The sequence below is a fragment of the Massilia oculi genome, assembly GCF_003143515.1.
Taxonomy (GTDB): domain Bacteria; phylum Pseudomonadota; class Gammaproteobacteria; order Burkholderiales; family Burkholderiaceae_D; genus Telluria; species Telluria oculi.
This window is the reverse complement of sequence record NZ_CP029343.1, coordinates 5,585,997-5,701,339: the sequence shown is the minus strand read 5'-3', so window position 1 is coordinate 5,701,339 and position 115,343 is coordinate 5,585,997. Positions and strand designations below refer to the sequence as shown.

97 protein-coding genes and 2 pseudogenes (2 of these 99 cut by a window edge) are annotated in these 115,343 nt (G+C 68.0%); 37 read left to right on the top strand and 62 right to left on the bottom strand.

What is annotated here, in order from left to right; translation table 11 throughout:
- Positions 1 to 539: the 5' portion of a LysR family transcriptional regulator gene (locus tag DIR46_RS25495; protein ID WP_109347737.1), read on the bottom strand. Its footprint begins 376 nt before the window's first position; 539 of the gene's 915 nt are visible here — the first part of the coding sequence; its start codon is at positions 537 to 539; its stop codon lies off the left edge, out of view.
- A gap of 120 nt (positions 540 to 659) precedes the next feature.
- Between DIR46_RS25495 and DIR46_RS25490 the strand changes: the two genes are divergently transcribed.
- Both DIR46_RS25490 and DIR46_RS25485 read left to right on the top strand, forming a co-directional pair.
- Entirely contained in the window at positions 660 to 1,868 is a 1,209-nt protein-coding gene (locus DIR46_RS25490; protein WP_109347736.1) for an MFS transporter, read from the top strand.
- A gap of 66 nt (positions 1,869 to 1,934) precedes the next feature.
- Complete coding sequence (locus DIR46_RS25485) at positions 1,935 to 2,468, top strand: ankyrin repeat domain-containing protein (protein WP_109347735.1); 534 nt, start codon at positions 1,935 to 1,937, stop codon at positions 2,466 to 2,468.
- Positions 2,469 to 2,483: 15 nt separating this feature from the next.
- Here DIR46_RS25485 and DIR46_RS25480 read toward each other — a convergent pair whose 3' ends face one another.
- The gene (locus DIR46_RS25480; RefSeq protein ID WP_109347734.1) at positions 2,484 to 3,104 is read right to left on the bottom strand and encodes a PEP-CTERM sorting domain-containing protein; all 621 of its coding nucleotides are present in this window, start codon (positions 3,102 to 3,104) and stop codon (positions 2,484 to 2,486) included.
- A gap of 223 nt (positions 3,105 to 3,327) precedes the next feature.
- Between DIR46_RS25480 and DIR46_RS25475 the strand changes: the two genes are divergently transcribed.
- From DIR46_RS25475 to DIR46_RS25465, 3 genes are read left to right on the top strand one after another with little or no spacing between them, the layout of a single operon-like run.
- Complete coding sequence (locus DIR46_RS25475; protein WP_109347733.1) at positions 3,328 to 4,284, top strand: NnrS family protein; 957 nt, start codon at positions 3,328 to 3,330, stop codon at positions 4,282 to 4,284.
- Complete coding sequence (locus tag DIR46_RS27670) at positions 4,281 to 4,535, top strand: NnrS family protein (RefSeq protein WP_109347732.1); 255 nt, start codon at positions 4,281 to 4,283, stop codon at positions 4,533 to 4,535. The genes DIR46_RS25475 and DIR46_RS27670 overlap by 4 nt, the downstream gene beginning before the upstream one ends.
- A gap of 46 nt (positions 4,536 to 4,581) precedes the next feature.
- Complete coding sequence (locus DIR46_RS25465) at positions 4,582 to 4,920, top strand: group III truncated hemoglobin (RefSeq protein WP_229446423.1); 339 nt, start codon at positions 4,582 to 4,584, stop codon at positions 4,918 to 4,920.
- A 12-nt stretch (positions 4,921 to 4,932) separates the two neighbouring features.
- Here DIR46_RS25465 and DIR46_RS25460 read toward each other — a convergent pair whose 3' ends face one another.
- Positions 4,933 to 5,229, bottom strand: coding sequence for a putative quinol monooxygenase (locus DIR46_RS25460; protein WP_162819644.1), 297 nt, complete (start codon positions 5,227 to 5,229; stop codon positions 4,933 to 4,935).
- Positions 5,230 to 5,411: 182 nt separating this feature from the next.
- Here DIR46_RS25460 and DIR46_RS25455 point away from each other — a divergent pair, with 182 nt between their 5' ends.
- Positions 5,412 to 5,873, top strand: coding sequence for a hypothetical protein (locus DIR46_RS25455; protein WP_109347730.1), 462 nt, complete (start codon positions 5,412 to 5,414; stop codon positions 5,871 to 5,873).
- A 24-nt stretch (positions 5,874 to 5,897) separates the two neighbouring features.
- On the opposite strand, the gene DIR46_RS26165 is transcribed toward DIR46_RS25455, so the two are convergent.
- The gene (locus DIR46_RS26165; RefSeq protein ID WP_115766709.1) at positions 5,898 to 6,224 is read right to left on the bottom strand and encodes a GNAT family N-acetyltransferase; all 327 of its coding nucleotides are present in this window, start codon (positions 6,222 to 6,224) and stop codon (positions 5,898 to 5,900) included.
- Positions 6,225 to 6,615: 391 nt separating this feature from the next.
- Between DIR46_RS26165 and purU the strand changes: the two genes are divergently transcribed.
- The 7 genes from purU (at position 6,616) to DIR46_RS25415 (ending at position 14,857) form a co-directional block, all read left to right on the top strand.
- Positions 6,616 to 7,506 carry a formyltetrahydrofolate deformylase gene (purU, locus tag DIR46_RS25445; protein ID WP_109347728.1) on the top strand — a complete coding sequence of 297 codons (891 nt, stop codon included), beginning with the start codon at positions 6,616 to 6,618 and terminating at the stop codon, positions 7,504 to 7,506.
- A 98-nt stretch (positions 7,507 to 7,604) separates the two neighbouring features.
- On the top strand, positions 7,605 to 8,144 hold the full coding sequence (locus DIR46_RS25440; RefSeq protein ID WP_109348155.1) for a (2Fe-2S)-binding protein: 540 nt from the start codon (positions 7,605 to 7,607) through the stop codon (positions 8,142 to 8,144).
- Positions 8,141 to 9,175, top strand: coding sequence for an FAD binding domain-containing protein (locus tag DIR46_RS25435; RefSeq protein ID WP_109347727.1), 1,035 nt, complete (start codon positions 8,141 to 8,143; stop codon positions 9,173 to 9,175). Before DIR46_RS25440 ends, DIR46_RS25435 begins: the two co-directional genes overlap by 4 nt.
- A complete protein-coding gene (locus DIR46_RS25430) occupies positions 9,172 to 11,484 on the top strand; it encodes a xanthine dehydrogenase family protein molybdopterin-binding subunit (RefSeq protein ID WP_109347726.1) in 2,313 nt (770 codons plus the stop codon). The genes DIR46_RS25435 and DIR46_RS25430 overlap by 4 nt, the downstream gene beginning before the upstream one ends.
- Positions 11,485 to 11,742: 258 nt before the next feature.
- The gene (locus DIR46_RS25425) at positions 11,743 to 12,717 is read left to right on the top strand and encodes a tripartite tricarboxylate transporter substrate binding protein BugD (RefSeq protein WP_109347725.1); all 975 of its coding nucleotides are present in this window, start codon (positions 11,743 to 11,745) and stop codon (positions 12,715 to 12,717) included.
- Positions 12,718 to 12,883: 166 nt separating this feature from the next.
- Positions 12,884 to 13,348 (top strand): tripartite tricarboxylate transporter TctB family protein, encoded by a 465-nt coding sequence (locus tag DIR46_RS25420; RefSeq protein ID WP_109347724.1) that lies wholly within the window; start codon positions 12,884 to 12,886, stop codon positions 13,346 to 13,348.
- 6 nt (positions 13,349 to 13,354) lie between these two features.
- The gene (locus DIR46_RS25415; RefSeq protein WP_109347723.1) at positions 13,355 to 14,857 is read left to right on the top strand and encodes a tripartite tricarboxylate transporter permease; all 1,503 of its coding nucleotides are present in this window, start codon (positions 13,355 to 13,357) and stop codon (positions 14,855 to 14,857) included.
- 59 nt (positions 14,858 to 14,916) lie between these two features.
- On the opposite strand, the gene DIR46_RS27520 is transcribed toward DIR46_RS25415, so the two are convergent.
- The 10 genes and pseudogenes from DIR46_RS27520 to DIR46_RS25370 all read right to left on the bottom strand — a co-directional run bounded on the left by DIR46_RS27520 (position 14,917) and on the right by DIR46_RS25370 (position 24,845).
- Entirely contained in the window at positions 14,917 to 15,285 is a 369-nt protein-coding gene (locus DIR46_RS27520) for a hypothetical protein (protein ID WP_229446422.1), read from the bottom strand.
- Positions 15,270 to 16,040: an MFS transporter gene (locus DIR46_RS25410; protein WP_229446421.1), complete on the bottom strand. Its 771-nt coding sequence runs from the start codon at positions 16,038 to 16,040 to the stop codon at positions 15,270 to 15,272. Before DIR46_RS25410 ends, DIR46_RS27520 begins: the two co-directional genes overlap by 16 nt.
- Complete coding sequence (locus DIR46_RS25405; RefSeq protein ID WP_109347722.1) at positions 16,037 to 16,564, bottom strand: TetR/AcrR family transcriptional regulator; 528 nt, start codon at positions 16,562 to 16,564, stop codon at positions 16,037 to 16,039. The genes DIR46_RS25410 and DIR46_RS25405 overlap by 4 nt, the downstream gene beginning before the upstream one ends.
- Positions 16,565 to 16,612: 48 nt before the next feature.
- A complete protein-coding gene (locus tag DIR46_RS25400) occupies positions 16,613 to 18,070 on the bottom strand; it encodes an MFS transporter (RefSeq protein WP_109347721.1) in 1,458 nt (485 codons plus the stop codon).
- Positions 18,071 to 18,085: 15 nt separating this feature from the next.
- Positions 18,086 to 19,318: an HlyD family secretion protein gene (locus DIR46_RS28105; RefSeq protein ID WP_502560257.1), complete on the bottom strand. Its 1,233-nt coding sequence runs from the start codon at positions 19,316 to 19,318 to the stop codon at positions 18,086 to 18,088.
- A complete protein-coding gene (locus DIR46_RS25390) occupies positions 19,275 to 20,681 on the bottom strand; it encodes an efflux transporter outer membrane subunit (protein WP_370659982.1) in 1,407 nt (468 codons plus the stop codon). The genes DIR46_RS28105 and DIR46_RS25390 overlap by 44 nt, the downstream gene beginning before the upstream one ends.
- Positions 20,682 to 20,822: 141 nt before the next feature.
- Positions 20,823 to 21,764 (bottom strand): LysR family transcriptional regulator, encoded by a 942-nt coding sequence (locus tag DIR46_RS25385; RefSeq protein ID WP_109347719.1) that lies wholly within the window; start codon positions 21,762 to 21,764, stop codon positions 20,823 to 20,825.
- Between the two features lie 44 nt (positions 21,765 to 21,808).
- On the bottom strand, positions 21,809 to 22,768 hold the full coding sequence (locus DIR46_RS25380; protein WP_109347718.1) for a chemotaxis protein: 960 nt from the start codon (positions 22,766 to 22,768) through the stop codon (positions 21,809 to 21,811).
- 135 nt (positions 22,769 to 22,903) lie between these two features.
- Positions 22,904 to 23,053, bottom strand: a pseudogene (locus DIR46_RS27505) (GntP family permease); the annotation flags it as partial.
- 13 nt (positions 23,054 to 23,066) lie between these two features.
- Positions 23,067 to 24,845: an alkaline phosphatase D family protein gene (locus DIR46_RS25370; protein ID WP_109347717.1), complete on the bottom strand. Its 1,779-nt coding sequence runs from the start codon at positions 24,843 to 24,845 to the stop codon at positions 23,067 to 23,069.
- A 122-nt stretch (positions 24,846 to 24,967) separates the two neighbouring features.
- On the opposite strand from DIR46_RS25370, the gene DIR46_RS25365 reads away from it, so the two are divergent.
- Positions 24,968 to 26,137: an FAD-dependent oxidoreductase gene (locus DIR46_RS25365; protein ID WP_109347716.1), complete on the top strand. Its 1,170-nt coding sequence runs from the start codon at positions 24,968 to 24,970 to the stop codon at positions 26,135 to 26,137.
- On the opposite strand, the gene DIR46_RS25360 is transcribed toward DIR46_RS25365, so the two are convergent.
- From DIR46_RS25360 to DIR46_RS25345, 4 genes are all read right to left on the bottom strand, one after another.
- Entirely contained in the window at positions 26,134 to 28,494 is a 2,361-nt protein-coding gene (locus DIR46_RS25360) for a DNA polymerase II (protein ID WP_109347715.1), read from the bottom strand. The genes DIR46_RS25365 and DIR46_RS25360 overlap by 4 nt on opposite strands.
- Positions 28,494 to 29,312, bottom strand: a complete 819-nt coding sequence (locus tag DIR46_RS25355; protein WP_229446418.1) for a ferritin-like domain-containing protein — start codon at positions 29,310 to 29,312, stop codon at positions 28,494 to 28,496. The genes DIR46_RS25360 and DIR46_RS25355 overlap by 1 nt, the downstream gene beginning before the upstream one ends.
- Before the next feature lie 244 nt (positions 29,313 to 29,556).
- A complete protein-coding gene (locus DIR46_RS25350; RefSeq protein ID WP_109347713.1) occupies positions 29,557 to 30,357 on the bottom strand; it encodes a LytR/AlgR family response regulator transcription factor in 801 nt (266 codons plus the stop codon).
- Entirely contained in the window at positions 30,354 to 31,445 is a 1,092-nt protein-coding gene (locus DIR46_RS25345) for a sensor histidine kinase (RefSeq protein WP_109347712.1), read from the bottom strand. Before DIR46_RS25345 ends, DIR46_RS25350 begins: the two co-directional genes overlap by 4 nt.
- A 511-nt stretch (positions 31,446 to 31,956) precedes the next feature.
- Here DIR46_RS25345 and DIR46_RS25340 point away from each other — a divergent pair.
- Entirely contained in the window at positions 31,957 to 33,414 is a 1,458-nt protein-coding gene (locus tag DIR46_RS25340; RefSeq protein WP_109347711.1) for a M28 family peptidase, read from the top strand.
- A gap of 16 nt (positions 33,415 to 33,430) precedes the next feature.
- A complete protein-coding gene (locus DIR46_RS25335) occupies positions 33,431 to 34,135 on the top strand; it encodes an MOSC domain-containing protein (protein WP_229446417.1) in 705 nt (234 codons plus the stop codon).
- Between the two features lie 182 nt (positions 34,136 to 34,317).
- Here the strand turns inward: DIR46_RS25335 and DIR46_RS25330 are convergent, their stop codons facing one another.
- Entirely contained in the window at positions 34,318 to 35,247 is a 930-nt protein-coding gene (locus DIR46_RS25330) for a DMT family transporter (protein ID WP_109347710.1), read from the bottom strand.
- Positions 35,248 to 35,344: 97 nt separating this feature from the next.
- Here DIR46_RS25330 and DIR46_RS25325 point away from each other — a divergent pair, with 97 nt between their 5' ends.
- From DIR46_RS25325 to DIR46_RS25315, 3 genes are all read left to right on the top strand, one after another.
- A complete protein-coding gene (locus DIR46_RS25325; protein WP_109347709.1) occupies positions 35,345 to 36,232 on the top strand; it encodes a LysR family transcriptional regulator in 888 nt (295 codons plus the stop codon).
- 112 nt (positions 36,233 to 36,344) lie between these two features.
- On the top strand, positions 36,345 to 36,734 hold the full coding sequence (locus tag DIR46_RS25320) for a hypothetical protein (RefSeq protein ID WP_109347708.1): 390 nt from the start codon (positions 36,345 to 36,347) through the stop codon (positions 36,732 to 36,734).
- A 94-nt stretch (positions 36,735 to 36,828) separates the two neighbouring features.
- Positions 36,829 to 37,875: a DUF4380 domain-containing protein gene (locus tag DIR46_RS25315; protein ID WP_370659952.1), complete on the top strand. Its 1,047-nt coding sequence runs from the start codon at positions 36,829 to 36,831 to the stop codon at positions 37,873 to 37,875.
- On the opposite strand, the gene DIR46_RS25310 is transcribed toward DIR46_RS25315, so the two are convergent.
- The 5 genes from DIR46_RS25310 to DIR46_RS25290 all read right to left on the bottom strand — a co-directional run bounded on the left by DIR46_RS25310 (position 37,864) and on the right by DIR46_RS25290 (position 43,592).
- Complete coding sequence (locus tag DIR46_RS25310) at positions 37,864 to 38,757, bottom strand: SMP-30/gluconolactonase/LRE family protein (RefSeq protein ID WP_162819662.1); 894 nt, start codon at positions 38,755 to 38,757, stop codon at positions 37,864 to 37,866. The genes DIR46_RS25315 and DIR46_RS25310 overlap by 12 nt on opposite strands.
- Positions 38,758 to 38,771: 14 nt before the next feature.
- Positions 38,772 to 40,166 (bottom strand): MFS transporter, encoded by a 1,395-nt coding sequence (locus DIR46_RS25305; RefSeq protein WP_109347707.1) that lies wholly within the window; start codon positions 40,164 to 40,166, stop codon positions 38,772 to 38,774.
- 71 nt (positions 40,167 to 40,237) lie between these two features.
- Positions 40,238 to 41,824, bottom strand: a complete 1,587-nt coding sequence (locus DIR46_RS25300) for an aldehyde dehydrogenase (NADP(+)) (RefSeq protein WP_109347706.1) — start codon at positions 41,822 to 41,824, stop codon at positions 40,238 to 40,240.
- A gap of 2 nt (positions 41,825 to 41,826) precedes the next feature.
- Complete coding sequence (gene kdgD, locus DIR46_RS25295) at positions 41,827 to 42,738, bottom strand: 5-dehydro-4-deoxyglucarate dehydratase (RefSeq protein WP_109347705.1); 912 nt, start codon at positions 42,736 to 42,738, stop codon at positions 41,827 to 41,829.
- A 125-nt stretch (positions 42,739 to 42,863) separates the two neighbouring features.
- The gene (locus DIR46_RS25290) at positions 42,864 to 43,592 is read right to left on the bottom strand and encodes a FadR/GntR family transcriptional regulator (protein ID WP_109347704.1); all 729 of its coding nucleotides are present in this window, start codon (positions 43,590 to 43,592) and stop codon (positions 42,864 to 42,866) included.
- Positions 43,593 to 43,778: 186 nt separating this feature from the next.
- On the opposite strand from DIR46_RS25290, the gene DIR46_RS25285 reads away from it, so the two are divergent.
- The 3 genes from DIR46_RS25285 to DIR46_RS25275 all read left to right on the top strand — a co-directional run bounded on the left by DIR46_RS25285 (position 43,779) and on the right by DIR46_RS25275 (position 48,420).
- Positions 43,779 to 44,474 (top strand): FadR/GntR family transcriptional regulator, encoded by a 696-nt coding sequence (locus tag DIR46_RS25285; RefSeq protein ID WP_109347703.1) that lies wholly within the window; start codon positions 43,779 to 43,781, stop codon positions 44,472 to 44,474.
- 86 nt (positions 44,475 to 44,560) lie between these two features.
- The gene (locus DIR46_RS25280; RefSeq protein WP_109347702.1) at positions 44,561 to 45,313 is read left to right on the top strand and encodes a rhamnogalacturonan acetylesterase; all 753 of its coding nucleotides are present in this window, start codon (positions 44,561 to 44,563) and stop codon (positions 45,311 to 45,313) included.
- Positions 45,310 to 48,420 carry a pectinesterase family protein gene (locus tag DIR46_RS25275; RefSeq protein WP_109347701.1) on the top strand — a complete coding sequence of 1,037 codons (3,111 nt, stop codon included), beginning with the start codon at positions 45,310 to 45,312 and terminating at the stop codon, positions 48,418 to 48,420. Before DIR46_RS25280 ends, DIR46_RS25275 begins: the two co-directional genes overlap by 4 nt.
- A 6-nt stretch (positions 48,421 to 48,426) precedes the next feature.
- Here the strand turns inward: DIR46_RS25275 and DIR46_RS25270 are convergent, their stop codons facing one another.
- Genes DIR46_RS25270 through garD form a run of 4 tightly spaced genes read right to left on the bottom strand, consistent with a single transcriptional unit; the run spans position 48,427 to position 54,125 of the window.
- A complete protein-coding gene (locus tag DIR46_RS25270) occupies positions 48,427 to 50,607 on the bottom strand; it encodes a family 43 glycosylhydrolase (RefSeq protein WP_229446676.1) in 2,181 nt (726 codons plus the stop codon).
- Positions 50,567 to 51,724 carry an aldose 1-epimerase gene (locus DIR46_RS27500; RefSeq protein WP_109347699.1) on the bottom strand — a complete coding sequence of 386 codons (1,158 nt, stop codon included), beginning with the start codon at positions 51,722 to 51,724 and terminating at the stop codon, positions 50,567 to 50,569. Before DIR46_RS27500 ends, DIR46_RS25270 begins: the two co-directional genes overlap by 41 nt.
- On the bottom strand, positions 51,724 to 52,557 hold the full coding sequence (locus DIR46_RS25260) for an NAD-dependent epimerase/dehydratase family protein (RefSeq protein WP_109347698.1): 834 nt from the start codon (positions 52,555 to 52,557) through the stop codon (positions 51,724 to 51,726). The genes DIR46_RS27500 and DIR46_RS25260 overlap by 1 nt, the downstream gene beginning before the upstream one ends.
- A 26-nt stretch (positions 52,558 to 52,583) precedes the next feature.
- Positions 52,584 to 54,125, bottom strand: a complete 1,542-nt coding sequence (garD, locus tag DIR46_RS25255) for a galactarate dehydratase (protein ID WP_109347697.1) — start codon at positions 54,123 to 54,125, stop codon at positions 52,584 to 52,586.
- A gap of 225 nt (positions 54,126 to 54,350) precedes the next feature.
- Here garD and DIR46_RS25250 point away from each other — a divergent pair, with 225 nt between their 5' ends.
- The 4 genes from DIR46_RS25250 (at position 54,351) to DIR46_RS25235 (ending at position 62,007) form a co-directional block, all read left to right on the top strand.
- Positions 54,351 to 55,748 (top strand): glycoside hydrolase family 88/105 protein, encoded by a 1,398-nt coding sequence (locus DIR46_RS25250; protein ID WP_109347696.1) that lies wholly within the window; start codon positions 54,351 to 54,353, stop codon positions 55,746 to 55,748.
- A gap of 13 nt (positions 55,749 to 55,761) precedes the next feature.
- A complete protein-coding gene (locus tag DIR46_RS25245; protein WP_109347695.1) occupies positions 55,762 to 56,985 on the top strand; it encodes a BT3233 family polysaccharide utilization protein in 1,224 nt (407 codons plus the stop codon).
- Positions 56,986 to 56,994: 9 nt separating this feature from the next.
- Positions 56,995 to 58,872 carry a glycoside hydrolase family 28 protein gene (locus DIR46_RS25240; protein WP_109347694.1) on the top strand — a complete coding sequence of 626 codons (1,878 nt, stop codon included), beginning with the start codon at positions 56,995 to 56,997 and terminating at the stop codon, positions 58,870 to 58,872.
- A 183-nt stretch (positions 58,873 to 59,055) separates the two neighbouring features.
- Positions 59,056 to 62,007 carry a TonB-dependent receptor gene (locus DIR46_RS25235; protein WP_109347693.1) on the top strand — a complete coding sequence of 984 codons (2,952 nt, stop codon included), beginning with the start codon at positions 59,056 to 59,058 and terminating at the stop codon, positions 62,005 to 62,007.
- An 84-nt stretch (positions 62,008 to 62,091) separates the two neighbouring features.
- Here DIR46_RS25235 and DIR46_RS25230 read toward each other — a convergent pair whose 3' ends face one another.
- A complete protein-coding gene (locus DIR46_RS25230; RefSeq protein ID WP_109347692.1) occupies positions 62,092 to 63,057 on the bottom strand; it encodes an IS1595 family transposase in 966 nt (321 codons plus the stop codon).
- 123 nt (positions 63,058 to 63,180) lie between these two features.
- Positions 63,181 to 64,053: an IS1595 family transposase gene (locus DIR46_RS25225; RefSeq protein ID WP_370659981.1), complete on the bottom strand. Its 873-nt coding sequence runs from the start codon at positions 64,051 to 64,053 to the stop codon at positions 63,181 to 63,183.
- Positions 64,054 to 64,376: 323 nt separating this feature from the next.
- On the opposite strand from DIR46_RS25225, the gene zwf reads away from it, so the two are divergent.
- On the top strand, positions 64,377 to 65,855 hold the full coding sequence (gene zwf / locus DIR46_RS25220; protein ID WP_109347690.1) for a glucose-6-phosphate dehydrogenase: 1,479 nt from the start codon (positions 64,377 to 64,379) through the stop codon (positions 65,853 to 65,855).
- Between the two features lie 19 nt (positions 65,856 to 65,874).
- Here the strand turns inward: zwf and DIR46_RS25215 are convergent, their stop codons facing one another.
- Complete coding sequence (locus DIR46_RS25215; RefSeq protein ID WP_229446415.1) at positions 65,875 to 66,285, bottom strand: MarR family winged helix-turn-helix transcriptional regulator; 411 nt, start codon at positions 66,283 to 66,285, stop codon at positions 65,875 to 65,877.
- Positions 66,286 to 66,387: 102 nt separating this feature from the next.
- On the opposite strand from DIR46_RS25215, the gene DIR46_RS25210 reads away from it, so the two are divergent.
- A complete protein-coding gene (locus tag DIR46_RS25210; protein ID WP_109347688.1) occupies positions 66,388 to 67,116 on the top strand; it encodes a siderophore-interacting protein in 729 nt (242 codons plus the stop codon).
- A gap of 75 nt (positions 67,117 to 67,191) precedes the next feature.
- On the opposite strand, the gene DIR46_RS26860 is transcribed toward DIR46_RS25210, so the two are convergent.
- The gene (locus DIR46_RS26860) at positions 67,192 to 67,437 is read right to left on the bottom strand and encodes an SDR family oxidoreductase (protein ID WP_370659980.1); all 246 of its coding nucleotides are present in this window, start codon (positions 67,435 to 67,437) and stop codon (positions 67,192 to 67,194) included.
- A gap of 62 nt (positions 67,438 to 67,499) precedes the next feature.
- Positions 67,500 to 68,444 carry a 2-hydroxyacid dehydrogenase gene (locus DIR46_RS25200; protein ID WP_109347686.1) on the bottom strand — a complete coding sequence of 315 codons (945 nt, stop codon included), beginning with the start codon at positions 68,442 to 68,444 and terminating at the stop codon, positions 67,500 to 67,502.
- Between the two features lie 118 nt (positions 68,445 to 68,562).
- Here DIR46_RS25200 and DIR46_RS25195 point away from each other — a divergent pair, with 118 nt between their 5' ends.
- The 5 genes from DIR46_RS25195 to DIR46_RS25175 all read left to right on the top strand — a co-directional run bounded on the left by DIR46_RS25195 (position 68,563) and on the right by DIR46_RS25175 (position 74,275).
- Positions 68,563 to 69,720, top strand: a complete 1,158-nt coding sequence (locus DIR46_RS25195) for an acetyltransferase domain-containing protein (RefSeq protein WP_109347685.1) — start codon at positions 68,563 to 68,565, stop codon at positions 69,718 to 69,720.
- Positions 69,721 to 69,836: 116 nt separating this feature from the next.
- Positions 69,837 to 71,051 (top strand): alpha/beta fold hydrolase, encoded by a 1,215-nt coding sequence (locus DIR46_RS25190; protein ID WP_229446414.1) that lies wholly within the window; start codon positions 69,837 to 69,839, stop codon positions 71,049 to 71,051.
- A 193-nt stretch (positions 71,052 to 71,244) separates the two neighbouring features.
- Positions 71,245 to 72,648 (top strand): APC family permease, encoded by a 1,404-nt coding sequence (locus tag DIR46_RS25185; RefSeq protein ID WP_229446413.1) that lies wholly within the window; start codon positions 71,245 to 71,247, stop codon positions 72,646 to 72,648.
- Between the two features lie 50 nt (positions 72,649 to 72,698).
- Positions 72,699 to 73,298 (top strand): class I SAM-dependent methyltransferase, encoded by a 600-nt coding sequence (locus DIR46_RS25180; protein ID WP_109347683.1) that lies wholly within the window; start codon positions 72,699 to 72,701, stop codon positions 73,296 to 73,298.
- Between the two features lie 89 nt (positions 73,299 to 73,387).
- Positions 73,388 to 74,275: a LysR family transcriptional regulator gene (locus DIR46_RS25175; protein WP_109347682.1), complete on the top strand. Its 888-nt coding sequence runs from the start codon at positions 73,388 to 73,390 to the stop codon at positions 74,273 to 74,275.
- A gap of 22 nt (positions 74,276 to 74,297) precedes the next feature.
- Here the strand turns inward: DIR46_RS25175 and DIR46_RS25170 are convergent, their stop codons facing one another.
- Positions 74,298 to 74,699 carry a RidA family protein gene (locus DIR46_RS25170; protein ID WP_109347681.1) on the bottom strand — a complete coding sequence of 134 codons (402 nt, stop codon included), beginning with the start codon at positions 74,697 to 74,699 and terminating at the stop codon, positions 74,298 to 74,300.
- A gap of 251 nt (positions 74,700 to 74,950) precedes the next feature.
- Between DIR46_RS25170 and DIR46_RS25165 the strand changes: the two genes are divergently transcribed.
- Together DIR46_RS25165 and DIR46_RS25160 are read left to right on the top strand one after the other, a co-directional pair.
- Positions 74,951 to 77,173 carry a TonB-dependent siderophore receptor gene (locus tag DIR46_RS25165; protein ID WP_109347680.1) on the top strand — a complete coding sequence of 741 codons (2,223 nt, stop codon included), beginning with the start codon at positions 74,951 to 74,953 and terminating at the stop codon, positions 77,171 to 77,173.
- A gap of 125 nt (positions 77,174 to 77,298) precedes the next feature.
- Positions 77,299 to 78,366 carry an SDR family oxidoreductase gene (locus DIR46_RS25160; RefSeq protein ID WP_109347679.1) on the top strand — a complete coding sequence of 356 codons (1,068 nt, stop codon included), beginning with the start codon at positions 77,299 to 77,301 and terminating at the stop codon, positions 78,364 to 78,366.
- 4 nt (positions 78,367 to 78,370) lie between these two features.
- On the opposite strand, the gene DIR46_RS25155 is transcribed toward DIR46_RS25160, so the two are convergent.
- The 4 genes and pseudogenes from DIR46_RS25155 to DIR46_RS25140 form a co-directional block, all read right to left on the bottom strand.
- Positions 78,371 to 79,018, bottom strand: coding sequence for a PqiC family protein (locus DIR46_RS25155; protein WP_109347678.1), 648 nt, complete (start codon positions 79,016 to 79,018; stop codon positions 78,371 to 78,373).
- Positions 79,018 to 80,627, bottom strand: a pseudogene (locus DIR46_RS28010) (PqiB family protein). The gene DIR46_RS25155 and the pseudogene DIR46_RS28010 overlap by 1 nt, the downstream one beginning before the upstream one ends.
- The gene (locus tag DIR46_RS25145; protein ID WP_109347677.1) at positions 80,620 to 81,906 is read right to left on the bottom strand and encodes a paraquat-inducible protein A; all 1,287 of its coding nucleotides are present in this window, start codon (positions 81,904 to 81,906) and stop codon (positions 80,620 to 80,622) included. The pseudogene DIR46_RS28010 and the gene DIR46_RS25145 overlap by 8 nt, the downstream one beginning before the upstream one ends.
- 100 nt (positions 81,907 to 82,006) lie before the next feature.
- Positions 82,007 to 82,456 (bottom strand): autotransporter outer membrane beta-barrel domain-containing protein, encoded by a 450-nt coding sequence (locus DIR46_RS25140; protein ID WP_109347676.1) that lies wholly within the window; start codon positions 82,454 to 82,456, stop codon positions 82,007 to 82,009.
- Positions 82,457 to 82,578: 122 nt separating this feature from the next.
- Between DIR46_RS25140 and DIR46_RS25135 the strand changes: the two genes are divergently transcribed.
- Positions 82,579 to 82,824, top strand: coding sequence for a hypothetical protein (locus DIR46_RS25135; RefSeq protein WP_109347675.1), 246 nt, complete (start codon positions 82,579 to 82,581; stop codon positions 82,822 to 82,824).
- A 268-nt stretch (positions 82,825 to 83,092) separates the two neighbouring features.
- Positions 83,093 to 84,160 carry an AI-2E family transporter gene (locus DIR46_RS25130; RefSeq protein ID WP_109347674.1) on the top strand — a complete coding sequence of 356 codons (1,068 nt, stop codon included), beginning with the start codon at positions 83,093 to 83,095 and terminating at the stop codon, positions 84,158 to 84,160.
- Positions 84,161 to 84,181: 21 nt separating this feature from the next.
- Here the strand turns inward: DIR46_RS25130 and DIR46_RS25125 are convergent, their stop codons facing one another.
- From DIR46_RS25125 to DIR46_RS25020, 24 genes are all read right to left on the bottom strand, one after another.
- The gene (locus tag DIR46_RS25125) at positions 84,182 to 85,411 is read right to left on the bottom strand and encodes an eCIS core domain-containing protein (RefSeq protein WP_229446411.1); all 1,230 of its coding nucleotides are present in this window, start codon (positions 85,409 to 85,411) and stop codon (positions 84,182 to 84,184) included.
- A 74-nt stretch (positions 85,412 to 85,485) separates the two neighbouring features.
- A complete protein-coding gene (locus DIR46_RS25120; protein ID WP_109347673.1) occupies positions 85,486 to 88,290 on the bottom strand; it encodes a hypothetical protein in 2,805 nt (934 codons plus the stop codon).
- A gap of 1 nt (position 88,291) precedes the next feature.
- Positions 88,292 to 89,653, bottom strand: coding sequence for an ATP-binding protein (locus DIR46_RS25115; protein ID WP_229446410.1), 1,362 nt, complete (start codon positions 89,651 to 89,653; stop codon positions 88,292 to 88,294).
- A 10-nt stretch (positions 89,654 to 89,663) separates the two neighbouring features.
- A complete protein-coding gene (locus tag DIR46_RS25110; protein ID WP_109347671.1) occupies positions 89,664 to 89,912 on the bottom strand; it encodes a hypothetical protein in 249 nt (82 codons plus the stop codon).
- A 27-nt stretch (positions 89,913 to 89,939) separates the two neighbouring features.
- Positions 89,940 to 97,931, bottom strand: a complete 7,992-nt coding sequence (locus DIR46_RS25105) for a contractile injection system tape measure protein (RefSeq protein ID WP_109347670.1) — start codon at positions 97,929 to 97,931, stop codon at positions 89,940 to 89,942.
- Positions 97,888 to 98,307 carry a hypothetical protein gene (locus DIR46_RS25100; protein ID WP_162819641.1) on the bottom strand — a complete coding sequence of 140 codons (420 nt, stop codon included), beginning with the start codon at positions 98,305 to 98,307 and terminating at the stop codon, positions 97,888 to 97,890. Before DIR46_RS25100 ends, DIR46_RS25105 begins: the two co-directional genes overlap by 44 nt.
- Complete coding sequence (locus DIR46_RS25095) at positions 98,259 to 99,080, bottom strand: hypothetical protein (protein ID WP_109347668.1); 822 nt, start codon at positions 99,078 to 99,080, stop codon at positions 98,259 to 98,261. Before DIR46_RS25095 ends, DIR46_RS25100 begins: the two co-directional genes overlap by 49 nt.
- The gene (locus DIR46_RS25090; RefSeq protein WP_162819640.1) at positions 99,064 to 102,813 is read right to left on the bottom strand and encodes a baseplate J/gp47 family protein; all 3,750 of its coding nucleotides are present in this window, start codon (positions 102,811 to 102,813) and stop codon (positions 99,064 to 99,066) included. Before DIR46_RS25090 ends, DIR46_RS25095 begins: the two co-directional genes overlap by 17 nt.
- On the bottom strand, positions 102,810 to 103,220 hold the full coding sequence (locus tag DIR46_RS25085) for a GPW/gp25 family protein (protein ID WP_229446409.1): 411 nt from the start codon (positions 103,218 to 103,220) through the stop codon (positions 102,810 to 102,812). Before DIR46_RS25085 ends, DIR46_RS25090 begins: the two co-directional genes overlap by 4 nt.
- A 1-nt stretch (position 103,221) precedes the next feature.
- Positions 103,222 to 103,521: a PAAR domain-containing protein gene (locus DIR46_RS25080; RefSeq protein WP_109347666.1), complete on the bottom strand. Its 300-nt coding sequence runs from the start codon at positions 103,519 to 103,521 to the stop codon at positions 103,222 to 103,224.
- Between the two features lie 7 nt (positions 103,522 to 103,528).
- Positions 103,529 to 105,325 carry a type VI secretion system tip protein VgrG gene (vgrG, locus tag DIR46_RS25075; protein WP_109347665.1) on the bottom strand — a complete coding sequence of 599 codons (1,797 nt, stop codon included), beginning with the start codon at positions 105,323 to 105,325 and terminating at the stop codon, positions 103,529 to 103,531.
- A gap of 2 nt (positions 105,326 to 105,327) precedes the next feature.
- Positions 105,328 to 105,966, bottom strand: coding sequence for a CIS tube protein (locus tag DIR46_RS25070; RefSeq protein WP_109347664.1), 639 nt, complete (start codon positions 105,964 to 105,966; stop codon positions 105,328 to 105,330).
- Between the two features lies 1 nt (position 105,967).
- Complete coding sequence (locus tag DIR46_RS25065; RefSeq protein WP_109347663.1) at positions 105,968 to 106,153, bottom strand: hypothetical protein; 186 nt, start codon at positions 106,151 to 106,153, stop codon at positions 105,968 to 105,970.
- Between the two features lie 4 nt (positions 106,154 to 106,157).
- Positions 106,158 to 106,661, bottom strand: a complete 504-nt coding sequence (locus DIR46_RS25060) for a phage tail protein (RefSeq protein WP_229446408.1) — start codon at positions 106,659 to 106,661, stop codon at positions 106,158 to 106,160.
- A gap of 137 nt (positions 106,662 to 106,798) precedes the next feature.
- A complete protein-coding gene (locus tag DIR46_RS25055; protein ID WP_109347662.1) occupies positions 106,799 to 107,257 on the bottom strand; it encodes a phage tail protein in 459 nt (152 codons plus the stop codon).
- Positions 107,258 to 107,312: 55 nt separating this feature from the next.
- Complete coding sequence (locus tag DIR46_RS27485; RefSeq protein WP_229446407.1) at positions 107,313 to 108,911, bottom strand: phage tail sheath family protein; 1,599 nt, start codon at positions 108,909 to 108,911, stop codon at positions 107,313 to 107,315.
- Between the two features lie 17 nt (positions 108,912 to 108,928).
- A complete protein-coding gene (locus DIR46_RS27480; protein WP_229446406.1) occupies positions 108,929 to 109,750 on the bottom strand; it encodes a hypothetical protein in 822 nt (273 codons plus the stop codon).
- On the bottom strand, positions 109,747 to 110,328 hold the full coding sequence (locus DIR46_RS25045) for a Pvc16 family protein (RefSeq protein ID WP_109347660.1): 582 nt from the start codon (positions 110,326 to 110,328) through the stop codon (positions 109,747 to 109,749). The genes DIR46_RS27480 and DIR46_RS25045 overlap by 4 nt, the downstream gene beginning before the upstream one ends.
- Positions 110,329 to 110,493: 165 nt before the next feature.
- Entirely contained in the window at positions 110,494 to 110,829 is a 336-nt protein-coding gene (locus tag DIR46_RS26855; RefSeq protein ID WP_162819639.1) for a hypothetical protein, read from the bottom strand.
- Positions 110,830 to 111,048: 219 nt separating this feature from the next.
- Entirely contained in the window at positions 111,049 to 111,351 is a 303-nt protein-coding gene (locus DIR46_RS25040) for a hypothetical protein (protein ID WP_109347659.1), read from the bottom strand.
- Positions 111,352 to 111,373: 22 nt separating this feature from the next.
- Positions 111,374 to 112,303 carry a type II secretion system F family protein gene (locus DIR46_RS25035; RefSeq protein ID WP_109347658.1) on the bottom strand — a complete coding sequence of 310 codons (930 nt, stop codon included), beginning with the start codon at positions 112,301 to 112,303 and terminating at the stop codon, positions 111,374 to 111,376.
- Positions 112,304 to 112,324: 21 nt separating this feature from the next.
- Entirely contained in the window at positions 112,325 to 113,299 is a 975-nt protein-coding gene (locus DIR46_RS25030; RefSeq protein ID WP_109347657.1) for a type II secretion system F family protein, read from the bottom strand.
- Between the two features lie 21 nt (positions 113,300 to 113,320).
- Entirely contained in the window at positions 113,321 to 114,709 is a 1,389-nt protein-coding gene (locus DIR46_RS25025; protein WP_109347656.1) for a TadA family conjugal transfer-associated ATPase, read from the bottom strand.
- Positions 114,710 to 114,737: 28 nt separating this feature from the next.
- On the bottom strand, positions 114,738 to 115,343 hold the 3' portion of the coding sequence (locus DIR46_RS25020; protein ID WP_109347655.1) for a CpaE/TadZ family protein. It continues 573 nt past the right edge of the window; 606 of the gene's 1,179 nt are visible here — the last part of the coding sequence; its start codon lies off the right edge, out of view — the gene reads right to left on this strand; its stop codon occupies positions 114,738 to 114,740.

Here is a 115,343-nt window from a genome sequence, read left to right as displayed (position 1 = left end):
GCCGGCACACCGCGCCGCGCCAGGTAGCCGGGCGTGGCCGCGATGGTAAAGCGCATCAGGCCGATGGGGCGCGCTACCAGACTGGAATCCTGCAGCTCGCCTACCCGCAGCGCGCAGTCGATGCCCTCGCCGGTCAGGTCGACCAGGCGGTCGCCCATGCCGATGCTCAGGTCGATGCCGGGCCAGGCCTGGCGGAAGTCGGCGAGTCGCGGCAGCACGATGGCGCGGCCCAGGGCGCCGGGCAGCTCGATCCGCAACCGGCCCTGCATGCGGCGGCCGTCGACGCCCAGGAAATCGGCTTCCGCCGCCTCGATCGCGGCCAGGATGGAGGCGCATTGTTCATAGTAGCGCTCACCGTCCTGCGTGAGGGACAGCCGGCGCGTGGTGCGCTGCAGGAGCTGGGCGCCCAGGTGACGCTCGAGGTTCTGCATGGTCGCCGTCAGCGAGGCGCGCGGCAGGTTGAGCGATTCGGCGGCCTTCGTGAAGCTGCCCGCCTCGACGATCCGCACGAAGGTCTGCATCGCCTTCACCTTGTCCATGATTGTTCACATTAAATGAATTGAATGTGGGCATTATGCCTTAATTATCTTTGCCTCGAGCCTGCCTAGAATGGAACCGTTCACCTAACCCCGTTCACCTGTCCCACCAAGGAGCACGCCATGACAACAAGCACCCCAGCAAGGATATCCGGCGGCATGACGATGCTGCTGGCCGCCGCGGCCGGCATCATCGTCGCCAACCTGTATTACGCCCAGCCGCTGGTCGGCCCGATCGGCGCCGCCCTCGGCCTGCCCGCGAGCGCCACCGGCCTGGTCGTCACCCTCACCCAGATCGGCTATTGCCTCGGCCTGCTGTTCATCGTCCCGCTGGGCGACCTGGTCGAGAACCGGCGCCTGATCGTGAGCGGCCTGGTCGCCACCGGCGGCGCGCTGGCGCTGGCCGCGGATGCGAGCGCGGCCTGGCAGTTCCTGCTGGCCGCCCTGGCCATTGGCCTGGGCGCCGTGGTGGCCCAGGTGCTGGTGCCGTTCGCGGCCCACATGGCGCCGGAAGCGACGCGCGGCCAGACCGTGGGCAAGGTGGTCAGCGGCCTGCTGCTGGGGATCATGGTGGCGCGGCCGGTGGCCAGCGTGCTGGCCGGCTTCGGCGGCTGGCAGGCCGTGTTCGGGATCGCCGCCGCGCTGGTGCTGTTGCTGGCCGTGGTGCTGCACTTCAAGCTGCCGCAGCGAAGGCCGGCCGCCGCCCAGCGCTATGGCGCGCTGATCGCTTCGTTGTGGCCGGTGCTGGCCAATACCGTCGTGCTGCGCCGTCGCGCGCTGTACCACGCCGGGCTGTTCGGCGCCTTCAGCCTGTTCTGGACTGTCGTGCCGCAAGCCCTGGCCGGCCCGGACTTCGGCCTGAGCCAGAACGGGATCGCGCTGTTCGCCCTGGTGGGCATGGCCGGCGCGGTGGCCTCGCCGATCGCAGGCCGCCTGGCCGATGCCGGCCATACGCTGGGCGCCACCGCGATCGCGCTGGCGGTCGGTGCGCTGAGCTTCATGTTGCCGTTGCTCGAGCCCGAGTCCAAGCCGCTGGCGCTCGGCCTGCTGGCCCTGGCCGCCATCGTGCTCGATGCCGCCGTCGCCGCCAACCTGGTGCTGGGCCAGCGTGCGCTGTTCGCCCTCGGCGCCGAGATCCGCAGCCGCCTGAACGGCCTGTACTTCGCCCTGTTCTTCGCCGGCGGCGCGCTCGGCTCGGCCCTTGGCGGCTGGGTCTACGCCCAGTATGGCTGGCATGCGGCGCTGGTGACCGGCATGCTGCTGCCGGCGCTGGCCCTGCCGGCCTGGCTGTGGGAAGCGGCCGAGCACACGGCCAGCCGTCAGCAGGCCTGAAGCGCGCCTGCGTGGCGGTGACGGATGTGATCTAATCGACCATCGAACCGACACGAGGAAACACGCATGCAAGCCAATGAAACCACCCCGCAGGCCGCTCCGGCGGCGCTCGACGAAGCCACCCTCGAATGGTTGCGCAATGTGTTCCAGTACGCCCGCACCGGCCAGGCGGAACCGCTCGGCGCGCTGCTGGCCAAGGGTTTGCCGCCCAATCTGCGCAACGAGCGCGGCGACAGTCTCCTGATGCTGGCCTGCTACCACGGCCACCACGAGGCCGCGCGCGTGCTGCTGGAGCACGGCGCCGATCCGCAACTGATGAACGACGCATCCCAGACGCCGCTGCATGGCGCCGCCTTCAAGGGCGACCTGGCGGTGACCAGTCTGCTGCTGGACCACGGCGCCATCGCCGACCATGCGGGACCGGCCGGCAAGACCGCGCTGATGTTCGCCGCCATGTTCAACCGGGTCGAGATCGCCCGCCTCTTGATCGAACGCGGCGCCGACCCGTCACGGCGCGATGCCGACGGTGTCAGCGCCCTTGACGTGGCGCAGCGCATGGGCGCGCCCGACACCGCGGCGCTGCTGGCGCCATTGGCCTGAATCGGGATCGCTGGATCAGCGCGCCCGGCGCCGGCGTGCGCAACCGATGGCCGCCAGGCCCAGTCCTGCCAGCAGCAGGCTCGACGGTTCCGGCACTTCGCCCGCGATCGGCGCGTTGGACAGATAACCGGTCGAGCCCGAACAGGGGTCGTACTGGTAGGCGCAGCCGAACGGCTCGTCGCTGTGTGCGTCCAGGACCGTGAACAGACTGCCAAGGCTCTCGATTTCGAAGTGCGAATTGCCGTCGTTGGCGTAGATGTATCCGTTCAGCAGGCCACCGGGCAGGAAAGTCACGTTCAGCCGGATCTGATCGAAATAGTGCTCTGGCAGCTTGAGGTGGCCATAGTCGATGGAATTCGCACGGCCATCTTCCGCCCACGGGTCCTCATACCAGTAGCGCAGCGACAGCAGGCTGTCCTGTTTGTCCAGGCACGGTTCGCCCAGGTCGCACAGGTTCACGAAGTCAAGCTCCAGGCTGCCCTGCGCGACCGCCTCGTCCGAAAAGACGAGTTCCATGTTCAGGCCCGGCGGCGAGTTTGCCGAGGTACTGGCCTCGTGCCATGAATAGATGACGGCGGCCTGAGCCGGCTGGGCCAGCAGTGCCGCCGCGAACAATAATGGGGTGATGCGTGCCATCGTCTTACTCCTTGTGGGTATTCACGCTGAATGAGCAAAAACCAGGCCCACCACATTCGCAGCAGCAACTCTTTGATTTCACAAAACAATTTCACGACGCTGTAACGTCGTCGCCGTGAAGTGTTAAATTTTCCGACAGTTACCCAATGGGACTGCTACTTAAGGACTCTTTCCCGAACTATTTTTTGATGTATATTGGATACATCTTCAACAGGAGATCCGCATGCGCGCCCAACCCGCCACCGATCCGCTTCCAGGCCGCCATCCAGCACCCGCCTCGGCGCAGGCGCCGCTTTGGCGGCTGGGCTTTCGCCCCTTCTACCTGCTGGCCGCCGCCTTCGCCGCAGCAGCGGCGCCGGCCTGGGTGCTGGCCTACCTGGGCCTGCTGCCCCACGGGCCGGTGAACCTGCTGTGGCATGTGCACGAGATGGTGTTCGGGTTCGCGGTCGCGGTCGTCGCCGGCTTTCTGTTGACGGCGGTGCAGAACTGGACCGGCCTGCCAACGCCGCGCGGCCGCAGCCTGCAGGCCCTGGTGCTGCTGTGGATCGGCGGACGCTGCGCGGCCCTCGGCGCACCGGCGCTGCTGTATGCCGTGGTCGACGTGGCCTTCCTGTTCGCGCTGGCGGGCGCGATCCTGCGCCTGCTGCTGCGCGCCGACAACCGCCGCAACCTGCCGATCGGCCTCGTGATCGTCCTGCTGGGGGTGTGCAACCTGGCGTTCCACCTGGCGCTGCAGGGCGTGGTGCCGGTTTCGCCGCTGGCGAGCGTGCACGGCGCGATCCTGCTGCTGGTGCTGCTGGTGGCGATCGTCGGCGGCCGCGTCGGCCCCATGTTCACGCGCAACGGCGCGCCGGGCAGCCGGGCGCGCAACCTGCCGCGGCTCGACCTGGCCAGCATCGTCTCGATCGCCGCGCTGGGCCTGTGCTGGCTGTCCGGGGCGCCCGGCTGGGCCTTGCTGGCGATTGGCGTCCTGGCGGCGCTGCTCAACGGCGCGCGCCTGGTCCTGTGGGATCCGCTGTCGACGCTGCGCGCGCCGCTCCTGTGGTCGTTCCACCTGTCGTATGCGATGCTGGTGGCCGGCCTGCTGGCCCTTGGCCTGGCCGGCGCCGGCGTGGTCTCGGGCAGCGCCGCCCTGCACCTGCTGGCGGCCGGCGCCATGACGGGCATGATCGGGCCATGATCACCCGCACGGCGCGTGGACATACGGGCCGCACCCTGCAGGCGGAGCGGCCCGAGGTGGCGATGTTCGCGCTGCTGCCGCTGGCCGTCGCCGCGCGCCTGGCCGCCAACCTGTTCGACGGCCCGGCACGTGGCCACACGCTGGCCCTGTCGGCCGCCCTGTGGTCGCTGGCCTTCGTCATCTACCTGCTGCGCTACGGGCCCTGGCTGGCCAGTCCGCGTCTCGACGGCAAGCCGGGGTATTGGCATTGAGCGCACGCGATATCGTCCCCTGCCCCTGGATCGCCCGGCCCTGGCCGTGCTGGTCGACGTCTTCTACCACCAGGTCAGGCGCGATCCGCTGCTCGGTCCCGTGTTCGCCGGCATGATCGCGGACGGCGAGTGGGATCACCACAAGCAGCGCATGGTGTCGTTCTGGAGCACCGCGATCCTGAAGGCGCGCGAGTTTCGCGGCAACGTCGTCGGCAAGCACCAGGCCATGCCCCAGCTCACGCCGGCGCATTTCGCGCGCTGGCTGGCCCTGTTCGAGGAGACGGCCGGCAGCCTGTTCGCGCCCGCCGACGCCGCCGCCCTGGTCGATGCGGCGCGCGGCATGGCGCGTGGTCTGCAGATCGGGCTGTTCGGCCGGGCCGCCTGAGGCCGTCCGCCCTCAGCCGGCGGGAGTGTACTTGCGCACCGCGACCGGACGGTCAACCAGCGCCGGCAGGTCGGCCACCAGCGCCGCCATGTGCGCGCTGGCGTCGTGCAGCGCCACGGCCTCGGCATCGCGCCAGTACTCCACCATGATGAACTCGCGCGGGTCGTCGTTCGAGCGCTGCAGCTCGTACAGGATGCAGCCGGCTTCCTTGCGGCTTTCAACCGACATCTGGTGCATGCGCGCCGCGAGCGCGGCTTCCTGGCCTGCCCTGGCGTACAGGGTGGCGATGATGGTCACTTGTGGCTTCATGGTCTTCCTTCGTATTGGAGGCGCCACGGTCCGACAGTGCCTGGCGCCGCCCGGCAGTATAGGACGTCCCGCGAACTCTTGCCGGCGGTCCCACGATTTCCACTCCATCATCGGCATCCCCTATAATCGTAGCCGCCCTGGGCCTCGCCTGGGGCGAGCTTCCACCACTACCTAGGATTCCGATGAAAGCCCTGCCTCTTGCCGTACTGCTCCTCGCCTCCGGTTCCGCGCTCGCCAATGACGCTGCCCTCCTGAAATGCCGCACCGTGAGCGACGTCGCGGCGCGCGTTGCCTGCTATGACGCGATCCCCGTCGGCGTGGCCGGTCCGGCCGCGGCAGCGCAGGCCGCGCCGGCGGCGGCAGCGGCAACCGCCGAGGAGAACTTCGGCATGGAAGCCGTGAAGCAGCGCGAGGCGCAGCCCAGGTCGGTGCAGAGCACCATCGTGGGCAGCTTCGAGGGCTGGGGTCCGAATTCGCGCATCCGCCTGGCCAATGGCCAGGTGTGGCGGGTCGTCGACGGCAGCGACGCGGTCCTGGCGCCGCGCACCGACGCCAAGGTCAGCATCGAACGCAATATGTTCGGCACCATCTTCATGCGCGTCGACGGCACCAACGCCTCGGCCAAGGTGCGCCGCGTCGAGTAAGAGCCTACCGGGATAGGCTCTGAATCAATCCAGCGGGCGCGCCATATAGACCGCGCCCGGCGGATAGGTGAACAGGCCGGCATCGCTCGTCGCCCGCGCCTCGAAGCCGAAGCCGTTCCAGAAGCGCGTGCTGTCCTGTACCGAGACCAGGGCGGCATGGGGCAAATCCAGGCCGCGGCCCAGGTCCAGCAAATGTTCCACCAGTGCGCGCGCCAGGCCCCGTCCGAGTGCGCGCGGGTCGACCGCCAGGTCGTGCAGGTACAGGGTGTCGGCATCCGGGCGATCCCGAACGGCGCCCCCAGGTCGGTCACTCTCCCCAGGCGCGACGGATAGGCGAACAGGTAGCCGCATACGCCGTCGGCGTCGCTCGCGGCCAGGCAGGTGGCGGCTGCCGCATCCAGCCGCGCCTTCACCACCGCCGCCGCTTCCTGCATCGCCGGCGGATAGCAGGCCGCCTGCACGCGCAGGATGGCATCGAGATCGGCGGGCAGCATCGGACGAATGGTCACTGGGGACGACATGGCGGCTCTGGAAAAAGCGCGCATGGTAGCACGTCCGATGCACACCCTTGACGGCGCCGGCCGCATCCCTCATTCTATATATTCTGACAACATCGCAACATCACCTTCCAGCGCCGCCGACCGGGCGGCGCCGGAAACCAGAGCTGCCGCCGGCCCACCTGGCCGGTGTCGCGTGACGGACGAGCACATTGCATCCAGCCCCTAACCGACAGGAATCACTCATGAGCAGCATCGTTCCGGCGCCCGCCGGCCGCATCGAATACATCCTCAACGCCAGCTGCCCGGCCGGCACCGGCATCGTCGCCGCCGTGGCGACCTTCCTCGCCGAGCGCGACTGCTATATCTGCGCGCTGGAACAGTTCGACGACGATTCGACCGCGCGCTTCTTCATGCGCGCCGTGTTTCGCCAGCAAGAACACTCGCCGCCGATCGAGCGCGTCCGCAGCGAATTCGCCGAGCTGGTAGCGGGCCGCCTCGACATGCAGTGGAAAATGTTCGACCCGCTCGATCCGGTGCGCACCGTGATCATGGTCTCGAAGACCGACCATTGCCTGGACGACCTGCTGTATCGCCGCCGTAATGGCGAGCTGAACATGCAGATCACGGCGGTGGTGTCGAACCACCTCGACCTGCGCCCGATGGTCGAGCGCGAAGGCATCCGCTTCGTGTTCCTGCCGGTCACCAGGGACAACAAGGCCCAGCAAGAGGCGCGCCTGTTCGAGATTTTCGAGGAGACCGGTTCCGAGCTGGTGATCCTGGCGCGCTACATGCAGATCCTGTCGGACGAGCTGGCGCGGCGCCTGGCTGGCAAGTGCATCAATATCCACCACTCCTTCCTGCCCGGCTTCAAGGGCGCCAAGCCCTACCAGCAAGCCTTCGACCGCGGGGTCAAGCTGATCGGCGCGACCGCGCACTATGCCACGCCCGATCTCGACGAGGGCCCGATCATCGAGCAGGTGCTGACCCGGGTCGACCACAACTACCGGGTCGACCAGCTGACCCGCGTCGGCCGCGACAACGAGTGCCTGGCGCTGGCGGCGGCGGTCAAGTTCCACATCGAGCGCCGTGTCTTTGTCGACGGCAACAAAACGGTGGTATTCCGCGGTCCCTGAGCAAAATTACAAGTAACGTCGGGAGTAGGTGCGTCACCTAACCGTGACGTCCATGCTGCAGGGGTAAGGTCATGGCTTCTCATAGAGGGGAAATGACCATGGAACTTCACCAGCAGTATCCGGTTCGCCTGCGTATCAACGGGCAAGACCGCGAATTCAACGTCGAGTCCTGGGTGACCTTGCTTGACCTGTTGCGCGAGCGCGCAGGCATGACCGGCACCAAGAAGGGCTGCGACCACGGACAATGCGGCGCATGCACGGTACTGGTCGATGGCAAGCGCATCAATTCCTGCCTGACCCTGGCGGTCATGCAGAACGGCAAGGAGATCACCACGGTCGAGGGCCTCGCCGAGGGCGAGGACCTGCATCCGATCCAGCAGGCGTTCATCGACTGCGACGCCTTCCAGTGCGGCTACTGTACTCCCGGACAGCTGTGTTCGGCCGTGGGCCTGATGAACGAAGGCCAGGCCGCATCGCGCGACGATGTGCGCGAACTCATGAGCGGCAACATCTGCCGCTGCGGCGCCTATCCGCAGATCGCGGACGCCGTGGTCCGGGTCATGGACTTGCGGCGCAGTGCCATCGACCGCGATAACGGCGACAAGCCGGCCTTCACGACCGGGGCGGTGCTGGCATGAACCCGTTCACCTTTACCCAATCGAAGGACCTCGATGGCGTGCTGGCCGCATTGCGCGGCGGCGAAGCGCGTCCGATCGCAGGCGGCACCAACCTGCTCGACCTGATGAAGGAAGGCGTGATGCGCCCTGCCCAGCTGGTCGACATCAATGGCCTCGACCTCGATCAGGTCGAAATCGGCGAGGACGGCAGCCTATTGCTGGGCGCCCTCGCCCGCAACGCCGATACGGCCTACGCCCCACTCGTCCGGGAACATTTCCCGCTGCTGTCGAGCGCCATCCTGGCCGGCGCCTCGCCCCAGCTGCGCAATATGGCCAGCAATGGCGGCAACCTGATGCAGCGCACCCGCTGCGTCTATTTCTATGACCTCGGCACCGCCTGCAACAAGCGCGAGCCGGGCACCGGTTGCCCGGCCAGGGATGGCGTCAACCGCCAGCACGCGATCCTGGGCACGAGCGAGGCCTGCATCGCGACCCACCCGTCCGATATGTGCGTGGCCCTGCGCGCGCTCGACGCGACCGTGCACGTCCAGTCCAGCAGCGGCAAGCGGCAAATCCCCTTTGCCGACTTCCACCGCCTGCCGGAAGACCGGCCCGAGATCGACAACACGCTGCAGCCGGGCGAACTGATCACCCACATCACCGTGCCACAGGCCGACCGCTTCATCGCCCACAGCGCCTACATCAAGGTGCGCGACCGCCTGTCCTATGCATTCGCCCTCGTTTCGGTGGCGGCAGCCCTCGACCTCGAGGACGGCGGCGCGATCAGGGCCGCGCGCATCGCGCTGGGCGGCGTCGCCCACAAGCCGTGGCGCGTCGAAGCGGCCGAAGCGCAGCTGGTGGGCAAGGCGGCCGGCGAGGAGGCCTTCGCCGCCGCGGCCGACGCCATCCTGCAGGGCGCGCGCGGCTACGGGCAGAACGACTTCAAGCTGGCCCTGGCGAAGAACGCCATCGTCCAGGCCTTGAGCAGCGCCGCCCGCGGCACCGAGATCGCCAGCGGAAGCAAACGAGATCCAGAGGGAGACCACGCATGACCGACCTGATTCCAGAACTGCGCGCACCGAGCGCGCCGGCCGGCACCGGCCGCGTCAAGAGCGGCATGGCCGTCTCGCGCGTCGACGGCCGCGCCAAGGTCACCGGCCAGGCCCAGTACGCGGCCGAGGTGTTTGCCCCCGACCTGTGCTACGGCGTGGTCGTCAGCAGCACCGTGGCCAAGGGCCGTATCAGCCGCATCGACACCGTCGACGCCCTCACCGCGCACGGCGTGATCTCCGTGATGACCCACGAGAACCGCCCCAAGATGCGCTCCCTCGACATCGCCTGGAAGGACATGACGGCGCCGGCCGGTTCGCCGTTCCGGCCCCTGTTCTCGGACCAGATCTTCTACAGCGGCCAGCCGGTCGCGCTGGTGATCGCCGACACCTTCGAAGCCGCGCGCCACGCGGCCCAGCTGGTGCGGGTGCACTACGACGTCGAGCAGCACGAGACCAACCACCTGGCGCGCCTCGACGAAGCCTACGAGCCGAAGAAGATGAAGGCCGGCTTCACGCCGCCCAGCTCCATCGGCGACGGCGAGAAGGCCTTCGCCGACGCCGAGGTCAAGATCGACTCGCAGTACTACAACGGGGTCGAGCACCACAATCCGATGGAGATGTTCGCCTCCACCGTGCTGTACGGCGAGGATGGCCACCTGACCATCTACGACAAGACGCAAAGCTCGCAGAACAGCCGCTGGTACGTCTCGCACGGTTTCGGCATCTCGAAGGACAAGGTCACGGTGCGCAATCCCTACGTGGGCGGCGCCTTCGGTTCCGGCCTGCGCCCGCAATACCAGTTGCCGCTGGCCGTGATGGGCGCGCTGCAGCTGAAACGCTCGGTGCGGGTGATGCTCACCCGCCAGCAGATGTTCAGCTTCGGCCACCGACCCGAAACCTGGCACCGCATCCGCCTCGGCGCCGACCGTGACGGCACGCTCAAGGCAATCTGGCACGAGGCGATCCAGGAAACCTCGCGGCTCGAGGACTACGTGGAGGTGATCGTCAACTGGTCCGGCCAGTTGTACGCCTGCCCGGACATCAAGCTCGGCTACCAGGTCGTGGCGCACGACCGCTTCACCCCTTTGGACATGCGCGCGCCCGGCGCCGCTCACGGCGTGCATGCGCTCGAAGTGGCGATGGACGAGCTGGCGTACGAGCTCAAGATGGATCCGCTGGCCGTGCGCCTGAAGAACTACACCGACGTCGCCCCGATCGAGGACAAGCCCTTCTCGACCAAGGAGCTGCGCGAATGCTACCGCCAGGGCGCCGAGCGCTTCGGCTGGGACAAGCGTCCGCTCGAGCCGCGCACGATGGTGGACGGCGACGAGCTGGTGGGCTGGGGCATGGCCACCGGGATCTGGGATTCGCTGGTCATGGTGGCGCGCGTCTCCGCCGTGCTGCACGTGGACGGCCGCCTGGTGGTGAGCAGCGCGGCGACCGACATCGGCACCGGGACCTATACCGCGATGTCGATCGTCGCCGCCGAACAGCTCGGCTTGCCGCTCGAGCAGGTGACCTTCCAGCTGGGTGACTCGACGCTGCCGATGGCGCCGATCGAGGGCGGCTCGTCGCACATGGCCACGGTGGGCTCGGGCGTGCATGGCGCCTGCGAGAAGCTCAAGAAGCAGCTGCTCAAGATGGCGGCGGCGATGCAGGATTCGCCGCTGGCGAAGGCGCGCATGAGCGAGGTGGAGTTCGGCGACGGCGCCGTGTTCCTGAAGAAGGATCAGGCGCGGCGGGTCGAGCTCTCCGCCGTGCTGCGTGACGCCAACCTCGACCGCCTGGAGGAGAAATTCTTCATGACGCCGCAGATGCTCAAGCAGCGCAAGTACGCGCGTGCGGTGCACTCGGCCGTGTTCTGCGAAGTGCGCGTCAACGAGCAGCTGGGCATGGTGCGCGTGACCCGCGTGGTGAGCGCGATCGCGGCCGGACGCATCATCAGCGCCAAGACGGCCAGGAGCCAGATCAGCGGCGCCGTGGTGTGGGGCATCAGCCAGGCCCTGCATGAAGAAACCCATACCGATGAAAGGTACGGGCGCTTCATGAACCACAACTATGCCGAATACCACGTGGCGGTGAACGCCGACATCCACGACATCGACGTGATTTTCGTGGAAGAGGACGACCGCATCGTCACCAAGCAGCTCGGCGCCAAGGGCGTGGGAGAGATCGGGATCGTGGGCGTGGCGGCGGCGGTATCGAACGCCATCTTCCATGCGACCGGCAAGCGCCTGCGCACTACCCCGATGACGCCGGACAAGCTGCTGATGGGAGATCACGAACTGCCGGTGCAAGCGTCGGTCTGACCGACGCTCGCTGTCTTTCACCGACGCCGACGGCCACCGCCGTCGGCGTTGTCATTTTCGAATTTTCGCCTTCGGCTGTACAGCTTTTTCCGCTCCTCGTCCCACCCATGCGACATACGTATTTCCACGTAGTTGCATATCAATATATTTACTGGTACAACCCTAGCTGCGTAAGACAACGCTAGAGCGCAGCGACGCACCACGAAGGTGCGGGCCGCCGACCCCATACCAAGAACGAGATAGACGAGGACGACAAACATGAAGCTCAAGATGCTGTGCGCTGTCGCGTGCCTGGCTGCCTTCGGCAGCGGCCTGGCCCAAGCCCAGAACTACCCCACCAAGACCATCACCATGATCGTGCCGTTCGCGGCCGGCGGCCCGACCGATACGGTCGCGCGCCTGGTCGCGCAATCGATGGGCAACACCCTCAAGCAGCAGATCATCATCGAGAACGTCGGCGGCGCCGGCGGCACGATCGGCGCGGCGCGCGCGGCCAAGGCCGCGCCCGACGGCTACACCGTGTTCCTGCATCACATCGGCCAGTCGACCGCCCCGGCCCTGTACCGCAAGCTGCCGTACAACGCGATCGACAGCTTCGAGCCGATCGGCCTGATCACCGACGTGCCGATGACCGTGGTCGCCCGCGGCAACTTCCCGGCCAAGGACATGAAAGAGCTGATCACCTACGTCAAGGCCAACAAGGACAAGGTGACCTACGCCCACGCTGGCCTGGGTTCGGCCTCGCACCTGTGCGGCATGCTGCTGCAGACCGCGATGGGCGTCGAGCTGACCACCGTGCCCTACAAAGGCACCGGCCCGGCGATGAACGACCTGCTGGGCGGCCAGGTGGACTTCATGTGCGACCAGACCACCAACACCACCAGCCAGATCAAGAGCGGCAAGATCAAGGCCTATGGCGTGACGACCAAGACCGTCGTGCCGTCGCTGCCGAACCTGCCGACCCTGGCCTCGAGCGCCCTGCCGGGCTTCGAAGTCGGCGTCTGGCACGGCCTGTACGCGCCGAAGGGCACGCCGAAGCCGGTCGTGGACGCGCTGGCGGGCGCCCTGCGCGCCTCGCTGCGCGATCCGAACGTGATCAAGCGCTTCAACGACCTGGGCACCGAGCCGGTCCCGACCAGCCAGGCCACGCCGGAAGCCCTGCGCACCCACCTCAAGCAGCAGATCGACCTGTGGGGTCCGATCATCAAGAAGGCCGGCGCCTTCGCCGACTGAGCATGCGTAGTTGAGATCACGTACCGTCCTGGCCTCGCCGGGGCGGTGCGTGTCGTTGTATCTGTCGTACCCGTTGTATCTGTCGTACCCGTTGTACCGTAGCTGAAACTTCGAACCACCGCATCCGTAACACCGCGTTTGCATCACAAAAAAAGGGGACCATCACGTGCCAGCATTCATACGCCACCCAAAGGATTTTTGGAGTGGCATCGTCTTTCTCTTCTTCGGCCTGAGCGCCATCGTCATCGGCCAGGATTATGAAATGGGCACGGCCGGACGAATGGGCCCGGCCTACTTCCCCTCCGTGCTCGGCGGACTGCTGACGCTGGTCGGCGCCGCCTCGCTGCTGCGCTCCTTCTTCCGCCAGGGCGAGCCGATCGGCCGCCTGTACTGGAAGGAGTTGGCGCTGGTGCTGGTTGCCGTGCTGCTGTTCGGCTTCCTGATGCGCGACGCGGGCCTGGTCCCGGCCACCCTCTTGCTGATCCTGATCAGCAGCTACGCCGGCCAGAAATTCAACCTGGCCAAGGCCGTCGCCCTGGCGGTCGGTGCGACGCTGTTCGCGGTCGGCCTGTTCGTCAAGCTGCTCGGCTTGCCGATGCCTATCTTCGGCCCATGGTTCGGTGGGAATTAAAGCAATATGGAACTCTTCAGCAATCTCGCACTCGGCCTCGAAACGGCCTTCACCCTCCAGAACCTGTTCTACTGCCTGGTGGGCGTCTTCGTCGGCACCGCGGTCGGCGTGCTGCCGGGCCTCGGCCCGATCGCCACCATCGCCATGCTGCTGCCGGCCACCTTCGGCCTGCCGCCGGAATCGGCCCTGATCATGTTGGCCGGTATCTACTACGGCGCCCAGTACGGCGGCTCCACCACCGCGATCCTGGTCAACCTGCCCGGTGAATCGTCCTCGGTCGTGACGGCCCTGGATGGCTACCAGATGGCCCGCAACGGCCAGGCCGGCAAGGCGCTGGCCACCGCGGCCATCGCCTCGTTCTTCGCCGGCTCGGTCGCGACCGTGCTGCTGGCCCTGGCCGCGCCGCCGCTGGCCGACGTCGCGCTCGAGTTCGGCCCGGCCGAATATTTCTCGCTGATGGTGCTCGGCCTGGTCGCCTCGGTCGTGCTGGCCAGCGGCTCGCTGCTCAAGGCGATCGGCATGGTCATCCTCGGCCTGCTGCTGGGCGTGGTCGGCACCGACGTCAATTCGGGCTCGGCGCGCTACACCTTCGACCTGCCCGAGCTGGCCGACGGCATCAACTTCGTGATCGTCGCAATGGGGATGTTCGGCATCGGCGAGATCGTGCGCAACCTGGAGCACGACGAGTCGCGCGACCTGGTGATGAAGAAGGTCAAGGGCCTGATGCTGAACAAGGACGACTTCAAGCGCATCATCGCCCCGGTGCTGCGCGCGACCGGTCTCGGCTCGGTGCTGGGCATCCTGCCGGGCGGCGGCGCCATGCTGGCCTCGTTCGCCTCCTACTCGCTGGAGAAGAAGGTGTCGAAGAACTCGGCGCAGTTCGGCAAGGGCGCGATCGAGGGCGTGGCGGCGCCGGAAGCGGCCAACAACGCCGGCGCCCAGACCTCGTTCATCCCGATGCTGACCCTTGGCATTCCATCGAACCCGGTGATGGCGCTGATGATCGGCGCGATGATCATCCAGGGCATCCAGCCCGGTCCGGCCGTGATGACCGAGCAGCCTGGCCTGTTCTGGGGCCTGATCGTCTCGATGTGGATCGGCAACCTGTTCCTGGTCGTGCTGAACCTGCCGATGATCGGCATCTGGGTGCGCATGATCATGGTCCCGTACCAGATGCTGTATCCGGCCATCCTGATGTTCTGCGCGATCGGCGTGTTCAGCCTGAACAACAGCACGTTCGACGTCTACCTGATGGCGCTGTTCGGCCTGCTCGGCTACCTGTGCGCCAAGCTGGAACTGGAGCCGGCGCCGATGCTGCTCGGCTTCATCATCGGCCCGATGATGGAAGAGTATCTGCGCCGCGCCCTGCTCCTCTCGCGCAGCGACCCGATGGTGTTCATCGAGCGCCCGATCTCGGGCGTGATGCTGGGCCTGGCCGCGGCGGCGATGATCGTCGTGCTGCTGCCTTCGCTGCGCAAGAAGCGCGACGAGGCGTTCCAGGAAGACTGATCGGACGAGTGCGCAAGCACTGCCCGGCGCCGGCTCTCACAGGCCGGCGCTTTTTTTGCTCAGCCGGCGCGGCGGCGCATCCGGCCGGCGACGAGCGCCAGGGCCGCGAACGACGCCACCGCAACGTTCGCCGAAACACGGTCCATCACGAAGCCGAACGCCATCGCGCCCAGGGTCTGGCCCACTGCCAGCGCCAGGAAGCCCACCGTCACCCCGGTCGCCGGGCGCTCCGGTAGCGCCGCAATGCCCCACACCAGATAGACGCCGGTCAGCATCAGGTAGGCGGCGCCGAACATAGCGGCGCCCGTGAACACCAGCCATGGCGGCGCGCCGTCCAGCCCGACGGCGGCTACCGCCAAGGCCAGGGCAACGTGGAAGACCAGGTGCACGGCGCGTATGCCGAACCGGGCGATCAGCGAACCGGCCATGGCCCCCACCACACCCGCACACCCCATGATCGTCCACAGCATGCCGACCTGGCCACCGCTCCAGTCAAGATTGGCCGCCAGCAGGTCGGCGCCGAAACTCCAGACCACCGTGCTCGCCGCCCGCTCAAGCCCGCCGCGGCGGCCAGGCGCTTCAGATCGGACGACAGTGGCGGCAGGAACGGCATGTGATTGCCCGGTCGTGGCGTCCCGGCGGACAGCACTTTCAGCGTCGCGGCCACCATCATGATGCTCGCGCCGGCAAAGCCGGCGTAGGCCAGCCGCCACTCGGCGCCCATCAGCGCCGCCACTGGTCCGGACAGGGCCACGCCGGCGCTGGTGCCGGCATTAATGAAGGTGTTCGTCGCGTCCTGCTTCGCAGGCGGCAGCATCGCCGTCACGGCCGCCGCGAGCGCTGGCGATGCGAGGCCCGTACTCGACCCGGCGAGAATCACCGCGACGGCAAGCCAGGCGGGCGACGAAGCACCGGCGATGCCGATCATGCCGGCGGCGGCGGTCACGCCCGCAGTCACGGCGACCAGACGCGGACCGATACGCTCGGTCAGCCACGCGGCAATCGCGATCGCCAGGCAGAAGCCGAGAAACGAAGCCGCCGACATGATTCCCGCCAGCGAGGACGAGAGCCCGAAGTCGGCCGAGATCGCAGGCAGGAACAGGCCGAAGGCAAAGCGCGCGAAGCCGTAGCAGACGGCGATCAGGCCGAAGCCGGTGGCGCCGAGGCGGATGGCCGGGCTCATGCTGCGCGGGCCGCTTCCACCAGGTCGTCCGCCGCACCGCGAGCGACCTCGATGGCCGCGCCGCCCTGCCAGGCGCTGGCCGCCACCGCCCCTTCGAACAGCAGCACGATGCGCGCGGCCAGTACGTCGTCGGCGCGCCCCAGGTCCGCTTCGACGATCCGCGCGACGCATTCGCTCAGCCTGGCCTTGTGGGCCTGTACCGCCGCCACGATCGCCGGCTCCATCCCGCCGGTCTCGCCCACGATGCGCAGGAACAGGCAGCCGCGCGCCCCTTCGCGCGCGACCCAGCCGGCCAGCGCGTCGAACAGCGCCCGCACCTGGAGTACGTCGGCCTGCTCGAAGAAACGCCGGTCGCGCGCGGCGAGCACCTCGACCGCCAGGGCGGCCTTGCTGCCGCCATGCTTGTACAGCGTGCGGCTCGACATCCTGGCGCTGCGGGCCAGTGTGTCCATGCCGGTGGCCAGGTAGCCTTGTTCGTAGAACAGCCGTTCGGCGACCTCGAGGAGTGCTGGGTTCGTATCCATGGCTGCAGTGTAAAACGATCGTTTTACACCGCGGCGCACGCTTGAACCTCAGTCGAACCTGCGCTGCATGGCCAGCAGCGCGGCGCCCGCCAGTCCCACCCACATCACGATCCAGAACAGGTCCTGTCCCGCCAGCAGCCCGGCCTGGCGCGACATCTCGAAGCCGCCGTCACCGATCGCGCCGGCTTTCTCGGCCAGGCGCGACGCGTGCAGGGCCGTGCGCTCCTGCAAGCCGACATTGGTGACGCCCACCCCCAGCGCCAGCCCGACCTGGCCCAGCATGTTCTTCAATTGCTGGGCATGCGAGAACACGACGTTATCCGCCTGCAGATCCTTGAACGAATGAATCGCTGCGGTCGCCATGCCGAGCGTCAGGAAGCCGCCGAACAGGCCGAGCCACAGCATGACCGTGTCCCAGGCATCGGCGCGCGGATCGAGGGTCGCGAAGCGCCAGCCCAGCGCCGCCAGCATCAGGAAGCCGGTCACGAAGAACCGGGTCGGATGCGGATCGCGCTTGACAAGCTGCAGCATCACGATGAACACGACGTAGGTCGACAGCAGGCCTACGCCTTGGAGCACGCCGGCCTGTTCGAGTCCCATGCCCAGGCCCTTCTGTACCGCCTGCGGCAACAGGGTATTGACCATGCCGAGCACCGCATAGCAGACTGCGAAGATCACCAGGCCAAGGCGGTAGCGCGCACTGGCCAGGATATTCAGGTGCAGGAAAGGTTCGCGCCGGCGCGCCTTGAGCAGGCCGAAGGCCAGCAGCAAGACCAGGCCCAGCGCCAGGTGGCCGAGCAGCCCGGCGCGTTCGCCGCCATGCCAGTCGTAAGTCAGGTGCTGCAGGGCGAACAGCGTGATCGCGGCGCCGGCGCCGAGCAGGATCGCATCCGGCACGTGGAGGCGCGTCGGGGTGCCGTCCAGCGTGTCGGCGCCGAGCGGCAGCCAGCGCGCCGCGATGCCCGCGCCGATCGCGGCCAGCGCCGCCAGCAGCAGGAACATGCCGCCCCACGCTTCGTGGCCGATGAACCTCGCCGCAGCCAGTGGGCCGAGCGCCAGGCCGAGCGACAGCGCACCGCCGAAGGCCGCGATGCCCTGCAGGCGCTGGGGCGACCGCGGGATCAGGTTCACCATCATGCGCGAGGCCGTCATGAACACGCCGCCGCCCATCGCCATCAACAGCCGGCCACCGGCGAAGGCGGCGACGCTGCCGCTGCGCGCACAGATCCAGGCGCCGATCATGTAGAACACCACGCCGCCGAGCAGGTAGTTGCGCCAGCCGAGGCGCTGCACCAGTACCGTCAGCTGCGAGATCGACAGGACGGCCACCGCCGCGTACAGCGCCGAGACGGTCGCGTACTCCTCGGGCGAGGCGCCGACGTGGCCCATGATCGCCGGGGCCGCGAACACCGTCATCCCGGTCGAGAGGAACTCGACGAAATTGAAGACGAAGATCGCGGCCAGCAGGGCCGGACGCGGAATGGTCACATTAGTGGGGGCGTTCATCGCCTGCCCTTTCCATCAGCGCGACGCCACCGCGCCCGGGTGGCCGAGCGCGCGCCGGATCGCTTCCTCGGCGCCATGCGACTCGGTCTCGAACACGACGGTCTTGTATTGCTGGCGCACGGCGCCGGCCTGCATCAGGCTCAGGCCCTGCTTGCTGCTGGTGTCGATCGCCACCTTCATCGACAGGCCCAAGCGCAGCGGATGGCGCGCCAGCTCGGCCGGGTCGAGCGCGATGCGCACTGGCACCCGCTGCACCACCTTGATCCAGTTGCCGGTCGCATTCTGCGCCGGAACGGCGGCGAAGGCGCTGCCGGTGCCGGCTTCCTGGCCGACCACGCGGCCATGGAAGACGACGTCCTTGCCGTACACGTCGGCCGTCGCCGCCACCGGCTGGCCGATGCGCACGTCCCTGAGCTGGGTTTCCTTCAGGTTGGCGGTGACCCACATCTGGTCCAGCGGCACGATCGCCATCAGGGGCGTGCCCTGCGCCACGCGCTGGCCGATCTGGACGTTGCGGCGGGCCACGATGCCGCCCACCGGCGCGGCCAGCGTGGTGCGCGCCAGGCCCAGCGAGGCGTCGCGCAGCTGGGCGATCGCGGCCAGCACGTCGGGGTGGTTGTCGACCGTGGTGCCGTCGACCATGGCCAGCGCCGAGCCGACCTGCTGGCGCGCGGCCGTGAGCGCCGCGCGGGCGGCGGCCACCGCATCCTCGGCGTGGCGGATGTCCTCGCCCGACACGGCGCCGGTGTCGGCCAGCTTGCGCCGGCGTTCCAGGTCGCTGGCGGCCTTGCCGAGGTCGGCCTCGCGCTGGACGACCGTGGCGCGCAGCTGCTCGACGCCCGCGAACTGCGACCGAACCTGGCGCGCCGACTTTGCCAGCGCCGCCTCGGCGCGGTCCTGGCCAGGCGCGCATCGACTTCGTTCAGTTGCACCAGCACCTCGCCGGGCCGCACGAAATCGGTGTTGTCGGCCGCGATCCGGGTCACGGTGCCGCCCACTTGCGGCGTCACCTGCACCAGGTTGCCCTCGACGTAGGCGTCTTCGGTGTGCTGGCTGTTCCAGCCGATGCCCAGCACCTCGGGCGAGGACCAGGCGATGCCGGCGGCGGCGGCCAGCACGGCGGCGGTCAGGCCGATCGCGATCTTGCGCCGGCCCTGGGGAGCGTTGTTCGTATTCTTGGTGTCCATAGCGTTCTCTCGATTGTTCAATGCGCGGCCAGGTTGGGCGTCGCCATCTGGTAGCCGCCACCCAGCGCGCGCACCAGGTTCACGTCCAGCTCGTAGGCGCGGGCGTCCAGGTCCGCCTGGGCGCGGCGCTGGGCCACGACCTGGGTCTCGGCGATCAGCACCTGCACGAAGTTGCCGAGGCCCGCGCGGTAGCGCTGCTCGGCCAGGTCGTAGGCCTGCTCGGCGGCTGCCAGGGCCTGGTCCTGCTCGCGCGCCCGTTCGCCCAGCCAGCGCAGCGACGTCAGCTGCGCTGTCACGTCGCGCAGCGCTTCGATCACGGCGGCGTTGTAGTGCTCGACCGCGACGTCGAATTCGGCATTGCGCGCCGCGAGATTGCTGCGCAAGCGTCCGCCGTCGAGCAGCGGCAGGGTCACCAGCGGGCCGGCGGCGAAGCTGCGGCTTCCGCCCTGCAGCAGGCGGTCGAAGCCCAGGCTGGCCAAGCCGCCCGAGACGCTCAGGTTCACGGTCGGATAGAACTGGGCCTTCGCGACGTCGATCTCGCCGCTGGCCGCTTCGACCTGCCAGCGCAGCGCCACCAGTTCCGGGCGCCGGCCCAGCAGCGCGGCCGGCACGTCGGCCGGCGCAGCCGCCGGACGGTCCAGGCGCAGTTGCGGACGGGCGATCGCCTCGGCCGCGTCCTGGCCCTGGCCGCCCAGGGCCACGATCTGGCCACGCGTCAGTGCGATCGCCTCGTCCAGCGCCGCGATCTGGCCGCGCGCGGTCGGAACGCCGATCTCGGCCTGCTTGAGCTCCGCCTGGCTGTCGAGCTGGGCGGAGACGCGCTGCTGCACCAGTTCGAGGATGCGACTTCTCTGGCGCAGCTCTCGCTCGGCCAGGTCGCGCTGGGCGTAAAGATGGTCCAGGCGCAAATAGGCCTGCACCACGGCGGTCGACACGGCCAGGCGTGCGGCCTGGGCTTCGGCCTCGCGCGCATTGACGCGACCGGCGGCGGCGGCCACGCTCGCCGCGTTCTTGCCCCAGAAATCGAGTTCATAACCCAGGTTGACGCTGGCGTCGTTGACCCACTGCCAGCTGCCGGCCAGCGGCTTGGGCACGCTGCCGTTCTCGCTATAGCGCTGGCGCGCGGAGCGCACCGACGCGTTGGCCTGCGGCGCCAGGCTGGCTGCGGCCATGCCTTCGAGCGCTGCCGCCTGGCGCACCCGCGCGAGCGCACCGGCGATCGTCGGGCTGGCATCGCGCGCTCCGTCCACCAGCCGGTCGAGTTGCGGATCGCCATAGGCGCGCCACCAATCCTGGGCGGGCCAGGCGGCGGTCTCGGTCGCCAACGACCCAATAGCGCGCGATGAATTTGCAGCCGCGGCCTGATTCAGGCGGGCCGATTGCGGCTGCGCGCCCATCGATACGCAGCCACCGAGAACAAGCATCGCAGAAACAAGCGCCAGGCGGGTCGGCAACTGGCCTGGCGCGGAAAGAAATGGAAGCATGGAGCGCCTCGGCAAAATACAGGAATAGCCGAAGCATAGTTGCTCTGAGTTATTTAGGCCATGCCGTGAGCGCCATGGGGATCATGCAGATTCTGCATAACCGGTCTCGGCACCCGGCGTATTGGTGAGCGTCGTAAGAACGAACTCGCGCAGCCAGCGGTTGGCCGGGTCGCGATGGCTGCGTTCGTGCCAGTACAGCGCCAGCTGCAGCGGCGGCAGCTCGACCGGCATGGGCGCCAGCGCCAGGCCGAGGTCGCGCGCCAGCGGCCGGGCCAGGCGCAGCGGGATGGTGGCGATGGCGTCGGTATGCAGCGCGATGTGGGCGGCCGAGGTGAAGCTCGGCACGTGGCACAGGATGCGTGAGGGTTCCAGCAGCGTCTCGAGCTTGCGGGTCACGGCGACGTTGTGGTGGCTGGTGTGCTCCATCTCGATCAGCACGTGGCGATGCGTCAGCCACGCGTCGCGGTCGAGTTGCCCGGCCCAGGGATGGCCGCGCCGCATCAGGCAGGCGTACTCGTCGTCCCACAGCTTGCGCTGGCGGATGTTGTTGAGCAGGTGGGGATAGCGGCCGATGGCCAGGTCGATGTGGCCGCGCTCGAGCTGGGCCTCGAGCGCGCCGGGATCGATGTGCACGCTGCGCAGCTGCAGGCCGGCGGCGCCGTTTCCCAGCTTCGCCAGTCCGTCCAGCAGTTGTGGCAGGATGTTCACCACCGCGCCGTCGACGATGTACAGGCCGAAGGAACGGGTGGCGGTGAGCGGGTCGAACGCGGCCGGGCCGCCTTCGAGCTGGCGCGCCGCGTCCAGCACCGCCGCCACCGGGCCGGCCAGCTCGAGGGCGCGCGCGGTGGCCTGCATGCGCTGGCCCGAACGCACGAACAGCGGGTCGCCGAAATGGCGCCGCAGTTTCGCCAGCGCGCGGCTGACGGTGGGCTGGGTCATGCCGAGCAGTTCGGCGGTGCGGGTAAGGCTGCCCTCGCGCAGCAGGCTGTCGAGGATCAGTAATTGGGAGAGGTCGGGGATCACGGCCGCATCATAACATTGCGGCAATGATCCCTTGGGGTGCCGGCTTAGCCGCCCAGCACCTTGCGCAGGGTGCGCGACAGGTCTTCGGCCGAGAACTTGGCGACGTAGGCGTCGGCGCGCACGTTCTTGACGTGTTCTTCGTTGGTAGTGCCGGACAGCGAAGAATGGATCACGACCGGCAGGCTGCCGAAGCGGTTGCTCGATTTGATGTTGCGCGTGAGCGTGAAGCCGTCCATCTCGGGCATCTCGAGGTCGGTCAGCACCATGGCCACGCGGTCGTAGACGGTGCGGCCTTCGGCTTCGGCCGCGGCGGCGATCGTGCCCAGCTGGTCCCAGGCTTCCTTGCCGCTCTTGGTCATGATGTAAGGCAGGCCCATCGCGTCCAGGCCCTGCTCGATCAGCGCGCGCGCCACCACCGAGTCGTCCGCCGCCAGGATCACGGCGCCCGGCTTGATCGCGATCCTGGCGCCCACTGCCTGCTCCATGTTCTCGCGTTCCTGGGTCGGGTTCAGGTTGCGCAGGATGGTCTCGACGTCCAGCACCTGGGCCAGGCGCGCCGGCTGGCCATCCTGCTCGGGAAGGCGCGCGATGCTGGTCACCATGCCGCTGCCGGCGCTGTGCTCGGCGGTCATCACCTGGCTCCAGTCCAGGCGCACGATCTCTTCCACGCTTTCGACGGCGAAGGCCTGGGTGGTGCGCGCGAACTCGGTCACCAGCATGATGTTCAGGCCGGTCCTGGGCTTGACGCCGGTGATGCCCGGCAGGTCGAGCACCTGGATGATCTGGCCGCGCAGGTTGACCACGCCCAGCACGTGCTGGGGCGCGCCGGCCACCGCCGTGATCTCGGGCATGGCCACGATCTCGCGGATCTTGAAGACATTGATGCCGAATAGCTCGTTATGGTTGCCCTGCTCGTCACCGCCCAGGCGGAACAACAGCAATTCGAATTTATTGGTGCCGGTCAGATTGCTGCGCTCGTCGACTTCTTGTTGTACCGATTTCATGTTCCATCCTGGATAAATAGTGCTACACGGAAACCATCGCGGAACTCATTGTAGTCGTGCGGCCCAATCTTGGGTCAATACGTCGCACGCGCCTTGCTGATTTTGCCGGAATCGGTGCAAAAAAACCACGAATTGTCACACGCGCCCGGTTACATCGTATGTGCCGATGACAACAAATACCCCCGCAGTCTTGACCGGGGTGACGGCGAAGATATCGCGGCATGCTTCGCGGTGCGTCACCCCGGTGACGGCCGGCAGGGTGATCACGGCGCCGTCGTGCGTCAGCGGCGCCCTCCTCTCAGCTCACGTTGTCCTCGACACGCGGCGTCGTCGAGCCACTGGCCAGCGTGATGCGGGTGCGCTTGGCCAGCGGCGCGCCCGGCGCGGCGCCATTCGCGTCCAGCGGCTTGACCTTGGTGAACACGACGCTGAAGGCGGCCGGGGTGACGGTGGCCACGCCATAGCCCTGGGCGTCGTGGTCGGCGTAGGCGAAGGCGGGATTGTTCATGCGCAGCACCTGGTCGAAGCCCTGCGGCGTGGCCACCAGCGGCGCCAGCGGCGTGCTGCCGGCGCCGGCGCGCAGGTACTGGTAGAACGAGGAGGAGCTGATGCCGGCGCTGACGAAGTCCACCGCCACCGGCTTGCCGCTGCGCGGGTCGTTGCTGTCGTAGATCACGCCGCACTGGAAGGCGTGCAGGTCGCCCGTGATCGCCACCACGTTCTTCACGTCGTTGCTGGCCAGGTGGCCCAGCATCTCGGCGCGGTAGGAAGGATAGCCATCCCAGCTGTCGGCGTTCACGATGTACAGGTTGTCGAACGGCGGCGGCGCCATGGTGCGCATGTCGAGCCACATCCGGTTCAGGGTCACCTCGTTGCCCCACACTTTCCAGGTGGCCGTCGAACCCTTCATGGTGTCTTTCCACCACTGGGTCTGGGTCGGGCCGAGGAGGCCGGGATTGCGGCCCAGCGCCGCCTTGGCGCCGGCCTCGAAACGGGCCAGCAGCGGCTGCGGCACGAAATAGCGCGAGCCGATCGAGTCGTCGCCGTTGACCGGGTCGCCCTGCAGCATGCCGGCGTAGGTCGCCTCATTGACCACGTGGTCGTCGCGGTACAGCCGCTGGTCGGTCATCACCAGGTGCATCAGGGTGCCGAAGCGGAAATCGCGGTAGATGCGGATATTGTCGTAGCCGGCCTTGTTCAGGTCGAACGAGACGTCGCCCCAGTCGACCGGCATGTACTCGGCCCAGGCCTGCGTGGCATTGCGACGGCGCGAGGTCTGCTGCTGGTTGGCGTTGTCGTAGGTCTGGTGGTCTTGCCAGCAATCGTCGGAGAACTCATGGTCGTCCCAGATCACGATCATCGGGCATTTGGCGTGCAGCGCCTGCAGGCGCGCGTCGCTGCGATAGGTGCGGTACAGGGTGCGGTAGTCGGCCAGGGTGTTGGCGTAGCGCGTGCCGCCCGCAATCGTCACGCCGTCCGGCAGATTGATGCGCGCATGGGCCGGCTCGGCGCGGCCCGCCTGGAAGTCGGCGCCGACCGTCTCGTAGACGTAGTCGCCCAGGTGGACGATGAAATCGAGCTCCTCGGCCGCCATCATGCCCATCGCGGCCCAGTGGTTGACGCTCCAGTCCTGGCAGGTCATCCAGGCGAAGCGCATCTGCGCCGGGGTGCTGGCGGCGCTTGGTGCGGTCCTGGCCTGGCCCACCGGGCTCAAATCCGCGCCGGCGCGGAACCGGTAATAATAACGGGTGGCCGGGGCCAGACCGGTCAGCTTGGCGCGCACCGTGTGGTCATAGGTCGGCAGGGCCTTCAGTTCGACCACGCCGGCGACCTGGGTGAAAGCGGTATCGGTAGCCACCTCGAGACGCAACTCGACCTCTTTGCTGCCGCTCTTCGGCGCGCAGCGGGTCCAGAACACGATGCTGCCCTCCTTCGGATCGCCGCTGGCGACGCCCAGCGGGAAGGTAAAACTGCCCTGCGGCGGTGTGGCGTCCGAGCCGCCGCAGGCGGCCAGCAAGCCGCCCGCGCCGGCGACGGTGAAGTATGCGCTACTGCGTAAAAAGCCGCGACGATCCACGTGATTTCTCCTGTTGAAAACGTGCGGGCAGTCTAGCGAGCGTATATGTCCAAGGCGTGACAGGACGGCGGCGGTATACTCCAACAAAAAGTTTCCGTGAGGATAAGTATGCGAGCTGCATCATGACCCGCCACCGGATCGGCATCGTCGGCGCCGGCACGGCCGGCCTGGCCACGGCGATTGCCTTCGCCCGCGCCGGGCATGCGGTCGACGTATTCGAAAAGCATCCAACGCTGGCCACCCTTGGCGCCGGCGTGCTGATCCAGCCGCAGGGCGTCGCCGCGCTCGACGAGCTGGGCGTGGGCGCGGCATTCGAGGCGATCAGCGTGCCGATCGAACGCCTCGTCGGCAAGTGCGAACGCGGCTGGACCCTGGTCGACATCCCCTATCGCGACCTGAAGGCGCGCGCGGTCAGCCGTTCGGCCCTGGGCGGTGTCCTGGAGCGCGAATGCGCCGCACGCGGGGTACGGCTGCACTTCGGCTGCGACGTGCGCGCCGTCTCGGCCGACGGCGCCACGGGGATCGTGGACGTGGGCGGCGTCCGGCACGGCTTCGACGCCGTCGCGATCGCCAACGGCGCCTCCTCGGGACTGCCGGCCGCCTGTGGACTGGCCACCGCGTCGACCCTGTACGACTGGGGCGCGCTGTGGTCGCTGGTCGACCTCGACGACTGGCTGGAACCGCACCTGCTCGCCCAACGCTACGGCGGCACCGAGCGCATGTTCGGCATCATGCCGACCGAGCGCGTGGGCCGCCAGCTGCGCGTGTCGCTGTTCTGGAGCCTGCGGCGCAACCGCTACGCCGCGTGGCGCGCGGCGCCGCTCTCCGACTGGAAGCGCGAACTGCTCGCGCTATGGCCCGCGGCGCGGCCGGTGGTCGACCGCATCCACACGCACGAGCAGCTCGCCTTCGCCAGCTACCATCACGCCCGGCCGACGCGGCTGGCGGCGGGACCGGTCTGCATCGTCGGCGACGCCGCCCACGCGATGAGCCCCCAGCTCGGCTTGGGCACGACGCTCGCGGTGCAGGACGCGCTGACGCTGGCCGCCTGCGTCGACGCGGCCGGCCCGAGCGCGGGCCTGGCGCGCTATTCGTCCAGCCGCCTGCGCACCGTGCGCGCCTACCAGGCCTTGAGCCGCGCACTCACGCCCTGCTTCCAGGCCGACGGCAAGGGCCTGTGGCGCGACCTGCTGTTCGCCGGCGCCCTGCAGATGCCGGGCAGCCGCTACCTGATGCGCCGCAGTATCGCGGCGCCGCGGCGCTGCGTGCGGCGCGCCTGGGCCGCGGGCTAGAACAGCGTTTGCTGCGGGCTGGTGAGATTGGCGAAGCTGTCGCCAAGGAAGGGCAGGATGGCGTCGGCCACCGGTTCCAGCTGGCGCGTGAGGTAGTGTTCGTAGTCGATGGCTCCGTGGCGCGCTTCCATCGGCTCGGGACCGTTCAAGGTCATCACGTAGCGGATCCAGCCGCCCTTGCGGTATAGCGCGGGACGGCCCTGGCGCAGGTGGTGCTCGTCGGCCATGCGCGCGGCGCGCACGTGCGGCGGGACGTTGCGCTGGTACTCCTCCAGCGGCCGGCGCAGGCGCTTGCGGTAGACGAGATCGTCGTCGCACTCGCCGCGCAACATGCGCGCGACCAGCTCGCGCACATAGTCCTCGTAAGGCTGGCCCTTGAAGATGCGTTCGTAGAGCCCTTGCTGGAAGGCTTGCGCGAGCGGCGTCCAGTCGGTGCGCACCGTCTCCAGGCCCTTATAGACCATGTCCTCGCCGCCGTCGACGGTTGCCGCCAGTCCGGCGTAACGCTTCTTGCTGCCTTCATCGGAACCGCGCACGGTCGGCATCAGGAAGCGGCGGAAGTGCACGTCGTACTCCAGCTCGAGCGCGCTCTCGATGCCCAGTTCGGCCTGCAGATGCGTTCTCCACCAGCCGTTGACGTGATCGACCAGTGCCTGCCCGATGCGGCGCGCATCGGTCTCGGCATGCTCGCGCCCCAGCCAGACGAAGGTCGAATCGGTGTCGCCGTAGATCACCTGATAGCCCTGCTCCTCGATCAGTTCACGCGTGCGGTGCATGATGTCATGGCCGCGCATCGTGATCGACGAGGCCAGGCGCGGGTCGAAGAAGCGGCATCCGGTGGTGCCGAGCACGCCGTAGAAGGCGTTCATGATGATCTTCAGCGCTTGCGACAGCGGCGCATTGTGCTCGCGCTTGGCGGCTTCGCGGCCGGCCCAGACCTGGGTCACGATGCCGGGCAGGCAATGCCGTGTGCGCGAAAAACGTCCACCCCGGTAGCCAGGCACCGTGGCTTCCTCGGGTTCGCGCAGGCCTTCGACCAGACCGAGCGGATCGATCAGGAAGGTCCGGATGATCGAGGGATACAGGCTTTTGTAGTCCAGCACCAGCACCGAATCGTAGAGGCCGGAGCGCGAATCCATCACGAAGCCGCCGGGACTGTCGGCGCCGGCGACGTCGCCGATGTTCGGCGCCACCCGCCCCTGGCGGTGCAGCAGTGGCATGTACAGGTGCTCGAACGCCGCCACCGAACCGCCGCTGCGGTCGGCCGCCAGCCCGGTCACGCTGGCGCGCTCCAGCAGGAAGGCCATCAGCTTCGTCTTGTCGAAGATGCGGGTGACCAACTCGCAATCCTTGAGGTTGTACCAGGCCAGCGCCGGCTTGTCCTCGGCGAACATGCGGTCGATCTCGGCCATGCGGTCGTGCGGGTTGTCGATCGCCTTGCCTTCGCCCAGCAGGGTGCGCGAGACGTTCTCGAGACTGAAGGACGGGAAGCTCCAGGTGGCCGAGTGCAGCGCGTCGATGCCGTCGATGACCAGGCGGCCGGCGATGCAGATGAAGTAGTGTTCCTGCTTGCCGCCATGCTCGCGCCATTCGATCGCGCTGCCGTCGCGGCCCAGGCGCAGGGGGCGGTTGAAACGCTCGGCATGCTTCTGCAGCACCCGCATGTCGAACTGGATCAGGTTCCAGCCGATGATGGCGTCGGGATCGTGGCGGATGAACCATTCTTCCAGCCGGTCGAGCAGTGCGAGCCGGGTGTCGCAATACTCGAGCTCGAAATCCCGCTGGCGGTCTTCTCCATTGGGCGGTCCCAGCATGTAGACCTGGCGCTGGCCGCACCCCTCGAGCGCGATCGAACGCAGCTCGCCCTGGAACGTCGTCTCGATGTCGAGCGACACCGTGCGGATCGTTGGCCGGTAGCCCGGCGCCGGCTTCAGGACGGCGTCGACCAGCAACAGCGGATCGCCGTCGACGGGCGTCCCGCCGAAACTCACCGGCGCCGTGATGAAGCGCTCCATCAGGTAGCGCTCGGGCGGACGCACATCGCCCTCGAACACGTCGAGGCCATGCTGGCGCAGCTGCTTTTCGATGCGCATCAGCTGGCGGTATTTGCGGCAATACAGGCCGGCGACCGGCCGGTGGCGAAAATCGAGCAGGTCGAGCGGGCGTAGCTCCCACCCGCGTTCATCGCTCAGCAGCTGTTCGACGGTGGCGCGCTGCTCCTCCGGGATGAAGGCCACGGGCTTCTGTACCGGCAGGCGCAGGCGGCGTGGACCGGCATCGGTGGCGAGCCAGAACTCGACCTCGCAGCCGGCGGCGGTGTCGCGCCAGTGGCGCGTCAGGAGGAAACCTGTGTCCATCAGCGGTAGCGCTGCAGCTCGGCCTCGGTGAAGCCGGCCTGGCGCCGGCCTTCGATATTGAACGGTCCCTTGAGGACGGGCGCCTTGTAGCGCACGGTCAGTTCGTCGTAGGTGGCGATCGGCTCCAGCCCGCGTTCCTCGCACAGGCTGAAGTACCAGCGGTTGCCGATCTCGACGTGCCCTACTTCGTCCACCAGCAGCCGGTCGAGGATCAGGGCTGCCGCCAGGTCGCCGGCCTGGGCGATCTTCTTGCGCAGCGGCGGAATCGCATCGAGCCCGCGCGCCTCCAGCGTGCGCGGCACCAGCGCCATGCGCGCCATGACGTCGTCGCCCGTCTTGGCCACCATCTCCCACAGGCTGTCGTGACCGGGAAAGTCGCCATAGGCATAGCCGAGCGTGGCCAGGTGCGCGCTCAGCAACGTGAAATGCAGCGCCTCTTCGTCGGCCACGCGCAGCCAGTCGAGGTAATACCGTTCCGGCATGCCGGCGAAGCGCCACAGCGCATCCAAGGCCAGGTTGATGGCGTTGAATTCGATGTGCGCCAGAGCGTGGACCAGCATGGCCCGGCCCTCGGGCGTGGCCATCGAGCGGCGGCCGACCTGCAGCGGCGGCACCAGTTCGGGGCGGATCGGGCGGCCCGGGATGCCTTCGGGCGCGACGAGTGCGACGCCGGTGTCGATGCGCACGGTCCCGGCCTTGCAGGCGGCGGTCAATGCGGCGACCGCCTGGGCCTTGGTCGCGGGATCGGTTTCGAGCAGCGCGTGCAGCGCGGCGGCGCGGAGTTCCATGGTGATGACTAGTCGGGCGAAAGATGGCATTTTACTCAATCCTTCTTCCTCCGTGGACGGGAAGGTATATGCAAACCCTGGCGCATCGCCACGCCTGCATGCACATGAGCATGCGCATGCGAATGCGCCGCGTCCCGGTTGACGCATGCCGGGATGACCGGCTCCCTGCTGGACCGATACGAGACGTCGAGCTTCACCGGGCACGACGTCGTCGCCCTGCTCGGTCCGCGCACGGGCTACCAGGAGTGGAGCAAGTCGCCAGGCCGGACCGGCCCTACATCTGCCTGAACAAGTGCGCATACACGGGACTGACCCGCGGCTTGTCCGCCCTCCCACGCAAGTTCAGGGTCACCTTACCCATGTCGTCCCGCCCCGCGCTCACCACGCACGCCATATTGACCACCATGCTGCGGCTCACCTGCCGGAACCGGTCCGGATCGAGCTGCGGCAGCAAATCCTTCAGCGGCAGCCGGATCAGCGCCTCGCTGTCCGCCGTCGCCACGTTCACGTACTTGTCGACCGCCTGGAAAAACACGACGTCGGCCACCGGGATCATCCGCACCACGTTGCCGACCGCCGCCCGGACCGTCGTCAGGCGCTCGGTCGTTGCTGCCGTCGGCAGCAGCGCCTGGAGCTGGCCGAGCAGCTGGCCCAGCGAGTCCGCATCCGCCACGCCCGCTGCCGGCTCCCGGCGCGCCTCGATAAGCGCGCGCAGGCGCTGCACCGTCTTGCCCAGCCGCCCCGCGCTGACCGGCTTGAGCACATAGTCGACCGCAGCCCGTTCGAAAGCCTCGACCGCATAGTCGTCGAAGGCGGTCACGAACACGATGTGCGGGAACGGCTGCGGTCCTTCCCAGCGTTCGGCCAGCTCCTCGGCCGCCTCCAGCCCGGTCTGGCCCGGCATGCGGATGTCGAGGAACAGCACGTCCGGGCGCAGCGCCAGCGACTGCTCCACCGCCGCCAGGCCATTCGGCGCCGTGCCCACGATCTCCAGCTCGGGCCACAAGCCCTGCAGGGTCCTGGCCAGGGTGGCGGCGAGGATCGGTTCGTCTTCTGCAATCAGGGCACGGGTCATGCGGCGGTCTCCAGGGGAAGGGTCAATCGGGCCAGCGTGCCCTGCGGCGGGGCTTGCGTCAGGGACATCGTCGCGCGCTCGCCGTACAAGGCCTCGAGACGCTCGCGGGTGGTCGAGACGCCCACCCCGCCGCCGCGCCGGCCATGCACCTGGCCAAGGCCCAGGCCAGTGTCGCACACGTCGATCACGAGGCTATCGCCGGCGGCGCTGGCCTTGACGACGACCTCGCCGCCATCGACCTTCGGCTCCAGGCCATGCACGATCGCGTTCTCCACCAGCGGCTGCAGCAGCATCGTGGGCAGGCGCGCCGTCTTCAGCTCGGGCGGCAGGTCGAGACGGTAGGCCAGCCGCTCGCCCATCCGCACGCCCATCAGGCCCAGGTAGGCTTGCATCGCCGCGAATTCCTGCTCCAGCGTCGTGGTCTCGCCGCGCGAAACGCTCAGGGTGGCGCGCAGGTACTGGATCAGCTGGTCGAGCATCTCGCCGGCGCGGTCCGGGTCGATGGCGATCAGGCCCTGCAGGTTGGCCAGCGTGTTGAACAGCATGTGCGGCTCGATCTGGGCCTGCAGCAGGCGCAGTTGCGCCTGCAGCGCCTGGCGCTCGATGATCTCGGCGCGCAGCCGCGCGGCGGCATGCTCCTCTTCGATGCGGCGCACGCGCTCGCGGTACATCACCAGCACCACCATCATCATCGTCCCGATCATGGTGAACAGGATCATGCTCAGGCGGCCCTGCGTCGGATACTCGGCCAACGTGGGCGTACGGATCCCGAGCAGCATGCCGCCGGCGCGCAAGCCGGTGAAGTGCGCCACCGGCGCCGCCGCGACGGCGAGCGCCAGGAACGGCGCCCATTCGCGCACGCCCCAGTGCGGCCGGTCCCACCACAGTAGCCTGCCGCCGTTGACGATGGTAAACGCGACGATACCGATCAGGATCGAAACCAGGAAATTCTCGAGGAACTGTCCCGAGACGAGGCTGATGAAGATCGCGAGCACCGCACTGACGGCGATCGACAGCGGCAGGTCGGCCAGCAGGCGTCGCAGGCGCGACCGGGACGCAGGCAGGAGGGATTGGATGGGACTGGACATGCTGGCTCGCTCGACTGGAAGTAGAGCCATTGTGCCCAGCAGGCGAGTGCCCGGCAAGCCGCGCTGCGACGAACCGGAGAAAGGATGGCACGAAGCGGCTCCGGCGTCGACCGAAACCGCTTCGAGATGCGCTCGGAAGCGGTAGTCGACCTTCACCGACGCCACCCGGCCGCGAGCCGTGGTATTCCCGGCCGCCGGAATTGACGTCGTCCAGTCGCTGGGTGGCGTCGTTCCAGGCGCGCGGGCGGGAACCGACATCGCCCGCCCTCAAGCACCCCGGTGGGGGCATCTCCCGCCTTCAGCCGGGCGCCCTGGCGGCGGCCTCGGGTCATGGCTGGATCATCGTCGATTCCCGTGGAAGCCGCATCATACCGGGCGGAAATGCCTTGCCACCGACTATGCAAAGACAAGCTAATCCGAATCGCCATCGACATGCCTGTCGACCGTGTGATTGACCGCACTTGCCCAACATGTCATATTGCAATTTTTTCTACCCCAAGGAAGTCCACGCATGCGTCACCTTGTTTCTGCTCTCGGCTTCAGCGTCGTCCTCGCCGGCTGTGCGGTTCACGCCGAAGCGCCACGCGCGCCCTCCAACTCGGCGCTGACCGCCCGGATTTCGGCCGACTCGCTGCGCGGCCACCTGTCCTTCCTGGCGTCCGACCTGCTCGAGGGCCGCGGCACACCATCGCGCGGCGTCGACCTGGCGGCCGAGTACATTGCCGCACAGTTCCGCCGCGCCGGCCTGGAAGCGGCCGGCGACGACGGCTACTACCAGACGGCCAACTGGCAATACGCCAGGCGCGGCGAGAAGGACATCACGATCACGGTGACGGCCGGCGGCAAGACCATCGAGGTGCCGCTGGGCGGCGCCTCGGCCAACTTCGTCGATCCGGTCACCCTCAGGAACACGCCGGCCGTCTTCATGCAATGGCAGGCGGCGCTGGACGACAAGGGTGCGGCAAACGGCAAGGTGCTGGTCGTGCCCGCGGCGGCAATCCCGGGCGCGGCCGCCACCCTGCAATCGAAGCTGCAGAGCAAGCCCGCGCTGGTCGTGATGATCGACCGCGAACGCCGCCACGGCCGCACCCAGGGCGGCTGGCTGATCGATCCGAGCCAGCCGGTGGCCAAGGACGGCCCGCCAGTCGTGCTGCTGCACGCGGCCGAGGTCGCCGGCATGCTCGAACAGGGAGGCGCCAGCGTGGCCGCCAAGGTGGTGGCGCCAACCGTCAGCCCGCTCAAGCTGCGCAACGTGATCGGCGTGCTGCGCGGATCGGACCCGCAACTGAAAAGCACCTACGTCATGCTCAGCGCCCACTACGACCACCTGGGCATCCGCGACGGCGAGATCCATAACGGCGCCAACGACGACGGCAGCGGCACCGTGTCGGTGATCGAGATCGCCGCGGCCATGGCCGCGCAGAAGGAGCGTCCGCGCCGGAGCATCGTGTTCGTCGCCCTGTTCGGCGAGGAACTCGGCCTGCTGGGCTCGCGCTACTATGCGAAGAACCCGGTGTTCCCGCTGAAGGACACCGTGATGAACCTGAACCTCGAGCAGCTGGGCCGCACCGACGACAGCGAAGGCCCGCAGGTCTCGTCCGCGACCATGACCGGCTTCGACTACTCGACGGTCGGCACGACCATGCAACGCGCCGCCGAGCGCACCGGCATCCGCTTCTGGAAGCATCCGACCAACAGTGACCGCTATTTCGCGCGCAGCGACAACCAGGCGCTGGCCGATGCCGGCGTGCCGGCCCACACCCTGGCGGTGGCCTTCGGCTTCCCCGACTACCACGGCAAGGACGACACCTGGGACAAGATCGACTACGACAATATGGTGCGCGTCAACCGCATGATCGCCGTCGCCCTGCAGGACATCGCCAACGACACGGCCAAGCCGGCATGGACCGACGTTCCCAACGCCGCCAAGTACCGCGAGGCGGCGCGCGCGCTGCACGCCGCACCTTGACCTCTGCGCCCGCCAGGTGATTGCCGCGCTGTCGATCCGCCCCGCCGGCGCGCCCGCGCCACTGCGGGTCGACGGCATGCGGCTGCTCGCCGGCAGCGGCGCCGAAGGCGACCGCCATCTCGATCCGCTGTCCCCGCGCCAGTTGCTGCTGGCTTCCCGCGCCGGCTATGGCGCCCTTGCGCTTGCGCCGCAGGCGCTGCGCGAAAACCTCCTGTTCGACGAGGACATCGACCATCTCCCTTCCGGGACTGTGCTGCAGATCGGCACTGTAGCGAAGGTGCGCCTGATGTTTGCCTGCGAAGTCTGCGGCCGGCTCGACCTGCATGGCGAACGGCTGGCGGCCAGGATCGGCGCCCGGCGCGGCGTCCTGGCGCGCGTGGTCGAGGGCGGCGTGATTCATCAGGGCGATCCGGTGCGCAATCTGGGCCTGTGCTTCGCCTCATGGTCGGACGACTGGCGCCTGCGCATCGCACAGGTGCTCGACGCCGTCCCGCATGGCGCCGTGGTCGAGTACGCCCAGCTTGCACGCCTGGCAGGTATCCAGTCCAGCTATTGCCGCGCCTTTCCACGTGTCCTGCGCGCGCTGGGCGACGCTTACGCGCAGAAGGCCGTCGCGGCGCGCACGCTCACTTCGCAGCCGCGCTGGACCGGGGCGGGCCTGTTCGATCGGGACGCGCTCCCGGCTTCTCGGTCAGGATCTCCTGGCCGATCCAGGCCATGACGGCCGTCGTGTCGAGGATGTTCCCGCTGACGATCCGGCGCGGACCCTGCGGCACTTTGCCCCCCGTGCGCGGCCGTCGCCGGTGACGACCGGCGCCCCGATCACGCCATTCTTGCCCGGCAGCGGCGCCCCGAATCTTGTAGGGAATCACGAAAGACCCGAATGCATGACGACATGACGCGCTACCGGTGCGACGGCGCCTTCGGTTTGAGACGCGCGACACCCAGGATCACCAGCGCCAGGCCGCCGATCTGGTACAGCGACAGCGGCTCTCCCAACAGCAACCATGCCGCAAACAAGGTCAGCACCGGCCCCAGATTGCCAACCGCCGCCGCCTGCGCCGCGCCCATGCGCCCGATGGCCAGCGCCAGCCAGTAGATCGGCAGCGCGGTCGACACCACGGCCATCAGCGCGCCATTGAGCCAGACCGCCGCCGGCAGCGCCGGCAGCGCTGCCGGGTCGCCGGCCGCCACGAAGTGCCCCAGCACGAACACGCATGAAGCGCTGCCGGCCAGCCCGGCCAGGCGCATGGAGCCGATCCGGGTCACCAGGGCCCCGGTCCCGAGGTAGTACAGTGCATAGGTCACGGCGCTGGCGAACACCCAGGCCGATCCCGCCATCACGTCGCGGCTCCAGCCCGTCACCTGCAGGTCGTGCACGAAACCGATGCCCAGGCCCAGGTAGCAGATGGCCAGCGCCTGCAAGGTGCGGCTGGACGGCCGCTGGCGCGTCAGCGCCACCTGGAACAGCAGCACCAGGGTCGGATACAGGTAGAGGATCAGCCGTTCGAGTCCGGCCGTGATGGTCTCCAGGCCATAGAAATCGAACAGGCTGGAGAGATAGTAGCCAAGGAATCCGAGCACGGCGATGTGGATGCCGTCCTTCACCGACAGCGGCTCGGCGTCGCGGTCGCGCGCCAGCCAGGCCAGCCACAGGAACAGCGGCAACGCGATACCCATGCGCAAGGCCAGCAGGGTCAGCGCATCGACGGGCGCCGCCGCATAGCCCAGCTTGACGAATACCGCCTTCATGCTGAAGCCGGCGGCGGCCAGTACCGCATACAGGCGGCCATCCTGCGCCCAGCTGCGCAGGCGTACTTGGGTTGGACTCATGATCTGGCTTCGGTGGCAAAGACCTTATTCTGCCGAGAAAGCTTCGGCGCTAGAATGCGTCAATCCTGGACCCAGCCTTCGCGTTGAGAGAAACCCCATGCACTTCGATCTTACCGACCTTCGCCTCCTGCTCGCCATCGCCGATGCCGGAAGCCTCAGCAAGGCCGCCGAGCGCTTCCCACTCGCCCTGTCGGCCGCCAGCAACCGTCTGCGCGGTTTCGAGGACGCTTGCGGACTTGCCGTCTTTACGCGCTCCGCCGGCGGCATGACGCCGACACCGGCTGGCCGTTTCATCCTGGAACGCGCCGCGCGCGTGGTCAGCGAGGCCGACCAGCTGCGCGACACCGTGCGCGAGCTGCGCGGGCCGCAGCGCGGCGCGGTGCGCCTGGCCGGCACCACGGTGGCGATCAGCACCTTCCTGCCGGCGGCGCTGGGCGTGTTCCTGGCCGACCACCCGTCGGTCGACCTGCAGCTCGAGGAACGCACCAGCCGCGACATCCTGCAGGCGGTGCGCGCGCGGGAGATCGAGATCGGCATCCTGGACGGCAACGTGGCGACGGGCGACGTGATCTCGCTGCCATTTCGCACCGACCGCCTGGTCCTGCTGGTGCCGGCCGGCCACCCGCTGGCCGAGCGGCCGGCCACCCGGATGCGCGACGCCTTCGAGTTCGCCTTCATCTGCCTGCCGGCCGAGCGGCCGATGCAGCATTTCATCGAGTCGCGCGCGGTCCAGAGCGGGCGGCCGCTCAAGGTCAGGGTGCGGGCGCCCAGCTTCGACGCCATCGCCCAGCTCGTGGCGCAGGATGCCGGCATCGCCATGCTGCCCGAGGCCGCCGCCAGCCGCTTCGCGCGCGAGCTGCCGGTCGGTATCGTGCTGCTCGACGATACCTGGGCCAACCGGGAACTTCGTGTGTGTTTCGCCGATCCGACCACCTTGTCCCCGCACGCCGAAACGTTGTTACGTTATCTAGCGCACAGCCGATGAGTGTTGGAAATGTTTTAATAACTTCATCGCGCACGATTGCGGTCGTGGCGTGAGTCAAAAAATTAGCAATAGGTGTAAGCTAAACGACAACATTTATTTTAAGGAGCACACCATGAAAACCACTATCGCCCTCTCCGCCCTCATGCTGTCCGTCGCCGTGCTGGCTACCGGCTGCAACAAGAACGACAATATGGGTCCGGCACAAGAAGCCGGCGCCGCGATCGACAATGCCGGCCGCACCGTCGCCAATGAAACCCGCGAAGGCGTGGCCGCCGCCGACGCCGCCGCCGAGCGCGCAGGCGACCGTATCGAAGCAGCCGGCGACCGCGCCGAAGCCGCTGCCGACCGTGCCGGCGACCGCATCGACAACGCCACCGCCGAAGTGCGCCAGGAATCGCGCGAAGCCGCCGCCGAGGCCAAGGAAGCCGCGAGCGACGCCACCGCCGCTGCCGGCCGCAGCGTCGAACGCGCCGGCGAAAAAATGCAGGACGCTTCGAAGTAATTCGGTAGTCCCCGAGGCGTTGGCGAGCCGCGAAGCCGGGCAACCGGTTTCGCGGCTTGTTCTCTGATATGCTGGAGCGCCCAACGCCCAGCAGATGCCCGCATTCATGCCACGCCCGCACCCGTCTTTTCCGGCGCTCCATCTCGCCTGCCTCTGCCTCCTCGCCACCCCTGCCGCACTCGCATCCGCTCTGCTTCCTTCGCATCGCCTCGACAACGACGTCGTGGAGTCGCGCGTATCGGAGGTCGCCGGAGGCCGCCTGCTGTCGTTCGCGCTGAAGGGCAAGCCCAATTTCCTGCTCGTAGACGAAGCTGCCGGCGATCCCGGCGTGGCGCCGGATGCGACGTCAGGCCATATCCGCTACCAGGGCCATGAGGTCTGGATTGGACCGCAACGCGAATGGTGGGTACACCAGGACCTCAATCCGGCGCGCGCCGCGGCGAAGGCGACCTGGCCGCCCGATCCCTGGCTGAGCCTTGCGAAGTACGCGCTGGTGCACAGAAAACAGGGTGAGATCGTGCTCGACAGCCCGGCCAGTCCGGTGTCCGGCATCCAGCTGCGCAAGCGCTATGCGCTGGTCTCAGGCAAGCCGGACAGCCTGCGGCTGGAGGCCGAAGCGACCAACCGCAGCGACAAGCCGGCAGGACGCGACATCTGGTTCAATACGCGCGTGCCGGCGCCTACGATGACCTATGTGCCGGTCGCTTCGCGGGACGACGTTCGGATCGAGCCTGCCGGGGCATTGCGCTACACGCTGGGTGGCGGCCTGCTGTCGCTGGACTTGCCGCTCCCGGGAGAGGCCCGACGCAAGGGCAAGCTGTTCGCCCAGCCGTCACACGGCTGGCTTGCGGCGTTTTGCGATGGGCAGGCGCTGGTGATCCAGTTCGCCCACCAGCCGCGCGCCGCGATCCACCCGGCCCAGGGCCAGGTCGAGCTGTATCAGGACGCCGATGCCGACGCCCCGGGCAAGGGGATGCTCGAGCTCGAGGTGCACGCGCCCTACGTGGAGCTGGCGCCCGGCGAGGCGATGCGGGCGTCGGAGCAGTGGACCATCCTGCCTTACCTTGGCCCCGCCACCCGCGACGCCCACCTGGATTTCCTGCGCCGGCATGCGGCGCAGCTCGGACTGTCAATCCCGTAAGAACGGCGTCTCGGCCACGCCCTTGACACCGGGACGCAACAACACCACGGCGCCGGCATCCCCGCCGGGGTTGGCCGCACCGGCTGGATCGATCGACGTGACCAGCAGCAGATCGAGATCCGGCCCGCCGAAGGCGCACATCGACGGCTTGGCCATCGGCAGCTCGATCTCCCGATCAAGCTTGCCCGCCTGGGTGTAGCGCTGCACCACGCCGCCGTCGTTGGCGCAGGTCCAGTAGCAGCCGTCGGCATCGACCGCGGCGCCGTCCGGCCGTCCCTTCTGGCCGTTCAGGTCGAGGAACACCCGCTGGTCATGCGGCAGGCCGGTGTCGACGTCGTAGTCGAAGGCCCAGACCATGCGGCGCTGGGGGTGGGAATCGGACAGGTACATCGTCTTCCCATCCGGCGACCAGGCCAGGCCGTTCTGGGTCAGCATATTCGACACCACCGGCCCGTGCAGCCCTTCGCGGTGCGAGTAGCGATACAGCCCGCCGACCGCGCGCGCGGCGCCCATGTCCATGAACATGGTGCCGCTCCAGAAACGCCCCTGGCGATCGCAGCGGCCGTCGTTGAAGCGCATGCCTTCGCCCAGCTCGGAGACTGGCGGCGCGGCCAGCCGGCTGGCGCCGACCGAGCCGTCGTCGTGCAGGTCGAGCTGGAAGATCCCGGTCTCCATTCCCGCCACCAGGCCGCCGCCGCTGCTGCTGCTCGCGGCGATGCAGGCCACCATCTCCGGCGCCAGCCAGCGGCGCAGTTCACCGCTGGCGTGGTCCAGACGCCAGATGTGGCGGGCGGGAATGTCGACCCAGTACCAGGCCTGTTCCCCCGCATGCCACATCGGGCTCTCACCGGTCGCGCAATGCACGCCGGCGACGATTTCCATTTCCATCGACATCCTTACAGGTCCTTGATTTCACGGTGCTGCGGCACCAGCGCCTTCATCACGCACCAGGCCACCAGATAGGCCAGCGCGCAGATCGAGAACATGATCATGTAGCCGGTCGACAGCTGGCCCAGCGCGCCATAATAGTCGAACAGCCAGCCACCGAGCTTGGTCAGCAGCACGCCGCCCAGGCCGCCGGCCATGCCGCCGATACCGACCACCGAGCCGACGCTGTGTTTCGGGAACATGTCCGACACCGTCGTGAACAGGTTGGCCGACCAGGCCTGGTGGGCCGAGGCGCCGATGCCGATCAGAATCACGGGAATCCAGAAACCCATGAAGCCCAGCGGCTGCGCCAGCAGCACCACCAGCGGGCACAGTGCGATCAGCAGCATGGCGCGCATGCGGCCATGGTAGATGTCGGCGCCGCGGTTCAGGAAGTAGGTCGGCAGCCAGCCGCCGCCGATGCTGCCCACCATCGTCATGCTGTACAGGACCGCGAGCGGCAGGATCATGGCGGTGGCCGACATGCCGTATTGCGCCGACATGTACTTGGGCAGCCAGAACAGGAAGAACCACCACACGCCGTCGGTCAGGAATTTACCGGCGACGAAGGCCCAGGTCTGGCGGTAGCCGAGCAGCTTGAACCACGAGCTCCTGGCCACCTGGGTGTTGTCGACCGCGGCCGGGCTGGTCCCGGCATCGCTGTTGATGTAAGCCAGTTCGGCAGCGCCGACGCGCGCAGAACGTTCCGGCACGTCGTACAGCCAGATCCAGATCCCCATCCAGACGAAGCCGATGGCGCCGATCACGATGAAGGCCGCCTGCCAGCCCCAGAACTCGGCGATCACCGGCACCGTCAGCGGCGCCAGGATCGCGCCGACGTTGGCGCCCGAGTTGAAGATGCCGGTCGCGAACGAGCGCTCGCGCTTGGGGAAGTATTCGGCGGTGGCCTTGATCGCGGCCGGGAAGTTGCCCGCCTCGCCGATGGCAAGGATGGCACGGCCGATCATGAAGCCGGCGATCGACACCGGCACCACGGCCAGCCCGATGGAGGTGAACACGGTGTTGACCGCCTCGCCGATCCAGATCGCGTAGGCGTGGGCGATGGCGCCCAGCGACCAGACGATGATGGCCAGAACATAGGCGCGCTTGGTGCCCATGCGGTCGATCACGCGGCCGGCGAACAGCATCGAGACGGCGTAGACGAACTGGAAGGTGGCCGCGATGTTCGCGTAGTCGGTGTTGGACCAGCCGAATTCGGCGGACAACATCGGGGCGAGCAGACTGAGGACCTGGCGGTCCAGGTAATTGATGGTGGTGGCGAAGAACAGCAGTGCGCAAATCGTCCAGCGATATTTGCCCACCACCGTCTGTGCCGGTGCGAGGTCGATGACTTGCTGATTCATGGTGATCAGTTCTTTACAAGTTAGAACAGCCGGTGTCTCCCCGGCTGGCGCTGCGACAGAAACTTACGGCGTTACGCTTTCCCTCCAGCTTGCAGGGCGCCGTCCACCAGGCGCGCGAGGCCCAGCGGGTTCCCGTCGCGCAGCGCTTCCGGCAGCAGGTCGGCCGGCAGGTTCTGGTAGCACACCGGACGCAGGAAGCGGTCGATCGCGCTGGCGCCGACCGAGGTCGTGCGGCTGTCGCTGGTGGCCGGGAACGGGCCGCCGTGGACCATGGCGTGCGACACTTCGACGCCGGTCGGGAAGCCGTTGAACAGCACCCGTCCCGCCTTGCGCTCCAGGATAGGCAACAGCGCGCCGGCCAGGCCGTGGTCGGCGGCTTGCGCATGGACGGTGGCGGTCAGCTGGCCGTGCAGGTGCTCGGCAGCCTGCAGCAGCTGCGCGGCATCCTTGAAGCGCACAAGCACCGCGGCCGGGCCGAACACTTCGTCTTCGAGCGCCGCGTTGCCGAGATAGGTGTCGGCATCGCACAGGTACAGCGCGGCGCGTGCAGCGCAACCGGCGCCCTGCTCGCCGCCCTGCGCGACCAGCTGCAAGCCTTCGACCTGGCCGAATTTGGCCACGCCGGTGTTGTACGCCTCGTGGATGCCGGCGGTCAGCATGGTGCCGGCGCCCTTGCCCGCCAGCGCCTCGCCGGCCGCCTTGACGAAGGCGTCCAGCTCGGCGCTGTCGAGGGCGAACACCAGGCCCGGGTTGGTGCAGAACTGGCCGACACCCAGGGTCAGCGAGTCGACGAAGCCCTGCGCCAGGCCGGCGCCGCCGGCCTGCAGCGCGGCCGGCAGCAGGAATACCGGATTCACGCTGCTCATTTCGGCATAGACCGGGATCGGCTCGGAGCGGCCGGCGGCGGTGCGCATCAGCGCGGTACCGCCCTGGCGCGAACCAGTGAAGCCCACCGCCTTGATCGCGGGGTGCGCCACCAGTTGCTGGCCGACGGTACGGCCATCGCCGTACAGCATCGAGAACACGCCTTCCGGCATGCCGGCTTCCTTCGCCGCGCGCTGGACGGCGCGGCCGACCAGTTCCGAGGTGCCTGGGTGTGCGGCGTGGGCCTTGACCACGACCGGGCAGCCGGCCGCCAGCGCCGAGGCGGTGTCGCCGCCGGCCACCGAGAACGCCAGCGGGAAGTTACTCGCGCCGAACACGGCGACCGGGCCGAGGCCGATCTTGGAGAGGCGCAGGTCGGGACGCGGCGGCGCGCGATCCGGCAGTGCGCTGTCGATCGTCGCATCCATGAAGTAACCGTCGCGCACCACCTTGGCGAACAGGCGCAGCTGGTTCACGGTGCGCATCCGCTCGCCTTCCAGGCGCGCCTGCGGCAGGCCGGTCTCGAGCATCGCACGCTCGATCAGTTCCGGGCCCACGGCCAGGATCTGCTCGGCGATCGCTTCCAGGAAGCGCCCACGCTGTTCGAGCGGCAGTGCGCGATAAGGGTCGAAAGCCTGGCCGGCCAGCACGCAGGCGCGCTCGACGTCGTCGCCGGTCGCCTGGCCGAAGCCCGGCTCCAGGTTGGCCCGGGTGGCCGGGTTGAAGCCGAAGGCCTCGCCGGCGGCGCCGCGCACGCACTGCTGGCCAATGATCATTTCACCGAGAATCGTCATGATCACAGCACTCCGTTCTTCTTGAGCAGGTCGAGCAGCATCGCATCTTCTTCGGCGGTCAGGTCGGTCAGCGGCGGACGCACCGGACCGGCGCCGTGGCCGACCAGGCGGGCGCCGGCCTTGATGATGCTGACGGCGTAGCCGGCCTTGCGGTTACGGATCTCGAGGTAAGGCAGGAAGAACTCGTCGATCAGGCGGTTGGTGGTGGCGAAATCGTCGTTCGCGGTGGCGTGGTAGAAGTCCATCGCCAGTTGCGGCACGAAGTTGAACACGGCCGACGAATAGACCGGAGTGCCCAGGGCCTTGTAGGCGCCGGCATACACTTCGGCGGTCGGCAGGCCGCCCAGGTAGCTGAAACGGTCGCCCAGCTTGCGCCAGATCGAGACCATCAGTTCGATGTCGCCGTTGCCGTCCTTGAAGCCGATCAGGTTCGGGCAGCGGTCGGCCAGCCTGGCCAGCGAATCCGGGGTCAGGCGGCAGTTGGCGCGGTTGTAGACGACGACGCCGATCTTCACGGAGCGGCACACCGCCTCGACGTGGGCGATCAGGCCATCCTGGCTGGCTTCGGTCAGGTAGTGCGGCAGCAGCAACAGGCCCTTGGCGCCCTGGCGCTCGGCTTCCTGGGCGTGCGCCAGGGCGGTGCGGGTCGGACCGCCGCAACCGGCCAGGATCGGCACCACGCCGGCGCAGGTATCGACGGCGGTCTTGATGATCTGGCCGTATTCCTCGCCATGCAGCGAGAAGTATTCGCCGGTACCGCCGGCCGCGAACAGCGCGGTCGCGCCGAACGGCGCCAGCCATTCGAGGCGGGCGGCATAGCCTTTCGGATCGAACTCGCCCTGCGCGTCGAAGTCGGTGATCGGGAAGGAGAGCAGGCCGTGCGACAGGACTTGCTTGAGTTCATTTGGTTGCATTGCTAAGGTCTCCGTAGGTCTAGGTGTTGGACAAAAACGTAGATTGACGAATGTTCAGTCAAACTCAGTTGTAAGTCATCGTACAACCTAGCGAAGTCGACCGCAAGCAAAATGTGCGGCAATCCTCAGTTGAGGGCTCCTTCCAGGCGGCGCTGCGCCTGCACCAGGCGTTCACGGCTGTTCGAAAGGTGCGTGCGCATCGCCGCGCGCGCCGCTTCCGGGTCGCGCCGCTCGATGGCGCGGAAGATGTCGTCATGCTCGCGGCTGACGCGTTCGAGGAAATCGGCCGGCTTGTCCTGCTCCAGCTTGGGCGTATCCAGGCGCGCGCGCGGGATGATCGCATTGCCCAGCTGCTCGAGGATGTCGACGAAATAGCGGTTGCCGGTGGCCTGGGCGATCAGCAGGTGGAAGCGCTTGTCGGCATCCACCGCCGACCTGCCCTCCGCCATCGCCTGCTGCATCTCGAGCAGCGCGCCGGCCAGCTCGTCGACCTGGTCTTCGCTGCGGCGGCTGGCCGCCAGGCCCGCCGTTTCGGTCTCGACGCCGATGCGCAGTTCGAGGATCGACAGCACGTCGCGCAGGGTCAGGATGCTTTCGGCATCGAGGCCGAGGCCCGACTGCGGCCGGTCCAGCACGAAGGTGCCGATGCCGTGCCGGGTCTGCACCAGTCCGGCCGCCTGCAGGTGCGAGATGGCCTCGCGCACCACGGTGCGGCTCACCCCATACTGCGTCATCAGGGACGATTCGGTGGGCAGCTTGTCGCCCGGCCTGAGCAGCCCATCGCGGATGATGCCGGTGACCTGCTCGACCACGCCCTGTGCCAGACTGCGGTGCTTGCGCTGCGGGAGTACCATGATTGCCTAGGAAGATAAAAGTGAAGTGCCTCGATTATACCTCGGCGCGAGTTGTCAGACATCTTATGAGCGGACGTCTTTTCTTGCATCATTGGTATGTCCACCTTGCGGGATTGGTCTGGCCAAATTAGAATCGCCTGACCGTCACCCACCCGTCGGTCATTACGCCGACAGCGCCCCCGCCACATGAAAAAAGTTCCAGCAATCGCCGAGCCAGGCCAGGAGCCGCGCCTGTACCGCGTCGTCGCCGCGCGCATCCAGGATCTGATCCGGGAAGATAAGATCCAGCCCGGCACGCGCCTGCCTGCGGAGCGCGAATTGGCCGCCAAGCTCGAAGTCAGCCGCGCCTCGCTGCGCGAGGCGCTGATCGTGCTGGAGTTGTCGGGGATCGTCGAAGTCCGCGGCGGTTCCGGTGTCTATGTCAGCGAGAAGGCGGCGGCGCCGTCCGACGTGCCGGAAGCCGGCCCCGGCCCGTTCGAGGTGCTGGCGGCGCGCCGCATGATCGAGTCCGAGATCGCCGCCCTCGCCGCCAAGAACGCCACCGATTCGGCGATCGACGCCATCCTGAAGGCGGTCGAAGAGATGGAGCGCCAGCACGACGACCGCGCCAGCAACGAGAACGCCGACCGCAACTTCCACCTGGCGCTGGCGCGCGCCACCGGCAACACCGCCATGGTGGGCGTCATCGAATACCTGTGGGCCCAGCGCGGCAGCCTGTGGCACAAGCTGAAGGAACACTTCCAGACCGAGGAATTGCGCAAGCAGACCCTGATCGACCACCGCAACATCCTGGCCGCCATCGCCTCGCACGATGCGCCTGCTGCCCGCGCCGCGATGCGTGCACACCTGGAGCGCGTGACGCGAACGTTCTCGCGCGGCTAGCTGATTGCCAGACAAGCGCATGGCCTGACCGCTTGCTAAATTGGTCAGGCCAAAATAGAATCCGGCAAACCCCTTGGAGTTTGCCAATGCCGTTTCATTTCCGCGCTCGTCGCTTCCTGCCGCGCTTCCTGCCGCTCTTCCTGCCGCTCGTTCTGCCGGCCTTTCTTGCGACCGGCGCCAGCGCCGCTCCCGACAGGCCGCTGCGCCTGATCCTCGTGGGCGACTCGACCATGGCCAGCAGCACCGGTTATGGCGACGCACTGTGCGCCCGCCTCACTCCCGACACCGCCTGCCTCAACCTTGCGCGCGGCGGTCGCAGCTCGGGGAGCTTCCGCGCCGAAGGCCGCTGGGACGAGGTGCAGTCGCTGCTGCGCGCTGGCGAGGCATTCGGGGCAAGCTACGTCCTGATCCAGTTCGGCCACAACGACCAGCCCGGCAAGCCGGGACGTTCGACCGACATCGTAAACGAGTTCCCGGCCAATATGCGGCGCTACGTCGAGGAGACCCGGGCCGCCGGCGGCATCCCGGTGTTGGTGACGCCGCTGACGCGGCGCAGCTTCCGCGGCGCCTGGGTGCATGACGACCTCGCGCCTTGGTCGGCCGCGGTACGCCAGGTCGCGCGTGAGACGACGACCGCGCTGGTCGACCTGAACGCGCTGTCGATGGCCGACGTCCAGGCCATGGGACCGCGCCAGGCCGACGCCCTGGCCCGCGCCGGCGCAAACTTCGACCACACGCACGTCGGGCCGGCCGGAGCCGAGCGCTACGGGAGCATGATGGCGCACGCCTTGCGGCGCCAGGTGCCCGGCATGGCCGCCGCATTCGGGAGCGCCCGATGAGCGCCGCCCTGGCGGCGGTTGCGCTGGCCCTGGCGGGGGCGGTCAGCGAGCGTCAGCATGCGCCCGGCGACGGCTGGGCGGCCCAGGAGGGCGGCACGCGCGGCGGCGCCATGGCGGCCCCTGCCCACGTCTACACGGTGCGCAGTCCGGACGAGTTGCTGGCGGCGCTGCAGGTTCCGGCAACTGCGCCGGCGCCGGCCCGCATCGTGCGCGTCGCAGCCAGCATCGACATGAGCGCGGGCCGACCTTTTCAAGACGCCGCAGACCAGGCGCGCCGCGGCGTGGTGCGCATTCCCGCCAACACCACCCTGCTCGGCGTGACGCCGGGCGCCGGCTTCGTCAACGCCAGCCTGGTCGTATCCGGCGTGTCGCAGGTCATCGTGCGCAACCTGATGCTCCGGAATCCCTGCGACGTCGAACCGCAGTGGGACCCGCGGGACGGGGCCAGGGGCAACTGGAATGCGCGCTACGACGGCATCAGCGTCTCGAACGCCCATCACGTCTGGATCGACCACAACAGCTTCACCGACGCGCCGGTGACTGACGATACCCAGCCGGTGGAAAACGGCATGCCCAGGCAGTGCCACGACGGCGCGCTGGACATCACCAATGGCTCGGACTTCGTCAGCGTCACCTACAACCGCTTCGCGCAGCACCAGAAGAACACCCTGGTGGGCGGCAGCGACCGCGCGCAGGGCGACCGTGAGCACCTGCGCGTGACCTTCAAGGGCAACCTGTTCGAGCACGTGAGCGAACGCGCGCCGCGCGTGCGCTACGGCCAGGTGCACCTGCTGAACAACTACCACGTCGGCGACCGCAAGCATCCCGTGTATGCGCACGCCTACAGCGTGGGCGTCGGCACCGAAGCCCACGTCATTGCCCATGCCAATGCCTACGAGATCCTGGGCGCGACCGGCTGCGCACAGGTGGTGCGCGCGCCAGGCGGCAGCGCCGGCGTCCACATCGACCAGGATTCGGTCCTGAATGGCCAGCCATTGGCCGGCTGCCCGTATGGCGGCGACGCCGGCTGGCGCGTGCCCTACATGTTCGCCGCCCTGCCCGCGCACGAGGTGCCGCGTCGTGTTCTGGCCCACGCAGGCCCGCGCCCCCTCGACCGGGAGAACGGCGTCGTCGAGGCGCGCCTGGTGGTGAAGGCCGGCGCGCCACCGTTCGTCCTGCAGGCGCGGCGGGATGAGCACGGTGGCTGGCAAGGCGCAAGCGTGCGCGCCATCGACGACGGCACCACGCTCCAGGTCGAGCTGCTGGAAGCACGCGGCGGCGGACCAAAGCGCCTCAAGCAGGTCAGGCGGCGCGCGCCGCTGGTGGGTACGCCGCTGGTGCTGCGCGTGGAAAGTCAGGCCGGCATGCTGTCGGCCTGGCTCGATGGCGAGCGGGTGACGTCGAGCCAGGTCGCGCCGCTGGCCGCCAGCGCGCCGGCGGCCTGGGACGCCGCGGGGCATGCCCTGCTCGACCTGCGCGACGGTCCGGCCGGCCTGCCTGCGGAGCGCATCGCCCTGCGGCTCGGCGCGAACACGCTGGCCTTGCAGGCCGGCGATCCGGCCGAGAGCGTCGTCGTCACGGGGCAGGCATCGCTCGTCACCTCCAGCGATCCCGGTGTCGCCTCGGTCGCCCGCGCTGACGGCCGGCTGCTGGTCACGCCGCTCAAACCCGGGCGCGCCACCATCACCGTCGGCGGCCCGGACCCGGCCTGGCAGCAAGCCACGTTCGCGCTGGAAGTCGGTACGCCATTCGCCGGGCCACGACGCACCGCGCTGCCGGCAGCGCGCCTGCGCCCGGCGCATGCCGAACGCGGCGTCCCGCCGGACACGCCGCTGCTGATGACCTTCGATCGTCCTCCAGTCCTGAGCGGCGCCGGCAGCGTGCGCATCGTGCGGCGCCATGATGGCGCGCAACTCGCGACGATACGGCCCGGCGAAACCGTCATCGCGCTCGGCCCGGCCGGGAAGCAGCGCCTGCTACGCCACCAGCCAATCTCGGTCGAAGGCCATGCGGTGCGCATTCGCCTGCCGCTCAAGCTCGGCTACGGCGTCGAGTACGAAGCCGTCGTCGATCCGGCCCTGCTGCGCGACCCGGCGTTCAAGGGAGCGCGCTGGACCTTCCGCACCACACCCTATCCGCCTGTCGGCGACAGCGTGACGGTGGATGACGATGGCCGCGCCGATTTCCGCACCGTGCAGGGCGCGCTCGACCATGCGATGACGCTGCCGCGCGCGCAGGCGGTGACCGTCAACGTGCGCAGCGGCGTCTACCCGGAACTGCTCTACCTGCGCGACAAGGACAAGCTGATGCTGCGCGGGCAGAGCCGCGAGGCGACCATCATCCGGGCGGCCAACAGCGATGCGCGCAACCCGGGTTCAGAAGGACGGGCGCAATTCCTGGTCCAGGGCAGCGACCTGCTCGAGATCCGCGACCTGACGCTGCACAACACGACGCGCCGCAGCGACGGCCACTCGGCCCAGGCCGAAACGCTCTTCTTCAGCAACGACAAAGGCAGGCTCATCGCCCGCAACGCCGCCTTCCTCAGCGAGCAGGACACGCTGCAGCTGACCGGCTATGCCTGGATCCACCGCTCGCTGGTCGAGGGCAACGTCGACTTTATCTGGGGTAACAATCGCGCGGCGCTGTTCGAGGAGAGCGAGATCCGCAGCGTCGGCGACAGCGCGTCGATCCAGAACGGCGGCTACCTGGTGCAGGCAAGGACTGTCGAACGCGATGATCCTGGCTTCGTCTTCCTGCGCTCGCGGCTGACGCACGGACCAGGGCCAGCGGGGAACCTGCCGCCGCCCGGCAGCGTGTATCTCGCCCGCTCTCCGGGGACCGCCCACACATGGGACAACGTCGCCTTCATCGGCAACTCGGTCGACCGCCACATCGCCGCCGAGGCCTGGCTGCGCCAACCGGCGCCGAATCCGCAGGCCGCAGATGCGGTATCGGGCTGGCGCGAATCCGGCAATACGGCGCCGGATGGGACGCCGCGATCCTTCGGTGGCTATCGCCTGCGTGAAGAAGAAGCGCGCGACTGGTCGGCCCGCAGCGGCATATTCAAGCGCTTCAACGACGGCCAGGGCTGGGAACCCCTGCCATGAACAGGTTCAGGGCGTGATGCGGACGTAGTCGACGTCCGCGTGCGCGCCCGGCGCCCCGGTGGCGAACAGCGTCAGTTGCGCGCCCACCCAGCGCCCCATGCGCGCCTCGAACGGCGTGCCGAGCGCAACGAAGCCGCCGCCATCGGCGCTGTACGAGAACGCCACCCGCGCGCCATCCGTCACGTCGATCTTCAGGCGCACGTCGAGGCGCGGCAGCGCCGCCCCGACCTCTTCCACGCATGGCCCGCCCTCGCCGCAGCGCATTGTCACCATTCGAGGAACTCCGGCAACCTGGCGCACCCCGAACCAGTTGTCCGCCAGCCCCGCGATGCCGAAGCCGGCCTGGTCGCCATCGCGCACCGAGTTCAGGCGCACGCTTGCCGTCGCGCTGAACGTCGGCGCCACGAATTTATGGGTCAGCACCGACGCCAGCTGGCGCAACGGCGCCTGCGGCTGGGCGTTCAGGCGCAGCTTGCCGTCCCCCAGCGCATACCAGCCGGTCTTCCAGTTGGCGGCCCATTGCCACTGCGGGCCGAGCGTCGCTCCGTCGAACTCGTCGCCGACCGCAGGCTGACGCCGCGGATAGGCGCCCGCCACCGGCTTGTCGTGCTCCAGCACCGGCTGGCCGACGCCAGGGGCAGCGGACGGCTCGCCAATCAGCGGCCAGCCGTCCTGCCAGCGCATCGGTTGCAGGTGCACCACGCGGCCATAGGCGCGCTTGTCCTGGAAGTGGAAGAACCAGTCAGTCCCTTCCGGCGTCCTGACCCAGGCGCCCTGGTGCGGGCCATTGACGTCGGTGGTCGACTGGGCCAGCACGATGCGGTCCTCGTACGGCCCCTCGATCGAACGCGAACGGAACACCGACTGCCAGCCATGCTCGACGCCGCCGGCCGGGGCGAACACGTAGTACCAGCCATCGGCCTTGTACAGCTTCGGTCCTTCCAGCGTGCGGTAGGCCGGCAGACGATTGCCGTCGATGACCACCTTGCCTTTGTCGTCCTGCAGGCTGCGGCCATCGGGCGCCATGCGACGCAAGGTCAAGACATTATTGAAGCCGGCGCGGCTTTTCGCCCAGGCGTGCAGCAGCCAGGCCTTGCCGTCGTCGTCCCACAGCGGCGTCGGGTCGATGATGCCCTTGCCCGGCAGGAGCAGGTGCGGCGCGCTCCATGGGCCGTTGAAACTGGTCGCGGTGGTGACGAACACGCCCTGGTCGGGATCCGGATAGAAGATCCAGAACTTGCCGTCGTGGTAGCGCAGGCACGGCGCCCAGACGCCCTTGCCGTGTTGGGGCGTCGCGAACGCCGCCTCGGGCACGAGGCGCGGCAGCGCATGGCCCGTCAGCTCCCAGTTGACCATGTCCTTCGACGTCAACAGGGGCAAGCCGGGCGAGTTGGCGAAGCTCGACGCCACCATGTAGTAGGTGTCCCCCACGCGGATCACGTCCGGGTCGGAGTAATCGGCGTGCAGGATCGGATTGCGGTAGCGGCCATTTCCCAGGTCGGACGACCAGGGCGCCCGGGCCGGCATGGGGCCGAGTACTCGCCCCAGGAAGTCGCCCATCGCGTCCACGGTCGGCGCCAGCCACGGGTCGAACAGCCAGAACGCGTGCGGCGTACCGGGCAGCGCCACGGTCTCGGCCAGGACGCCATGGCTCCGCAGCTTGGCCATCATCGCTTCGCGCCCGGCCGAGAAGCGCGGCACACCGCTCACGATGAACAGGACCGGCGGGCTGGCCATGTCGACATGCGAAATCGGCGACGCTGCATGCCATACCTCACGCTGTTCGGCATAGCGCCCGCCAAACCAGGCGCCGGCGGCCGACGGACTCTTGGCTGGGTCGTCCTCGTGACGCAGGACTTCGGCGGAGGTGAAGTCGGACAGGCCATCGATATTGACGACCGCCCGGATGGCGCCCCGATCCGTCATGCCGACCAGGGCGGCAATCTGCCCTCCGGCCGAACCGCCTGCGATCGCCACGCGCGCCGGATCGACGCCGAAGCGCTCAGCGCTCGCCTGCAGCCAGCCTACGGCTTGCCTGACGTCGTCGATCGCCGCTGGGTAAGGTGCCTGGCCGGACAGGCGATAGCTGACGCTGGCGGCAGCATAGCCACGCGCTGCCAGCCGCGCCGCCAGCGGCGCCATCTCGCTACGGTCGCCGCTGCGCCAGCCGCCGCCGTGGACCAACACGACCAGCGGCGCCGGCCTCTTGCCTCGCGCGGGCAGGTACAGGTCGAGCGCCAGTGAAGTGTCGCCCCGGACCGCATAGACCAGGTCCTTGCGCACCTGGACTGGAGCCGGCGCCGTGCCGCTGGCGATGCGGATAAACGGATAGTCGGCCGCCAATTTGCGGTAGGTAGTCTCGGCATTGTAAGGCTGCGGCTGCGCGCTTGCCGCAGCAAATGGCAGCAACAAGGCCAGCGGCCAGCGCCTCACAGCACACTGCCCTGAACACGACGCGGCGACGCAGGCTGGCGCCCGGCGCCAGGATGCTCAAGCCCGGATAGCCCGGCAGATTATGGGCGTTGATCGGGTGGTCGACCGGTTCGAAACAAAAGAAGTCGCGTCCGGGTGGCGCGTACAGGATGAAGTAATCCATGTTGGCCTCGATGCTCAGGCCCACGCCGCGCGCCGGCCAGATAATGTGGGCCGTCCCGTCCCAACCGTGGAAAACGTTATCGACGCCATGCTCGGGCAGGCGGGCCGGATCGACGAAGTTCCAGTCCGGTGGCAGGGGCCCGCGCATCGACGGCAGCTTGTCGGCGCCTGCCAGCCACACCTGGGATGCCCTGGCCTGCAGGCGCGCGCCTTGTGGATCGGGAAGCCAGGGATGCAGGCCAAGGCCGAACGGCAAGGCGTATTTGCCGGCGTTGCGCACTTCCAGTTCCACCACCAGCGCATCGCCTTCCAGGGCATAGCGCAGCGCGGCGTCATAGGAAAACGGCGAAGCAGCATGGCGCTTCAGGCGCAGCAGCGCCGAATCGGGGGTGTGGGACATCACTTCCCACGCCTGCTGCCAGCCGTCGCCATGGATCGGACATGGTTCGCCGGCGCGATTCGGCGCCGGCACGTGACGTCGGTCATCGAACGCGAAGCCAAACGGCGCCATGCGGTTCGACCACGGCACGAGAGGAAAGCACGCAAGTTGCGAAGGCAGCGGCACTTCCTGCGTGTCCGTTGCCAGGGGCCGCAACAGCGGCTGCGGGCTCGCTCCGCCCAGCCAGTCGAGGCGACCGAGACCGCCCCCCGCCTGCGGCACGACGTCGGCACGCAGGCGGCCGTTCCCGAGCTGCAGGCGCTGCAGCATCAGTATTGCGGACCGTCGAGCAGGAACTTCCCGCCCTGGTACATCGTGGTCACGTCGTCCTGGGCCGGGAACTCGGAGGTATCCGGGAACAGGTGGGCGAACTTGCTCGAGCCGTCCTTTGGCTTGTAGCCGAGGTGCGATGCCAGGCGGTTGTCCCACCAGGTGCTGTCGTTGTCCGACTGGCCGTACACGATGGTGTGGCCGACGCGCGGCGCGAACAGCGAGCAGCGCAGCAGCTCGGTCAGGTCGTCGTAGGAGAGGAAGGTGCTCATCATGCGCTTGTTGGCCGGCTCCGGGAAGCTCGAGCCGATGCGGATGCAGACGGTCTCGATGCCGAAGCGGTCGAAGTAGTAGCGCGCCATCTGTTCGCCGAACACCTTCGACAGGCCGTAGTAGCTGTCCGGGCGGGTCGGCGAGTTCGCATCGAGCACCTCGGTGGTGCGGTGGTAGCCGATGGCGTGGTTGGAGCTGGCGAAGACCACGCGCCGGGTGCCGGCCTTGTGCAGCGCCTCGTACAGGTTGGCAACGCCCAGGATATTGGCCTGCATGATCGGTTCGAACGGCTTTTCCGTCGAAATGCCGCCGAAGTGCAGCACCGCGTCCACGCCTTCCAGGAGCTTGATCACCGCCTCCTTGTCGGCCAGGTCGCACTGGACGATCTCTTCGCCCTCGCGCGCCTCGCCCATGTCCGCCACGTCCGACAGGCGCACCACCTCGGCCCATGGCTTGATGCGGTCGCGCAGCACCTTGCCCAGGCCGCCGGCGGCGCCGGTCAGCAGGATGCGCTTGAACGGCTTGCCAATCTTCTTCGTACTGCCAACTGCTTCGGTCATTCCACCACTCCTTCCGTCTCTATTATTTACGTCACCGGCGCCGGGTTGAACAGCGCCAGCGAATTATGCAGTTTCCACTGCTCGGCCCAGGTGCGGCGGCCACTGGCCACGTCGAGGATCAGGCGGAACAATTCCCAGCCCACGTCCTCGATGGTCGCTTCGCCCGTGGCGATGCGGCCGGCGTCGACATCCATCAGGTCGTGCCAGCGGCGCGCCAGGTCGGAACGGGTCGCCATCTTGATCACCGGGACCGCGGCCAGGCCATACGGCGTGCCGCGACCGGTGGTAAAGATGTGGACGTTCATCCCGGCGGCCATCTGCAGCGTACCGCAAATGAAATCGCTGGCCGGCGTGGCGGCGTAGATCAGACCTTTCTGCTCGAGCTTGTCGCCGGGCGAGAGCACGCCGGTGATGGCCGTGCTGCCCGACTTGACGATCGATCCCATCGCCTTTTCGACGATATTGGACAGACCGCCCTTCTTGTTCCCCGGCGTCGTGTTCGCGCTGCGGTCGACGCCGCCCCGCACCAGGTAGTCATCGTACCACTGCATCTCGCGCACCATGGCCTGGGCGATTTCCGGGCTCGCGGCGCGCGCGGTCAGCTGGTCGATCCCGTCCCGCACTTCGGTCGTCTCGGAGAACATGACGGTGCCGCCGGCGCGCACGATCAGGTCGGTGGCGTAGCCGACCGCCGGATTGGCGGTGACGCCCGAGAACGCGTCGCTGCCGCCGCACTGCACGCCCACCACCAGGCTCGACGCCGGGCAGGTCTCGCGGCGGCGGGCATCCAGTTTTTGCAGGTGCCGTTCGGCGGTCGCCATCAGGTTGTCGATCATCGACATGAAGCCGACGTGCTGCTGGTCCTGCAAGGTCACGACCGAAGGTTGAGCCGTGCCGATCGGGATCGAGCCGGCCGGGAACAGGCGCGTCGGCGGCAGCTTCTCGCAGCCCAGGCTGACGACCATCACGTCGTCGCCGAAGTTCGGGTTCTTGGACAGGTTGCGGATGGTGCGGATCGGGATCTCGGCGCCGGGCGCGTCGATCGCGACGCCGCAGCCATAGATGTGTTCGAGCGAGACCACGTCGTCGACGTTCGGGTAGCGCGGCAGCAGTTCGTCGCGGATGCGCTTGACCGCGTACTCGATCACGCCCGACACGCATTGCACGGTGCTGGTGATCGCCAGCAGGTTGCGGGTGCCGACCGAGCCGTCGGCGTTGCGGTAGCCCTCGAAGGTAAAGCCTTCCAGCGGCGCGAAATCGGTCACCGCATGGGTGCCGATCGGCAGGTTGTCGAGCGAACGGGCGGCCGGCATGCGCAGCACCTTCTCCGAGATCCAGCTGCCGCGGGGGATGGCGCTATTCGCATAGCCGATTACGACGCCGTAGCGGATCACCGGGTCGTTATCGCCAAAATCGACCAGCGCCACCTTGTGCCCCTGGGGCACCCCTTCCACCAGCACCAGGCCATCGGCAAGAACGGTGCCGGCGGGCAGGCCGCCATCGTTGGCGACGATCGCCACGTTGTCGCTGGCCTGCATGCGGATGGTACGGGGGACGAGCTGGTTCATAGGGTCTGCCTGCGAGTTCATAAGAGTCTGCAATAGTGAGCTGCAATATGCGGCTGCAATACCTGAGGTTCTTTTTCAGTATGCCACACAAAAATGAAAAGTGGCTAGTCCACCTTGCGATTTTGGTCTGACCAAATTAGAATGGCCTGACCAAAACGCATCGCACAGAAGATGGGCCTGAAGTTCAAGCAACACGGGTAATACAACAACGCCGATTGGAGACACATGAAACTGCATTTGCTGGCAGCCCTCCTGGGCTGCGCGCTCGCTTGCGGGCCCGCCCTTGCCGAGGGCAAGTACCGCAATCCCGACAACACCAACCTGGGCGACCCGGGCGAAGGAACCTACCCGATCCCCTACAAGATGCCGGCCGTGGCCGAAGTGACAGCCCAGCTGCAATCGATCCGTTCCTTCATGGACCGCGCCACCCCGACCCGCATCGTCAGCAAGCGCACCGGCCAGCCGATCACCGACCTCAGGACACCGAACGCCGACGCGGTCTTCGAGCGCAGCGCCGGCGACTACGGCATCCAGGTCTATGAAATGGGGGTGGTCCATTCCGGCCTGCTCAAGGCGGCCCAGATCACCGGCGACGATGGCTTCACCGGCATGACCCGCCGCCACTTCCAGTTCTTCAACGATACCCTGCCGTACTTCCGGGCCCAGGAGCAAAGGTTCAAGCTCGAACGCGGCAACAGTTTCTCCCGCTTCCTCGATCCGCGCTCGCTCGACGATGCCGGCTCGATGTGCGCGGCTTTGATCCGCGCCCGCCTGGCCAAGATCGGCCCCGATCTCAAGACCATGATCGACACCTGCAGCGACTGGGTCGGCAAACGCCAGTTCCGCCTGGAAGACGGCACCATGGCGCGCAAGCGTCCGCAGGAAGTCTCCCTGTGGGCCGACGATATGTACATGAGCATCCCGGCGCTGGCCGAGATGGGCCGCCTGACGGGCAAGCGCGAACACTTCGACGACGCCGTCAATAATGTGCTGGGCATGTCGAGCCGCATGTTCAACCCGCAGCTCGGTCTGTACACCCACGGCTGGCATGCCAACCATCAGGACGCACCGCGTTTCTACTGGGCGCGTGCCAACGGCTGGGCGGTGCTGGCGATGTCCGACCTGCTCGACGTGCTGCCGAAAGACCACCCGGGCTACCCGAAGGTGCTAGCCCAGTTGCGCGCCTCGTTGAAAGGCATCGCCGAACTGCAGAGCGGCAGCGGCCTGTGGCACCAGATGCTGGACCGTAACGACTCCTACCTCGAGACCTCGGCCAGCGCGATGTTCACCTATGTGTTCGCGCACGCCGTCAATGAAGGCTGGATCAGCCCGACCACCTATGGCTCGATCGCCCAGGCCGGCTGGAACGCGCTGTCGACCCGCATCAATTCGCTGGGCCAGGTGGAAGGTACCTGTGTCGGCACCACGCTCGCCAGCGACATGGTCTATTACTACCACCGCCCGACCAGCGTCGATGCCCTGCATGGCTACGGTCCGATGCTGATGGCCGGCGCCGAGATCATCCGACTGGTGAAGAATCCGGCCTTCGAGGTGCAGCACAAGGTGCGCACCTACCACTACATGCCCAAGGGCGGCCAGACCGACTACCGCGAACACCACTGATCGGGGGAACAAGATGAAACGACTCGTACTGGCAGTTATGCTGGGGGCGGCGCTCGCGCAAATGCAGGCACAGGCGCAGGCCCAGGACAAATTCGCGGTCACCGTGCAGCACGACCTGGCGATCGCGCGGCCCTCGGAAACCATCGCGATCCCGTGGAAAGAGGTCAATGCCGCCATGCCGGGTGCGATGGTGCAGAAGATCGCGGTCAAGGATGCCCAGGGCCGGGTGCTGCCGCACCAGGTGACCAACGTCGCCCCGCAGGCCAAGGATCCGAACAACGAAGGCGTCGCCTATGGCGAACTGCTGTTCCAGCACAGCTTCGGCGCCGGCGAGAAGAGCGCGCGCTTCACCGTCGAGCGCATCGATGGCGTCGCGCCGCCCTTCCCCATCAAGGCGTTCGCGCGCCAGGTGCCGGAACGCCTGGACGATTTCGCCTGGGAGAACGACAAGGTGGCGCACCGCACCTATGGCCCGGCCCTGGCGGCGCCGGCGCCCGCTGGCGTCGTCAAGGAAGTGCTGGTGACCAGCGGCCTCGATATCTGGTTCAAGCGGGTCGACTATCCGATCGTCGACCGCTGGTACAACAAGGGCCATGACCATTACCACAAGGACCAGGGTGAAGGCATGGACATGTACAACGTCGGCAAGTCGCGCGGCGCCGGCGGCACCGGCATCTGGGATGGCAAGACGCTGTACACGGGCGTCAACTACGCCAGCTACAAGATCCTGGCGAACGGCCCGATCCGCGCCGTGTTCGAGCTGCACTACGCGCCATGGGACGCGGGCGGCCGCCAGGTCAGCGAAGTCAAGCGCTTCACGGTCGACGCCGGGCATTGGCTGGACCGCATCGACAGCACCTTCACCACTACCGCAGGTGACACCGCGCCGCTGACGGTGGCCGTGGGCCTGAACAAGACGCCGAGCGACAAGGGCCAGGACGCGAAGATCGGGGTTGGCCGCGACGGCAAGGTCTTGCTGCAGTGGGTCGAGCAAAAGACCAACGACGCCTTCGGCACCGCGATCGTGCTCCCGGGCGCCGAGGGCTTCGCCCAGGACCCGCTCAACGAACTGGTGTTGGCGAAGGCCATGCCGGGCAAGCCGCTGCGCTACTACGCCGGCGCCGCCTGGAGCCGCGCCGGGGAAATCACCAGCCGCGCCCAGTGGGAACGCCAGGCCCAGGACATCGCCGCCCGCGACGCCAGTCCGGTGCGCGTGACCATCCAGCCTGCGAAGTAAAGGATTCCGATGACTTTTCAAGCCAAACGCCGCGCCCTGCTGCGCACCGTCCCCGCCGCCTCGCTCATGCTGGGCGGCATCAAGACCGCTGCGGCGTACCAGGCCGGCGCGCTTTCGAGTACGGGAGCATTGACGAGGGCGGCCGCGAATGCCGCCACGGCTGCGGCCGATCCCTGGCAGCGCGCCGCCGCCATCGTGGCCCGCTTCGCCACCCCGCTGAACTTCCGTGATGAGGATTTCCATATCACCTTTCATGGTGCCAAACCCTGCAAGCTGGTCAAGGTGAAGGGCCAGACCGAATCGCTGGTCGAAGGCACCCTCGACACGCCGGCGCCGGGTTCCCCGGACTGCTATCCGGCGATCGCCGCCGCCATCGCGGCCTGCCACGCCAAAGGCGGCGGCCGCGTCGTGATTCCGAAGGGAGAATGGTATTGCGCCGGCCCGATCGTCCTGCGCTCGAACGTGCACGTACACCTGGCCGCCGGCGCGCGCGTGCACTTCGCCGCCAATCCCGCCCACTATGCGCGCCATGGCGAGCACGATTGCGGCACAAACGGCAAGCTGGTGCTGTCGCGTTGGCAGGGCAACGATTGCCTGAACTATTCGCCGATGGTGTACGCGATCAACCAGACCAATATCGCGCTCACCGGCGAGGACTGGACCAGCATCCTCAATGGCCAGGGCGGCGTGCCGTTCGAGCCGGGCTTCGCCGATGGGCCGGAATGCTGGTGGGACTGGAAGGGCCGCGGCAAGCCGGTACGCAAGCGCACCGAGGTCTATGCCAATCCGAACAATCCGCCCCTCGATCAAGTCGTGCCCGGCATCGATGCGCGGCGCCAGGCCAGCATCCAGGGCGAGGGAGATCGCTGGCAGACCGATTCGCGCTACCTGCCGGCACTGTCGGAAGCCGGCGTGCCGGTGGAGCGACGCGTGTTCGGCCGTGGTCACTACCTGCGCCCGTGCATGATCGAACTGATCGGCTGCAATAAAGTGCTGCTGCAGGGTTACCAGGTCAATGCCGCGCCGTTCTGGCTGCACCATCCGGTGAACTGCCGCGACCTGTTGATCCGGCGCGTGAACATGGAAAGCCTGGGCCCGAACAGCGATGGCTTCGATCCGGAAGCCTGCGACGGCGTGCTGGTGGACGACTGCCTGTTCAACAACGGGGACGACTGCATCGCGATCAAGGCCGGCAAGAACCTCGATACCCAGCACGGCCCGACGCGCAATATCGTGATACGGAACTGCGTGATGAACAGCGGCCATGGCGGCGTCACCCTGGGTAGCGAGATGGCGGGCGGCATCGAATACGTGTTCGCGGAGAACCTCGAGTTCCGCAACATCCACTGGAAGGACGATCCGCTGAACACGGCGATCCGGCTCAAGACCAATATGAACCGGGGCGGCTTCCTGCGCCACCTGTACGTACGCGACGTCACCCTGCCCCATGGCGTGTCGATCGAGCCGATGCTGTACAAGCCATTGCCGGGCGCGCACGAGATCAAGGCGCCGGTGGCTTCGAGCGCCGGCGCCATCGTCACCATCGATTGCGACTACGTGCCGGGCGACGACACCATGCGCATCCGGCCGCCGCAGGTATCGGACATCGACATCCGCAACGTCCGCGCCAGCAATGTCGATACCGGCAAGGGCAGCTTCTCGTGCTACCAGGCCTTCATGCTGCTGGGCCCAGTCGCGTCGAGCTTCAACGGCAAGCCGGGCACGCCAATCCCGCCGATCGCGCGCATCCGTATCAGCGATTCGGACTTCGGGACACCCGCCAACACGCAGCAGCCGTGGTTCATCCACAACGCCGTCGACATCACCCTCGACAAGGTCACCATCGGCGGCAAGCGGTACAAGCAGGTCTTGTCGACAAAGACCTGACTGGCAACAGGTCAGGCCAGTTGAAAAATATTTTTTAATTGGTCTGACCAAAACCACAAAAGCTGACATAGAATTCAACAACTGGCCTGACCACCGGATCAACTCCGGGGTCGCCACATAATCACAAAGTAGCGGCGGCGGACATGTTCATAGTCCACCGGATCAAAAACGCATGGAGACAAGATGAACCACAATCCCCACCGCGCAGTCCTGCGCAAACTCACCCTTTGCCTGCTCGGCACCGCCTCGGTGTCGGCCCTCTCGCTCGGCCCGGCGTTTGCCCAGGAAGTCGCAGCCACGCCAGCCGGAGCCGAAACGGCCACTGCGCAAACCGTGGTCGTGACCGGCCTGCGCGCCTCGCTGGAGAGCGCGCTCAACGCCAAGCGCCAGGACAACGGCATCGTCGACGTCATCAAGTCGGAAGACATGGGCAAGTTCCCGGACACGAACCTGGCCGAGTCGCTGCAGCGCGTGCCCGGCGTGGTGATCGACCGCGATGCCGGCGAAGGTCGCAGCATCACGGTGCGCGGCCTGGGCCAGGACTTTACGCGGGTGCGGATCAACGGCATCGAGGGCCTCGCCACCACCGGCGGCACCGACAGCTCGGGCGGCACCAACCGCGGCCGCGGCTTCGACTTCAACGTGTTCGCGTCCGAACTGTTTTCCGCCCTGACGGTGCGCAAGAGCTCTTCGGCCGATGTCGACGAAGGCTCGCTCGGCGCCACCGTCGATCTCCAGACCCTGCGCCCGTTCGACCTGCGCGGCTTCAACGCCACCGTCGCCCTGAAGGGCAAATACAACGACGGCTCGGAGAAAACCGACCCGCGCGCGGCCTTCATGGTCTCGAACACCTTCTTCGACCGCAAGGTCGGCGTGCTGTTCTCGGGCGCCTACTCCAAGCGCCGGGTGCTGGAAGACGGTTTCAGCACCGTGCGCTGGGATAATGGCCCATCGTCGGGTGGCTGGTGCGCGCCGCAAGGCATGGCCGCCAATCCGAGCAACTCGACGGCGACCACCTGCGGCCCGGCCGCGCAAGGCGCCGAGCGCCTGCCAGGCACGCCCGAGAACATCGCCGCCTACAACGCCGCCAGCAACCCGAACAACTTCCATCCGCGCCTGCCGCGCTACGGCCGCCTCACGCACGACCAGGATCGCCTGGGCCTGACCGGCTCGGTGCAATGGCGTCCGCAACGTGGCACCCTCCTGACCTTCGACATGCTGTATTCGAAGCTCGATGCGACCCGCCAGGAAGACTTCCTGCAGGCGACGTCGTTCAGCCGCAGCGCCAGCCAGGGCGGTAAGCCGCAGGTCGGCGTGCTCGAAGCGCAGTACGCGCCGAACGGCTCGCTGCTGTACGGCCGCTACAACAACGTCGACATCCGCTCCGAGCAGCGCTTCGACGAGCTGAAGACCACCTTCACCCAGCCGACGCTGACCCTGGAACACAAGCTCTCCGACACCTGGAGCATGAGCGCCAAGTATGGTCGCGCCGAATCCAAGTTCCGCAACCCGATCCAGACCACGGTCACGCTCGACGCCCTGAACGTGGATGGCTACAGCATCGACTTCCGCGGCGACAGCCGCCGTCCGCTCATCAGCTATCCGTTCGACGTTAACGGCGGTCCGCTGGGCCTGATCGGCGTGCCGCAGGTCGCCAGCGGTGCCCAGCCGACGACCGTGCCGAACACCACCACCAGCGAGATCCGCATCCGTCCGCAAGGCACCGACAACGTCAACAACGTCGCCCAGTTCGACCTGGCCTGGGAAGCGAGCGACAACCTGACCTTCAAGGGCGGCGTCAACAGCAAGAAGTACACGTCGGACACCTATGAATTCCGCCGCGTGAACCAGAACGACACGATCTTCGCGCCGCCGGCCGGCGCCACCGGCCTGACCTCGAACATGACCGGCTTCGGCAGCCAGCTCGGCATGCCGGCGGGGAACCCGACCGGCTGGGTGATGCCGAACCTGGCGGCCATCGCCGCCGCCTACGACATCTATTGCAACTGCATCAAGAGCGGCCCTGCCGGCGGTCCGGGCGACTTCACCCTGTCGTCGATCGAGAACGGCAATGCGCGCGGCAACAACCGTTCCGTCACCGAGAAGAGCGACGGCGTCTACCTGATGGGCGAATTCCGCTACGATATGTGGAACATCCCGCTGCGCGGCAACGTCGGCGTACGCTACGTGAAGACCGACCTGGAGACCATCGGCTACCAGGCGGCCGGCGGCGGCACCCAGGTCAAGGTCAACCACGACTACACCGACACCCTGCCGTCGTTCAACCTGACCGCCAACGTGACCGACGAGTTCATCGTGCGCTTCGGCGCGGCCAAGGTGATGACCCGTCCGCAGCTGGGCTTTCTGTCGCCGGGCGGCAGCATCGCCACCACCGGCAACCTGTCGATCAACTCGGGCAACCCGTTCCTGAAGCCGTTCCGCGCCAAGACCTTCGACAGCAGCTTCGAGTACTACTTCGCCAACAAGGCCTTCGTCGGCCTGGGCCTGTTCCAGAAGAACATCGACACCTATATCCAAAGCCTGCGCACCAACGTGGCGTTCAAGGATTCGGGCCTGCCGCTGTCGCTGCTGCCGGCCAACTTCACGGGCGAGGAAGTGTTCCAGCAGACGCTGCCGGTCAATACCGACGGCGGCAAGCTGAAAGGCTTCGAGATCAGCTACCAGCAGCCGTTCACCTTCCTGCCGGGCTGGGGCAAGAACTTCGGCACCCTGCTGAACTATACCAAGGTGAGCTCGAAGATCGAGTACCTGGTCTCGCCGGCCGGCGGCGCCACCATCACCGACGACCTGCTGAACCTGTCGCCGAAGTCGTGGAACGCCACCTTCTTCTATGACGACGGCAAGTTCAGCGCGCGCATCTCGGGCGCCAAGCGTTCGGGCTTCGTGACCCGCGTGCCGGGCCAGAACAACAATGACGTCGAAGGCAAGAACGAAACGTTCAACGTCGACCTGTCGCTGTCGTACAAGGTCAATGAAAACCTCGAGTTCACGCTCGAAGGCGTCAACCTGACCAACGAGGAAAACGACCAGTTCATCAGCCGCCAGCGCGACAGCGTGGTGGTGAACAACGTGACCGGGCGCGAGTATCTGTTCGGCCTGCGCTACAAGTTCTAAGCATCTTCTCTTGGTGGCTTTCAGGCCCGCGCTTGCGCGGGCCTTTTTTGGCTCTGTTCGCGTTATTTCGTCACCTGGTTCTGTTCAGTCTGCTTTGACGGCAGTCATCAGTAATTGAGCCGGCGTCGCTAGACTGCCCGCATCAAGCACCCGCCGCCAGCCCGAGTAATGGATCAGATAACGGCTGGCGATGCCATGAAAACGCACCAGCCAACGCTTGAAGCGGCTGTGCCAGCCGTTCACGTGGTTCAGGTGGAGCGCGCCGCGCGCCCGTTCGCCGGCGCGCAGGTTGATGAATTCGTGGGAAATGCCATGGCGCCTGGCGAAACCGCGATAGACGATGGCGCCATCGCTGATCAGGAGCGAATCCGGCGCCAGCACCGGCCCCAGGCAACGATCGAGCCAGACTCCTGAGACCGGACCGCGTCCGCAATGGAAATCGAGCACCGCACCGCCGCGTTCGCACGCAACCAGCAGGCAATCATGGTCGCGGCCGATCCCGCGGTGCCTGGCCACGCCACCCCGCCGCCGCGCCGGCCGGGTCAGCTTGCGTGATCCTTTTTGCGATTCAAGCAAGTATGTTTCATCCGCTTCGACCAAGCCCGACAGGCGCGCCGCGCGCTCGTGCGTGAACCCGGCCACCATCCGGTGACGCCAGCGAAAACTGGTGGTGCGGTGCACCTGGACCGCCTCGGCGCTGGCGCGCACGGTCCGCGCATCCAGCAGGCACTGAAGATAAGTGAGCCAGTGCTCTTTCTTGCGCAAGTGAGCAAGCCGGGTGCCGCTCAGGGCGTTATAGCTGCGCCCGCACGCCAGGCAGCGCCAGCGCTGCAGGCCGCTGGCGCGTCCGCAGCGGTGGGAACGCGTCCCGCCGCAGCGAGGACAGCACTTCCCGACCGCCGCCTGTTCGATGAGCGCGATGCAATTGGCTGCGCCATCGGCTGCATCGTCGGCCATGGCCAGGAATGCACGCAGCTGGGAGCGTGCCTGATGGTCCAGCGGGATGCCGCGCAGGGCGGCAAACAATGCATCGAAATCCAGACTGTCCACGGCCGCCTCTTCGGGATGACTCGACAGTACTGAGACCGGGCCGGACGGGCAAGGTTCGCTGAAATAACGCGAACAGCGCCCTTTTTTTGGCTCTGTTCGCGTTATTTCGTCACCTGGTTCTGTTCAGTCTGCTTTGACGGCAGTCATCAGTAATTGAGCCGGCGTCGCTAGACTGCCCGCATCAAGCACCCGCCGCCAGCCCGAGTAATGGATCAGATAACGGCTGGCGATGCCATGAAAACGCACCAGCCAACGCTTGAAGCGGCTGTGCCAGCCGTTCACGTGGTTCAGGTGGAGCGCGCCGCGCGCCCGTTCGCCGGCGCGCAGGTTGATGAATTCGTGGGAAATGCCATGGCGCCTGGCGAAACCGCGATAGACGATGGCGCCATCGCTGATCAGGAGCGAATCCGGCGCCAGCACCGGCCCCAGGCAACGATCGAGCCAGACTCCTGAGCCCGGACCGCGTCCGCAATGGAAATCGAGCACCGCACCGCCGCGTTCGCACGCAACCAGCAGGCAATCATGGTCGCGGCCGATCCCGCGGTGCCTGGCCACGCCACCCCGCCGCCGCGCCGGCCGGGTCAGCCTGCGTGACCCTTTTTGCGATTCAAGCAAGTATGTTTCATCCGCTTCGACCAAGCCCGCCAGGCGCGCCGCGCGCTCGTGCGTGAACCCGGCCACCATCCGGTGGCGCCAGCGAAAACTGGTGGTGCGGTGCACCTGGACCGCCTCGGCGCTGGCGCGCACGGTCCGCGCATCCAGCAGGCACTGAAGATAAGTGAGCCAGCGCTCTTTCTTGCGCAGGTGAGCAAGCCGGGTGCCGCTCAGGGCGTTATAGCTGCGCCCGCACGCCAGGCAGCGCCAGCGCTGCAGGCCGCTGGCGCGTCCGCAGCGGTGGGAACGCGTCCCGCCGCAGCGAGGACAGCACTTGCCGACCGCCGCCTGTTCGATGAGCGCGATGCAATTGGCTGCGGCATCGGCTGCATCGTCGGCCATGGCCAGGAATGCACGCAGCTGGGAGCGTGCCTGATGGTCCAGCGGGATGCCGCATAGGGTGGCAAACAATGCATCGAAATCCAGACTGTCCACGGCCGCCTCTTCGGGATGACTCGACAGTACTGAGACCGGGCCGGACGGACAAGGTTCGCTGAAATAACGCGAACAGCGCCCTTTTTTCGATTTGCTGCCCGTCCACCCACCGATGACGGCAAGCTTGCCGCTTTTGCCAGACTTTATTCGGTCATGTAAGCTACAATCGAAGACCATATCAGGCGAGCGCACGACGCAAGCGATCTATACAACCTGTCAGCGAAAGAGACATGAGCACCTCGAACGAGCAAGCGAATCAGCACAATGAGGGACTACCCCTCGACATGACCATCTTCGGCGGCATGGGCGACCTCGCCATGCGCAAGCTGCTGCCGGCCCTGTACATGGCCTTCCTGCACGGGAACCTGCCGCCGTCGACCCGCATCCTGTCGACCGGCCGCCAGGATTACGATCGCGCCGCCTATCTGGCCTTCGTCGAGGAACATTCGCGCTCCTTCATCAGCGCCGCCAATTTCAACGAAAAGAGCTGGGCCGGATTCCTCGACCTGCTGGTCTACGTGCGCCTGGACGTCTCGAGCGCCGAGGTCTTCGACACGCTCAGGGAAGCTTCGCGCGACGGCGCCCAACGCGTGTTCTACCTGGCCACCGCGCCCTCGCTGTTCACCACCATCTGCGACAAGCTGGCCGCCACCGGTTTGGTCGACGCCAATGCGCGCGTGGTGCTCGAGAAACCGCTGGGCCGCGACCTGGCTTCGGCGGTCGAGATCAACGAAGCGGTCGGCAAGCACTTTGCCGAATCGCAGATCTACCGCATCGACCACTACCTGGGCAAGGAGACGGTGCAGAACCTGATGGTGCTGCGCTTCGGGAACTCGATCCTGGAGCCGCTGTGGCGCGCGCCGAACATCGCGAGCGTCCAGATCACGGTGGCCGAGGAAGTGGGCGTGGGCAGCCGCGCCGGTTTCTACGACAGCGCCGGCGCGATGCGCGACATGGTGCAGAACCACCTGATGCAACTGCTGTGCATCGTCGCCATGGAGCCGCCAACCTCGCTGTCGCCGGACGCGGTGCGCGACGAGAAGCTGAAGGTGATCCGTTCGCTGCGCCGCATGTCCCTGGCCGACATCGCGCGCGACACCGTGCGCGGCCAGTACAGCCGCGGCGTGAGCGGCAACCAGGAGGTCAAGGGCTACCACGAAGAAAGCAACGTTCCTGCCAACAGCCATACCGAGACCTTCGTGGCCCTGCGCGCCCACATCGATACCTGGCGCTGGTCGAAGGTGCCGTTCTACCTGCGCACCGGCAAGCGCATGGCGCGCCGCTCGTCCAAGATCGTGATCGAGTTCGCCAATCCGCCGTTCCCGCTGTTCCCGGAAACCCCGGGCGGCGTCGCCAACCGCCTGGTGATCGAACTGCAGCCCGAAGAAGCGATCAAGCTGCAGCTCTTCGCCAAGCAGCCCGGCAGCGGCATGCAGATGCAGCAGGTCGCGCTCAACCTCGACCTGCAGTCGGCCTTCCAGCAACGCCGCGCCGAAGCCTATGAGCGCCTGCTGATCGACGTGGTGCGCGGCCGCCTGACCCACTTCATGCGCCGCGACGAGCTGGAAGCGGCCTGGGAATGGGTCGAGCCGATCATCAACGGCTGGGAAACCCTGAACGAGAAGCCGCATCCGTATGCGGCCGGCTCGTGGGGGCCGGCGGAATCGTTCGCGCTGCTGGCGCGCGACGGGTTCGGCTGGGTCGAGTAATGCCCGATCGAGCGGGCGGCTAGTCCGCCCGCTTTTCTTCCAGATTGGCGCGCACCCGCGCCAGCAGCGCCATCAGCTGGGCTCGTTCATCGTCGGACAGCCCGGCGAGCGCATCTTCCCCCAATGCGCCGCTCTGGCGATGCAGTCCCGCAAACACCTCCTGTCCGGCCGCGCTGAGTGTCAGCCGCGTGCTGCGCCGGTCCTGCTCGTCGGCCGCCGCCTCCAGCAGCTGCGCTTCGCGCAGCGCCCGGATCAGGCGCGCCACCTGGCCCTTGTCCCTGCCCGAATGCGCCACCAGATCGCTCTGCGTGGCGCCGGGGTGGCGGGCAAAGTAACCGAGCGCCTTCAGCTCCATATGCGCCAGCTCGTGCCCACCGCTGCGCAGGCCGCGCAACTGCCTTGACCGAAAAAGATGCACGATCGCGTGCATCGTCTCCAATGGATCGTCCGCACGACTGCCGTGAATTTGGTTGACTCTATCAACTTCTTTTCGCATAATGGTGGATACTATCAACTAATTCTGGAGTGTAGCATGGTTGAATCCCACATTCCCACCATTGAGCGCGTCCGCCACGACCTCAAGATGCGCGAGGTCGAAGTCGCCCGCATCGAGCGTCTCAGCCCCGGCTTCGCCAGCATCACCTTCAAGGGCGCCGCACTGTCGGATTTCACGTCCCTGTCCTTCGACGACCACGTCAAGTTCATGTTCGACGATGCGGGCGGCCGGCAGGTTCGGCGCGACTATACGCCACGCCGCTTCGACCGCCAGGCCTGCGAGGTCGACCTCGAGTTCGCCCTGCACGGCCATGGCGGCGCGGCCGAGTGGGCGCGCGATGCCAAGCCTGGATCGCAAGCCATCATTGGCGGCCCGCGCGGCTCGATGATCCTGCCGCTGGAGATGGACTGGCACCTGCTGGTGGGCGACGCCAGCGCGCTGCCGGCGGTGACGCGGCGCCTGGAAGAATTGCCGCCAGCGGCCCGGGTCCAGGCCGTGCTGCTGGTCGATGCGGACGATCGCCGCGAGTTCGCCACGCAAGCCAATGCGGACGTGCAATGGGTGGCGTCGAGCCAGCAATTACTGCAGGCGCTGAAGGATCTGCCATTTCCGGGCGGCGCCGGCCTGGCATGGGGCGGCGGCGAGGCCGCGTTGATGGCACAGGTGCGCCAGCTGTTGATCGACAAGGGCCTGCCGCGCCAGGCCGCACGGATCTCGGCCTACTGGAAGCGCGGCGTGGCCGATCACCACGAACATCTGGAGTGAGCGCAGTCCAGCCGCTCTTGAGCTTCGTCAGACAGCCTTGAAACCGCCGTCCACGACCAGCTCTTCGCCTGCCAGCTACCGGCTCTCGCTCGAGGCCAGGAACTTCACGGCAGCTGCGATGTCGTCAGGCTCGCCGATCTGCCGGAACGGCGCCGGTTGCGTCAAGCCTTCCCCGGCGCCTGGATTGTCATTCGGGCAGGTCTCCGTCGCCGGCGTGATGATCATGCCGGGCGAGACGACATCCACGCGCACTCCCTGCCCCTTGAGATAGTGGCCCAGGTGCGCGCGAGCGAAAGGATGGCCGCTTTGATGGCGCTGCACATCGACAGCACCGGAAATCCATCCGGCCACGCGCCTGACAGGCCGGGCCGGGGCCCGCACTGCTACCGCACGGGCGTCGGCAACGGCTCGCCGTTGAAATGGGCCAGCAGATTGGCCACCGCCAGCCGCCCCATCGCGCGCCGCGCCTCCACGGTGAAGCTGCCGACGTGGGGTGTGAGCACCACGTTATCGAGCGCGAACAGCGCCGCCGGCACGTTCGGCTCATCCTCGAACACGTCGAGTCCCGCGGCGCCGAGCCGGCCGTCCTGCAGGGCCGCAACCAGCGCCGCCTCGTCCACCACCGAACCGCGCGCGATGTTCACCAGCGTGCCTTCCGGACCCAGCGCCTCGATCACGTCCAGCCCGATCATGTGCCGGGTTTCCGGGCCGCCCGGCATGCACAGCACCAGCATATCGCTAGCCTCGGCCAGCGCCAGCAGCGAGCTGCTGCGCCGTTCGGGCGCCGGCCCCGCGCTGCGCTGGTAGTAGCGGATCTCCATCCCGAAGCCCTGCAAACGCTGCGCCACCGCCTGGCCGATGCGGCCGAAGCCGACGATGCCCGCCACCTTGCCTTTCAGGCTGCGCGCCTGGGTCAGTGGCCCCTTGGCCGGCCACGCGCCGGCGCGCACGTAGCGGTCCAGCAGCGGCAGGCGGCGCACCGCCGACAACAGCAGGGTGACGGCGAAATCGGCCACGTCGTCGGTCAGCACGTCGGGCGTGTTGGTGACGTGGATGCCCTTGTCCGCAAGCAGCGCCAGCGGCACCGCATCGACACCGACGCCGTGCACCGACACGATCTCGAGCCCCGGCAGCCTGGCCACCAGCTCCGGCGTCACGCCGAGCGTGCCGGTGGTGAGGACGGCGCGGATGCCGCCGGCGATTCGCTCGAAATCCGGGTCTCCGGCGACCGGAATCGCCGGCACGAAATGGCACGCGAATGCCTGTTCCACCTGCGCGCGCACCTCTGGCGACCACACGCTGCCCAATACGAGAATCTCTGGTTTCATCGGTAAATACCCTGCCCTGTAACTGACTACGGATGGATCGAGTATGCCAGAGGAGCAAGCCGCGCGCCGGCCGCCGTTCTTTTGCCGGCGAACGGCTTCCCGTACAATCCCGACCGATATGAATACCCGTACCGCCTCCCTTCCGCTCCACGGCGCGAGCGAGCGCATCGCCTCCATCGACGTCGCCCGCGGCCTGGTCATGCTCCTGATGACGGTGGACCACGTCCGCGAGACCTTCTTCCTGCAGCACAAGGTCGGCGACCCGATGGACGTGACTGCGACCGATCCCGGCCTGTTCTTCTCGCGCCTGGCCGCCCATTTCTGCGCGCCGATGTTCGTGTTCCTGACCGGCCTGTCGGCCTGGCTGTACGCCAACCCGGCGAGCGGGCCGCGCAGCGCCACGGGGTTTCTGGCCAAGCGCGGCGCCTTCCTGATCCTGCTCGAGATCGTCGTGATCAACTTCGCCTGGACCGGCAGCTTCACGCCGCATACCGTCTACCTGCAGGTGATCTGGGCCATCGGGCTGTCGATGCTGGCGCTGGCCCTGCTGCATCGCCTGCCCCTGGCGCTGCTGGCGGCGTTCGGCGCCGTCATCGTCATGGGCCACAATGCCCTCGCCGGGCTGTCGTTCGAGCCCGGCTCCTGGCTTGCCGCCGCCTGGACCATCCTCGAGCAGCGCGGGTACCTGCTTGACGACCCGGTGCGGGTGCGCATCAGCTATCCGCTGCTGGCCTGGATCGGCGTGATCCTGCTGGGCTATGCCTGCGGCCCCCTGTATGCGCGCGCCACCGATCCTGCGCTCCGGCGTCGCCGGCTCGTCGTGGCCGGCCTGGCCTGCCTGGCCCCGCTGCTGGTGCTGCGCACCTGGAACATCTATGGCGAGACCCTGCCATGGGCGCCGCAGGACGCCCTGCTGCGCAGCGCGATGTCGTGGCTGAACTTCACCAAGTACCCGCCCTCGCTCGACTTCCTGCTGCTGACCCTGGGCATGGGCCTGCTGGTGCTGGCCTGGATCGAGCGGGGCGACGCCGGCTGGATGCGGGCAGCCGCGGTGTTCGGTGGCGCGCCGCTGTTCTTCTACATCCTCCACCTGTACCTGTTGCTGGCTGCGCAAAGGATCGCGGCCGGCGCGCTCGGCGTGCCGCGGGCGGATTTCACGCATGTATGGCAGGTATGGCTCGGCGCCGTCGTGCTGGCGGCGCTGCTGTACTGGCCGACGAAACGCTTCGGCCGGTACAAGCGCGCCAGCGGCAAGGCCTGGGTCAAGTATCTGTGAGCATGGTTCGATTCCGGTCGGCTATATCTATTCGTCCAAAGTTATACCTGGCGCAAACAGGATGGCGATTCGCAGCGTGCGCGGTTGGAGCCGGGCAGTAGTTGGCGTAGAGTCTCGTGATCGCCAATTCGACGGGATCGCCATTCATGTACGCCAGCAACTGGAACCACCTCGGGGCCTTCGGAGACCTCGGAACGCAGGGCCTCAAGCAGATGGACCGCAGCCGCCAGGCGCGCGGCAAGATGCTGGATCGCGCCGGTTACGGACCGCAGCCTACCCCGTCGACCGTGATCCTCGAGCAGCCCGGTCTCCAACTGCACCGCTACCAGGGCACCCCCGGCGGCGGCCCGGCGGTGCTGCTGGTGCCGGCGCCGATCAAGCGCGCCTATATCTGGGACCTGGCGCCCGACATCAGCGTGGTGCAGCGCTGGAGCGAACGCGGCTACCGGGTCTACCTGGCCGAATGGCTGCCGATGCCGGATGACGACGGCGACGTCGGCCTGGACGACTATGGCGACCGCATGCTGTCGGCCTGCCAGCAGGCGATCATGGAAGACAGCGGGCACGAGCGGCTGACGATCGTCGGTCACTCGCTGGGCGGCATCCTGGCCGCCATCTACAGCTGCACCCATCCCGAACGCGTGGCCGCGACCATCCTGCTCGAGTCGCCGCTGCACTTCGAACAGGCCAGTTGCTGCTTCTCGCCACTGGTCAACGCCACCCCGCACGCGCGCGGCATCGCCGACGCCTTCCGCCACGTGCCGGGCGTCTACCTGAACCTGATGAGCGCCATGGCCGAACCGCAGGCCTTCCAGTGGGAGCGCGTCGCCGACCGCTGGCTGTCGCTGCTCGACCCGAAGGCGCTGGCCACCCATATGCGGGTCGAGCGCTGGACCCATGACGAATTCCCGCTGCCCGGCCGGCTGTTCACCGACATCGTCGAGTCGCTGTACCGCAACGATGAATTCATGCAGGGCCGGCTCGACATCAAAGGCCGCACGATCGGCCCGCGCGACCTGCGCGCGCCCCTGCTGTGCGTGGTCGACTTCCACAGCAAGGTGATTCCGCCCGAATCCGTGCTGCCCTTCCACGAAGCCGCCAGCAGCGAACGCAAGCGCGTGCTCGAATACCAGGGCGACGTCGGCGTCAACCTGCAACATGTCGGCGTGCTGGTCGGCCGCAACGCCCACGCCGCGATCTGGCCGGCCATCTTCGCGTGGCTTGGCTCGCCCGCGCCGGCAAATGCATCGAACGAGGGTCGCAGGCCGGCGCTGCCGGCGGGTGTGGCCAACGCCGGGACCGATACCAGGGCATCCCCGGCAGCCGACTAGTGGCATGGCGCGGCGCTCTGCCGCGCCAAACTGTATTTATCTTTATAGCAATGCAATCGCGCGCCATCCGCTCTGCGGTCTGGATAACATCCAGTACCGAAGAGCGGGTGAGCGGTAGTGTCTTGACAGGCTCCCCATGTGCAACCAAGCGCGACACGGCCCTCGGCCGCCGGCGTGCCCACCCGATCACGACATGGATGCCATAGAAGCGGAACGCACTGTCTCAGCCCCTCACGACACCCGACCGCGCCCCACCATCGGCCTGCGCGAAGCGGTCGCGGTCATCGTCGGCGTCGTGATCGGCGCCGGCATCTTCAAGGCTCCGTCCCTGGTCGCGAGCATGAGCGGCAGCGCGACTGCCATGTTTACCCTGTGGATCATGGGCGGCGTGGTCTCGCTCATCGGCGCCTTGTGCTACGCCGAGCTGACCACCTCGTACCCGCATGCCGGCGGCGACTACCACTACCTGCACCGCGCCTACGGCCGCTCGGTCGCTTTCCTGTTCGGCTGGGCGCGCTTCTCCGTGATCACCACCGGCTCGATCGCGCTACTCGGTTTCGTCTTCGGCGACTACATGCAGCAGGCGATTCCGCTGACGATGCTGCCGGCCGGCTGGGGCAGCACGGTATATGCCGTCGCCGTGATCGCCGGCCTGTCGGCGCTCAACCTGCGCGGCATCCGCACCGGCGCCGGCACCCAGACCTTCCTGACGGTCGCGGAGATCCTCGGCCTGCTGCTCATCGTCGGCGCCGCCGCGCTGTTCACCGATCCGGCGCCCGCGCCTGCTGCCACCGCAACGGCCGTCGGCGCGTCCGGCCCGACGGCCGCCGCCCTCGGCATGGCGATGGTCTTCGTCCTGCTCACCTATGGAGGCTGGAACGAGGCCGCCTACATCAGCGCCGAGATGCGCGGCGGTCCGCGCGACATGGTCAAGGCGCTGACCATGGGCATCGTCATCATCACCGTACTCTACCTGATGGTGACCTGGGCCTATTGGAAGGTGCTCGGCATGGACGGCATGTCCGCTTCCGACGCTGTCGCGGCCGACGTCATGAAGGTCGTCTTCGGCCCGGCCGGCGAAAAAATCATCTCCGTGCTGGTCGCGATCTCCGCCCTCACCTCGATCAACGCCACCATGATCGTCGGCGCCCGCACCAGCTACGCCATGGGCCTCGACTGGAAAAAGCTGGGCCGCCTGGCCGAGTGGGACAACGAGCGCGGTACGCCGACGGTCGCCATGACGGTGCAATGCGTGGCGGCCCTGGCCCTGGTGGCGACCGGCGCCGCGCTGGGCGGCGGCTTCAAGTCGATGGTCGAATTCACGGCGCCCGTGTTCTGGCTGTTCTTCCTGCTCACCGGCATCTCGCTGTTCGTGCTGCGCCGGCGCGAGCCGAACGTGCCGCGTCCGTTCAAGGTGCCGCTGTATCCGGTGCTGCCGCTGCTGTTCTGCGCCAGCTGCGCGTATATGCTGTGGTCGAGCTTGTCGTATGTGTACAGCCAGCAGCTGGGCGGCCTGAACGCCGCCTGGATCGGCGTCGCCGTGCTCGCTATCGGCGTCGTGCTGTTGCTGCTGCTGCGCTCGAAGAGCGATCGATAATACCAACCGTTTCATCCCCCAAGACCAAACCTGACCAAGGAGCTGTGTTGATGAACCTGCAACCTCGCCGCCGTACCCTGCTGCTGTCGACTGCCGCCGCGACCGGCCTGATGATGTTCCCGTTCGGCCGTGTGTTGGCGCAGGCCACCGCCGCCACCGCCGCCACGCCGCGACTCGACGTGCCTTACGTCCCGACCCCGCAAGAGGTGGTCGACAAGATGCTCGACCTGGCCAGGGTCGGCAAGAAAGACACCCTGTTCGACCTGGGCTGCGGCGACGGCCGCATCGTCGTCACCGCAGCCAAGGAACGCGGCGCGCGCGGCACCGGCATCGACATCGATCCGACCCGCATCGCGGAAGCCAAGGAAAACGCCAAGAAGGCCGGCGTATCCGACCGCGCCCAGTTCCGCGTCGGCGACCTGTTCAAGACCGATTTCTCGACCGCCACCGTGGTGACCCTGTACCTGCTGCCGACCATCAACGCCAAGCTGCGGCCGCAACTATGGAAGCAGCTCAAGGTCGGCACGCGCGTCGTGTCGCATGCCTTCGACATGGGATCGGAATGGCCGGCCGAAAAGACGGTCGAGGTGGATGGCCGCACGATTTATTATTGGACCATTACCGAGGCGAACAAGAAGGAAGTGGCTTGAGCCAGCCTTACCCATCGCAGGTGGGCCACTATTATCCAGTCTGATGGATAATAGTGGCCCATGAACTTCTCCGTATTGGTCGTCTTCGCATGAACCAGCTGCTCGCCATGCGCGCCTTTGTCCGTGTGATCGACACCGGCTCATTCAGCCGCGCCTCCGACCAGCTGGGCATGCCGCGCTCCACCGTCAGCAAGCTGGTCGGCGACCTCGAGACCCATCTCGGCAACAAGCTGCTCCACCGCACTACGCGTACGGTAGCCGCAACCGCGGAAGGCGCCGAATACTACCAGCAAGCAAGCCGCCTGCTCGTCGACCTCGACGCGATGGACCACGCCATGCGCGGCCAGAAACGCAAGCCCCGCGGACATCTCCGGATCGACGCCCCGGCCTCGTTCGCGACCTCGCTCCTGATTCCCGCACTGCCCGCCTTTCACCGCGAATACCCGGACATCACCCTGGCGCTCGGCATCAGCGACCGCCCCGCGAATATCGTCGGCGAAGGCGTCGATTGCGTGATCCGCGCCGGCGAAGTGCAGCAGATGTCGATGGTCGGCCGCAAACTGCTCGACTTGCGCTACGGCACTTTCGCTTCACCCGCCTATCTCGAACGGGAGGGCACGCCACGTACACCCGCCGACCTCGATCGGCACGTACGCCTGGGTTACTTCTTCGCCGCCACGACAAAGCCGAATCCGCTGGTCTTCGAGCGCGGCGACGAACGGTTGGATATCGAGGCCAGCGAATTGTCCACCAACGACGGCAATGGCCTGCTGGCATTGCTGCGGGCCGGCATGGGCATCGGCCAGCATTTCAGGCGGATGGTGCAGCCGGCGATCGACGCCGGCGAGCTCGTGCCGATCCTGCAGGAATGGAACCGGCCCGCCATGCCCTTCCACATCCTGTACCCGCCGAACCGGCACCAGAACGCCCGCCTCACGGTGTTCGTCGACTGGCTGATCGACACCTTCCGCGATTGACGCCGTCCCGGCGCCAGGATGATTACTCGATGATCGCGGTCACCCGGATCTCGATCCGCATCTCCGGAGCGCCGAGCTCCGCCACACCCAGCTCGGTCCAGATCGGCGCCCGATTCGGCATATACTGGCGAAACAGCCTTGCCATCGTCTCGTTGGTCTCGGGAGGAAAGCCGCCCACGTGATAGGAGTTCACGTGGATCACGTGCTCCCAGGTGGCGCCGGCCGCAGCCAGCACGCGTTCGACGTTCTTGAAGGCCAGTTCGATCTCGTCCTCGAGCCGTGCAGGAAACTGCAGGTCGTCGGTCCATCCGCCCTGGCCCGAGATCTCGACGCGGTTGCCGACCTTCACGGCCTGCGAATAACCCAGCTTCTTGTAAAACATCTCGCCATAACCCGGGGTCACGAAGAATTCCGGTTTGTCCATGTATTTGCCCTTTCGGTTTCTGAAGTGACGCCAGCTTAGCCGCTTCCAGCGTCCGGATACAGAGCGGTTTCCTGCCAATACCATCCACCCAGCTGCACAATCTGCGGAATGTCGGCCAATGCAACGTTCATACATTGACATACATAGATGAGAATCGTTATCATTCGTAGTCGTATTCAGTTGTCATAGGCAGACGTGTGCGCTTCGAGCGCTGGTCCGCCACCCACTCATCGTTAAAAACAGGAAAAAAGATGGAAAAGCAGGTCAGCGCCAACGGAAGCCGTAAATTGAAGACCCTGACGGTCTGTGTGGGCCTCGCGCTCCCGTTCGTCGCTCAAGCGCAGTCCACCGAGGCCAGCAACACCGCCGCCGGCACCACCTCGATGCCCCAGGTGCAGGTCCAGGCCCAGAAGCTCGCCGACGACGTCGGCTCGTACACCATCGGCCGCACCCGTACCGCGACCCCGCTCGACATGTCGCTGCGCGACACTCCGCAATCGGTCTCGGTCATCACCCAGCAACGTATCGAAGACCAGAACCTGGCGACCATCACCGATGTGGTCAACAACGTCACCGGCGTCTCGGTCAACCAGTACGAGACCCACCGCGGCAGCTTCACTTCGCGTGGCTTCGAAGTCACCAACCTGCAGATCGACAATATTCCCACGACCTGGGACGCGCAATGGAGCGCGGGCGAGGTGCTGGGCAGCCTGGCGCTGTACGACCGCGTCGAAGTGGTGCGTGGCGCGACCGGCCTGATGACCGGCGCCGGCACCCCGTCGGCGGCACTGAACCTGGTGCGCAAGCGCGCCTTCAGCAAGAAGCTGGCCGGCTCGGTCGAAGCCACCGTCGGCCGCTGGGACAAGCGCCGCATCGTGGCCGACGTCTCGACCCCGCTGAACGAATCGGGCAGCGTGCGCGGCCGCTTCGTCGGCGAGTACGGCGAAGCCGACAGCTGGATCAGGAATATGGAGAACAGCGACCGTACCTACTACGGCACGATCGAAGCCGACATCGGCCGCGACGGCACCTTCTCGGCCGGCTTCAGCCGCCAGAAGATGAGCCCGCGCGCGCCGATGTGGGGCGGCCTGCCTTACCGCTTTACCGACGGCTCGGTCATCCCCGAAGACCGCTCGCTGACGACCGGCGCCCCGTGGGCCGGCTTCGACAACCAGTACGACAACTTCTTCGCCGACTACGAACACCGCTTTGCCAACGGCTGGAACCTGCGCTTGACCTATACCGACGCCACCCGCGACGGTGATTCGCGCCTGCTGTACCTGTCGGGCGTGCCCGACCGCGCCACCGGCTCCCTCTTTGCGTTCGCCGGTTCCTACGTCATCGAAACCAAGCAGAAGGACTTCGGCGTGCACGCCAGCGGTCCGTTCTCGGCGTTCGGCCGCGAGCACCAGGCGGCCATCGGCTACCTGCATGCCAAGACCGATTTCACCTCGAACAACCGCCTGGCCAGCTTCCCGACCACGGCCGACGGCTTCGCGCCATCGGTGACCGGCTTCCCGCAATGGGATCCGGCCAGCTACCCGACGCCGGTGTGGGGCCCGCAGGGCTTCTACGAAGGCAATGAAGTCACCCAGCAAGGCCTGTACGGCATGGCGCGCTTCTCGGTCACCGACCGCCTGAAGGCGATTGTCGGCGCCCGCGTGACCAAGTACGAGAAGACCGGCGGTCTCGCCGGCGCGGTTCCTTACCTGCTCAAGTACGACAACGAAATTACCCCGTACGCCGGCCTGGTGTTCGACCTGAACGACACCTACTCGCTGTACGCCAGCCACACCAGCATCTTCCAGCCGCAGAACAACAAGGATTTCGCCGGCAACCTGCTCGACCCGATCGAAGGCAAGGCCAGCGAAGCCGGCATCAAGGGCGAATTCTTCGACCGCCGCGTGAACGCCGCGCTGTCGGTGTTCCACCTCAAGCAGGATGGCCTGGCGCAGCGCGCCGGCGAAGTTGACCGCGACGGCGCTGGCCCGCAACTGCCGGAGGCCTACTACCGCGCGGTCGACGGCGCCACCAGCAAGGGCATCGAGCTGGACGTCTCGGGCGAGATTATCTCAGGCCTGAACGCGAGCATCGGCTACGCGATCTACCGCGCCAAGGACGAAACCGGCGCCGACTTCAACGCGATCTACCCACGCAAGACCCTGCGCGCCTTCGCGTCCTACCGCCTGCCGGGCGCGTGGAGCAAGCTGACCGTCGGCGGCGGCGTCAACTGGGAAGGCAGCACCTACACGATCGACGGCACCGTGGCTCCGGGCATCGACGGCCGCATCGAGCAGGATTCGTTCGCCCTGGTCAACCTGATGGCGCGCTACGACTTCACCAAGCAGCTGTCGGCCCAGCTCAACGTCAGCAACGCGACCGACGAGACCCACTTCGCGATGTTCTCCGCGTTTAACCAGATCACCTACGGTGCGCCGCGCAACGCCTCGCTGACCCTGCGTTACCGCTTCTGATGTCCTGACGCGTTGACCCGGACGGGGCGCCGCAGCGATGCGGCGCCCCGTTTGCTTTGGGCCTGCAACGTCGATTTCCGCCAGCCGGTAGAATGAGGTCCAATTGTCACATCGGGAGGAAACACATGAAACGAACCGCACTGGTCGTCGGCGTCACCGGCATCGGCGGCAACCACGTGGCACGCGAACTGCTGGCCGGGGGCTGGGACGTGGTCGGCCTGTCGCGCCGCGCACCGCAAGACCTGCCCGCCGTGCGCCACGTGGCCGCCGACCTGCTCGACCCTGCAGCACTCGGCGCCGCGCTGGCCGACGTCGAACCGACCCACGTCTTCTTCACCACCTGGATGCGCCAGGACACCGAGGCCGAAAACATCCGCGTCAACGCCGCCCTGGTGCGCAATCTGCTCGACGCGCTGGCGCCGAAGAAGAGCGTGCGCCACGTGGCGCTGGTGACCGGCCTGAAGCACTATCTCGGCCCGTTCGAAGCCTATGCCAGTTCGGGCACCCTGCCCGACACCCCGCTGCGCGAAAGCCAACCACGCCTGCCGCTCGAGAATTTCTATTACGCGCAGGAAGACGAAGTCCATGCCGCGGCCGAACGCGACCGTTTTACCTGGACCGTGCACCGTCCGCACACCGTGATCGGCCTGGCGGTCGGCAATGCGATGAACCTGGGCACCACCCTGGCCGTTTACGCGACCATCTGCAAGGAGACCGGTCGTCCGTTCCAGTTCCCGGGTTCCGACGTGCAGTGGAATGGGCTGTCGGACGTCACCGATGCGCGCATGCTGGCCAAACAGCTGGTCTGGGCGGCGGATACCGACGCCGCCCGCAACGAAGCCTTCAATATCGTCAACGGCGACGTCTTCCGCTGGAGCTGGCTGTGGCCAAAACTGGCGGCGTTCTTCGGCGTCGAGGCGGCGGGCTTTAACGGCGCCATCCAGCCATTGGAGGCCGCGATGGCGAACGACCACGCGCTGTGGCGCGAGATCGCCGCGCGCCACGGCCTGATCGAGGCCGACCTGGATCGCCTGGCTTCGCCCTGGCATACCGACCTCGACCTGGGCCGGCCGCTGGAGGTCATGACCGACATGGCCAACAGCCGGCGCCTGGGCTTCAGCGCCTGGCAGGCCACCGACGATTCGTTCTACGACCTGTTCGCGCGCCTGCGCGCCGAACGCCTGATCCCCTGATCCCTCAGCCGGCCGGGCAGGCCGGAGCGCGCCCGTCAACCTGGGACCGCACCGCCTGCGCGATCGTGGCCGAGAGCTTGTCCAGCGCCGCCCGGTGGCCCGCCACCAGGGCGTCGTGGCCCATCCCCACCGGTTCCTGGAACACGCTGCGGCAAGTCTGCATCTGGCCGCCAGGCTGGCTGCCATCGAGCCGGCGCACGCTCCACACCACATCGAGCAGCGCGAGGCTCCCGGGGCGGGATTCGAAACGCTGGACGTCGGCGCCGATCCGGTACAGCGTGCTGCCGTCCGGCGCCGCGCTGCGGTAGACGTCCACCCCGCCCAGCCGGGCCGCGATCCCGAGCGACAGGCTGTTGCCGATCTCCTCGGCCAGCGGCCCGGCCCAGCGGTGGTGCTCTTCGAGATCGATCGTGCCTTCGCCGGTACTGACCACCATCTGCGGCCGGCGCAGCTGGGCCGGCACCGTCACGGGCCGCATCTCGAAGTACAACGGCGCGGCGCTGACCGCCGGCGGCGTGGCCGCCGCCGGGCCGCCGCCCAAGGTATAGAAGCGGTCGACCGGCGCGCTGCCGCAGCCGGCAAGGGCTGCCGCGATCGCGGTGGCGGCAAACAGGCGGCCAGGGCCGGGATTAAGGCTGGCAAGCGGCATCATCAATTCTTCTCCTGGGGTTTGCCGCGGATGATCGACTGCGGATTACGTTCGAGGTAGTCGGCCAGCGCATTGAGCTTGGCCATCGTGTCCGACACTTCCTGCAATGCCTGGCGCAAGTCGGACTGCAGCGGCGAATCCTGCGCCAGCAGGTTTTCGGCGCGCGCAAAGGTGCCTTTAGCGGCGCTGAGCGTGCCCGTCATCTCCGGCAGCACCTGGCCTTCGAGGCGCTCGAGCGTCGCATTCGCCTGCGCCAGCGTGCGGTTCAGGTTGGCACCGATCTCGTCGAACGGCACCTTGTCCAGCTTGTTGGCGATGCGCGCCACCTGGCTTTGCAGCTCATCGAGCTGGCCCGGCACCGTCGGCAGCACCACCAGCTCGCCTTGCTGGCCGATCGTGGCCTTGGCCGCGTTGGGGAAGAAATCGAGCGCCACGTACAGCTGACCGGTGAGGATGTTCCCGTTGCGCAGCTGCGCGCGCAGGCCGCGGCCCACCATCATGCCCATCATGTCCTTGCCCTCGCGGCCCTGGTTCAGGGCGTTCATGAAGTCCTGGCCCAGGCGGCCCGGGTACATGTCGATCGTCACCGGCATATTGAAGCGGCGGCGCTCGCGGTCCCATTCGATGCCCACGCTGCGCACCTCGCCCAGCGCCACGCCGCGGAAGTCGACCGGCGCGCCCGGCGCCAGGCCGCGCAGCGTCTGGTCGAAGTACAGCACCGCGCTGGTGGCCGGGCCGTCCGGCGGGCGCAGGGCAGCGGCGCGGTCTTCGGCCAGGCGGTAGCGGCTGCCCGCCGGGCGGGCGCGGCCGGCTTTTTGCCGTCGGTCGATTCAAAGGCGATGCCGCCGGTGGCCAGCGCCGCCAGCGATTGCGTATTGAGCTTCAGGCCGCTCGCGTCCAGGCGCAGGTCGACCCCGCTGGCATGGTACCAGCGCGTGTCCGCCCCGACGAAACCGATATACGGCTGCTCGACGAACACCGACATGTCGATGCCCTGGCCGGCCTTGTCCAGTTCGACCTTCGCCACCTGGCCGACGCGCACGCGCCGGAAGTAGACTGGCGAGCCGGGCGCCACCGAGCCCAGGGTGTCGGCGTGCAGCAGGTATTCGCGGCCCTTCAGGCCGATCGGGATCGGCGGCGCCGTCTCCAGGCCGGTGAAGGCGTTGCTGGAATCCTCGGACGTGCCGGGCGCGGCGCCGATATAGGGGCCGGACAGCAGGGTGCCGAGTCCCGACACGCCGCTGGCGCCGATCTGGGGGCGCACCACCCAGAAGCGCGAATCCTTGGCGGTGAAGCGGCCCGCCTCCTTGGCCATCTCGATCTTGGCCACCACCCGGTTGCCGTCCTCGGCCAGGGTCACCGACACCACGCGGCCGATGTCGACGTCCTTGTACTTGACCCGGGTGGTGTTCGCCTCCAGGCCTTCGCCGGTCGCGAAATAGACGTACACCGTGGGGCCCTTGTTGGTCACCCATTGGACCACCTGCCAGGCGCCAATGATGGCCGCCAGCAGCGGTATCAGCCAAATCAGCGACGGCAGCCAGCGGCTCGGGCGGTCGACGTCGGGCGAGCTGGGCCCCTGCGGCGGTCGTGCGCCGTCCGGTTCAGACATGTCGTTCTCCATTCGATTCAATAGGGTCCCAGATCAGGCGCGGGTCGAACTGGTGCGAGGCGACCATGGTCAGGATCACCACGCAGCCGAAAGCGATCGCGCCGGGGCCGGCGGTGATCGTGGCCAGCGCGTCGAAGCGCACCAGGGCCACGGTCAACGCGACCACGAAGATGTCGAGCATCGACCAGCGGCCGACGAATTCCACCACCCGGTAGGCGCGGGTGCGGGCCAGCGGCGCCGCGCGCGAGCGCAGCTGGGCGGTGGCGTTGAGCCAGGCCAGCGCCACCAGCTTCGACACCGGCACCACCACGCTGGCGATGAAGATGATGATGGCCAGGCCCGGCGAACCGGTGTTCCAGAACAGCAGCACGCCGCTCATGATGGTGTCGCCCTCGGCGCCGCCGCCGATCATGCGCGAATACATCACGGGCAGCAGGTTGGCGGGAACGTAGAGCAGCGTGGCGGCGGCAAGCATGACCCAGGTCCAGCCGATGCTGTTCGGGATCCGGCGGTGCAGCGCGGCGCCGCAGCGGCGGCAGTGGCAAACGCCGTCCTTCGCGCGCTGCCAGGGGTGGCCGTTGACCAGGCCGCAGGCGCGGCAGGCTACGAGGGTGTCCGGCGCATGGGCGACGGCGTCTGCCCCGGCCTCCTGCCGCGGGCGCGGCGCCAGGCGATCGGCCAGCTCCCACAGCGCCTTCGGTTCGTAGCGCATCACGAGCGCGCACAGGATGGTGAGTACGCCGAAGGCGAACAGCCCCGGATGCGGCACCACCCGCGCCAGACTGGTCATCTTGATGACCGTGATCAGGATGCCAATCATCAGCACCTCGGTCATGGCCCAGTAGCGCGCGCCCTGGACCACCCGCAGCACCAGGTGAAATCCGGGAACGCGCCGGCCGCGCCGCAGGCCGATGGCGACGTACAGCAGCGCGCCCAGTTCCAGTCCCGGGAAGACGATGGCGCACAACAGCACCATGGCCGCGACCACCTGCATCCCCGCGTTCCACAGCACGCCCACCGCCTGCAGCAGAGTTGCGCCGGTCGCCATGCCGCCCAGTTCGAGCGTGACGATCGGGAAGCTCTGGGCCAGCAGGTAGACCAGCACGGCGCCCATGGTCAGCGCCACCAGCGAGTCGGCACGACGCAGCGGCCCGCCGGCATGCCAGCGGTACAGCTCGTGGCGGCAGCGCGTGCAGCGCGCGCGCTCGCACGAGTTCAGCGGCTCCCGGTGGTAAAGGCAACCGCAATCATGACAGCCGATCAGATGCTCCGCGCTCAATCGTTCTCCTCGCTCCGCTACATTAGTGCTTTCGCACTATGTATTATGACCGGAAGCAATTGAGCGTGTCTTTTCGGTTGAATCGCGCGGTTTCCGTGTATCAGAAGCGCACCTTGACGAAGGCCGACGGTCCCTTCAGCTTCAGGTCGAGGTCGGCGGTGCGGTCGCCGTTGCGGTGCAGGTCGATCTTCTGCACGTTGTAGTCGAGCACCAGGCCGACATTCTTGTGCGGGAACCATTCGACGCCGACGGCGCCGTTCCAGATATGGCCCTCGATCGTGCCGCCATTCTTCTTGATGCCCGAGGCGTCGACGTAGAAGCGCCATTGCTCGTTCAACTGGTGGCGCCATGCCAGCTCGACGGTTGGCGCCCAGACGCTGTCGCTGCCCTCGGCCGAACCGCTGAACGAGTAGTTCTCGACCGGATTGGAGGCGCTCAGGTTTGCCTCGGCCGAACCCGAGATCTTGGCGCGCAGGTAGGCCGCGCCCAGGCCCACGCCGAAGGCGTTCTTTTCCTTGCCCATCCACCATTTGTAGGCGAAGCGCGCCATTTCCAGGCGCAGGTCGGCGTCGGCGGTGATGGTGCCGCTGACCGGACGGCCTTCGTAGACGGTGTCGCCGCTGGCGCTGCCGGCCAGTCTTCGTCGAAGCGGAAGTAATCGAACGACAGGCCATGGCTGTCGCCGATCAGCATCTCGGCCTTCACGCGCGGCAGGGTGACGTCGTCGATTTTTTCGTCGGGCGTGTCGACGCGGCCGTAGCGGGTGTCGCCGCCCAGATGGATCTTCGGCTCGGCATAGAAGGCGCCGGCGGAAATGCTCATGCGATCGAGGGCCGGCGACTGCTGGGCCTGGGCCATGCCGGCGCTTGCCGCGCCAGCAGGATGGCGCCCTTCAGGGCAATGACGAGTGTGGTGTGAATGGTGCGCGGCGCGTTGCGGGACATGTGACTCTCCGATAAAGAATGTTGGTTGAAGCCCGCCAGACTACGTCTTGACGCGGCGACATTAATTATCGCAAGATGTCATTTAAACAATGCGCACGATTGAAATGACTTCGTGGTCATTAAGCGACACTTCACCAAAAGTCGAACTATTTGTCAGGACGCGCACTGCGCCACGCGAAACGCAGTCGTACAGGCGATGGCATGGTTTATCATCAGGAAACATCAACCATTTCACTCCGCCGATGAAGCAATATACGCTGCCGCAGAACTCCTTCCTCATGTTATTGGCGATCGTGACGATCGCTTTCTTCTGGGTATTGCTGCCCTACTCCGGGGCCGTGTTCTGGGGCGTCGTGTTCGCCATCCTGTTCGCACCGCTGCAATCGCGCCTGCTGCGCGCGACCAAGGGGCGGCCGACGGCCGCCGCCCTGCTCTCGCTGCTGGTGATCGTGCTGATGGTGCTGTTTCCGCTGGCCCTGATCACCTCGTCGCTGATCAATGAAGTCACCGCCATCTATGCCCGCGTCAGCGCGGGCCAGGTCGACGTCGCCTCTTACTTCAACCTCGTGATCCGCGCCCTGCCCGACTGGGCGATCTCGCTGCTCGAGCGTTTTGAACTGACGAACCTGGCGTCGCTGCAGGACAAGATCGCCGAAGGCGCTGCCCAGATCAGCCAGGCCACCGCGCAGTACGCCCTCAATATTGGGCGCAACACGCTGGACTTCGTGGTCAGCATGACGATCATGCTGTACCTGCTGTTCTTCCTGCTGCGCGACGGCCGCATCCTGGCGGCGCGCATCCAGCGCGCGGTGCCCCTGTCGGTCGAATACAAGGGCCGCCTGTTCCAGAATTTCACCACGGTGATCCGGGCCACGGTCAAGGGCAATGTGCTGGTGGCGATGGCCCAGGGTGCGCTGGGAGGCCTGATCTTCTGGGCGCTGGACGTCAGCGGCGCCTTGCTGTGGGGCGTGGTGATGGCCTTCCTGTCGCTGCTGCCGGCGGTCGGCGCCGCGCTGGTGTGGGCGCCGGTGGCGGTCTACTTCCTGGCGACCGGAGAGATCTGGCAAGGCGTGGTGCTCGCCGCCTATGGCGTGCTAGTGATCGGCCTGGTCGACAACATCCTGCGCCCGATCCTGGTCGGCAAGGACACCAAGTTGCCCGACTACGTTATCCTGCTGTCGACCCTGGGCGGCATGGCCTTGTTCGGGCTGAACGGCTTCGTGATCGGGCCGGTGATCGCGGCGCTGTTCATTGCGGCATGGGATTTGTTCTCACGGGCGGATGAGTTTCACGAGCCGGGCGAAGGGTAAATTCGACTGGCCACCTAACACTTAGTTGTTAATCCTGTAGGCCACACCGCCACGCGTCAGGCTCGGCAGCGGGTGATGGCCAGCCGGCGTGTAAGCGTTCCCGAAGGCGGCGGCGAGTGTCGCGTGAATTGCCCGAGACCCTGAATGAACGGGATACCTGGTATCGCCGGAACCGCCTACCGCGATCGTTCCATACCCGGTGCCGACTTCCGGCGCCTCGTTGGCCTCGACCAGGCCTGCCGCCCGAAGCAGCAGGAAGCACACCACTGCCTCCGGCATATCTCGAGGAAACATCGAACTCCATTTGCAGTAGCGGATCCCGTTGACCGCCACGTTGTCGGTGCATACGATGATATGCACCCCATTCGTGCTTCCATGGGTAAACAGCACCTGGACATTGTTCGGTAATGCGCCGTCTTTATAAGCATGCAGTCCGCTAAGCCGGCCGTCGGTACCTGTCTCGGCGTTGAAGACGTGGTGGCGGGCCGGCACATCTGTCCGGTTCGCGAACTGCCGATAAGCGGCCGGGCGTCGATTGCCTCGCAACTGCGCGATGCCTTCGACCGCGACCGGAGTGGCGTCGACGTTGACGTGGCCTGGTGGCGGCATGCGGGCCATGCCTCGGTCCAAAGCCTTTCCGCCCATGATATCGGCCTCGGCCTCCAGACCTGCATCGCTGTTCACCGCCTGCCCGGTATGGAGCTGCATTGTCGGCTTTACGCGCCCCTGCGCCTGCTGCACCACATGCCACGCCTCATGCGGCAAATATCGTTCCTGACCGGGCGCCACATGAATCTCGCTTCCTTGCGCGTAAGCGTGCGCCTGCAATTGCGCCGGCCTGGACGAATTGTAGTGGACCTTGACATGATCCATGCTCATCCCGGAAAGCGACTCTATCCCTGACTTCAATCGATCCGGCAGCCCGGCATGGTTGGGTTCTCGTGGGCGCTGCACTGGCGACTGGCCGCCCGATGCTCCATCATCATGTTGCGCTTGAACCGCCGCGCCTGATGCCGGGCCGGGTCGATGACCCTCCTCCACCTGCCGCGCACCGGCGTGGATAACATTGCTCAACGCCATTGATTGCGACAACCGCGCACTGTCGTTGACCATGTCGATGAGTTCGCCCTGCACCACCGCCGACGAGCGCTTGTCAACGAAATCCCTCCGCACCGCCACGCCGGCAACTGGCCGACGGGCGCCGCCAGGCTCGCTTTCCTTCCGCTCTGGTGAATGCATCCGCTCTTGCATGAGGGTCTCCTCCGTTAAAGATGTCGGTATCAATATGATTCGATGATCACGGCCGGTTCGCCCGCCCGACCACCCTACGGCAGCTTGCGGCGCGACTTCTTGAAGTAATAGCGCGACACCAGCGCCGCCGCCACGATGCCGCCGGTGCCATACAGCGCCAGCGTATACTTCAGATAACCAGTCAGCAACGGATCGCTCACCACCAGCACCGCCAGCGTCAGCAGCGGCAACACCAGCAGCGCCACCATGCCCCCGAAGTACAGTCCGCTATTGTCGAGGCGTTCATTGCACCCCCGGCAGCTGAAATACACCGCACCGACGCCGATCGCCAGCGCCAGCGTTCCCCAGAACATCCAGCGCAGCCACAGGCGGTGCGGACACAGGTAGCCGGCGTGGTAGCTGATCTTGGTGGCCGGGTCGCCGAAGGGCTGCAGGAACCCTGCCACCAGCCGGTTGGCGTCATTGTCGGCCAGCTTGTCGTCGGGGCCGCGCGTGCCGGCGAAGGCGAGCGGCCAGAAGCCGACCCCGCGATAGTTGGCCGCAGCGAATACGATGTCGTCGGCCAGTTGGGCCGATCCGACGCCGTCGTATTCGACCACCGGCGTCAACGCCCATTGCAGGCGCGCTGCGTCGGCGCCGTGCAGCGCGTTCTGGATCCCGGTGCGCAGCGCTTTCTTGCTGTCCCGGGTTGGCTCCGGGATCAGGGCCAGGATCGGGATGTCCTTCTCCATCTGCCTGCCACTGTCCGCGAACGACGTGTCGACCGGATTGACCTCCTTGATCAGGTCGACCATATTGCGGTAGGCGAACGGGCCCGCCCGGCCCAGCTCCTGGTACTCGACCGCAATACTGAGCCGCCGCGCGGGCTTCATCCCGTCCAGCCGCTTGTACAGGTCAGCGACGAAGGCGTTATACAACTCCTTGTCCGCACCCGGAAAATCGCGAAAGTACAGCACGACGCCGTCCCCGCCGGTCGGTCCGGCATCCTGGCCCAGCGAAGCGAACCGTATCATGGCCTGGCGGCCATCGGGCGGCTCGCGTTCCAGCAGGTCCTCGATATTTTCACCAAGCGCCGCGAGGACTTCCTGCTTGCGCTTGACCGTGAAGGTGCGCCATTCCGCCCAGTCGCTGCGCGACACTACCCAATCCACCTTGACGTCATACCGGTGGGCGGCGCGCATCATCGACCCCAGGTAGTCGGAAATGGCGAGTGCTTCCATGCCCGGCGGTCCCCGCAGCGCGCCGTCCTCGTCGACCGTCACGCCATACAGCCCGATGCGCGTGAGCGCACCGAAATCGATCTGGCGTTCGCCGGCATCGAGCCACAGGGGATAAAATCCATACACTATCCCGTCCTGCTCGGGACGCGCGCAACGGCACCAGTCGGGCGCCCAGTCACGCGTGCGTGCCGCCAGCGCAGGCACGGTGTTCGAGATATCGAAGTCCATCTCGCCTTCGAGGCGCGGTATCACGACCTGTGCGACCTTGTATATGAGCTCGTCGGCCTCGAGCTGCTCGGCGGCGCTGCATCCGCGCCGCTCGCGCAGCTTCCTTATCCGGTCGAACGACACCTCCCGTCCCTGCATCAGCACCTCGAGTTGCGCGAGGGCGGGCTCGTCGAGCTTACCCTGCGGTCCTTGCGGGGTATCCTTGTCCGGCGTTTTCGGCGGCAGATCGGGGCACATGCCAAGCCCACGCCGCACCTGCCAGTCGAGTGCGGCGTCGAACAGTTCCCTGGTCGGGTACTGCACATTCCTGAAGCCTTCGAACAGGGCGGCGAGCGCCGGGTCGGGCTGCGTTCCCGCCGCCAGCTTCTCGGCCAGGTCCGCGGGCACCTGGTAGCGCACGACGCGCGCGCCGCGCACGATATCCAGCCGCTTGCGCTCGACCGCGTCGAGCTGGTCGTTGGCGTCGGCAGTCTCGCGCAACACGTCCTGGAACTCCTGGGCGTTCGCATACTCCTTGCCTGCGAGTTCCTTTAACGCGATCACGGCAGCCTCGGGCATTCCTTCGGCGCGCAGCCGCTGCAGCAGTTCGTCGTTCACCAGATAGGCGTCGACCCTTGAATGGCGCTTGACCAACGCCAGCGCGCCCTTGGGCACGACGATTCCTCCCAGTTCCTCGCGCACATATTCGTCGAAGATGCGCTCATGTTCGGGCAAATGGCCCGACAGCGACTTGAGGCGGTCGGCCACCGCGGCCAGGTCGCCAATCTTTTCGGTCCGTTTGGGGTCGTAGCCGAAGGTCCGTTCGATCGGTGCAAGGGGTCGACGCACCGGCGCCGGTTCGCGCTGGTACTGCCGGATCAGCGCAATGACCTGGGAAGCGTCGCCCGAACGGCGCCGCTGCAGGCTGAGTTTCCGGTCCGGGTCCGGCTGGCCGGCAATCCACTCTTCGAAGTCGGAGCCGGAGAGGATCTCGACCCAGTTCGGGTAGACGCCGGCAATCACGGCGACCTGTTCCAGCGAAGCCACCACGGCGCGCTCGAACCTGGGGTCGCTCGCGACGATGCCGTAGTCGCGGCAGAACTGCACGAGCCACTTGAGCGTGACCGGCCCCACGACGTTGTCCTCCAGCGGGCGCCGGGCGCTGCCGGCATCGCGCTTGAAGGCCGGGTCGGCGCCGTAGATGACGCGCAGGTGATCCTGGATTTGCCGGCCGCCGGTGGCGTTGTACTGCCGGAAGACGCGCGCCGCCTCCGGCGTATTGAGGCGCCTGACCAGAGCCCGCTCATCGGCATCGGAGATGTCCGGGCCCGGCACGCGCCCGGCAGCTGGCGTCGCCGTCGCCGATTGGGGCCGCTTGTCGGCATCGTCGCCAGTGCAGCCGGACAGCGCGACGGACAGCGCGATGCAAAAGACGATAAAGATCGGCTTCATGTCAGAATGTCTTCCCTTCCTTGATCATTTCCTTGCGAATCCCCAGCAGCAGCTCGGCCTGCGTGACGTGGTCGCGTCCCTGGCGCGTGGCGCTGATGGCGGCGTGGCGCACCACATTGGTCATGGCCCCGCCGGCCAGCTCGTAGGCCTCGGCCAGGGCGCGCAGGTCGACGTCCGGCCCCAGCCGGCGCGGGTCGCGGAACATGCCCTGCCACAGGCGCAGGCGCTGGGTCGCGTCGGGCATGCCGAAATACACGGCGCTCTGGAAACGGCGCGCGAACGCCTGGTCGATATTGGCCTTCAGGTTGCTGGCCAGGATCACCACGCCCGGGAAGTCCTCGACCCGCTGCAGCAGGTAGGCGATTTCCTGGTTGGCGTGGCGGTCGTTCGAGGTATTCCCCTCGGTGCGGGTGCCGAACAGCGCGTCGGCTTCGTCGAAGAACAGGATCCAGCGCCGGTCCTGGGCCTGGTCGAACACATTGGCCAGGTTCTTCTCTGTCTCGCCGATATACTTCGAGACCATCATCGACAGGTCGATCCGGTAGACGTCGACCCCGGCGCCGGCGCCGATCAGGGTCGCGGTCAGGGTCTTGCCGGTGCCGGGCGGTCCGTAGAACAGGCAGCGGTAGCCCGGCTTGACGGCGCGTTCCAGGCCCCACTCCTCCAGCAGCTTGCCGGACTCGCGGATCCACAAGCCGATGCTCTCGACGTCGTGGCGCGCTTCCGGCGCCAGCACCAGGTCGTCCCAGCCGAGCCGGGTCGTGATCAGCTTCGCCGGGAACTGGCGGTCGTAGTCCGGCTTGTGACGCGCCCCGGTGGTGAAGCGCTGCAGGTATTCCGGGGCCAGGCTGAGCATCGCGCCGAGCTGCGGTTCGCCGGCGGCGGGTTGTTCGAGGCGCACGATGCGGCGCCGCATCAGCGGATGGTCGTCGTCGAACAATGCCAGCACCCGGAAGCGCTGCGCCAGGTCGTCGCCCGCCAGCAGGAAGGCGGCGGTCTCGCAGGTCGGCAGGAAGCCTTCGTGCGTCTTGCCGCGCCAGCCGCCGAACTCGGTGAAGCGCTGGCCCTGCAGCTTGTTCTGGGTGAAGAACAGGTCGAGCGCCTGCGGCCGCACGTGCGGCAGCAGCGCCAGCATCAGCACCAGCCGCTCCTCGATGCCGAAGCCCAGTTGGTTCACCAGCGCCGCGTATTCGGACGCGTCGCGATCCAGCGTCGGCGGCGCCTCGAGCGCGCACGGCGTGTCGCCGTCGCCGAAATAATGGGTGAAGCGCGCGTGCAGTATCCTGCCGAACCAGTCGGCTTCGCGCGCCAGCGCGGCGGCATTGGCCTGCAGCGTCGGCTGCTCCATCGTGGACGTGGTCACCGGCGCCTCCTCAGCGCCAGTGCACAAGTAGCGGCGCCGCCATCCATGGCAGGCGGATGGTCGAGAAGCTCCAGGGCAGACGTTCCACGAAGCTGTGCTCCACGCCACGCCATTGGGCAATGAGGGCTCCCAGCATGTCGTCGGCCCCCTGACGCTCGGCCCGCGTGAGCACGACGTCGGCGGCGACCGGCGCCCGGAGCGGCGCTCGCTCAACCATGCCTGCGTTGGCCTTGTCTGTCGTCTTTTCCATGTCCGTCATCCCTCTCATTTGTTCTGTTCGTCGACATCAATGCCAGCTCACGTGCAGCGGCGCCGGCATCCATGCGAAGCGCACGATCGAAAAGCTCCACGGCAGGCGGTCCATCAGCATGTCGAAGGGACCGCGAACGACCGACAGCTCCCAGCCCTGCGGGCCAAGGGCCAGCTCCCCGTCCCGCATCAGGAAGGACTGGCGCAGCCCTTCCACCGAGGTGCGGCCCAGCGCGCTCCAGCTGGCGATCATCGCCTCCAGCAAGCCCTCGATCGTCCCGCGCTCGACCGGCGTGAGCGCAATGCCGGCGGGGACCGGCGCCTCCAGCGGCAGGCCGCACAGCAGCTTGTTCAGGGGCAGCGCATACTCCGCCGTGCTGCTGGCGCCCGATACCGCGAACTGCAGCAGGTGCACGGCGCGCTCGGCGGCATCGAGGTCGACGAAAGCCCCATCGGCCACCAGCCCCAGCATCCCGAACAGGCGCGGCAGGTACGGCGCCATCAGCACCATGCCGGCATTGTCGAGGGCGATGCGTTCGCCCTCGACAATGCCGCGCGCGCCGTCGGCGACGGTCGCGGCAACTGGAGGCTTCGTGACGCGCGTCTCGCGCATCTGCCCCGCCGCGGACTGGGCAGCCCGCCATACGTCCAGCAGCGCGGCCTGCTCCCGTGCGCCCGGCGCGGCGGCGCGCAATACCTGATCGCAGGCGGCGGTCAGGTCGGGGGTGGCGCCCCGGGCCGGGCGCGCCGCCAGGTCGAAGGCGCCGCGCCACAGCGCGTCTTGCCAGCCGCTTCCCAGCACCGGGGCGACGAGGTCGCCGCGTGTGGCGATGTTGCGCACCGCTGAGCCGAGATCGGGCCGGGACAGCGCGACCAGGTCGGCCAGCATCCGCTGCGGCAGGCCCTCGCGCAGCGCCGCGCGCCAGCCGCGCCGGCGTCCGGCGGTGCGCAGCGACCGCAGCACGTCGTCGCGCCGCGCTTCGAGCAGCGCGGCCCATGCGGACGGCGGCGGATCGCCGTCGGCGGCCAGCAGCGCCGCGACGATCGCGCTCGCTGCTTCGCTTGCAGTCCGCGTCGCCTGCGCCAGCGAACCTCCCTGCAGGACGATCGCATCGAGGTCCAGCGGCGCGCCGCGCTCCAGGGCATCCATCGCTGCGCGCAGGCAGGCCTGCTCGTTGCCGCTGGCCCCCGCAGCCGCCGCGATCGCCTCCACCATGACGGCGCGGCGCGCGGGCGCGATACGATCTTCCCGGTCGAGATGGCCGCGGATGCGCTCCAGCCACCGCGTGGCGTCGAGCGCCGCCGGTGGCGCCGTGGCGGCGACCAGCCCGTTCTGCAGCACCGCGCACGCGTCGAGCAGGCGCCGCGCCGCCGGGTCGGACGGGACAGGGCTGGCGCAGCCGGACGCGTCCCTGAACGCTTCCCTGAACGCTTCCCTGAACGCTTCCCTGTCGCCGGCCCGCGCCCGTGCGGCGCCGGACATCAGGTTCCGCAACGCGCGCCCGGCGCCGCCATCCGGAGCAGCAGGCTCCCATGGCCTGGAATTTGGCGCCGCGGCGCCGGGCTGACGCAGCCGCAGTGCATCGCCTGCGACGCCCAGGTAGCGGCCCCGCAGTTGCGCGATGTGCCGGGACGTCGCGCCGCCAAGGGCGGCTTCCAGCAGGTCGGCCCAGGCCTCCACGCGCGGATAGCCCGGATGCGTGCGCGCGCACAGCTCGACGCCATCGGCAATGGCGAGCAGCGCGTCGGCGGCGTCAAGCTGCGCCGCCTTGCGTACCAGTGCGCGCAGCGCCCCCAGACTGCCGGAACCGGCCAGCTCGCGCAGACGCGCGCGCACCGGCGCACCGGGCGCGAGCGCCGCAATCGCGGCCAGGATCGCCGCACCGTCCTGCTCCGCGCCGGCCTGGTCCGGAGGTGCGGCAAGGCGGTCGAGCAGTTCCCCGCGCAGCGCCTTCAACGGCGGCAATGGCGCCTGCCCCGTCGCGGCGCGCACGGCGGCGCCGACCAGCGCGGGCCAGACCAGCAGGCGCAGCCGCCGCGGCGCGATGCCCGCCGCGAGACCCGCGCGCTGCAGCTCGTCCGCCAGCGCGTACAGCGCCTCGGCCCGGGCTGGGACCGCCCGCGCCAGCAGGTCGCGCAACTGCCGTTCGGGGAACTGCTCCACCATGCGCCGCGCCCCGGCCGGACGTGCGAGGGCGGTGGCCAGCATGCGCCACAGCGGCTGCAGCGACGGCGCAGCCAGCAAGCCGTCGAGCAAGGTCACGTGGGTTTCTTCGAGCGGCGCCTGCCGGTCGCCGGCCACTCCGGCCGTCGCATGCGCTCCGAGCAGGCGGCCCTTGCGCAGGAAAGCCGCGAGGCGCTCGAGCGCGGAGGCGCCGCGCCACGCCGCGGGTGCATCTTCCGTCCGCTGTTGCGTCCGCTCTTGCGTTTGCTTGTGCGTCTCCTTCTGGCCGTGGCGCGCGACCAGGGCGATGACCTCGTCCAGGCGAACGCACAGGGCCTGCACCGAGGCCGCCGTCACCGTCGGCGACAGGCAGGCTTCGAATACCTCGGCCCATGACCGCGCGTGCAGGCCGGGCGCCGGGCCGGCGGCGCCGGGTGCGGAGGCCAGCCGCCGGCCCAGCGCACGCAGGCGCACGATCGCAGCGGCTGCGAAGTCGGAAGCGAAGCGCGCCAGCAAGGTTTCGCGCAGGTGCACCGGAAGCGCGGACACGAGTCGGCGCGCGCCGCCGGGCGAGGCGAGCGTGCGCCGCAGCGCCGCAGCCAGTGTGCGCTCGACCGTCCCGGCATCGGCGGCATCCGTCGGAGCGACCGCCAGCAGGCGCTCCAGCTGCGCCGCACGGCCATGATCGGCATGCCCCGTACGCCACCACGCTTCGAGCCCGTCCAGCGCCCCTTTGCCCTGCCGGACCCGGGCATTCGCGCCACGCCGGCGCGGCGCGCCGTCCGGCGGGGCCGCGGCTTCCAGGCGACCGCACAAGGCTTCCACCGACGCCGAGGATGGCGCCGAACCCAGGCACAGCGCGTACACCTGCGCCCAGCAATCCCGCAAGGCGTCCGGCCTGGACGACAGGCGCCGGCCCAGGCGTTGCAGCAAGGCGACCAGCCGTGGCGCCAGCGACGGCACGGCGAACCACAACAGGGCGATTCCCAGCTGCTCGGGCAGCGCTGCGGCCAGGCGGCGCGGCCCTTCCGGCAAGGCCGCCGTGCGCGCCAGCGCGGCGACGAGGGCCTTCGCCAGCCGCCGCCCGGCGCCCGGGTCGGCGTCGCCACCGGCAACCGTGGCCCGCGCCAGCATCCGTTCCATCCGCGCGGCGCGCGCGGCATCGGCCTGGCCGCCACGCCACCAGGCTTCGAGCTCGTCGAGCGCAGCCGGCATCCGGTCCTGGGACGCGGCCGGCGCTTCCTCCCGCGCCCGCGCCGGCATGAGCTCCGCCTCCAGGCGTTCGCACAAGACCTGCACGGCGGCCGACGACACCGGCGGCGCCAGGCACGCCGTCAACAGCCGCGCCCAGGCACCGATCCAGGTCTCCGGCGCCCGGGCATGGCGCGCGCGCAGCTGCTGCATCAGCGCGATCGCGCTTGGCGCCAGGCCTGGCAGCGCGAAGCGGACCAGCGATTCCCGCAGGCGTTCCGGCAGCGCACGCGTCAGCCGCAGCGCGCCGTCGGGGGCGGCCAGCACGCGCGCCAGCGCCACCTTCAGGGGCGCGTCCACGCCGTCCTGCTCCACCCTTGCCAGCAGCGCCTCGAGCCGCGCCGCTCCGGCCGGATCGTAGCGGCCGCTGCGCCACCAGGCTACCAATCCGGCCAGTTGCGCGCCTTCCTCATCCTTCGCGTCCGCCCCGGGCGGTCCCCCGCCCAGCGCACGCAGCAAAAGGTCGTGCCAGGCGGCGCGCACGTCGTCCTCCAGCGCCGGCAGGTCCAGACCCGCGCCGTCCTGCGATTCCAGCAACAGCGCCAGCAGCGCCGCCACCTGGCCGGGCACCGCCGCATGCACGATGCCGGCCAGCTGGCGCTGCGGGAACTGTGCGACCAGCCTGCGCAGCGCCACCGGGCTTGCCGACGCCCTGGCCAGCATCCGCAGCAGCGCCTCGCGCGCCGCGCGGCTGCGCCCGGCGCGCTCGAGCAGGCGCGCGAGCAAAAGCACGTGCGGCTCTCCCGCCACCGGCCGCGCGTTGTCCAAGCGGCCACGCTCCAGGAAAGCCGCCAGTTGCGCGAGATCGTCCGGCGCTGCGGCATCGGGAGCGGCCGGATCGCCCTGATCTGGCAGCGCCGCCCCCTGCGCCGCGGCATCCAGCACCGCGTGCAGGCGCGCACGCACGGCATCCTCGCGCACGACCACGTGCGCGCCGTCCAGGCCGGCCACGAGCAGCTCCAGCCAGCAGCGCGCATGGGCGGCGGCGGCGCGGCCACGGTCGCCCACCCGCGACACCAGCTGCCGTTCCACTTCACTCATCAGGGCCAGCAGGCGCGTGGCGCCGGACGGCATCAGAAAGCGCAGCAGGCGCTCGCGCAGTCCCAGCGACATGGCGCCGGCCAGCCGGCGCGCCGCGTCCGGGGTGGACAATGCGCCTTCCAGCACCCGCGCCAGGCCGTCACGCACGGCCGCCGCGCCGCCGGTCGCCAGCAGGCGCTCCAGCACGGCCGCGGCGCCGGCATCGCGTTCGCCACGCCGCCACCATGCCGCCAGGCGCTCGCCGTCTTCCGGCGCCAGCGCCGCGCGGTCCGGCGCGGCCGTCGGGCGTCCGATCGCCGCGGCCACCGCCGCCAGGCCGGCGGCCGGCGCCGTGGCGCCCAGCGCCACGCCCAGCACCCAGGTCCAGGCCAGCGCGGCGTCCATCGCGCCGGGTCCGGTGGCCAGGGCGGCGCAACAGGCCAACAGCGCGCGCGCCTGGCCCGGCGCCGCCGTTTCCAGAATCGCCTCGAGCTGGCGCGGCGGGAACTGCTCCGCCAGCCGCCGCAGCGCTTGCGGCTGACGGATGGCGTCGGCCAGCATCCGCGCCAGCGCCCCGGGCGCCGACGCCAGCAGGCCATCCAGCAATTCCACGTGCAACCCGCCGCGTCGCGGCGGCGCCTCCCACCCCAGCCGCCCGCTGCGCAGGAAGGCCGCCAGCCGCGCCAGCGCGTCGTCCTCGGCGCTCCTGATGGTGGGGAGGTCGGCCCCGTCCTGGCCACCGCTCCGTGCCTGCCTCCCGCCAGCCGCCAGCCGCGCCTGCTGGCGCGCGCCCGCCAGCGCATCCTCGAGCAGCGCGCGCAGGCGCGCCGGCGCCTGTTCGCGCAGCGCATGGCGCTCGATCGTGCCCAGGTCGAGCGCGAGCGACGGCAGCACCAGGACGGCGCCAGGTTCGTCGCAGGCATCCATCACCTCGTCGAGCACCGACAGCAGCGAGTCCTTGACCAGGCGCAGCAGCAGCCCCTCGTCCTGGAGTTCGGGATCCGGCGGATCGAACTCGAAGGCGACGTCGAGCCGCTCGATCAGGTGCGGGCCGCTCATCGGGATTGCCTCATGCGGGCTCCTTGCGGTGCACGCGCAGGAAGTGCACCAGCGCGCCGGCCGCGTCATGCAGGGCTGCGCGAGGCGGGCGCGCGCCTCGTCCGCGGACGCATGCCACTCGCGCAGCGCCCCGCGCCAGGCGTCGTGCAAGCCCTCGAAGCCGGCCATGTCGGCAGGGCCGAGCCACAGGAAGCCGGGCTGGATATGGGCCGGGCAATGCTCGCGCACGGTCTCCTCGACGAAGTTGCGGAAACCCCGGTCGGCGCAGCGCAGCGTCCAGCGCGGCAGCACCACGCTAATGTGGGCCGCGTAGAACGACGGATTGCCGAGGCCATCGTCTCCCTGCAGTTCCTGGTCCTCGCGGCCCAGGCCCGGCCGCAGCAGCACGTGCTCGACCAGGTGCATGCCCTCGCAGCGCCGGTTCAGGCGCGCCAGCTCCGCCACCGCCGCATGGGCCGCCGCCACCGCCTCGCTGCGCCGCCCGTGGCTGGACAGCAGGCGCCAGCGCGCGCCGGCCTGCACGTGCAGCTCGTAGGCGCCGGCCCGGCGCGCCAGCCGGTAGTTGGACAGCAAGGCGCCGTCGCGGAACAGGGCTTCGTCGAGCCGATCCGCGCGCCCCGGCAGCGCCGCCGCCGCCGCCGCGGCCCGCCCGGTCGCGGGCGGCACCGGCAGCCAGTCGTCCGGCGCCGCCGGCGCCACGGCGTCCGGCGCCGCCTCTTCGTCCTCCGCGAGCGCCAGGCGCGCGCCGTCGCGGCCCGGGCACAGGCTGCGATGGCGCTCGCCGCCGTCGAAGCCGAGCAGGATCCCGGCGCGCCGGACCAGCGGCGACACCGCGCCGGGCGCGTCCAGCGGCAGGGTGTAGTCGGCGCCGCTGCCGCGGCCCGCGCTCAGTTCGACCAGTTCCGCCAGCAGGCGCCGCTTGGCGTCCAGCAGCCAGGCCTCGGTGTCGTGCGGGTGATAGTCGTTGAAGCGCCGCAGCGCGGTCTGCGGGAAGGTCTCGCCATAGATGGCCAGCAGGTAATCGTAGACCCGTCCCTTGCGTTCGACGTGCTCGTCCTGCCGGCCCAGCACCCGCTCCAGGCGCGCGCGGGTGGCGTGCGGCCCTTCGCGGTACAGGACGTCCAGGCCCGGCGCCGCCGGGCCGTCCAGGTACTGGGAACCGTAGCTGCGCGCATCCTCGTGCCCGAGTCCGAACATCCGCGGGAAGTCCTGCAGGTTCTGCAGGTAGTTCGCCATCAGCTGCTCCATCGGATACAGGAAGCCCTGCAACTGGCGTGCCTGGGCCTTGCGCTCGTCGCTCGCGCTGTCGGGCAGGCCGTACTTGCCGATCCCGTACACGGCAGGGAACTCGTGCTGCACCGAGTAATAGGCGTGCAGCTCGCGATGGGTGCCGGAGGGCAGCGCGTAGCGGGTGCGCATGCCGCTGTCGTCGGCGCGGAAGGCGCGCTGCTCGAAGCGCAGCTTGGCCAGCTCCAGCCTGGCCTCCTCGTACAACAGGCGATTCGCACTGCGCCAGGCCGGCATCGGGGGGATCGTCTGCTCGCTCACGCCGTACTCGATGCCCTGCTCCGGCTGCACTCGCAGCAGCTCGGCCAGCTGCTCGCCCACGGGAAAGGCCAGCACCCCGCAGCTGCCATCGGCACGGTCGCGCGGGATCGCCGGCACCGGGCGCAGGTCGGCGTCGACGATCGACAGCGCGCGGATGCGGCGCACCCCGTCGATCTTCTGGATCACGCCGATCAGTTCGCTCACGGACACGGGCGCCTCGTCGTCGGCGCCCTCGCGCATGCTGACGTGGCCATGGCGCGTGGCCGCACCGTCGTAGACGCGCTCGGGGCTCCAGTCGAGGGTGATCACGTCGCGCAGGCGCTGCGCCGACAGGCCGGAGGACAGGTACTGGCCGCAGTCGAACAGGATCTGGGCCAGCACCTCCGCCTGGGAGCGCTCGCCCCAGGTGTCGATCTCGCCGCGCAGGTAATAGGCGCGTGGCCGCAGCACGCGCACCCGGGCCAGATCGGCGCCCAGCGCCCGGCTGGCTGCGTACACGGCGCGCACGCGGCGCGCCAGCGCGGCCCCGTCCGCTGCCTCCTGTGCCTCACCCGACGCCGGCGCCGCCGCCGAGCCGTCGTGCTCGGGCAGCACGTCGATCGCGAGCAGGCCGCCGCCCTCGGCCCGGATCCAGACGTCGGCCAGTTCCGGGATCCCGCCATACAGCAGGCGCCGGTAATCCGCGATCGTGAGCGGCGCGCCGGGCAGGATTTCCTCCGGCGGGTACAGGGCCAGGCCGGCGTAGTCGATGCTGCCATCCGGCCCGGTCAGGTAGTCGGCCATGTCGAAGCCGGTGCGATAGGCCAGGTCGGTCAGGCCGTAGGCCAGCTGTTCGAGCGTGGTCACGCCGGGGTCGTGCAGGTTGAAGTCGGTCCAGACCTCGCCGCACAGGCGTTGCAGCGCCGCGATGCCGGCGCCGCGCAGGGCGTCGAAGCTGGTTTCGTCATCCATGCCCGGGGCGGCGAGCTGGCCCGCTCCGGCCGTCATGCCGCCCCTCCAGCGCCGTGACCGCGGCCTCTGGCCGCAAGGCCGCGAGCTGCGCTTCCAGGCCGCGCACCAGCGCGTGCACCCGGCGGTACGGCAGGTCGGACAGCGCCGACACCACCAGCGCGAGCTCGCACGCGTCCAGCACGAACGGCGCCGCGCCGCCGCGCGCGTCGATCCCCTCCGTCCAGTCCCGGGCCCAGGCTTCCAGGCGCGCCATCAGCGCCTGCACCTGGCCATAGGGACGCAGGCCGAGCGCCTCGGCCACCAGCCGCGCCTGGCGCGGCGCGAGCTGCAGGGCGAAACGCGCCACGCCGTCACCGCGGCCGCTCATGCTTCCTCCGGCGCGGCGCTGCCGTCCATGCGCGGATCCAGCCACAGGGAGGTCAGGTGGTACTGGATGCGGGTGTTCTGGCCATAGGCGCAGCCGACCCGCAGCTGCAGGTAGTAGTTGCCCGGCACCGCCTTGTCATCGAGCCAGCGCAGCTGCAGGCGATGGCGCCGCGAGCCGTAATGGGCCTGGTGATAGGTGATCTCGCCCTTGGCGTCGAAGGCGCGCAGCGCGAACGCGTGCATCAGCGCGTACTTGCCGGAATCGCGGCGGCCGGCGCCGGCCGTCACTTCCAGCGCCGTGCAGCCCTGGTAGGGGCCGCCGATGGTGTGCCACTCGGCGTCGGCCGGCGCCGGCCGGCTGCCGGCGGCGCCGACCCGGCCGCTGCTGGCGACCACGCCGTCCACGTCCAGCTGGTGGCGGGGATGGCGGGTGTTGACGCCGATCCGGCCATCGGTCCTGCCGCCGCCGTCGGGCGCGAGCAGGGTCAGGACCGCGTAGCCGCCGCCGTCGGCCTCGTCGTCGGCGTCCATCTCCGCCGACGCCGCGCCGCGCCGCGCCGCATCCAGGGTCAGGCGCGCGCTGCGCCCGTCCAGCCCGAAGGCCCAGGCGGTGCTCTCCTCTTCCACCGCGCCGTACAGGCTGAGGACGCGGTTGTTGCCGCTGATCTGGGTCAGGCGCAGGCCGTCGCGCTCGTTGTGGGCGATGCCGTCGTCGTGGATGTTCAGCACCGATTCGATCAGGTCGCTGAAATCGCCGGCCGACGGCATCTCGCCCTCGCCGAAGCGTTTCTTCAGCGTGTCTCTATTTCGCTTGGTCATTGTCGGTTTGGGGTGAAATGATGAAAGTGCTGCCGATTTCCAGCTTGCCGATGCCGGTGCGCCGGGCAACGCGCGACTGCTCGCTGCCGGCCACCAGGATCGCGTGGCGCCGGATCGGCACCGCCACGCTCCACGGATACAGCGGCGTCACGTCGGGCGCCGGCTCGCCCTTGCGGCCGGGCGCCGCGGTATCGGTGAGCATATAGCGGTCGCGCCCGGCGTCGCTCACGCTGAGCATCGAGAATTCGCTGACGCCCAGCACGCCCGGCTGGGCCAGCAGGAAGGCTTCGACGTCGTGCTGGCGCAGGGTCCAGCCGAACAGGCTGGTGTTGCCCGCCGGGTTCCAGGGCGAAATGAAGTCCGAGACCAGCCGGTCGAGCAGGTTCACGTGGCGGCCGTGGTCCAGTCCCGGCGCCAGCCGCACCTTGCAGCGCACCTGGATGCGCTGGTAGAACGGGTTGGCGACCTCGAGCCGCACGTCGGCGCTGACGCGCGCGGCCAGGAAGGCGTGAACGCGCGCCACCAGGTCGCCGTTCAGGCGCGGCAGCACGCTCACGTGGCCGCTGGACGCGAACGCCGGCAGCGCCACCACCAGCACGCGCCCCGGGCAGGCGCCGCCGTCCGGCCGCCGCTCCAGCGACAGGTTGGGAAAGCACTTGACGCGGTCGATGTCGGGAAAGCGCTCCAGCACCAGCCGTTCGTAATCGTCGGGCACGATCGCGCGGCCCTTGTGGCGCAGGCGCTCGGCGCTGCGGCGGCGCAGCTCGATCCGGCCTTCCGGCAGCCGCCCGCCGCTGGAAGCGGTCATCTGGGTCACGCGAACCAGGCCGGGGATGGCCTGGCGCGGGCGCCGGATCGTCGCCGCCGCGATGCGCTCCGGCGCACCCGCCGTCATGTGATCCGCGGCGCGCCACACCTGCAGCGCATGCGGATGCACCGAATACAGCTGGCAGAAGCGGTTCAGCTCATCCTCGCACGACACCCGCAGCCAGACCAGTCCTTCCGGCATGATGGTGTTGTCGCGTCCCGCGTCCGGCGGCAGCGCCAGCGTGACGATGCCGGGGCGGATGAAGCCCTGGGTCGAGTCGCGCAGCACCGCGTGAGGCGGCAGCGCGATCCAGCGGTTGCCGGCCAGGTAGGCCCAGCTGATGTGGCGCGCGTGCTGGCCCGACATCGGCAGCGCGTCCTCGACCAGGTTGAAGAACAGGCTCAGGGGCGCGTCCAGCACGCTCGCGCTCAGGCCCAGGTACAGGTTGCCCGAATAGTCGATCGAGGGCAGCAGCAGGTCGCCGTGCTCGCTGCCGCCGCGCGCCGCCTCCCAGCCGAAGGGATGCAGGCGCAGCAGCGCCTCGCCGGACGGCGCCGGCGTCGGCCCGATCGTGCTGGTCGCCGCGTAGTTCATCGCCACCGTCTCCACCGTCGGCGTGTACGGCGGATTCGGCAGCGCATGCGCGTCGCGCCGGTAGCGCCACTGGCTGTTGCGGGTCAGCACCCGCGCCAGCTGGTAGGGATAGTCGCGGTGGCCGAAGGCGAATTCGCCGGTGTCGAGCGTCAGGCGGAAGAAGCCGCTGCTGACGCCCGGTTCCCAGGCGAACGGCTGGTCCGGCGCGCAGCGTTCCAGCGGCAGCGGGCGCGCCAGGTGCAGCACCGGGCCCAGGTCGACCACCTCGCTGGCGGCAGCGCCCGGCGCGCTCGCCGGGCGCCGGCCGGCCTGCGCGTCGGCGAACAGCAACTGCGCGGGCCGCGCCTGGACCTGGGTCTCGACCGGCTGCCAGCGGCCGTCGGCCAGCGCCGCCACCGTGCAGCGCACGTCGCGGAACGGCTCGCCGTCGTAGCCGCCGTACCAGGCGCGCAGGCCGCCGGCCACCTGCGGCAGGCCGCCCCACTCGAACGCCAGCTCGGCCGCCGTCAGGCGCTTGCAGGCCGTCTCGGCGCTGCCGACCACCAGCCAGGCGCCATGCGCCGGCAGCGGGCCGAAAGGCTGGAACGGCGCCGCCGGCGACAGCGCGCCCATTTGGTTGTACAGCGCCAGAGAACGGTGTCCGCGCACGCTGACGTCGACCTGGGCGCGCGCCATCGGCAGTCCGCGCAGCAGACCGTAGGGATACAGATAGCCTTCGCCATTGAGTTCGAAGCGCAGCAGCGGGCAGGCGCCAGTGACGCCCGGGCCGTGCAGCGCCGGGTCGTAGGGCGCCACCGCGCCGGCCTCGTGCCCGAGCGTGAAATGGATGTGCAACGCGTCGTGGACGCCGCCCTCCCCGGCCGCGTCAAACGTGGCGCTGTAGGCCGGCACCGCCATCCAGCCGTCGACGCCGGTCAGCGCCAGGGTGAACATCCGGCGCAGCACCTTGTAGCGCACCTCGGCCTGCGATTCGCGCATCTGCGTGGCCAGCTGCGCCAGCCGGCCGCCCAGGGTCTCGTCGCCCGCGGCGCCGTGGCGCTGGGCGCCCAGCAGCAGGGTCACGTGCACGCTGCGTTCGCCCTCGCGCATGAGCAGCACGTTGCTGGCCAGGGCGAAGCCGAGGCGCGCGGCCTGTCCCGGGGCCGCGCTGGAGGCCGTGCGCGGCGCCCCGAACAGCGGCCGCGGCGCCAGTTCGGCCCGGTCGAGCGCCTGGTCCGGCTCCAGCACCGGCAGGCTGGCCAGGCGGCAGGCGGTGGGATAGCTCCTGGGCCGGCCGTGGCGCTGCTCCCACAGCGCGTTCTCGGGCGCGGTCAGCGGATTGCGCTCGCAGAACAGCGTGTATATCGCGCGCAGGCGGGCGTCGCCCACCACCAGGCCCTCGCGCGGCGCGAACACCAGGTCCCCCAGCTGGCGTCCGGCCGGGGCCAGGAAGGCGGCGCCGGCCGGCACCGTCGTGCGCGCGCCCGGCGCGGCGGGTGCGAACACCAGGAAGGTCGAATCGCATTCCGCCGGTTTCGGGCGCATGCGCAGCACACGGTCGTAGTAGAAATCGAGGTGGCGTTCGGTCAGGGTGTTGGCCGCGTCCTGGGCGCGCCGGTAGATCTGGACGAAGGCCAGCAGCAGGCCGGCGCCGGGATCGTGGACCCCGCTCGACAGGCTCTGTTCGAGGCGCTGGGCAGCGCCGCGCTGGACCATCTCGATGGCCTTGGCCAGCTGGTTGAACCAGGTGCGGCACAGCGCGCGCAGCTCGTCGTCGCGCACCGCCCCGCCCGGCTCCAGGCCCAGCATCGCGCTCAGCTCGGCCACCAGCGCCGGCGCGTCGCGGCCCGCGTTCCATTCGGGGCGCGCCGCCCGGTACGCAAGCGCCCGCCGCAGCGATGGCGGCAGGTTGTCCAGCACGCCGACGATCAGGGTGCCCAGGTCGATCCCGACCGGGCTGCCGCGCCCGAGCAGCAAGCGCGACCAGGCCTCCAGCCGCTCGACCATCGCGGCCAGCAGCGCGGCCGGCGAGCCGCCGCGCGGCGCCGGCATGCCGCCCGGAGCCATGCCATCCAGCGCGCGGTCGACGAGGGCGTCGAAGCCGGCCCGGTTGCGGTGCACGCGCAGCGACAGGATCTCGGCCATCACCAGCGTCTCGTCGTCGCCGAAATAATCGCGCCAGGTGCGGTCCCAGCTCGCCTCCGGTCCCTCGGTGGCGAAGCGCACCAGGCCGGCGAAGTGCAGCGCCAGCGTCATCAACTGGGCCTGGCTCAGCTCGTCGACGTCGATGTAGTGCGGCGCCAGCGCCGCCGGCAGGCGCGCATGCTGCGCCAGCCCCTCCCGCATGCTCATGAAGCGGCTTCCACATGGAAGGGGTAAACCAGGTTGGCCCGGGTATTGGTGGCGCGGATGCGGTACACGATCTCGATCGGCAGCACGCCGTGCGCGTCCGGTCCGGGCAGCACCGCCACCCGTTCGACCTCGACCCGCGGCTCGCAGCGCGCGATCGCCTGCAGGATGGCCTGGCGGATCTCGGTAACCACGCTTTCGCTGACGTGTTCGAACACCAGCGCGTGCAGGTTGCAGCCGTACAGCGGATGCATGATGCGCTCGCCCGGGCGCGTGGCCAGCAGGATGCCCAGGCTCTCGCGGATGTCGCGCTCGTCCGACACCATGACGGTGCGCCCGTCGCGGCCGAACTGCGGCGGAAACGCCCAGCCGGTCCCCAGGAACGATGGCGTCTTGCGCGCTGCGCTCACCTCACCCCCCGATCAGGACGGTCGGATAGCCGATGACGATGGTGCCGCCGTGGGCGCAGCTGTCGCCCATGCGCGCGGCCGGACGGCCGCCGATCAGCACCGTGGCGGAACCCTTGACGATGCTGTCGGGCGGGCCGACGCAGACGGCGGCGTCGCCCACGACGGCGGCCGGCAACTTGCCGATCAGGACGGTGGGCACGCCAGGACCGACCACCGGCCCTCCCACGTGCGGGATGGGCGGCAAGCCGGGGGTGACCATGGGGCAGGCATGCATATCGGTTAAACGGGCGGCGGGTGGCATGGCGTCCTCAATTGATCATGATCAGGGCGCCCTTGACCGTGGTCTGGCCGCTGGCGGACAGTTCGGCGCTGGCCGCACCCTTGGCGGTCAGGGCCATCTTGGCGGTGCTGGCGATGTTGAGGGCGTCGTGCTTGATGTCGGCCTTGCTTTCCAGCGCGACGTTGCCGACCGCGTCGAGCGTGATCTTGCCCTTGGCCGTGATCGCGATGTCCTTCGGACTGTCGAGGGTGATGCCGCCCGTGCCCAGCGTCACCTTGTTGCCGGTCTGGTCCTGCAGCACGATCGACTTGGCGTCGTCGCTCAGCACGATGGTGTTGTTTCCGGGCGTGGCGATCGTGATCGACTTCTTGTCGTCGTCGAACTCGACTTTCAGCTTGCTGCGCGTGACCAGGGCCTTGGTGAAGTTGTCCGCGGTCGGCTCGTAGGGCGCCTTGCGCTTGCTGCTGTACACGCTGCCGAGGATCACCGGATGCGACGGATCGCCGTTCAGGAAGCCCAGCACCACCTCGTCGCCGATCTCGGGGAGGAAGAAGTGCCCTATCCCGCTCGACGCATAGTGGCCAGCCAGGCGTGCCCAGACCCCGGCCGTCTCGGCCTTGGTGACCGGCAGCGAGACCTGGATCTTGTACTGCGCGTCGGGATCGGCGTCGAGCTTCATCACCACGCCGACCTGCAGGCCGGAGACGCCGGCGTTCAGGCCGGACGCCAGCGGCGCGGCCAGCTCGCCGCGCTCGGACTGGGTCTCGGGCGCCAGGCCGAATTCCGCCTCGGTGGTCCAGTCGCCGTCGGCGATCATGTGGGTCACGCCGGCCAGCCAGGCGTCGCCGTCGAAGCGCTTGCCGACGCCGCTCACGCTCAGCAGCGTGCCTGGCTTGGCCAGCGCGCTGCCGACGAAGCGCATGCGCCCGCGCACGCGCGCCAGGCCGGCGCGCATCTGGCGCGCGGCGGTCCAGGCCTTGAGGCCTTCGCTGTCGACCGCCGCCGCCGACTGCAGCCGGTAGTTGTCGAGGCCGAGCACGCCGGCCAGCGTCGCGCCGTCCAGGTTGCCCTGGCGATTGAGCGTCGCCGGGCCCGCGCTTTGCTCGACTATCTCCTGGGTGGACGGATCCCAGGCGACGCCGCCGACCGCGGCCAGCTGGCTCCTGACGTCGATGTCGGCGTCGAACGCGAGCAGGTCGAGCCCATACTGGACCGCCAGCGCCGCCGCGCCGGAAGTCGCGGGGGCGGCCAGCGTCACCTTGCCGGCGTCGACCAGCGCGAGCAGGCCGTTGGCCTCGGCCCGCGCCAGCACGAAGTCCCAGTCGCTGACCTCGTACTGCACCAGTTCCTTGTAGGTGACGGCGGTGGCGTCGACGACCGCATCGAGCCCGTGCGCCTTGATCAGCTTGGACAGGATCGCATCGTCGCTCATGTCGACGAAATTGGCGCTGCGCCGGCCGACCGTCATCTTGATCGCCTTGTCGCGGCACTCGACCACCAGCCGGCTGCGTCCAAATGGCCCGATGCGCACGCCGTGGCGGATGACGATGCCGCTGAAGACCAGGTCGGTGGCGGACTCGCCGCGACCCACCTTGATCTCGATCGCGGCGCCCGGCTTGAACAGCTCGCCGTCGCTCAGCGCCAGGCGCAGGTCGGCGGCGACGTCGCTGTCATCCAGCACCACGACGCGGGCGGAAGGAATGCGGTTGACCGCATGCGTGATTTCGACCGACGGCAGCCGGGCCGTGTCGGGCAGCGCGACGCCGTCGCAGGTGACTTCCACCTGCAAATCGCCGTCGGTATTATCGAGGGGGGACTGTGCCATCGTCAGCCTTTCGGTGGCGTCGCGAGCGTGGTCCCGGCCGGGACATTGCGCATCGACGTCAGGTTGTTGTAGCGGGCCAGCGCGGCGGCCATGCCCGGGTCGTTGTAGGCGGCGAAACACAGCTCGGGCAGGCGCACGCCGGCGTCGACGCTGAGCTGGCGGCTCATGGCCGCGGTTTCGCGCGCCGGCTTGGTGTTGTTGGCCGGGACGTACTCCTCGACCGACAGCGACACGCGCGCGCGCAGCGGCGTGCCGTCCGGCGCGAACAGGGTGAACTTGGTGCCGACGCGCCGCACACGCCCCACGAAGTACAGGGCGCCCCACACCAGTTGCACCATCGGGTAGACCGTGGTCTGGCCGATGCGCTTGATCTGGACGATCGCCAGCAGGTCGGCCAATTGCTGCTCGACGCTCTGCGGCACACCGGTCGACGACGCCACCACCCCGGTGCCGTCCAGCACGAGGTCTTCCAGCGTCAGCGTCTCTTCGATGCAGCCATCGGCGGCGCCATCCTTGCTGGCCCTGGCCTGGCGCGCGATCTCGTAGCCCGAGGGAATGAGCATGGCCTGGAACGGCGCGCCGTCCGGCTTGCCGGCGACGATGTTCCATTTGCTGATCTTGAAGCGTTCCTTCTCGGCCATGTCAGCGCTCCCGCTGCAGTTCGAGCAGTTCCTGGATCATGCGCCGACACTCGACGCGCCAGTCCGACGGCGGCTTGTAGCCACCATCGTCCTGCTCGCCGGGCGTCTCGCGGTTGGCGTCGGGCTGCTTCGCCTGGCGCTGGAACACCCTGGACGTGATCGACAGATTGCGTATTTCGATGGCCATGCCGTTACAGGAGTCGGGTGGAATAGGTATAGCTGAGGGTGATGGTCTCGATCGCGACCGCGTTGTTCATCGCGTCGAAATTGCCGATCTCCCACTGGGTCGGATAGGCGTCGGCGAACAGCCAGGCGCGCAACGGATTGCCCTCCTCGTCGAGCAGGTAGACCGTGAGCGGTACGGTGAGGATCTGGCGTCCGAGACCGCCTTCCAGCGTGGCGCGGCACCATTTGGCCAGCGCCGAGCCGGCCGGCGCCACGCCGCGCTTGAGCACCAGCGGCTTGTACTTCACGCCGGTCGGCAGGCGATGCACGAAACGGGTCTCCCCTCCTTCGATCACCTCCTCGACCTGCATCTCGCCGCCGATACCCGACACTTCCTGGAAGCTGGTCTCGTCCCTCATGCCGTTTTCGGCGAACACGACCCGGAACGAATACGCGACCGGCGGCAGATTGGCCTGCTCGGCGCGCAGCGTGCGCGCCAGGATCTGCGTCTGCAGGCTGCTGGCGGTCACGCCGCCGCCACGCGCCGCCGGAACCGACCGCGGCGCCGGCGCGGGACCGGGCGGCGGCGGGGGCGCAGGGGAATCCTGGCGTCATCCGTCACCGCGCCGCCTCCCTTTCATCGTGCATCGTCGGCATGCGATCACCGTCAGCTGTTGGCGATGGTCAGGCCCTCGTGCGCGATCTCGATGGTCTCGATCGCCACTTCGTTGCCTTCCGCCTTCAGGTCGGTGCTGGTGATCTTGATCGGGAACGCGTTGAGCAGGGTCCAGACCATGGTCGGGGCGCCGGTCTCGTCGAGCAGGCTGATGGTCACCGGCTTGCGCTTGATGGTGTTCATCTTGATCTCGTTGAACCAGTCCCAGAACTTGTTGTCGCCCTTGTAGACGCCCTTCTTCATGGTCACGTTACCGACGTTCATCATGCCCGGCATCTTCATCACGCCGAACGACTTGCTGTCGCCGGCGCGGTACTTGAGCTCTTCCATCTCGACCTGGAGGCCGCTGACCTCCTGGAAGGACATCACTTCGGAGTCCCATTTCACTTCGAAATAGAACTTGGGGAGCGGCCACAGGTTCTTGGATTGTGCGGAGCCGTCGTCTGCCATCGTATCCTCGCTATGCTATGTTCAATAAGGTGGTTGGGTGTCGCGGCCTGCGGGCTTACGACTTCTGCATCTGCTGCTGGAAGGTGATCTCGATGAACTCGGCCGGACGCGACAGGGCGACCAGGATCGTCATGTTCATCCTTCCCTCCAGGATGTCTTCCGGCGTCATGGTCTCGCCCAGGCCGCAGAACACGCTGAAGGCGTCGCTCGGCGAAGAGCCGGCCAGGCCGCCGCGCTTCCAGATACCGGTCAGGAAGTTGCTCGCCATGCCCTTGACCGTGACCCAGGTGTTGGCGGTGTTCGGCTCGAACACGTAGGCGGCCATCGCCAGGCGCAGGGACTCCTCGAGCATGATCATGGTGCGGCGCACGTTGATGTAGCGCCAGTCGAGGCTGTTGCCGTCCAGGGTGCGCGCGCCCCATACCAGCACGCCCGAACCGATGAAGGCGCGTATCGCGTTGATCGACTTGCCCGAGGTGGTGACGTTCAGGTCTTCCTGCTCGGCGTGGCTGATGCTGACCACCGGCGCGATCACCGAATTCAGGCTGACGTTGGCCGGGGCCTTCCACACGCCGCGGCCGTTGTCGACGCTGGTGTAGACGCCCGCCATGGCCGCCGCCGGCGGCAGGCGGTTCAGGCGGCGCGCGAGGCGGCCCATCAGGCTGGCGTACAGGGGGCTGAACTTGGCCAGCAGCTGGTGCAGGTCCAGCTGAGCCTTGGCGATGTCGCCGTCGTTCTGGTAGCGCTGGCCGTCGATCTCCCAGGTGGCGTCCAGGTTGTTCACCGCCGTCACCTTCTCGTCGAAGCCCTTGCGCGGAATCGGATCGACCGGCGCCTTGGCCGGGTCGAGCTTCATGTCGGCCGTGAGCAGGGTCTTGAGCAGGCCCTTGTCGTTCAGGTTCAGGAAGCTCAGCGCGGTCTCCGGCACGATGGTCGTGTCGACCCACGGATAGTAGGCAGCGCCGAAGTGCAGGTTGTTCACGCCCAGCGCATCGCGGAACTTCGCGATCGGATCGCCGGCCGGATCCTTGCGGTCGCGCCAGCCGTCGTAGACGTCGAGGATGGCGAAACGGTTCTTCATCACTTCGCCGCAGTGCTGGAGCACGGCCTGTTGCACCGCGATCGCGCTCGCGCCCGGGCTGTCCTCGGTACCCTTGAGCAGCATGGCGTCGGGGACGACCACCATGGTCGGTTCCTGTTCCTTGCGCAGCACGTCCAGGCCGGCCACGATCGGATCGGCCTCGATGGCGTCGCCGTAGCCGCCCACCGACACCACGTAGCAGGGGCCGCCGCCATTCTGGTAGAACAGCTGCATGCTGTAGTACAGCAGGTAGGCGCCGCTGTCCTGGCTCATGCGGTAAGCCTTGCGCGGGCCGGTCGGGTTGGCCGGATCGGGCACCACGATGTCGTCGTCGCCGGCATCCTTCAGGTCGACCTCGGCCAGGTTGAAGCGCGCCGCCGGCGGACCGCCGAAGTAGTCGATGAACTCGGTCATCGACGTGATGCGCCACGCCTTCCGGTTCAGCGTCGTGCCCTTGTTGTCGGCCTTTTCGGTATGGCCGATGAACGCCGGGACGGCGGTGGCCACTTCCACGACCGAATTCGGGAAGGCGTCCTTCTCTAGGATATATACACCAGGGGTTTTGTATGCCACGTCCTCAGCTCCGCAAGTTAATAATTGACAAAAATTTCCGATACCAGCACCGCGTGTCCATCGACCTCCGCCTTGCGACGGATGCCCGCGCACGCCACGGGCAATCTCTTCACCAGCACCTTGTCGCCGAATGCCGCCAGCTCGCGCAGCTGGAAGCGGCGCGCCGAGCGCGCGCGCAGCGCAAGCGCGCGGTCGGACACGAATACGGCGGCCTTCCGTCCATCCAGGCCGGCGCCATCGACGCGCCTGAATTCCACCTCGTCGTCGAGATCGACGATCGACAGCGCGCGCTCGGCGAGTCCATCCATCAGGTAATACTTCCAGTGGCTGGCCGCGGCGCCCAGGCGCACGACGTAGCGCGGAGCCGCATCGGGCGCGGCGGCATCGGGCGGCGCCGAAGGCACCGGTGGGTCTATCCGCAGCAACAGCGCCGGCCGCGGCGCGCCGGGCCGGCGCGGCAGGTCCGGCACCAGCGCCTCTTCGCCCAGCAGCTCGCCGCCATGCAGGCGCCACGCCCCAGACGGCTCGCGCACCGCCTGCCGGCCGTCCGCCAGCACGGCCTGGCCGCGCGCCGGCTGGAGGAAGGTGTAGCTGCCGAACAACGGATCGTCGACCCGCACCTCGAACACCAGGACGGCGTCGTCCTGCGCGGGCAGCAGGTCCCAGTCGCGCTCGGGAACCAGCACCACGACGCCGCCCTCCACCTGGCGCATCAAGGCGCCGGCGCGCTTCAGCAGACGGCCGGTCGGCTCGTCCGGCAGCGCGCGCCAGCCGCCGAAGCGCCCCCCATGGTAGGCATGCTCGACGTCGAAGCGGAACCACTCGCGGTAGGCGCTCATGGGGTGTCCGCCGGGCGATAGCTGGCGGCCGCATCCGGCGCGGTGACCGGAGAGATCCGGCCCTGGATGTCGCCGCCGCCGACGGCGACCATGCGCACGCGGTACAGCACCGACGGCAGGTAGCGCCCGCCGAGCACGCCCCAGATATTGCTCATGGCCTGGGGCGAGGTATTCTCGATGTCAAGCACCAGCTTGCTGATGCGCTGGTCGAGGTCGGGCGAATTGGCGTGATCGATCACCGGCTGGCGATGGAAGAATCCGATGACCAGCGACAGGAATTTGAGGGATTCCGGATAGTTCGCACCCGTGAAATTGGCCGCCACCATCAGGTAGATATTCAGAAACAGGGGCTGGGAGCCGGAAAACGCCATGCCGCGGCTTTCGGGCGGACGCTGGGACAGCGTATCCCTCTCGATCGAGGTCAGGAACAGGATCACCCGATTATTGACGTTCGGCGCCGGCGCGCCGTCGGGGCCCAGCAGATTCGAGACCACGACGATATCTTCGGACGTTCCGAGCAGGCCTCTCAGGTATTCATTGAGTTGCGCCGCTATCTGACTGATTGCGCGGTCAATCATATACTTTCTGAACAAACGGCCGTTATTATTCCCCGGCGAGCGCGTGACGCCTGCCGAAAGACATCCCTGTATGTGCGCTTTGACCCTTGTATTACAAGCGGCCCCGCATCATGTAATTACTACCCAAGTTTATCGGGCAAGCCGGATTCCACAGCGATGCCACAATCAATGAAGATCGACAGCAACAGACCTCGCTTTTTGAATGGAATCACCAATGGCACAGGTGAATATGATGCATGCTGCGAGAAAAAAACTCCACATACTTTGCAGATATTTTTTTATCGCCGATTGCCAAAAACAGCTTGTCAGCGATGGCCTGGCTCGGCTATCCTCCACGCGCGAAAGGCAGGCCGCGGCCTGCGGAATTCGCCTGGATTCGATATTCGCCGCCGCCTCGCCGGTGAGAATGTCACGAGAATGTAGATTAAAGCGGCCGGCATTGAAATATCGAGGTGAATATTCACCATTCTTGCGGCCAGTTCGGAGATTCAATATCGCCACAAATTCTTTTTCAATAACGAAGCTTCATTTATTGGCAACGAATTGATGGAGACAGGTAGTCGCGAGGAAAGTCGATTGCTTATGCCGGTCACTGCATATATCTCCCGCATAAAATCTTATTGATCAGCCCGACCGTACTATTTTTTTCCGAGGTAGAAGCGACCGCCAAAGCAAAACGCCCCGCTCTGGGCGGGGCGTTCATACTGGGCGCGACGTGGATTATTTCGACTGCGCGTGCGCCTCCAGGCGGCGGGCGACTGCCGGCGAGACGGCGTCGGCCCCGCGGGTCATGCGGTACAGCGCCCAGACATCGCCCGCGTCGGCGCTGCGGGCGACGGCGCCAGGCGCGGCTTTGGCACGCACGAAGTTGGCGAGGGTGGCGGCAAAGGCCGACAGTTGGACGGCGAGGCTTGGGCGAAGCGACAGGGTGGACATGATCTTCTCTTTCGGATGTGAACTGGTATGACACCAGTATGCGCCCTTCAAGATAGAAATCAAATTGCGATCCATGATGATCGCCATTCACAAATCATCTATCTTGGCCTCATGTGGCCACCGTCATCACCGAACGCATGATCTGCAACACCGCCGGCCCCAGCAGTACGACCAGCAGCGCCGGGAAGATACAAAAAATCAGCGGAAACAGCAGCTTGGTCGCGATCTTCGCCGCCTTTTCCTCGACCAGCTGACGCCGCCGCGTGCGCAGTTGTTCGGATTGCACGCGCAGCGCGGTGCCGATGCTGGTGCCGAAGCGCTCGGCCTGGATCAGCATCTTGGCCAGCGCATCGACGTCCTCGACGCCGGTGCGCAGCGCCAGGTTGCGCAACGCTTTTTCCTTGCTGCTGCCGGCGCGCAGTTCCAGCGTCACCAGCTGAAGTTCCTCGGCCAGTACCGGGCTTTTCAGGCCGATCTCGTTGCCGACCCGCGCCAGTGCGGCGTCCATCGCCAGGCCCGCCTCGACGCACACCGTCATCAGGTCCAGCGCGTCGGGAAAGTTTTCGAAGATCTCGCGCTGGCGGTTGGCGATGCGGCGCTTGAGGGCGATGTCCGGCACGTAGTAGCCGATGGCGGCCGAGCCCACCAGGTACAGGAAAGTCAGCACCAGCGGCCGCTCGTTATGGTGCGGCAGCGCGATATACACGATCAGCGGCAGGCCGATCGTCAGCGCGGTTTTCCCGGCGTGGAACAGGCCCGGCACCGACGGCGCGCGCCAGCCGGCGTTGATGAAGCGAAGGCGCACCGGCGAGGTTTCCCAGCCTTCGGCCGGCACCGACAGCCTGGCCAGTGGCTCGGCCAGGCGCGCCAGGCGCTCGCGCCAGCCCTCGGCGCGGCCGGCCCGTGGCGTGTCGCGCTCGTCGAGCGCCACCAGGCGCGCCTTCACGGGGTCACGCGTCAGCAGCATCATGGCCGCCACGGCGATCCCGAACACCAGCACGAACATCGCCGCCAGCATCACGATTTGAGGCATCGTCATTTTCTTGAATCCTGAAAGTTCTTACATGCGGATGCGCACGATCTTGCGGATCGCCAGCACGCCGAAAGCCATCATGCCCAGCGCCGCGCCTGTCAGCTGGCGCCCCACCGGATCGTTCACCAGCACGCCCATCGTTTCCGGATTGACCGCGTACATCATGATGCCGGCGCCGAACGGCAGCAGGCACAGCACCCAGGCCGAGATCCGCCCTTCGGCCGACAGCACGCGCACCTGGCCGGCCAGCTTCTGGCGGTCGCGCACGATGCCCGAGATCGAGGTCAGCAGCTCGGTCAGGTTGCCGCCGCTCTCGCGCTGGATCAGCACCGCGACCACGAAGTATTGCAAGTCCATGCTCGGCACGCGCTGCGCCAGGTTGTTCAGTGCATCGGCCATCGAAACGCCGAAGTTCACTTCGTCGAAGGCGGTCTTGAATTCCTCGCCCAGCGGCGCCGCTACTTCGTCGGCCACCAGCTTGAGCGCGGTCGGGAAGGCATGGCCGGCGCGCATCGCGCGGCCCATCATGTCAAGCGCCTCGGGCAGCTGGCGCTCGAAGCGCACCATGCGCTGGTCGCGCGCGCGCAGCAGGCGCAACAGCGGCAGGCCGGCCGCTCCAACAGCGCAGCCCAGCACCGCGGGCAACGGCAGGCGCAGCGCCAGTGCGGCCACCAGGCCGGCGCCAAAGCAGGCCGCACACACCGCCAGCAGCGAGGCCACCAGCTGGGCGCTGCCGGCCTGTACCAGCATGCGGTCGAAGCGGAGCACCAGCGGCAGGCGGCGCAGCAGCGGTTCGAGATCGGGGTTGTCGGACAGCCGGCGATCCTTGGTGATGGTGACGTCTTCCTGGCGGGTGTCGCTCTTGATGACGCTGCGCAGGCGGCGGGCGACGCGCTCGGCCTCGGGATCGCGGCTGGCCTGCCAGGCGGCGTACACGCCCCAGACCAGGAGCATGACGGCCGCGAACAGCATCAGGATGAACAGGATGAAGGTGGTGTCCATATCGGCTTTCGAAAGGCGCGCTCAGAAGCGCGGCTCGAAGATGTGGGGCGCCAGGTTCACGCCGAAGGTGCGCAGGCGCTCGGCGAAATGCGGGCGCACGCCGGTGGCGCTCGATTGTCCGATCACGGCGCCGTCGTCGGCCACGCCGGTCTGGCGGAAGGTGAAGATCTCCTGCATCGTGATCACCTCCCCTTCCATCCCCGTCACTTCCGAGATCGACAGGACCTTGCGCTTGCCGTCGGTCAGGCGCGAGACCTGGACAACGACGCCGACCGCGGATGCGATCTGCTGGCGCATGGCCTTCGGCGGCAGGTTCGGCGCCGCCATGCTGATCATGTTTTCCAGGCGCGTCAGGGCGTCGCGCGGAGTGTTGGCGTGGATGGTCGCCATCGAGCCTTCGTGGCCCGTGTTCATGGCGCCCAGCATGTCCATCGCCTCTTCACCGCGCACCTCGCCCAGGATGATGCGGTCGGGGCGCATCCGCAGCGCGTTCTTGACCAGCGCGCGCTGGCTCACCTCGCCCTTGCCCTCGATATTCGCGGGACGCGTTTCCAGGCGCACCACGTGCGGCTGCTGCAGCTGCAGCTCGGCCGCGTCTTCCACCGTCACCACGCGTTCGCTGTGGCTGATGAAGCCCGAGATCACGTTGAGCATGGTGGTCTTGCCGCTGCCGGTGCCGCCCGAGATCAGGATATTGACCTTGGCCTTGCCCAGCCCCTGCAGCACCTCGGCCATGTCGGCCGTCATGCTGCCGTAGGAGACCAGGTCGGCCAGGCGCAGCGGATCGGCGGAGAAGCGGCGGATCGACATCACGGGGCCATCGATCGCCAGCGGCGGGATGATCGCGTTCACGCGCGAGCCGTCCGGCAGGCGCGCGTCGACCATCGGGCTCGATTCGTCGATGCGGCGGCCCACGCGCGAGACGATCTTGTCGATGATCTTCATCAGGTGGGCGTCGTCGGTGAAGGTGACGTCGGTCAGTTCCAGCTTGCCGCGGCGCTCGACGTAGACCTGCTTGTGGGTGTTGACCAGGATGTCCGACACGCTCGGATCGGCCAGCAGCGGCTCCAGCGGGCCGAAGCCGAGCATCTCGTTCTGGATGTCGCGCGTCAGCGTCTTGCGCTCGGCGTCGTTGATGACCACCATCTCTTCTTCGAGCAGGCGCTCGACCAGCAGGCGCAGCTCCTGGCGGATCTGGTCCTGGTTCAGGCGCTGCATGCTCTCCAGGTCGACGCGGTCGAGCAGCGCCTCGTGGATGCGGGCCTTGAGCTGGTGGTAGGCGCGGTTGTCGATCGGGCCGCCGCGCTGGGCGACCGGACGCGCGACGGCGCCGGAGCCAACGCCGGTGCTGGCGCCGCCGTTCATGCTGGCCAGGCGTTCACGCAGGGAGGATGGGGGCATCATGTTCATCTCGGTTGTTCTCTATCTCGGACGCCGGTCAGACGTCGCTCTTCCTGCGTTTGAACAGGCGCGCCATCAGGCCCGCGCCCTGCACCGGCTCGGCTTCGCCGGTCAGGCCGCGCGCCATGGTCATCAAGGCCATGCTCAGCTGGCTGTCCGGCGCCAGGCGCGTGACCGGCACGCCCTGGTTGACCGACTTGGCGGCGGCGTCGTAGTGGTTCGGCATCGTGCGCAGGTGGGTCGTGTCGAACGCCTCCTCGAGGTCCTTCAGCCGGATGTCGCTGTTGTTGTCGTGGCGGTTGACGATCAGCTCGACCTTGTCGTTGCCGTATTCCAGGTTGCGGAACACGGTCAACAGGCGCTTGCCGTCGCGGATGTAGGGCAAGGTGGTCTGCAGCACCGGGTAGATGGTGTCGGCATGGTCCAGCGCGCGGATGCTGACCGGGTCCAGGCTGCGGCCGACGTCGAGCACGACGAAATCGTACTGGCGGCGCGCCAGCTTGATGATGGCGTCGATGTGCTCGGGCTTGACGTCGCTGGCGTGGGCCGGGTCGGACGGCGCGGCCAGGACGCTGAAATTCGGCGTCACACTCACCATGCTCGAGGACAGGAAGGACGGGTCCAGGCGGTGGATCTGGGTCGC

Coding starts and splice junctions, on each gene's coding strand:
- DIR46_RS25430 (WP_109347726.1), top strand. CDS start 9,172: ATGACCGACCTGATTCCAGAACTGCGCGCACCGAGCGCGCCGGCCGGC.
- DIR46_RS25435 (WP_109347727.1), top strand. CDS start 8,141: ATGAACCCGTTCACCTTTACCCAATCGAAGGACCTCGATGGCGTGCTG.
- DIR46_RS25455 (WP_109347730.1), top strand. CDS start 5,412: ATGAAAGCCCTGCCTCTTGCCGTACTGCTCCTCGCCTCCGGTTCCGCG.
- DIR46_RS25355 (WP_229446418.1), bottom strand. CDS start 29,312: ATGCCATCTTTCGCCCGACTAGTCATCACCATGGAACTCCGCGCCGCC.
- DIR46_RS25480 (WP_109347734.1), bottom strand. CDS start 3,104: ATGGCACGCATCACCCCATTATTGTTCGCGGCGGCACTGCTGGCCCAG.
- DIR46_RS25225 (WP_370659981.1), bottom strand. CDS start 64,053: ATGGCCGACGATGCAGCCGATGCCGCAGCCAATTGCATCGCGCTCATC.
- DIR46_RS25310 (WP_162819662.1), bottom strand. CDS start 38,757: ATGGAAATCGTCGCCGGCGTGCATTGCGCGACCGGTGAGAGCCCGATG.
- DIR46_RS25025 (WP_109347656.1), bottom strand. CDS start 114,709: ATGAACATGATGCCCCCATCCTCCCTGCGTGAACGCCTGGCCAGCATG.
- DIR46_RS27500 (WP_109347699.1), bottom strand. CDS start 51,724: ATGCTGCAGCGCCTGCAGCTCGGGAACGGCCGCCTGCGTGCCGACGTC.
- DIR46_RS25285 (WP_109347703.1), top strand. CDS start 43,779: ATGAAAAAAGTTCCAGCAATCGCCGAGCCAGGCCAGGAGCCGCGCCTG.
- DIR46_RS25485 (WP_109347735.1), top strand. CDS start 1,935: ATGCAAGCCAATGAAACCACCCCGCAGGCCGCTCCGGCGGCGCTCGAC.
- DIR46_RS25320 (WP_109347708.1), top strand. CDS start 36,345: ATGAAAACCACTATCGCCCTCTCCGCCCTCATGCTGTCCGTCGCCGTG.
- DIR46_RS25215 (WP_229446415.1), bottom strand. CDS start 66,285: ATGCACGCGATCGTGCATCTTTTTCGGTCAAGGCAGTTGCGCGGCCTG.
- DIR46_RS25460 (WP_162819644.1), bottom strand. CDS start 5,229: ATGAAGCCACAAGTGACCATCATCGCCACCCTGTACGCCAGGGCAGGC.
- DIR46_RS25365 (WP_109347716.1), top strand. CDS start 24,968: ATGACCCGCCACCGGATCGGCATCGTCGGCGCCGGCACGGCCGGCCTG.
- DIR46_RS25065 (WP_109347663.1), bottom strand. CDS start 106,153: ATGGCCATCGAAATACGCAATCTGTCGATCACGTCCAGGGTGTTCCAG.
- DIR46_RS25055 (WP_109347662.1), bottom strand. CDS start 107,257: ATGGCAGACGACGGCTCCGCACAATCCAAGAACCTGTGGCCGCTCCCC.
- DIR46_RS25290 (WP_109347704.1), bottom strand. CDS start 43,592: ATGGTACTCCCGCAGCGCAAGCACCGCAGTCTGGCACAGGGCGTGGTC.
- DIR46_RS25080 (WP_109347666.1), bottom strand. CDS start 103,521: ATGCCACCCGCCGCCCGTTTAACCGATATGCATGCCTGCCCCATGGTC.
- DIR46_RS25035 (WP_109347658.1), bottom strand. CDS start 112,303: ATGACGATGCCTCAAATCGTGATGCTGGCGGCGATGTTCGTGCTGGTG.
- DIR46_RS25350 (WP_109347713.1), bottom strand. CDS start 30,357: ATGACCCGTGCCCTGATTGCAGAAGACGAACCGATCCTCGCCGCCACC.
- DIR46_RS25235 (WP_109347693.1), top strand. CDS start 59,056: ATGAACCACAATCCCCACCGCGCAGTCCTGCGCAAACTCACCCTTTGC.
- DIR46_RS25170 (WP_109347681.1), bottom strand. CDS start 74,699: ATGGACAAACCGGAATTCTTCGTGACCCCGGGTTATGGCGAGATGTTT.
- DIR46_RS25180 (WP_109347683.1), top strand. CDS start 72,699: ATGAACCTGCAACCTCGCCGCCGTACCCTGCTGCTGTCGACTGCCGCC.
- garD (WP_109347697.1), bottom strand. CDS start 54,125: ATGAACCAGCTCGTCCCCCGTACCATCCGCATGCAGGCCAGCGACAAC.
- DIR46_RS25425 (WP_109347725.1), top strand. CDS start 11,743: ATGAAGCTCAAGATGCTGTGCGCTGTCGCGTGCCTGGCTGCCTTCGGC.
- DIR46_RS27520 (WP_229446422.1), bottom strand. CDS start 15,285: ATGGCCGGTTCGCTGATCGCCCGGTTCGGCATACGCGCCGTGCACCTG.
- DIR46_RS25195 (WP_109347685.1), top strand. CDS start 68,563: ATGAATACCCGTACCGCCTCCCTTCCGCTCCACGGCGCGAGCGAGCGC.
- DIR46_RS25155 (WP_109347678.1), bottom strand. CDS start 79,018: ATGATGCCGCTTGCCAGCCTTAATCCCGGCCCTGGCCGCCTGTTTGCC.
- DIR46_RS25175 (WP_109347682.1), top strand. CDS start 73,388: ATGAACCAGCTGCTCGCCATGCGCGCCTTTGTCCGTGTGATCGACACC.
- DIR46_RS25245 (WP_109347695.1), top strand. CDS start 55,762: ATGAAACGACTCGTACTGGCAGTTATGCTGGGGGCGGCGCTCGCGCAA.
- DIR46_RS26165 (WP_115766709.1), bottom strand. CDS start 6,224: ATGCGGCTACCTGTTCGCCTATCCGTCGCGCCTGGGGAGAGTGACCGA.
- DIR46_RS25360 (WP_109347715.1), bottom strand. CDS start 28,494: ATGGACACAGGTTTCCTCCTGACGCGCCACTGGCGCGACACCGCCGCC.
- DIR46_RS25400 (WP_109347721.1), bottom strand. CDS start 18,070: ATGAACGCCCCCACTAATGTGACCATTCCGCGTCCGGCCCTGCTGGCC.
- zwf (WP_109347690.1), top strand. CDS start 64,377: ATGAGCACCTCGAACGAGCAAGCGAATCAGCACAATGAGGGACTACCC.
- DIR46_RS25105 (WP_109347670.1), bottom strand. CDS start 97,931: ATGACGGCCGGAGCGGGCCAGCTCGCCGCCCCGGGCATGGATGACGAA.
- DIR46_RS25165 (WP_109347680.1), top strand. CDS start 74,951: ATGGAAAAGCAGGTCAGCGCCAACGGAAGCCGTAAATTGAAGACCCTG.
- DIR46_RS25325 (WP_109347709.1), top strand. CDS start 35,345: ATGCACTTCGATCTTACCGACCTTCGCCTCCTGCTCGCCATCGCCGAT.
- DIR46_RS25125 (WP_229446411.1), bottom strand. CDS start 85,411: ATGCAAGAGCGGATGCATTCACCAGAGCGGAAGGAAAGCGAGCCTGGC.
- DIR46_RS25300 (WP_109347706.1), bottom strand. CDS start 41,824: ATGACGATTCTCGGTGAAATGATCATTGGCCAGCAGTGCGTGCGCGGC.
- DIR46_RS25160 (WP_109347679.1), top strand. CDS start 77,299: ATGAAACGAACCGCACTGGTCGTCGGCGTCACCGGCATCGGCGGCAAC.
- DIR46_RS25200 (WP_109347686.1), bottom strand. CDS start 68,444: ATGAAACCAGAGATTCTCGTATTGGGCAGCGTGTGGTCGCCAGAGGTG.
- DIR46_RS25490 (WP_109347736.1), top strand. CDS start 660: ATGACAACAAGCACCCCAGCAAGGATATCCGGCGGCATGACGATGCTG.
- DIR46_RS25210 (WP_109347688.1), top strand. CDS start 66,388: ATGGTTGAATCCCACATTCCCACCATTGAGCGCGTCCGCCACGACCTC.
- DIR46_RS25305 (WP_109347707.1), bottom strand. CDS start 40,166: ATGAATCAGCAAGTCATCGACCTCGCACCGGCACAGACGGTGGTGGGC.
- DIR46_RS25070 (WP_109347664.1), bottom strand. CDS start 105,966: ATGGCCGAGAAGGAACGCTTCAAGATCAGCAAATGGAACATCGTCGCC.
- kdgD (WP_109347705.1), bottom strand. CDS start 42,738: ATGCAACCAAATGAACTCAAGCAAGTCCTGTCGCACGGCCTGCTCTCC.
- DIR46_RS25130 (WP_109347674.1), top strand. CDS start 83,093: ATGAAGCAATATACGCTGCCGCAGAACTCCTTCCTCATGTTATTGGCG.
- DIR46_RS25030 (WP_109347657.1), bottom strand. CDS start 113,299: ATGGACACCACCTTCATCCTGTTCATCCTGATGCTGTTCGCGGCCGTC.
- DIR46_RS25390 (WP_370659982.1), bottom strand. CDS start 20,681: ATGCTTGTTCTCGGTGGCTGCGTATCGATGGGCGCGCAGCCGCAATCG.
- DIR46_RS25475 (WP_109347733.1), top strand. CDS start 3,328: ATGCGCGCCCAACCCGCCACCGATCCGCTTCCAGGCCGCCATCCAGCA.
- DIR46_RS25185 (WP_229446413.1), top strand. CDS start 71,245: ATGGATGCCATAGAAGCGGAACGCACTGTCTCAGCCCCTCACGACACC.
- DIR46_RS25135 (WP_109347675.1), top strand. CDS start 82,579: ATGGCTGTCGCCGATCAGCATCTCGGCCTTCACGCGCGGCAGGGTGAC.
- DIR46_RS25250 (WP_109347696.1), top strand. CDS start 54,351: ATGAAACTGCATTTGCTGGCAGCCCTCCTGGGCTGCGCGCTCGCTTGC.
- DIR46_RS25280 (WP_109347702.1), top strand. CDS start 44,561: ATGCCGTTTCATTTCCGCGCTCGTCGCTTCCTGCCGCGCTTCCTGCCG.
- DIR46_RS25040 (WP_109347659.1), bottom strand. CDS start 111,351: ATGGCGATCATCATGGATCGCAATTTGATTTCTATCTTGAAGGGCGCA.
- DIR46_RS25345 (WP_109347712.1), bottom strand. CDS start 31,445: ATGTCCAGTCCCATCCAATCCCTCCTGCCTGCGTCCCGGTCGCGCCTG.
- purU (WP_109347728.1), top strand. CDS start 6,616: ATGAGCAGCATCGTTCCGGCGCCCGCCGGCCGCATCGAATACATCCTC.
- DIR46_RS25380 (WP_109347718.1), bottom strand. CDS start 22,768: ATGAAATCGGTACAACAAGAAGTCGACGAGCGCAGCAATCTGACCGGC.
- DIR46_RS25340 (WP_109347711.1), top strand. CDS start 31,957: ATGCGTCACCTTGTTTCTGCTCTCGGCTTCAGCGTCGTCCTCGCCGGC.
- DIR46_RS25260 (WP_109347698.1), bottom strand. CDS start 52,557: ATGACCGAAGCAGTTGGCAGTACGAAGAAGATTGGCAAGCCGTTCAAG.
- DIR46_RS25275 (WP_109347701.1), top strand. CDS start 45,310: ATGAGCGCCGCCCTGGCGGCGGTTGCGCTGGCCCTGGCGGGGGCGGTC.
- DIR46_RS25405 (WP_109347722.1), bottom strand. CDS start 16,564: ATGGATACGAACCCAGCACTCCTCGAGGTCGCCGAACGGCTGTTCTAC.
- DIR46_RS25120 (WP_109347673.1), bottom strand. CDS start 88,290: ATGAAGCCGATCTTTATCGTCTTTTGCATCGCGCTGTCCGTCGCGCTG.
- DIR46_RS25090 (WP_162819640.1), bottom strand. CDS start 102,813: ATGAGCATGCGGGAGGGGCTGGCGCAGCATGCGCGCCTGCCGGCGGCG.
- DIR46_RS25415 (WP_109347723.1), top strand. CDS start 13,355: ATGGAACTCTTCAGCAATCTCGCACTCGGCCTCGAAACGGCCTTCACC.
- DIR46_RS25240 (WP_109347694.1), top strand. CDS start 56,995: ATGACTTTTCAAGCCAAACGCCGCGCCCTGCTGCGCACCGTCCCCGCC.
- vgrG (WP_109347665.1), bottom strand. CDS start 105,325: ATGGCACAGTCCCCCCTCGATAATACCGACGGCGATTTGCAGGTGGAA.
- DIR46_RS25440 (WP_109348155.1), top strand. CDS start 7,605: ATGGAACTTCACCAGCAGTATCCGGTTCGCCTGCGTATCAACGGGCAA.
- DIR46_RS25045 (WP_109347660.1), bottom strand. CDS start 110,328: ATGATTGACCGCGCAATCAGTCAGATAGCGGCGCAACTCAATGAATAC.
- DIR46_RS25330 (WP_109347710.1), bottom strand. CDS start 35,247: ATGAGTCCAACCCAAGTACGCCTGCGCAGCTGGGCGCAGGATGGCCGC.
- DIR46_RS27670 (WP_109347732.1), top strand. CDS start 4,281: ATGATCACCCGCACGGCGCGTGGACATACGGGCCGCACCCTGCAGGCG.
- DIR46_RS25315 (WP_370659952.1), top strand. CDS start 36,829: ATGCCCGCATTCATGCCACGCCCGCACCCGTCTTTTCCGGCGCTCCAT.
- DIR46_RS25110 (WP_109347671.1), bottom strand. CDS start 89,912: ATGACGGACATGGAAAAGACGACAGACAAGGCCAACGCAGGCATGGTT.
- DIR46_RS25095 (WP_109347668.1), bottom strand. CDS start 99,080: ATGACCAAGCGAAATAGAGACACGCTGAAGAAACGCTTCGGCGAGGGC.
- DIR46_RS25140 (WP_109347676.1), bottom strand. CDS start 82,456: ATGGCGCGCTTCGCCTACAAATGGTGGATGGGCAAGGAAAAGAACGCC.
- DIR46_RS27480 (WP_229446406.1), bottom strand. CDS start 109,750: ATGAGCGCCTACCGCGAGTGGTTCCGCTTCGACGTCGAGCATGCCTAC.
- DIR46_RS25410 (WP_229446421.1), bottom strand. CDS start 16,040: ATGAGCCCGGCCATCCGCCTCGGCGCCACCGGCTTCGGCCTGATCGCC.